This window comes from Gemmatirosa kalamazoonensis, assembly GCF_000522985.1.
Classification (GTDB): Bacteria; Gemmatimonadota; Gemmatimonadetes; order Gemmatimonadales; family Gemmatimonadaceae; genus Gemmatirosa; species Gemmatirosa kalamazoonensis.
On record NZ_CP007130.1, the window covers coordinates 692,056 to 806,832 of the forward strand.

Annotated in this window: 100 protein-coding genes and 1 pseudogene (2 of these 101 cut by a window edge); 50 read left to right on the forward strand and 51 right to left on the reverse strand. The window is 73.1% G+C overall.

Annotated features, from left to right (window positions below):
• The 6 genes from J421_RS32450 to J421_RS33315 form a co-directional block, all read right to left on the reverse strand.
• Positions 1–699 carry the 5' portion of a hypothetical protein gene (locus J421_RS32450; RefSeq protein WP_025414933.1) on the reverse strand. The gene continues 294 nt to the left of window position 1, outside the view, so 699 of the gene's 993 nt are visible here — the first part of the coding sequence; the start codon lies at positions 697–699; the stop codon falls past the left edge of the window.
• Positions 696–1,613, reverse strand: a complete 918-nt coding sequence (locus J421_RS30560; RefSeq protein ID WP_104023533.1) for an alpha/beta hydrolase-fold protein — start codon at positions 1,611–1,613, stop codon at positions 696–698. Before J421_RS30560 ends, J421_RS32450 begins: the two co-directional genes overlap by 4 nt.
• Positions 1,502–2,332: a hypothetical protein gene (locus J421_RS30565; RefSeq protein ID WP_104023534.1), complete on the reverse strand. Its 831-nt coding sequence runs from the start codon at positions 2,330–2,332 to the stop codon at positions 1,502–1,504. The genes J421_RS30560 and J421_RS30565 overlap by 112 nt, the downstream gene beginning before the upstream one ends.
• Positions 2,333–2,626: 294 nt before the next feature.
• Positions 2,627–2,926, reverse strand: a complete 300-nt coding sequence (locus J421_RS30570; protein WP_025414934.1) for an MFS transporter — start codon at positions 2,924–2,926, stop codon at positions 2,627–2,629.
• A gap of 84 nt (positions 2,927–3,010) precedes the next feature.
• Positions 3,011–5,455 (reverse strand): peptidoglycan DD-metalloendopeptidase family protein, encoded by a 2,445-nt coding sequence (locus J421_RS30575; protein WP_025414935.1) that lies wholly within the window; start codon positions 5,453–5,455, stop codon positions 3,011–3,013.
• A gap of 374 nt (positions 5,456–5,829) precedes the next feature.
• Entirely contained in the window at positions 5,830–6,321 is a 492-nt protein-coding gene (locus J421_RS33315) for a nuclear transport factor 2 family protein (RefSeq protein WP_025414936.1), read from the reverse strand.
• Between the two features lie 132 nt (positions 6,322–6,453).
• Between J421_RS33315 and J421_RS30590 the strand changes: the two genes are divergently transcribed.
• On the forward strand, positions 6,454–7,587 hold the full coding sequence (locus J421_RS30590) for a sensor histidine kinase (RefSeq protein ID WP_025414937.1): 1,134 nt from the start codon (positions 6,454–6,456) through the stop codon (positions 7,585–7,587).
• Positions 7,569–8,390 (forward strand): LytR/AlgR family response regulator transcription factor, encoded by an 822-nt coding sequence (locus J421_RS30595; protein WP_025414938.1) that lies wholly within the window; start codon positions 7,569–7,571, stop codon positions 8,388–8,390. Before J421_RS30590 ends, J421_RS30595 begins: the two co-directional genes overlap by 19 nt.
• 72 nt (positions 8,391–8,462) lie before the next feature.
• Here the strand turns inward: J421_RS30595 and J421_RS30600 are convergent, their stop codons facing one another.
• Positions 8,463–9,512, reverse strand: a complete 1,050-nt coding sequence (locus J421_RS30600) for an asparaginase (protein ID WP_025414939.1) — start codon at positions 9,510–9,512, stop codon at positions 8,463–8,465.
• Positions 9,513–9,610: 98 nt separating this feature from the next.
• On the opposite strand from J421_RS30600, the gene J421_RS30605 reads away from it, so the two are divergent.
• Positions 9,611–11,977: a carbohydrate binding family 9 domain-containing protein gene (locus J421_RS30605; protein ID WP_025414940.1), complete on the forward strand. Its 2,367-nt coding sequence runs from the start codon at positions 9,611–9,613 to the stop codon at positions 11,975–11,977.
• A gap of 185 nt (positions 11,978–12,162) precedes the next feature.
• Here the strand turns inward: J421_RS30605 and J421_RS34235 are convergent, their stop codons facing one another.
• On the reverse strand, positions 12,163–12,483 hold the full coding sequence (locus J421_RS34235; protein ID WP_236646382.1) for a gamma-glutamylcyclotransferase family protein: 321 nt from the start codon (positions 12,481–12,483) through the stop codon (positions 12,163–12,165).
• A 192-nt stretch (positions 12,484–12,675) separates the two neighbouring features.
• On the opposite strand from J421_RS34235, the gene J421_RS33325 reads away from it, so the two are divergent.
• Positions 12,676–13,773 carry a hypothetical protein gene (locus tag J421_RS33325; protein ID WP_158509002.1) on the forward strand — a complete coding sequence of 366 codons (1,098 nt, stop codon included), beginning with the start codon at positions 12,676–12,678 and terminating at the stop codon, positions 13,771–13,773.
• A 28-nt stretch (positions 13,774–13,801) separates the two neighbouring features.
• Here the strand turns inward: J421_RS33325 and J421_RS30615 are convergent, their stop codons facing one another.
• The gene (locus tag J421_RS30615) at positions 13,802–14,248 is read right to left on the reverse strand and encodes an acyl-CoA thioesterase (protein ID WP_025414943.1); all 447 of its coding nucleotides are present in this window, start codon (positions 14,246–14,248) and stop codon (positions 13,802–13,804) included.
• Between the two features lie 195 nt (positions 14,249–14,443).
• Between J421_RS30615 and J421_RS30620 the strand changes: the two genes are divergently transcribed.
• Positions 14,444–16,171, forward strand: a complete 1,728-nt coding sequence (locus tag J421_RS30620; protein ID WP_025414944.1) for a M20/M25/M40 family metallo-hydrolase — start codon at positions 14,444–14,446, stop codon at positions 16,169–16,171.
• A gap of 60 nt (positions 16,172–16,231) precedes the next feature.
• Here the strand turns inward: J421_RS30620 and J421_RS30625 are convergent, their stop codons facing one another.
• Positions 16,232–16,591 carry a hypothetical protein gene (locus J421_RS30625; RefSeq protein WP_025414945.1) on the reverse strand — a complete coding sequence of 120 codons (360 nt, stop codon included), beginning with the start codon at positions 16,589–16,591 and terminating at the stop codon, positions 16,232–16,234.
• A 141-nt stretch (positions 16,592–16,732) separates the two neighbouring features.
• Here J421_RS30625 and J421_RS30630 point away from each other — a divergent pair, with 141 nt between their 5' ends.
• From J421_RS30630 to J421_RS30640, 3 genes are read left to right on the forward strand one after another with little or no spacing between them, the layout of a single operon-like run.
• Positions 16,733–17,239 carry a MarR family winged helix-turn-helix transcriptional regulator gene (locus tag J421_RS30630; RefSeq protein WP_025414946.1) on the forward strand — a complete coding sequence of 169 codons (507 nt, stop codon included), beginning with the start codon at positions 16,733–16,735 and terminating at the stop codon, positions 17,237–17,239.
• A gap of 6 nt (positions 17,240–17,245) precedes the next feature.
• On the forward strand, positions 17,246–18,973 hold the full coding sequence (locus tag J421_RS30635) for an alpha-amylase family protein (protein ID WP_025414947.1): 1,728 nt from the start codon (positions 17,246–17,248) through the stop codon (positions 18,971–18,973).
• Positions 18,942–19,508, forward strand: coding sequence for an HPP family protein (locus tag J421_RS30640; protein WP_025414948.1), 567 nt, complete (start codon positions 18,942–18,944; stop codon positions 19,506–19,508). The genes J421_RS30635 and J421_RS30640 overlap by 32 nt, the downstream gene beginning before the upstream one ends.
• Here J421_RS30640 and J421_RS30645 read toward each other — a convergent pair.
• Positions 19,505–19,900, reverse strand: a complete 396-nt coding sequence (locus J421_RS30645) for a hypothetical protein (RefSeq protein ID WP_025414949.1) — start codon at positions 19,898–19,900, stop codon at positions 19,505–19,507. The two genes, J421_RS30640 and J421_RS30645, sit on opposite strands and share 4 nt — an antisense overlap.
• A 198-nt stretch (positions 19,901–20,098) precedes the next feature.
• On the opposite strand from J421_RS30645, the gene J421_RS30650 reads away from it, so the two are divergent.
• Positions 20,099–23,158 carry a SusC/RagA family TonB-linked outer membrane protein gene (locus tag J421_RS30650; protein WP_025414950.1) on the forward strand — a complete coding sequence of 1,020 codons (3,060 nt, stop codon included), beginning with the start codon at positions 20,099–20,101 and terminating at the stop codon, positions 23,156–23,158.
• Between the two features lie 17 nt (positions 23,159–23,175).
• The gene (locus tag J421_RS30655) at positions 23,176–24,441 is read left to right on the forward strand and encodes a RagB/SusD family nutrient uptake outer membrane protein (RefSeq protein ID WP_025414951.1); all 1,266 of its coding nucleotides are present in this window, start codon (positions 23,176–23,178) and stop codon (positions 24,439–24,441) included.
• Between the two features lie 83 nt (positions 24,442–24,524).
• On the opposite strand, the gene J421_RS30660 is transcribed toward J421_RS30655, so the two are convergent.
• On the reverse strand, positions 24,525–25,019 hold the full coding sequence (locus tag J421_RS30660; protein ID WP_025414952.1) for an FKBP-type peptidyl-prolyl cis-trans isomerase: 495 nt from the start codon (positions 25,017–25,019) through the stop codon (positions 24,525–24,527).
• Positions 25,020–25,140: 121 nt separating this feature from the next.
• Between J421_RS30660 and J421_RS30665 the strand changes: the two genes are divergently transcribed.
• Positions 25,141–25,620, forward strand: coding sequence for a GNAT family N-acetyltransferase (locus J421_RS30665; RefSeq protein ID WP_312845255.1), 480 nt, complete (start codon positions 25,141–25,143; stop codon positions 25,618–25,620).
• 190 nt (positions 25,621–25,810) lie between these two features.
• On the opposite strand, the gene J421_RS30670 is transcribed toward J421_RS30665, so the two are convergent.
• The 3 genes from J421_RS30670 to J421_RS30680 all read right to left on the reverse strand — a co-directional run bounded on the left by J421_RS30670 (position 25,811) and on the right by J421_RS30680 (position 32,429).
• Positions 25,811–28,939: an efflux RND transporter permease subunit gene (locus tag J421_RS30670; RefSeq protein WP_025414954.1), complete on the reverse strand. Its 3,129-nt coding sequence runs from the start codon at positions 28,937–28,939 to the stop codon at positions 25,811–25,813.
• Positions 28,940–29,123: 184 nt separating this feature from the next.
• Entirely contained in the window at positions 29,124–30,344 is a 1,221-nt protein-coding gene (locus J421_RS30675) for an efflux RND transporter periplasmic adaptor subunit (protein ID WP_025414955.1), read from the reverse strand.
• A 3-nt stretch (positions 30,345–30,347) separates the two neighbouring features.
• Positions 30,348–32,429, reverse strand: a complete 2,082-nt coding sequence (locus tag J421_RS30680) for a TolC family protein (protein WP_025414956.1) — start codon at positions 32,427–32,429, stop codon at positions 30,348–30,350.
• Between the two features lie 186 nt (positions 32,430–32,615).
• Here J421_RS30680 and J421_RS30685 point away from each other — a divergent pair, with 186 nt between their 5' ends.
• Positions 32,616–34,001, forward strand: coding sequence for an FAD-binding oxidoreductase (locus J421_RS30685; protein ID WP_025414957.1), 1,386 nt, complete (start codon positions 32,616–32,618; stop codon positions 33,999–34,001).
• Between the two features lie 256 nt (positions 34,002–34,257).
• Here J421_RS30685 and J421_RS30690 read toward each other — a convergent pair whose 3' ends face one another.
• Genes J421_RS30690 through J421_RS30700 form a run of 3 tightly spaced genes read right to left on the reverse strand, consistent with a single transcriptional unit; the run spans position 34,258 to position 36,930 of the window.
• Positions 34,258–35,310, reverse strand: coding sequence for a phosphotransferase family protein (locus tag J421_RS30690; protein ID WP_104023537.1), 1,053 nt, complete (start codon positions 35,308–35,310; stop codon positions 34,258–34,260).
• Positions 35,310–35,699, reverse strand: coding sequence for a cupin domain-containing protein (locus J421_RS30695; RefSeq protein WP_025414959.1), 390 nt, complete (start codon positions 35,697–35,699; stop codon positions 35,310–35,312). The genes J421_RS30690 and J421_RS30695 overlap by 1 nt, the downstream gene beginning before the upstream one ends.
• 31 nt (positions 35,700–35,730) lie before the next feature.
• Positions 35,731–36,930, reverse strand: a complete 1,200-nt coding sequence (locus J421_RS30700) for an acyl-CoA dehydrogenase family protein (protein ID WP_025414960.1) — start codon at positions 36,928–36,930, stop codon at positions 35,731–35,733.
• A gap of 30 nt (positions 36,931–36,960) precedes the next feature.
• Between J421_RS30700 and J421_RS30705 the strand changes: the two genes are divergently transcribed.
• Positions 36,961–38,211, forward strand: coding sequence for an MFS transporter (locus J421_RS30705; protein ID WP_025414961.1), 1,251 nt, complete (start codon positions 36,961–36,963; stop codon positions 38,209–38,211).
• A 47-nt stretch (positions 38,212–38,258) separates the two neighbouring features.
• Here the strand turns inward: J421_RS30705 and J421_RS30710 are convergent, their stop codons facing one another.
• Together J421_RS30710 and J421_RS30715 are read right to left on the reverse strand one after the other, a co-directional pair.
• Complete coding sequence (locus J421_RS30710) at positions 38,259–39,164, reverse strand: ATP-grasp domain-containing protein (RefSeq protein ID WP_025414962.1); 906 nt, start codon at positions 39,162–39,164, stop codon at positions 38,259–38,261.
• A complete protein-coding gene (locus J421_RS30715) occupies positions 39,161–40,570 on the reverse strand; it encodes an aminotransferase-like domain-containing protein (RefSeq protein WP_025414963.1) in 1,410 nt (469 codons plus the stop codon). Before J421_RS30715 ends, J421_RS30710 begins: the two co-directional genes overlap by 4 nt.
• 106 nt (positions 40,571–40,676) lie before the next feature.
• On the opposite strand from J421_RS30715, the gene J421_RS30720 reads away from it, so the two are divergent.
• From J421_RS30720 to J421_RS30735, 4 genes are all read left to right on the forward strand, one after another.
• On the forward strand, positions 40,677–41,186 hold the full coding sequence (locus tag J421_RS30720) for a GNAT family N-acetyltransferase (protein ID WP_104023538.1): 510 nt from the start codon (positions 40,677–40,679) through the stop codon (positions 41,184–41,186).
• A 1-nt stretch (position 41,187) separates the two neighbouring features.
• Positions 41,188–42,072 (forward strand): helix-turn-helix transcriptional regulator, encoded by an 885-nt coding sequence (locus J421_RS30725; RefSeq protein ID WP_025414965.1) that lies wholly within the window; start codon positions 41,188–41,190, stop codon positions 42,070–42,072.
• A 19-nt stretch (positions 42,073–42,091) separates the two neighbouring features.
• Positions 42,092–43,078, forward strand: a complete 987-nt coding sequence (locus J421_RS30730) for a threonine dehydratase (protein WP_025414966.1) — start codon at positions 42,092–42,094, stop codon at positions 43,076–43,078.
• Positions 43,079–43,141: 63 nt separating this feature from the next.
• A complete protein-coding gene (locus J421_RS30735; RefSeq protein WP_025414967.1) occupies positions 43,142–44,776 on the forward strand; it encodes a hypothetical protein in 1,635 nt (544 codons plus the stop codon).
• A gap of 219 nt (positions 44,777–44,995) precedes the next feature.
• Here the strand turns inward: J421_RS30735 and J421_RS30740 are convergent, their stop codons facing one another.
• Both J421_RS30740 and J421_RS30745 read right to left on the reverse strand, forming a co-directional pair.
• A complete protein-coding gene (locus J421_RS30740; protein WP_104023539.1) occupies positions 44,996–47,659 on the reverse strand; it encodes an ABC transporter permease in 2,664 nt (887 codons plus the stop codon).
• Positions 47,656–47,985 (reverse strand): PadR family transcriptional regulator, encoded by a 330-nt coding sequence (locus J421_RS30745; RefSeq protein ID WP_025414969.1) that lies wholly within the window; start codon positions 47,983–47,985, stop codon positions 47,656–47,658. Before J421_RS30745 ends, J421_RS30740 begins: the two co-directional genes overlap by 4 nt.
• A 139-nt stretch (positions 47,986–48,124) precedes the next feature.
• On the opposite strand from J421_RS30745, the gene J421_RS30750 reads away from it, so the two are divergent.
• Entirely contained in the window at positions 48,125–50,593 is a 2,469-nt protein-coding gene (locus J421_RS30750) for an ABC transporter permease (RefSeq protein ID WP_025414970.1), read from the forward strand.
• A 17-nt stretch (positions 50,594–50,610) separates the two neighbouring features.
• Here J421_RS30750 and J421_RS30755 read toward each other — a convergent pair whose 3' ends face one another.
• On the reverse strand, positions 50,611–50,991 hold the full coding sequence (locus J421_RS30755; protein ID WP_148306646.1) for a hypothetical protein: 381 nt from the start codon (positions 50,989–50,991) through the stop codon (positions 50,611–50,613).
• A gap of 39 nt (positions 50,992–51,030) precedes the next feature.
• Between J421_RS30755 and J421_RS30760 the strand changes: the two genes are divergently transcribed.
• The 3 genes from J421_RS30760 to J421_RS30770 all read left to right on the forward strand — a co-directional run bounded on the left by J421_RS30760 (position 51,031) and on the right by J421_RS30770 (position 52,571).
• On the forward strand, positions 51,031–51,543 hold the full coding sequence (locus J421_RS30760) for a thiamine pyrophosphate-binding protein (RefSeq protein ID WP_025414972.1): 513 nt from the start codon (positions 51,031–51,033) through the stop codon (positions 51,541–51,543).
• On the forward strand, positions 51,540–52,109 hold the full coding sequence (locus J421_RS30765; protein ID WP_025414973.1) for a thiamine pyrophosphate-dependent enzyme: 570 nt from the start codon (positions 51,540–51,542) through the stop codon (positions 52,107–52,109). Before J421_RS30760 ends, J421_RS30765 begins: the two co-directional genes overlap by 4 nt.
• 123 nt (positions 52,110–52,232) lie before the next feature.
• The gene (locus J421_RS30770; protein ID WP_025414974.1) at positions 52,233–52,571 is read left to right on the forward strand and encodes a hypothetical protein; all 339 of its coding nucleotides are present in this window, start codon (positions 52,233–52,235) and stop codon (positions 52,569–52,571) included.
• A 21-nt stretch (positions 52,572–52,592) separates the two neighbouring features.
• On the opposite strand, the gene J421_RS30775 is transcribed toward J421_RS30770, so the two are convergent.
• The 7 genes from J421_RS30775 to J421_RS30805 form a co-directional block, all read right to left on the reverse strand.
• Positions 52,593–52,994, reverse strand: coding sequence for a hypothetical protein (locus tag J421_RS30775; RefSeq protein WP_025414975.1), 402 nt, complete (start codon positions 52,992–52,994; stop codon positions 52,593–52,595).
• A 5-nt stretch (positions 52,995–52,999) separates the two neighbouring features.
• Positions 53,000–53,182 carry a hypothetical protein gene (locus J421_RS30780; RefSeq protein ID WP_025414976.1) on the reverse strand — a complete coding sequence of 61 codons (183 nt, stop codon included), beginning with the start codon at positions 53,180–53,182 and terminating at the stop codon, positions 53,000–53,002.
• A gap of 73 nt (positions 53,183–53,255) precedes the next feature.
• Positions 53,256–54,914: a chaperonin GroEL gene (gene groL, locus J421_RS30785; protein WP_025414977.1), complete on the reverse strand. Its 1,659-nt coding sequence runs from the start codon at positions 54,912–54,914 to the stop codon at positions 53,256–53,258.
• Between the two features lie 29 nt (positions 54,915–54,943).
• Positions 54,944–55,240: a co-chaperone GroES gene (gene groES / locus J421_RS30790; protein ID WP_104023621.1), complete on the reverse strand. Its 297-nt coding sequence runs from the start codon at positions 55,238–55,240 to the stop codon at positions 54,944–54,946.
• A gap of 110 nt (positions 55,241–55,350) precedes the next feature.
• Complete coding sequence (locus J421_RS30795) at positions 55,351–55,851, reverse strand: hypothetical protein (protein WP_025414979.1); 501 nt, start codon at positions 55,849–55,851, stop codon at positions 55,351–55,353.
• A gap of 160 nt (positions 55,852–56,011) precedes the next feature.
• Positions 56,012–58,027, reverse strand: coding sequence for a B12-binding domain-containing radical SAM protein (locus J421_RS30800; RefSeq protein WP_158509003.1), 2,016 nt, complete (start codon positions 58,025–58,027; stop codon positions 56,012–56,014).
• A 77-nt stretch (positions 58,028–58,104) separates the two neighbouring features.
• Positions 58,105–66,489, reverse strand: a complete 8,385-nt coding sequence (locus J421_RS30805; protein ID WP_025414981.1) for a GH36-type glycosyl hydrolase domain-containing protein — start codon at positions 66,487–66,489, stop codon at positions 58,105–58,107.
• A 697-nt stretch (positions 66,490–67,186) separates the two neighbouring features.
• Between J421_RS30805 and J421_RS30810 the strand changes: the two genes are divergently transcribed.
• From J421_RS30810 to J421_RS30825, 4 genes are all read left to right on the forward strand, one after another.
• Positions 67,187–67,432 (forward strand): hypothetical protein, encoded by a 246-nt coding sequence (locus tag J421_RS30810; RefSeq protein WP_148306647.1) that lies wholly within the window; start codon positions 67,187–67,189, stop codon positions 67,430–67,432.
• Between the two features lie 89 nt (positions 67,433–67,521).
• Complete coding sequence (locus J421_RS30815) at positions 67,522–69,873, forward strand: phosphoketolase family protein (RefSeq protein WP_236646407.1); 2,352 nt, start codon at positions 67,522–67,524, stop codon at positions 69,871–69,873.
• 304 nt (positions 69,874–70,177) lie between these two features.
• Positions 70,178–70,675: a hypothetical protein gene (locus J421_RS30820; RefSeq protein ID WP_025414984.1), complete on the forward strand. Its 498-nt coding sequence runs from the start codon at positions 70,178–70,180 to the stop codon at positions 70,673–70,675.
• A 1-nt stretch (position 70,676) separates the two neighbouring features.
• Positions 70,677–71,246 (forward strand): DUF1003 domain-containing protein, encoded by a 570-nt coding sequence (locus J421_RS30825; RefSeq protein WP_236646383.1) that lies wholly within the window; start codon positions 70,677–70,679, stop codon positions 71,244–71,246.
• Between the two features lie 80 nt (positions 71,247–71,326).
• Here the strand turns inward: J421_RS30825 and J421_RS30830 are convergent, their stop codons facing one another.
• On the reverse strand, positions 71,327–72,703 hold the full coding sequence (locus tag J421_RS30830; protein WP_025414986.1) for a sensor histidine kinase: 1,377 nt from the start codon (positions 72,701–72,703) through the stop codon (positions 71,327–71,329).
• A 279-nt stretch (positions 72,704–72,982) separates the two neighbouring features.
• On the opposite strand from J421_RS30830, the gene J421_RS30835 reads away from it, so the two are divergent.
• Positions 72,983–73,933: a PP2C family protein-serine/threonine phosphatase gene (locus J421_RS30835; protein WP_025414987.1), complete on the forward strand. Its 951-nt coding sequence runs from the start codon at positions 72,983–72,985 to the stop codon at positions 73,931–73,933.
• Positions 73,934–73,939: 6 nt separating this feature from the next.
• Here the strand turns inward: J421_RS30835 and J421_RS30840 are convergent, their stop codons facing one another.
• From J421_RS30840 to J421_RS30875, 9 genes and pseudogenes are all read right to left on the reverse strand, one after another.
• A complete protein-coding gene (locus J421_RS30840) occupies positions 73,940–74,977 on the reverse strand; it encodes a hypothetical protein (protein WP_025414988.1) in 1,038 nt (345 codons plus the stop codon).
• A gap of 50 nt (positions 74,978–75,027) precedes the next feature.
• Complete coding sequence (locus J421_RS30845; protein WP_025414989.1) at positions 75,028–77,583, reverse strand: protein kinase domain-containing protein; 2,556 nt, start codon at positions 77,581–77,583, stop codon at positions 75,028–75,030.
• Positions 77,584–77,782: 199 nt separating this feature from the next.
• Positions 77,783–78,232 carry a hypothetical protein gene (locus tag J421_RS30850; RefSeq protein WP_148306649.1) on the reverse strand — a complete coding sequence of 150 codons (450 nt, stop codon included), beginning with the start codon at positions 78,230–78,232 and terminating at the stop codon, positions 77,783–77,785.
• 109 nt (positions 78,233–78,341) lie between these two features.
• A complete protein-coding gene (locus J421_RS30855; protein ID WP_025414991.1) occupies positions 78,342–78,710 on the reverse strand; it encodes a response regulator in 369 nt (122 codons plus the stop codon).
• Between the two features lies 1 nt (position 78,711).
• The gene (locus J421_RS34240; protein ID WP_425485861.1) at positions 78,712–79,449 is read right to left on the reverse strand and encodes a response regulator; all 738 of its coding nucleotides are present in this window, start codon (positions 79,447–79,449) and stop codon (positions 78,712–78,714) included.
• A gap of 60 nt (positions 79,450–79,509) precedes the next feature.
• Positions 79,510–80,838, reverse strand: a pseudogene (locus J421_RS34245) (PAS domain-containing sensor histidine kinase); the annotation flags it as partial.
• A 68-nt stretch (positions 80,839–80,906) separates the two neighbouring features.
• Positions 80,907–81,632: a Crp/Fnr family transcriptional regulator gene (locus J421_RS30865; protein WP_158509004.1), complete on the reverse strand. Its 726-nt coding sequence runs from the start codon at positions 81,630–81,632 to the stop codon at positions 80,907–80,909.
• An 11-nt stretch (positions 81,633–81,643) separates the two neighbouring features.
• Positions 81,644–81,826, reverse strand: coding sequence for a hypothetical protein (locus J421_RS30870; RefSeq protein ID WP_025414994.1), 183 nt, complete (start codon positions 81,824–81,826; stop codon positions 81,644–81,646).
• Between the two features lie 267 nt (positions 81,827–82,093).
• Positions 82,094–83,317 (reverse strand): AI-2E family transporter, encoded by a 1,224-nt coding sequence (locus J421_RS30875; RefSeq protein WP_025414995.1) that lies wholly within the window; start codon positions 83,315–83,317, stop codon positions 82,094–82,096.
• A gap of 247 nt (positions 83,318–83,564) precedes the next feature.
• Here J421_RS30875 and J421_RS30880 point away from each other — a divergent pair, with 247 nt between their 5' ends.
• The gene (locus tag J421_RS30880; RefSeq protein ID WP_025414996.1) at positions 83,565–84,008 is read left to right on the forward strand and encodes a hypothetical protein; all 444 of its coding nucleotides are present in this window, start codon (positions 83,565–83,567) and stop codon (positions 84,006–84,008) included.
• Between the two features lie 47 nt (positions 84,009–84,055).
• Here the strand turns inward: J421_RS30880 and J421_RS30885 are convergent, their stop codons facing one another.
• The gene (locus J421_RS30885) at positions 84,056–84,382 is read right to left on the reverse strand and encodes a hypothetical protein (RefSeq protein ID WP_148306650.1); all 327 of its coding nucleotides are present in this window, start codon (positions 84,380–84,382) and stop codon (positions 84,056–84,058) included.
• Positions 84,383–84,881: 499 nt separating this feature from the next.
• Between J421_RS30885 and J421_RS30890 the strand changes: the two genes are divergently transcribed.
• The 9 genes from J421_RS30890 (at position 84,882) to J421_RS30930 (ending at position 90,310) form a co-directional block, all read left to right on the forward strand.
• Positions 84,882–85,163, forward strand: coding sequence for a hypothetical protein (locus J421_RS30890; protein WP_025414998.1), 282 nt, complete (start codon positions 84,882–84,884; stop codon positions 85,161–85,163).
• Between the two features lie 19 nt (positions 85,164–85,182).
• The gene (locus J421_RS30895) at positions 85,183–85,467 is read left to right on the forward strand and encodes a hypothetical protein (RefSeq protein ID WP_025414999.1); all 285 of its coding nucleotides are present in this window, start codon (positions 85,183–85,185) and stop codon (positions 85,465–85,467) included.
• A 47-nt stretch (positions 85,468–85,514) separates the two neighbouring features.
• A complete protein-coding gene (locus J421_RS30900; RefSeq protein ID WP_025415000.1) occupies positions 85,515–86,702 on the forward strand; it encodes a sensor histidine kinase in 1,188 nt (395 codons plus the stop codon).
• 78 nt (positions 86,703–86,780) lie between these two features.
• Positions 86,781–87,290, forward strand: coding sequence for a hypothetical protein (locus J421_RS30905; RefSeq protein WP_148306651.1), 510 nt, complete (start codon positions 86,781–86,783; stop codon positions 87,288–87,290).
• On the forward strand, positions 87,287–87,631 hold the full coding sequence (locus J421_RS30910) for a hypothetical protein (protein ID WP_148306652.1): 345 nt from the start codon (positions 87,287–87,289) through the stop codon (positions 87,629–87,631). The genes J421_RS30905 and J421_RS30910 overlap by 4 nt, the downstream gene beginning before the upstream one ends.
• Before the next feature lie 259 nt (positions 87,632–87,890).
• Positions 87,891–88,079, forward strand: a complete 189-nt coding sequence (locus J421_RS30915) for a hypothetical protein (protein ID WP_025415003.1) — start codon at positions 87,891–87,893, stop codon at positions 88,077–88,079.
• Between the two features lie 108 nt (positions 88,080–88,187).
• On the forward strand, positions 88,188–88,778 hold the full coding sequence (locus tag J421_RS30920; protein ID WP_148306653.1) for a hypothetical protein: 591 nt from the start codon (positions 88,188–88,190) through the stop codon (positions 88,776–88,778).
• Positions 88,779–88,858: 80 nt separating this feature from the next.
• Positions 88,859–89,824 carry a MerR family transcriptional regulator gene (locus J421_RS30925; RefSeq protein WP_025415005.1) on the forward strand — a complete coding sequence of 322 codons (966 nt, stop codon included), beginning with the start codon at positions 88,859–88,861 and terminating at the stop codon, positions 89,822–89,824.
• A 168-nt stretch (positions 89,825–89,992) separates the two neighbouring features.
• The gene (locus tag J421_RS30930) at positions 89,993–90,310 is read left to right on the forward strand and encodes a hypothetical protein (protein ID WP_025415006.1); all 318 of its coding nucleotides are present in this window, start codon (positions 89,993–89,995) and stop codon (positions 90,308–90,310) included.
• 25 nt (positions 90,311–90,335) lie between these two features.
• Here J421_RS30930 and infA read toward each other — a convergent pair whose 3' ends face one another.
• Both infA and J421_RS30940 read right to left on the reverse strand, forming a co-directional pair.
• Entirely contained in the window at positions 90,336–90,554 is a 219-nt protein-coding gene (gene infA / locus J421_RS30935; protein ID WP_025415007.1) for a translation initiation factor IF-1, read from the reverse strand.
• A 94-nt stretch (positions 90,555–90,648) separates the two neighbouring features.
• Positions 90,649–90,855: a cold-shock protein gene (locus J421_RS30940; RefSeq protein ID WP_025415008.1), complete on the reverse strand. Its 207-nt coding sequence runs from the start codon at positions 90,853–90,855 to the stop codon at positions 90,649–90,651.
• Positions 90,856–91,041: 186 nt separating this feature from the next.
• On the opposite strand from J421_RS30940, the gene J421_RS30945 reads away from it, so the two are divergent.
• Complete coding sequence (locus J421_RS30945; protein ID WP_025415009.1) at positions 91,042–93,519, forward strand: ABC transporter permease; 2,478 nt, start codon at positions 91,042–91,044, stop codon at positions 93,517–93,519.
• Positions 93,520–93,523: 4 nt separating this feature from the next.
• Positions 93,524–93,682, forward strand: coding sequence for a hypothetical protein (locus tag J421_RS33330; RefSeq protein WP_158509005.1), 159 nt, complete (start codon positions 93,524–93,526; stop codon positions 93,680–93,682).
• Positions 93,683–93,709: 27 nt separating this feature from the next.
• Here J421_RS33330 and J421_RS30950 read toward each other — a convergent pair whose 3' ends face one another.
• Entirely contained in the window at positions 93,710–94,918 is a 1,209-nt protein-coding gene (locus J421_RS30950; protein WP_025415010.1) for a glycosyltransferase, read from the reverse strand.
• A 150-nt stretch (positions 94,919–95,068) separates the two neighbouring features.
• Entirely contained in the window at positions 95,069–95,347 is a 279-nt protein-coding gene (locus J421_RS30955) for a cupin domain-containing protein (RefSeq protein ID WP_236646409.1), read from the reverse strand.
• Positions 95,348–95,448: 101 nt separating this feature from the next.
• Between J421_RS30955 and J421_RS34860 the strand changes: the two genes are divergently transcribed.
• Entirely contained in the window at positions 95,449–95,772 is a 324-nt protein-coding gene (locus J421_RS34860; RefSeq protein WP_104023547.1) for a TetR-like C-terminal domain-containing protein, read from the forward strand.
• On the opposite strand, the gene J421_RS30965 is transcribed toward J421_RS34860, so the two are convergent.
• On the reverse strand, positions 95,739–96,449 hold the full coding sequence (locus J421_RS30965) for a hypothetical protein (RefSeq protein ID WP_025415011.1): 711 nt from the start codon (positions 96,447–96,449) through the stop codon (positions 95,739–95,741). The genes J421_RS34860 and J421_RS30965 overlap by 34 nt on opposite strands.
• A gap of 134 nt (positions 96,450–96,583) precedes the next feature.
• Between J421_RS30965 and J421_RS30970 the strand changes: the two genes are divergently transcribed.
• Both J421_RS30970 and J421_RS30975 read left to right on the forward strand, forming a co-directional pair.
• Positions 96,584–97,057, forward strand: a complete 474-nt coding sequence (locus tag J421_RS30970) for a DUF3592 domain-containing protein (RefSeq protein WP_025415012.1) — start codon at positions 96,584–96,586, stop codon at positions 97,055–97,057.
• Between the two features lie 98 nt (positions 97,058–97,155).
• The gene (locus J421_RS30975) at positions 97,156–98,661 is read left to right on the forward strand and encodes an MFS transporter (RefSeq protein ID WP_025415013.1); all 1,506 of its coding nucleotides are present in this window, start codon (positions 97,156–97,158) and stop codon (positions 98,659–98,661) included.
• A gap of 207 nt (positions 98,662–98,868) precedes the next feature.
• Here J421_RS30975 and J421_RS30980 read toward each other — a convergent pair whose 3' ends face one another.
• The 3 genes from J421_RS30980 to J421_RS30990 form a co-directional block, all read right to left on the reverse strand.
• Positions 98,869–100,200, reverse strand: coding sequence for an acetylxylan esterase (locus tag J421_RS30980; RefSeq protein WP_025415014.1), 1,332 nt, complete (start codon positions 100,198–100,200; stop codon positions 98,869–98,871).
• A 208-nt stretch (positions 100,201–100,408) separates the two neighbouring features.
• Positions 100,409–103,126 (reverse strand): ABC transporter permease, encoded by a 2,718-nt coding sequence (locus J421_RS30985; RefSeq protein WP_025415015.1) that lies wholly within the window; start codon positions 103,124–103,126, stop codon positions 100,409–100,411.
• A complete protein-coding gene (locus J421_RS30990; RefSeq protein ID WP_025415016.1) occupies positions 103,123–103,458 on the reverse strand; it encodes a PadR family transcriptional regulator in 336 nt (111 codons plus the stop codon). Before J421_RS30990 ends, J421_RS30985 begins: the two co-directional genes overlap by 4 nt.
• Before the next feature lie 86 nt (positions 103,459–103,544).
• Between J421_RS30990 and J421_RS30995 the strand changes: the two genes are divergently transcribed.
• The 6 genes from J421_RS30995 to J421_RS31020 all read left to right on the forward strand — a co-directional run bounded on the left by J421_RS30995 (position 103,545) and on the right by J421_RS31020 (position 107,716).
• The gene (locus J421_RS30995; RefSeq protein ID WP_148306654.1) at positions 103,545–104,033 is read left to right on the forward strand and encodes a hypothetical protein; all 489 of its coding nucleotides are present in this window, start codon (positions 103,545–103,547) and stop codon (positions 104,031–104,033) included.
• Positions 104,034–104,293: 260 nt separating this feature from the next.
• Positions 104,294–105,625 (forward strand): HEAT repeat domain-containing protein, encoded by a 1,332-nt coding sequence (locus tag J421_RS31000; RefSeq protein ID WP_025415018.1) that lies wholly within the window; start codon positions 104,294–104,296, stop codon positions 105,623–105,625.
• A gap of 63 nt (positions 105,626–105,688) precedes the next feature.
• A complete protein-coding gene (locus J421_RS31005) occupies positions 105,689–106,717 on the forward strand; it encodes a nucleoside hydrolase (RefSeq protein ID WP_104023624.1) in 1,029 nt (342 codons plus the stop codon).
• Between the two features lie 57 nt (positions 106,718–106,774).
• Positions 106,775–107,047 carry a hypothetical protein gene (locus J421_RS31010; protein WP_025415020.1) on the forward strand — a complete coding sequence of 91 codons (273 nt, stop codon included), beginning with the start codon at positions 106,775–106,777 and terminating at the stop codon, positions 107,045–107,047.
• A 34-nt stretch (positions 107,048–107,081) separates the two neighbouring features.
• Positions 107,082–107,420, forward strand: a complete 339-nt coding sequence (locus tag J421_RS31015) for a hypothetical protein (RefSeq protein ID WP_025415021.1) — start codon at positions 107,082–107,084, stop codon at positions 107,418–107,420.
• A complete protein-coding gene (locus J421_RS31020; protein WP_025415022.1) occupies positions 107,417–107,716 on the forward strand; it encodes a hypothetical protein in 300 nt (99 codons plus the stop codon). Before J421_RS31015 ends, J421_RS31020 begins: the two co-directional genes overlap by 4 nt.
• Positions 107,717–107,722: 6 nt before the next feature.
• Here the strand turns inward: J421_RS31020 and J421_RS31025 are convergent, their stop codons facing one another.
• Both J421_RS31025 and J421_RS31030 read right to left on the reverse strand, forming a co-directional pair.
• Positions 107,723–109,369: an Ig-like domain-containing protein gene (locus tag J421_RS31025; RefSeq protein WP_148306655.1), complete on the reverse strand. Its 1,647-nt coding sequence runs from the start codon at positions 109,367–109,369 to the stop codon at positions 107,723–107,725.
• 112 nt (positions 109,370–109,481) lie between these two features.
• Complete coding sequence (locus J421_RS31030) at positions 109,482–111,113, reverse strand: L-lactate permease (protein ID WP_025415024.1); 1,632 nt, start codon at positions 111,111–111,113, stop codon at positions 109,482–109,484.
• A gap of 113 nt (positions 111,114–111,226) precedes the next feature.
• Here J421_RS31030 and J421_RS31035 point away from each other — a divergent pair, with 113 nt between their 5' ends.
• The 3 genes from J421_RS31035 to J421_RS31045 all read left to right on the forward strand — a co-directional run.
• Positions 111,227–111,556, forward strand: coding sequence for a PadR family transcriptional regulator (locus J421_RS31035; RefSeq protein ID WP_025415025.1), 330 nt, complete (start codon positions 111,227–111,229; stop codon positions 111,554–111,556).
• A gap of 1 nt (position 111,557) precedes the next feature.
• Positions 111,558–114,275, forward strand: a complete 2,718-nt coding sequence (locus J421_RS31040; protein WP_104023548.1) for an ABC transporter permease — start codon at positions 111,558–111,560, stop codon at positions 114,273–114,275.
• Positions 114,276–114,543: 268 nt separating this feature from the next.
• A protein-coding gene (locus tag J421_RS31045; protein ID WP_025415027.1) for a serine hydrolase domain-containing protein crosses the window boundary here: on the forward strand, positions 114,544–114,777 show its 5' portion. The gene runs 837 nt beyond the window's last position; only the first 234 of its 1,071 coding nucleotides appear in the window; its start codon is at positions 114,544–114,546; its stop codon lies off the right edge, out of view.

A 114,777-nucleotide genomic window follows, 5' to 3' on the forward strand; every position in this document is an offset into this window, starting at 1 on the left:
GTAGTACACCACGGCGCAGCCGGTGAGCTGCGTGGTGACCATGAGGTCCGCGCCGTGCACCATGTTGCCGACAACCGTGCGCGAGTCGTCGCCGACGGTCTTGGCCCTGGCGAGGCCGGCGTACTGCTGCACGTGCAGCTGGTAGACCGGCTCGGTGATGTTCACCCAGTTCGCGACGCTGTTGGGCGGCGAGAAGTTGTAGGTGTCGTTGAGCCGATCGAAGTAGAAGTTGTACGTGCACTGGGACGACGTCGGCATCCCGGCGACCTGCAGCTTGTTGCGCGAGAGGAACGTGAGCGGGTGCGCCTTCAGCTCGGCGAGCTTCGCCGTGCAGTCGTCGATGAGCCCCGTGACGTCGGCGAGGGTGTTGCCGAGCGCCGCGGGCAGCGCCGCCGCGTCGGTGATCTGGCCCGCCTCGAGCGCCGCCGTGTTGCGGTCGACGCCGAGCAGCACGCTGCGGATCAGGATGAGGGCGCGGCGGTAGTGCCGCTGATCCTTCGCCTCGTCGCGTCCCGTGACCGCCCAGTTGGCGCCCTGCGACATCGCGGGGCTGATGATGCTCGAGATCTGCCCCGCGTTGTCGCGGTCGCGCAGGATGTCGGCGACCGTCGCGCGCTTCGCCTGGTGCACGGGTGGCACCGCGGCGCCGCGGATGAACGCGATGGTGTCGGTGAGTCGAACCGCGTCGTCCTTGCTCATGGGAATCCCTCGAGAGCGGGGTGTCCGGCGGGCGCGTGCCGCTTCATGACCGCACCCACCTGCCTGACGAAGTCGGCCCACGTCCACGCGTGCCACGAATGCCCCTTCGTCGGGCGGCCGTACGTGAACGTCGCGTCGCTCCGCGGATTCGTCGTCGATTTCAGGAACTCTTCGAAGCGGTAGACGGCGAGGTTGAGGTAGAAGTCGTCCATGTCGCCGGCGAAGAAGTGCAGCTTGCCGGCGAGCTGCGGGCCTAACGTGGCCCAGTTGCGCTGCGCGTAGTCGCGGAGGTCGAACCCGTGGTCGCGCATGTACGCCGCGACGCTCCGGTCGATCGTGCCGGTGCGCTTGTCCCACAGCGGCTTCGGGTAGCCGTCGGCGTCGGTGGGGCCGTACACCGCTTCCCACGCCTCGATCTGATATCCCGACCGCCCGCGGCTGCCCAACACGTCCTCGAAGCGACTGAGCTGGCGGTTCGTCCACACCACCTGTCCCTCGGTCGTGCGACGGAACGGCCGCTCGGTGGTGGTGAACGGTCCCGTCTGGACGACGAACGCGTTCGTGTCGGCGTAGATGTCCACGAGCTGCCAGCGGCGGAAGTCGATCGGGTCGGGCTGGAGCACCCACGCGCCGCCGAAGAAGTCGGGGTGCTGGAGCTGCAGCGCGAGCGTCTGCCACCCACCGGTCGACGCGCCCTCGACGTGCCGCGCCCATGGTGCCGACACGAGCCGGAACTGCTTCTCGAGCGCAGGGATCACTTCCTCGACGATCGCGTCCCCGTACGGCCCGTTGTTGGCCGAGTTCACCGAGTACGAGTCGGGGAAGTACGGTGTCTGCTGCTCGAGGCTGATGGCGACGATGCGCGGAAAGTCGTCGCCGCGCCAGGCGCGGTAGAAGTCGAACCCCGTCTCCATGCCGGTGACCGGGTTGATCTGCCCGACGTTGCGCGCGCGCGCGCCGAGTCGGTGCTGAAGCCGAACGGCACGCTGTGGCCGAGCGTGTACACCGCGGGATAGCTGCGCTCCGGATGCTCGGCCCATCCGCTCGGCAGCAGCACCGTCGCGTTCACGTAGATCGGCCGGCCCCAGAACGTCGTGAGCTTCTCGCTCCGGATGCGCGCGTGCTTCACCCACTCGGTATCGGTGGGCCGTGCGACCGGCGGCACCACCTTGTCGAGCGCGACGCGTACCGCGCCGGCGCCGATGCGCACGCGCTGCACGTCGCCGTACAGGTTGCCGGGCGCGATCGTGAAGAACTCCTGCGTGCCGTCGTTCAGGTGCACCCACACCGTCTTCCCGTCGGCACGCGTCGCCTTCTCGTAGACGTTGACGACGGCCTGCACGTAGTAGTCGCCCGGCGGCAGCGAGTCGAGCGCGGTCGGATAGCTCGACGCGCGCCCGTCGACGACCACCGTCTGGCCCGGCCGCAGCCCCGCGACGTCGACGCCGAAGATCGCCGGCCCCGAGGGCGACACGAGCATGCGCGGCTCCGGCTCCGCCGCCTTCGCGACGATGACGACGAGCCGCCCGGTGACGGGCCCCGCGCTCGCCGCGGGCGTGTAGCTCACCTCGAAGCGCGTGGGCTGCGCGAGCGCCAGGCAGGGGGCGAGCAGGAGGGCGAGGAGCAGGCGCATGCGGCCAAGCTTACCACGCATCGGCGTTAGGCGCCATCTATCTCTCGCGGCGACGCGGAGGCCTCGGCAAACGCCTCGAGCTTCCCCGCCCCGGGGCGCGCTGCTGCTGACGCGTTCGTCGCCGGCACCCCTTATCGCGGCGCACACGTCGAGAAGTGGACGCGGATCGCGCGGATCACGCGGATGATTCCGGATAGGAGCCAGGTTCGTGTCTATCCGCGTGATCCGCGCGATCCGCGCGATCCGCGCCCAAACACACCAGGAGTCACGCGCGACGAGGAGCCGCGCCGCGCGTCACCGCCGATCCACCCGCACGAATCCCAGCACGATCGCCGCCAGCAGCGCGAGGAACGCGCCTAACGTGAACGCCGCCGGCGGCCCCACGCGGTCCCACACGAAGCCGAACAGCAGCGACGCGGGCAGCGCGGCGAGGCCGATCGCGAGGTTGTACCAGCCGAACGCCGTGCCGCGTCGCGCGCGCGGGACGAGATCGGCCACGAGCGCCTTCTCCGTCCCTTCCGTCAGGCCGAAGAACAGCCCGTAGACGCCGAACAGCGCCCACGCGCGGTTGAGCCCGGCCGGGGACGACTCCACGTTCTTCGTGCCTCAATTCGAGGAATTTCGAGAATTCACGGAATCGCTCGCCTCGCTGGAGGTGTCTCCGCTCTCCGCGCTTCGCTACGGTCGCCCCGGGATCGTCGGCCAGCGCCACAGCACGGCGACGCGCTGGCACACCTGCTCGGCGAGCGTCACGCCCAGCGTGGGGAGGTCGGAGCGCACGACGCACGCGGCACGGCGGGCGGCGCGCCACACGGCGACCGTGGTGCCGCGCGCGGCGACGTCGGCGACGGTGGTGTCGGCGGCGGGCGCGGTGCCTAACGGCGGCGGCGTCGCGCCGCGGCGCCAGACGACCGCGCCGCCGTCGGCGACGGTGACGCCGACCGCGCGCGCGCCGTAGCTCCGCGCGAGCCAGTCGACCTCCGCGCCGAGCCACGCGCGCTCGCGGTCCGCGCTCCACGCCGGCGTGACGCCGCGCACGGGGCCGAACGCCGGCTCCCACAGCAGCAGTCGGTGCGACGGGTCGAGGCGCACCGCGGTCACGCGGCCCGCGGTCGGGAGGTCGAACGTCTGCACCGAGTCGGTGAGTGCGACGCGCGTGGTGCGCGTGCCGCCCGTGCCGTCCACCGCGACGTCGAGCGGAAGCGCGTACGGCGTCGTGCGCTGGGTGATGCGCACCCGCACGCGTCCTGCGCCCGCGCCGCGCCACGCGACGTCGAGCACCGGCGCGCCGCCGCGGTCGAGCCAGTCGGCGAGGAGCCGCGGCAGTCCGTGATCGTTAGGCGCCGCCCGCAGCAGCGCCGCCCGCAGGTCGGCGAGCGACGCCGAGCCGCCGGCGCGGTCGTGCGCGAGCGCCCGCAGCACGCCGAAGTACACGGAGTCGCCGAGTCGGTCGCGGATCATCTCGTACACGAGCGGGCCCTTCGCGCGGGGCGTGAGCGGGTCGTAGTCGGCCATGAGCGGGCGGTCGGCGCCGATGCGCCACAGGTGGAAGTAGCCGCGCGCACTCCATGCCGGCTCGCCGTCGTGCAGCCACTGCCGCGCGGCCGCGCGTCCGTCGCGCGCCGCGACGACGAGCGCCGCGCCCTGGCTGGCGAGCCCCTCGTCCATCATGTCGTCGCCCGGCGGCCTGGAGTCGACGAGGTTCGGCCACCACATGTGCGCGAGCTCGTGCGCGAACAGCGCGACCGGCACGCTGTCGCCGTCGAGCGCATGCTCGTGGGCGAAGAACCAGCCCTGCTCGGAGCGCCCGACGATCCCCGGCGGCGCGATCGACGCCGGCATCGCGGCGATGGCGAACGTGGCGAACGGGTACGGCCCGTACGCGCGCGCGAGCACGGCGACCATCGGCGGGATCGCCGCGGCGAACGCCGCGATCCTCGCGCGCTGCCGCGGCATGACGTACGCCGCGACGTCGGTGGTGCCGACGCGCCGCCGCTCGACGACGTACGCCGCCGCGGTCATGCTCCACGCCACGGCTCGATCGCTGGCCCACCGCTCCACGCGCTCCGCGCCGACCGTCGTGCTGTCGACGAGCCGTCCGTTCGACAGCGCGTGCCACGCGACGGGGATCGACAGCCGCAGCGTGCCCGGCGCGGCGAGGTCGGGATCGGCGTCGGCCGCCGCCGCCGGCCACGGGTACCAGTTCGCGCCCCACGACGCGAACGCGCCCTCGGCCCCGACGGCGACGCCCCGACCGACGCGATCGTCGCGCGGCGCCACGCGGAAGCGCGCGACGAGCGGCGCGCCCGCCTGCGCCGGCACGGTCAGGCGGACGTGGGCCGAGTCGCGCGCGGGGCTGTACGTCACCGTCGCGCCGTCGACGTCGATGGTGTCGAACGCGATCGCGCCCGGCGCGACGACGAGCGTCGGTCCGGTCGACCCGGTCGCCGGCGCGCGGAGCGTGGCGCGGCCCGCGACCACGAGACGCCGGCCGCGGGCGGCGTCGGGCGCGACGCGCACGTCGAGGTGCAGCGTGTCGAGGGACCAGCCGGTGCCGGACGCGTCCATCGCCCGATACGTGTGCGCCGCCTCGAGCGTGCACGCCGGCGGCCACGCGTTGGTGAACGCGACGGGCACGGTGCGGCCGCAGGGGAGCGCGTTGTAGCTGGGCGGCAGGTTCGGGCCGCACGTCTGCACGTCGAAGTGGAGATGCGGCCCCGCGCTCTGCCCGCTGTTCCCGCTGCGCGCGATGCGCTGTCCCTGTCGCACCGTGTCGCCGACGCCGACGAGCGCGCCGCCGCGCGTCAGGTGGAGGTACCGCGCGACCGTGCCGTCGGCATGCCGCACGAACACGAAGTTCTCGTGCAGGTCCTCGCCGTTGTCATCGGGAAACGAGTCGCGCGTCGCGACGACGACCCCCGCGCGCGCCGCGACGATCGGGCTGCCGATCAGCATGCGGAAGTCGATCGCCCAGCGGCCGACGTGGCCGTTGCCGACGACATCGTGCTCGGTGGTGCGCCACACCTCGTGGGCGTCGCCGGCCGGGTACGGGAGGACGTATCGGGCCGCGGGGCAGCTGTCGGGCAGTGGGGCGCGGTGCTCGGCGTTAGGCGCGAGGGGCATGATGGAACGGGACGGCGGGACGATGTGCGGCGGGATGCCTAACGGCGGGATGCCTAACGGCGGGATGCCTAACGGCGGGATGCCTAACGGCGGGATGCCTAGCGGCGGGATGCCTAGCGGCGGGATGCCTAGCGGCGGGATGCCTAGCGGCGGGATGCCTAGCGGCGGGATGCCTAGCGGCGGGATCGGGATGCGGTGGCCGGGATCCGGCCCGCGTCGGATCGGTACCGCGCTGCGATCGCCGGCGCGGAACTATGGGCGAAGGGGGGGGAGCCCCCCTGGTAACTACGATCCCGCGCGCGCGATCCCGCCGTGGACCGTCCCGCCGTGGACCGTCCCGCCGTGAATCGTCCCGCCGTGAATCGTCCCGCCGTTCACGGCCTCACCGGCTCATTCTCCCACAGCACGTTCACGATCACCCACCGCCCGTTGAACTTCGCCAGATGCATGTAGTCCACCCACGTCGCCGCCGTCACCCGCACGCTCGCCGCGCCCGCGTACGCATCGAGGATCCGCACGTCGTGCGTCCGCTGCGCGTCGGGGATGCGCGAGCCGCCACCGGCACGCGTCCCGTTCACGAGCGACATCGCGCTCATCTGGATCAGCCGGCTCCGCCCCTGCACGTCCGTCGCCACGTTCCGCTTCGCGAGCTCGGGGTGCAGCGCGCGCGCCATGCGCTCCGCATCGGCCGCGTACCAGCCGTCGATGTAGTCGAGCGCCGTGGCGCGGATCGCGGCCGAGTCGGCGGCGGTGATCGTGATCGGGTACGGCATGAGCGGCGGCGCCGACTGGGCATGGCAGCGGCTCGGGACGATGAGGTGCGGCAGCAGCGCGGCGGCGAGGATCGAGTGCAGGACGGTGCGCATGGCGGTTCGGGCGAGTGGGTTCACCGGAGCGTGGCCCGGCCGCGCCGCCGTCACCACGCGCGCGGGACGAGCCGGCCGCGCCGCGGGACGGACTGGCTTGAGCGCATCGCTGCGCGACCGTAGCGTTGGGCCGTGACGTCCGCCGCTCCTCCCCTCGCGCTCGACGACGCGAGCGCCCGCCCGATGTCGCGCGCGGCGCGTGTCGCGTTCTACGTCGCGCTGTGGACGCTGCTCGCGCTGCTCTCGGCGCTGCAGAGCGCGGCGCGGTGGACGCAGGCCGGCCGCGCCGTGCCGTGGGCGCCGCTGCTCGCCGACCGCTTCGCCGACTGGTACTCGTGCGCGCTGTTCACGCCGGTCTACTTCTGGCTCGCCGTCCGCGCGCCGATCACGCGGCGCATGTGGCAGCGTACGGTGCCCGTGCACCTCGCGGCGACGGCCGTGATCGTCGTGCTGAAGTACGCGATGTACGTCGCGGCGGGGATCGCGATCGGCAGCATCGACGGGACGCGCGGCTACCTGGCCACGCTCGGCCAGCTCCTCGCGCGCTCGTTCGTGTACGAGAGCATGACGATGTGGGCGGTGGACGGCGCCGTGCACGCAATCGTGTTCTACCGGCGCGCGCAGGAGCGCGAGGCGCACGCGGCGCGCCTTCGCGCGGAGCTCACCGAAGCGCGCATGGACGCGCTCAGCGCGCAGCTCCGGCCGCACTTCCTGTTCAACGCGCTCAACGTCGTCTCGTCGCTCATGCATCGCGACGTCGACGCGGCCGACGCGGTGCTCGCACGCCTCGGCGACCTGCTGCGCCGCACGCTGCGCGCCGGCGACCGGCACGAGGTGCCGTTGGGCGAGGAGCTCGCCGTGCTCGACGACTATCTCGCCATCGTCGGCGCGCGCTTCCGCGACCGGCTCACGACCGAGGTGCGCGCGGAGCCGGGCACCGAGCGCGCGCTCGTGCCCCACTTCGTGCTGCAGCCGCTCGTCGAGAACGCGTTGGAGCACGGCATCGCGCGGCGCGCGGGCGCCGGTCGCGTGGAGGTGTGCGCGGCGCGCCTCGACGGCGATCGCCTGCGCCTCACGGTCGCCGACGACGGTGCCGGACGTGCCGTCGACGGCGCCGACGGAGCGGAGGGAAACGGCATCGGGCTGACGAACACGCGCCGCCGTCTCGCCGCGCTGTACGGCGACGCGCAGCGGCTCACGCTCGCCGATCGCGCGGGCGGTGGGCTCGTGGTGACGGTGGAGCTGCCGTGGCGCCAGGCGACGTGACCGCGCCGGTGCGCGTCGCCATCGTCGACGACGAGCCGGACGCGCGCGAGCGGCTGCGCGCGCTGCTCGAGCGTCGCCCCGAGGTGCGCGTCGTCGCGGAGTGCGTCGACGGCGCCGACGCCGTGCGCGCGCTGGCCGAGCGGGCGGGCGGCGACGACGCGCCGGAGCTGCTCTTCCTCGACGTGCAGATGCCGGAGCTCGACGGGTTCGCCGCGCTCGAGGGGCTCGCCGACGCGTTAGGCACCTCGGCCCTCCCGGCCGTGGTGTTCGTGACCGCGTTCGACGCGTACGCGCTGCAGGCGTTCGACGTGAGCGCCGCCGACTACCTGTTGAAGCCGTACGACCGCGAGCGCTTCGCGCGCGCCCTCGACCGCGGCGTCGCCCGCGCCCGCGCCGCGCGCGCCGCGCGCGCCGCCCAGACCGAGCGGGGCGACGGCGACATGCGCGCGCTGCTCGCCCTCGTGCGCCGCGAGCGCGCGGCCGAGCGGTTCGTCGTGCGCCGCGGCGGCCGGATCTACTTCGTGCGCGCCGCGGACGTGGACTGGCTCGACGCCGAGGGCAACTACGTCCGCCTCCACGCCGGCGGCGCGGCGCACCTCGTGCGCGACACGCTCGGCGCCGTCGAATCGCGCCTCGACCCCGAGCGCTTCGTCCGCGTCCACCGCTCCGCCATCGTCAACATCGATCGCGTCGCCTCGCTCGAGCCGTACTTCCACGGCGAGTACGTCGTCACCATGCGCGACGGCACGAAGCTCACGTCCAGCCGGACGTATTCGGCGAGGCTCCGCGCGCTATTGAAGTGAGCGTGGAGCGTGGAGCGGGGAGCGTGGAGCGATATCGCAGTCGCTCCACGCTCCACGCTCCACGCTCCACGCTCATTGATGTTCCGCGAACATCCTCGCCACCTCCCGCGCGTCAGTCGTCTTCGTCAGCGCGAGCATGAGCAGCACCCGCGCATGCTGCACGTTGAGGTCTCCGGTACCCACCATCGCCGGGCCGCTGCCGCGTCGGCTCACGCCCTCGCCGACCGGCACGCTCCCCGATCCGACGCGGCTGCCGTCGACGACCACCACGCCGTTCGCCATCGCGCGGTCGATCGCCTGCCGCATGGCGCTCGGGGTGCCGCCGCGGCCCGCGCCGGCGACCACGAGACCCTTCGCGCCCGCGGCGACGAACGCGTCGACCGCCGCGCCGTCGGCGCCGACGTACGCGTAGACGACGTCCACCCGCGGCAGCTCCGACACGCCCGCGAGGTCGAACGTCGGCGCGCGGTGCGGCTCGCGGTGGAACACCACGCGCTCCGGATCGGCGACGCCAAGGTCCCCGCGGTACGGGGCGGCGAATGCGTCGGGCCGCACGGTGTTCAGCTTCGTCGCGTCGCGCGCCGCCATGATCTCGTCGTTCAGCACCACCATCGTGCCGCGGCCGCGCGACGCCGGGCTCGCGGCGATGCGCACCGCGGCGAGCAGGTTCGCCGGCCCGTCGATGCCGACGCCGTCGCTCGGCCGCATCGCGCCCGTGACCACGACCGGACGCGGATCGGCCACGGTGAGGTCGAGGAAGTACGCCGTCTCCTCGAGCGTGTCGGTGCCGTGCGTGACGACGACGCCCGCCAGGTCGGGATGCGCGCGCAGCGTGTCGGCGATGCCGCGGGACAGCGCGAGCCACATCGCCGGCGTGATGCTCGTCGAGGCGACGTTCGCGAACTGCTGCGCGGTGATGGTGGCGACGGTGTCGAGCGCGGGCACGGCCTCGAGCAGCGCCTCGACGCCGATCTTCCCCGACTGCCCCGAGTAGTAGTTCGTCGACGCGATGGTGCCGCCGGTCGCGACGAGGTGGACGTGCGGGCGCGGCCGCTGCGCCGGGAGCGGTGACGCGGCGCCGAGCAGCGTGAGCGCGAGCGTCGAGTGGAAGCGGAGTCGCATGTGCGCATGCTATGCGGGTGCACGCGCGAACGTCAGAGTCCGGACAGAGGTCCGTTCGGCGCGCGGCGGTGCGCGGGTCGCCGTCGTAGCGTGGGCGCATGAGCCTCTCCGTCGCCTCGCTTCTCCGGATGCTGCTGCTCGCCGCGCCCGCGCTCGACCCTGCGCTCGGCGGCCCGGTGTTCGACGGCCGCAGCGGCGCCACGGCGGTGAGCGCGCCGCGCCTCGCCACGTCGATCATCGTCGACGGGCGGCTCGACGAGCCGGCGTGGGCGCGCGCCGCGGTGCTCGGCGGCTTCTCGCAGTACGCGCCGGTCGACGGCGTGCCGGCCGTCGACTCCACCACGGTGCGCGTGTGGTACTCGCCGACCGCGATCCACTTCGGCGTCGTCGCCTACGAGGCGCACGGCGCGCCCCACGCCACGCTCGCCCAGCGCGATCACATCGCGCAGGACGACTACGTCGAGATCTACCTCGGCACGTTCCACGACGGACGCCACGCGCTCGTGTTCGGCGTCAATCCGTTAGGCGCGCAGGCCGACGGCATCCTCACCGAGACGGGAAACATCGCCACGAGCGGCGTCACCTCGGCGGCGGCGACGCGTGAGACGCCCGACCTCTCCCCCGACTTCGTGTTCGAGTCGAAGGGGCACGTCACGCCGTGGGGCTACGAGGTGGAGGTGCGCATCCCGTTCAAGAGCCTCAAGTACCAGCCCGCCGACCCGCAGCGGTGGACGCTCGAGATCGTGCGCCACGTGCAGCACAGCGGAGCCGAGGACACGTGGACGCCGACGCGGCGCGGCGCGGCGTCGTTCCTCGCGCAGGCGGGGACGCTCGAGGGGCTCACGGGACTGCACCGCGGCCTCGTGCTCGACGCGACGCCGGAATGGACGGTGCGCACCACCGGCGCGCCCGACCCGGCCGGCGACTGGCGCTACGGGCGCGCCGCGAGCTCGCTCGGCGGCAGCGCGCGCTGGGGCGCGACGAACGACCTCACGCTCGACGCGACCGTGCGTCCCGACTTCTCGCAGGTGGAGTCCGACGAGGGACAGCTCGTCACCGACCCACGCTTCGCGCTGTTCTTCCCCGAGAAGCGTCCGTTCTTCCTCGACGGCATCGAGCAGATGGAGGTGCCCAACGGGTTGATCTACACGCGTCGTCTCGTGCAGCCGCAGGGCGCGCTCAAGCTCATCGGCCGCGTCGCCGGCGCCGACGTCGCCGCCCTCTCCGCCGTCGACGACCGCGCGGCGTCGCTCGACGGCGCGCACCCGATCGCGAACGTGCTGCGCGTGCGCCGCTCGCTCCCGAACGGCGTGCAGCTCGGCGCCGCCTACACCGATCGCGTGGACGGCGCGCGGAGCAACCGCGTGGCCGACGTCGACGCGCGGGCGCGCTTCGGCGGCGTGTACGCGGCGCAGCTCCAGCTCGCGGCCAGCCGCACCGGCGGCGACGGCGCGGTGCGTACCGGGCCGCTCTGGGATGCGCGGCTGTCGCGCAACGGCCAGCGCTTCGGCTTCCGCTACGAGCTCACGGCGATCGACCCCGACTTCGACGCGCAGCTCGGCTTCATCCAGCGGCCGGCGATCGCGCACCTGCTCGTCGAGCACCGCGTCACGCGGGTGAACGCCACGACCGACGTCGTGCAGCGCATCACCGGCGACGTCACGCTCGACGGCACGTGGAAGTACGACCGCTTCGTGTCCGGCCGCGACGCGCTGGAGAAGAAGCTGCACCTCAACGTGAACGGCGTGCTGCGCGGCGGCTGGCAGGCCAGCGCGACGGCGTTCATCGAGCGGTTCGGCTTCGATCCGGACCTGTACGCGGGCTACCACGTCATCGTGCCTAACGGATCGGCGCGCGACACGGTCCCGTTCGGGCCGCGCCCCGCCATCCCGAACCTCGACTGGGCGCTCTCCCTCGCCACCCCGCAGTTCCACCACGTCTCGGCGAGCGCGTTCTACGTCTGGGGGCACGACGAGAACTTCTTCGAGTGGGCGAGCGGCGCCATTGGCTTCGCGCTCGCGAACGTGACGTGGCGCCCGACGGACCAGCTCCGCGTGTCGGGGCAGTATCAGGGACAGTGGTACTACCGCCGTCCGGCGGGCGACCTCGTGGCGCGCGACCACATCCCGCGCGTGCGCGTCGAGTACCAGCTCACCCGCGCGGTGTTCGTGCGCGTCGTGAGCGAGTACCGCGCGCAGCAGCAGACCGCGCTCCGCGACGACACCCGCGGCGGCGCCCCGATCGTGCTGCGCGATCCCGTCACGGGACGCTTCGCCGCGCCGGCGCCGTTCCGTCGCAGCTCGCTGCGCGCCGAGGGGCTGTTCTCGTACCAGCCCGTCCCCGGCACGGTCGTGTTCCTCGGCTACGGCGGCACGTCGGCGCGGTCGGATGCGCTCGCGCTCGACGGGTTGCGGCGGGAGAGCGACGCGCTGTTCCTGAAGGCGAGCTGGCTGTTCCGGAGATGAATCGTCGCGCCGCATCGGGCCCCTCGGCCGAGACGCCTCCGTGAGATCCGGAACGCGGATCGCGCGGATCACGCGGATAGGCTCACGGCGTAGTGCTACAGTCTATCCGGGAATCCGCGCGATCCGCGCGATCCGCGTCCAACTCTCGAGGAGCCGTCCCCGCCGAGGATCTTCGCGCGGCGCGCCTAACGGCGACTTCGGGCCCGCGCCAGCCGCCGCAGCTCCGTGCCGTAATCGCCGTTAGGCGACAGCGCCCCCGTCGGCCGGTCGTTGAAGTACGTCTCGCAGGCGAGCGTCGCGGGCGCGTCGGCGAACGCGGGGCCGGCGGCCTTTCGCGCCGCGCGCGCCGCCTCCTCGAGCACCACGGTGATCGGGCGCCGCTCGTACCACCGCGGATGCCCCTCGAGCCGATCGATCTCGGCGAGCGTCTCGGCGTCGACCGCGTACACCTCGCCGCGCACGCGGTGCACGGCCGGCGTCGACGCGAGGAACGGGATCCCGTCCACGAACAGCGCGTAGCGCTCCGCGGTCGTCGCGGGGCCGAGGCATCGCGCGCGCGCGCGAGCAGGGCGTGGTTCGGTCCACCCTGTCGCAGCGTGCCGTACACGAACAGCAGTGTCTCGCTCATGCGCGTGATGTTCTCGGCGGTGAGTGGCATGTGAACGTGAGGTCCCTCGTCCACTCACGCGGAGATGCGCATGTTCACCCCTCGTCCCGCCCACCGTCGGTCGCTCGCGCTGCTCGTCGTTGCGGCGCTCGCCGCCTGCGCCGACCCGTCGCCGCCGCCCACGGCACCCCACGCCCGGCCGCAGCTCGCGACCGCCGTGCCGCCGACGTACACGCCGTACACGATCAGCTTCCAGCAGTTGAACATCTCGTTCGACGACGATCCGATGGAGCCGTACACCGAGTGGGGCATCGCCACCGTGCAGTTCGACGGCTCGTCCACCGAATTGTACGCGAACCTCGTCGTCAACGGCACGTGGCAGGTGCAGAACATCCCGCTGTCGAGCCCCGAGGGCCCGGGCGTGCCGGTCACGCGCTCGTTCGAGTTCGACCTCGGCACCGCCCCTGGCACGCCCGTCGATGCACTGCAGTACGACTTCGTGCTCGTCGACCGGCCGATCGAGCGCATGCCGCTCGGCGCGACCCCGGCCACCGTCGGTCACACCGACATGGTGCTCGCCGGCGGCGTCCAGGGCGGGAGCATCGGCGGGAAGGCGAAGCCGAAGCCGCCGGTGAAGGGCGACACGCCGGTCGATCAGGCGTCGCACGCGAACTTCCCGAATCAGGACGCCGGCAAGAACGAGTGCGGTCCCACCGCGGCGTCCAACAGCCTGCAGTGGCTGAAGGCGAAGAACAAGCTCGCCGTCGACGACGCCCTCATCAGCATCGACGCGATGAAGAAGGCGCAGGGCTTCAACGTCGCGACCGGCGTGCCGGGCAACTGGTACCTGCTGAAGGACAAGTACCTGCGCGAGAAGAAGGTCCCGATCAAGACGCGCGCCGAGGGGGGACTGGGCGGCGCGCTCGCGGCGATGAAGAAGGGGTGCGACGTCGAGATCGGCATCTCCGGCAACCCGATCGGCCACCTCGTGGCGCTCACCGAGATCAAGAAGCTGAAGAACGGGTCCTTCGTGCTGCAGATCACCCACGACAGCGACCAGAGCAAGGTCGGCGGCACGGTGACCGAGACGGTGACGTGGGATCCCGGCACGGGCACGCTGAACGGCACGCCGTGGATCAACGGCCGCACCGTCACGCAGGTCGTCTCCGAGTGCGTGACGACGACGTGACGCGTCGGGCGATCGTTAGGCGTGGCCGTCAGGCGATCTTCGCGGTCAGCACGGGCGGGTCGAGGCGCAGCGTCTCGATCCGCTCGCGCACGATCGCCGGCAGCTCCACCGAGACGCGCCGCAGCAGGTCGAAGTACACGCCGACGATCTCCGTCGTCGCGACCTCCTCGTCGTTGGCGCTGTCGTACATGCGGTGCACGAACCGCAGGCTGCGCCGCCCGACCTCGAGCAGCTCCGTGGTGACGTGCACCAGCGAGCCGCCGAACACCTCGCGCCGGTACTGCGTGTGCTGGTCCGCGGCGACCGCGGCGCGCCCCTCGTCGCGCAGCGACGCCGGCGTGAGGCCGAGGCGGCCGAGGAACTGCCACGACGCCTCGTCGAACCGCGCCGTGTAGAACTGCACGTTCATGTGCCCCACATGATCCACGTTCCAGGGGTAGACGACGCCGCGGTAGGTCTCGATCGCTGTATACATGACACGATCCTCTATGGGCTGAAGTGGTTCCGCACGACACATCCTACGGGATCTCGGCGGCGCGGCCATTCCGACGATGGCTGGTGCGATCCCTGACTTTGGACAGGGCCCCGATTCAGCGAATGCCGCGCGGCGGGCGTTCAATGGGGGAGGCCGCCCCGGCGGCCGGCTCGGCTCATCCGATCTCCGACCCTCATGCGACTCCGCCCCCTCGGCGCCCTCGGCGCTCTGCTGCTCGCCGCGCGCGCGCTGCCCGCGCAGACCTTCCCCACCGACGACCCGGTGCTGAAACGCATTTGGGCGCTCGGAACGGACAGCTCCCACACCGAGCAGCTCGCGCACGTGCTGTTCGACTCGATCGGCCCGCGCCTGACCGGGACGCCGCTGCACAAGGCGGCGAACGACTGGCTCGTCTCGACCTACAAGGCGTGGGGCATCGACGCGCGCAACGAGAAGGTCGGCACGTGGCGCGGGTGGCGGCGCGGCTGGTCGCACATCGACCTCGTCGCGCCGCGCGTGCGCACGCTCGAGGGGACGATGCTCGGCTACAGCCCGGGCACGAACGGCAAGCCGCTCGTCGCGTCGACGATCGTGCTGCCGCGCTTCGCCGACAGCACGGCGTTCGTGCGCTGGCTGCCGCAGGCGAAGGGCAAGCTCGTGCTCGTGTCCGCGCCGCAGCCGACCTGCCGGTCGAGCGACGAGATCACGCAGTTCGCCACGCCGGCGACGAAGGCGCGGCTCGACAGCGCGCGCGCCGCGGTGCGCGCCGAGTGGGGCGGGCGCAACGTGCGCGGCACCGGCTACAGCCTCGCCATCGGCACGGGGGAGCTCGGCATGCGCCTCGAGGAGGGCGGCGCCGCCGGCGTGATCACGTCGCGGCCGAAGGACGCGCTCGGGACGATCGAGATCTTCGAGACGTACGACACGAAGGCGCCGGCGATCGCGCTGTCGTGCGAGGACTACGGGCTCGTGTTCCGTCTCACCGAGGCCGGCGACCAGCCGAAGCTTCGCCTCGATCTCGACGCGCAGCTCCTCGGCGAGCAGCCGATCTTCAACACCGTCGCCATGGTGCGCGGGTCGGAGAAGCCCGACGAGTACGTGATGCTCTCGGCGCACTTCGACTCGTGGGACGGCTCCAGCGGCGCGACGGACAACGGCACGGGCACGCTCACGATGCTCGAGGCGATGCGCATCCTGAAGCAGGCCTATCCGCACCCGAAGCGCACGATCCTCGTCGGCCACTGGACGGGCGAGGAGGAGGGCGAGGTCGGCTCGAAGGCGTTCACCGAGGACCACCCCGAGGTGCTCGCCGGATTGCAGGCGCTGTTCAACCAGGACAACGGCACGGGGCGCGTCGTGCGCATGGGCGGCGGCGGCCTGCCTAACGCGGCGGAGCACATCGCCACGTGGCTGGACCGCGTGCCGACGGAGCTGAAGACGCAGGTGAACTTCAGCGGTCCCGGCTTCCCGGCCGGCGGCGGCAGCGACGACTTCTCGTTCGCGTGCTACGGCGCGCCGGCGTTCGGGCTCGGCGCGCTGTCGTGGAACTACAACAGCGTCACCTGGCACACGAACCGCGACACGTACGACAAGGTGATCTTCGACGACCTGAAGTCGAACGCCACGCTGACGGCGATGCTCGTCTATCTCGCGAGCGAGGACCCGACCAAGATCACGCGCGAGCGCGTCGACCTCGCGGCCGAGGCGGCGCGGCTGCAGCAGCAGGCGGCGCAGCGGCCGCCGAACGCGCCGAACGCGCCGAACGCGCCGAACGCGCCGAACGCGCCGAACGCGCCGAACGCGCCGAACGCGCCGAACGCGCCTAACGCGCCGAACGGCGCCGGGCGTGGGTTCCGCGGCGGGCCGCGCACGTGGCCCGTGTGCGCGAAGGCGCCGCGCACGACGGATCCGCGGCTCAAGTAGGGTGGAAACGGGGTCGGAGTCGATCGCTACCGGTCGACTCCGATCCCATCTCCGCGGTCGTCAACGCGTCCGGTGGAGCGGGCGCACCGGACGCTCGTAGAGCGCGCGCACGAGCGTGACGGGCCGCTGGTGATACATCGCGGCCAGCAGGTCCACGCCCGTCCGGAGCGCCGACCCGCGCGGCGCGTAGCGCCACAGATCCCCGCCGCCGGCGGCGACGAGGCTCGCCGTCTCCAGCTCGCTCAGGATCTCGCGCGCGCCGGCGGCGGTGCTCAGGTGCGCGGCGGCCGCGATCTGGTCGATGCTGCACGTGCCCGGCTCCGCGGCCCGCAGCGCGAGCAGCATCTCCACGTGCGCCATCGTGCCGACCGGGCCGTGCACGAGCGCGATCACCTCGGGTGGCAGCTCGGGACTCGTCATCGGCGTCGTCGCCGGTTCATCGGTGTGCTTCCGGGGTACACCCCGCAATGATACACCTCGGGACCGTCGGTCGGGAGCCCATGGCTCAGTTTCCGCATGACGCAGGGTGTACCACGCACCGTCCACGCGTCCCGCGCTCGAATGCCGTCACGTCCCCGATCCACGACCACCGCTCGCCCGCCCGACGACAGCGTCGCCGCCGCGCTCGACCGCTTCCGCCGCATCTTCCGCGCGCTGCGGCTCGCCGCCCGGCAGGTGGAGCAAGAGAGCGCGCTGAGCCCGGCCCAGCTCTTCGTACTCGGCCAGATCGCCGCCGAGCCGGGGCAGTCGATCAGCGAGCTCGCGGGGCGCACGCTCACCGACCGGTCGTCGGCCGCGGGCATGGTCGACCGGCTCGCCGCGCGTGGCCTCGTGCGGCGCGTGCGCAGCACCGAGGACCGGCGGCGCGTGGAGCTCGAGCTCACCTCGGACGGCGAGGCGGTGATGGCGCGCGCCCCCAGCTCGCCGACCGAGCGGCTGCTCGCCGCGCTGGAGCAGCTCGACGCGGCGACGGTCGACCGGCTGGCGGGCGACCTGGGGACGCTCGCGCAGGTCATGGGCGCCGCCGAGGGGCCGGTGACGATGCTGTTCGAGGACGACGAGTCGTGAGGGACGATGCTCGGACCCGGTGACCTCTGGTACAAGTCGGCGGCGATCTACGCGATCAACGTCGACACCTTCCGCGACGCGGACGGCGACGGCGTCGGCGACTTCTCCGGCCTCACCTCGCGCGTGGACTACCTGCACGCGCTCGGCGTGACGTGCGTGTGGCTGCTGCCGTTCTACCCCTCGCCGAACCGCGACAACCGCTACGACGTCGCCGACTACTACGGCGTCGATCCGCGGCTGGGCACCCTCGGCGACTTCGTCGACTTCCTGCGCGTCGCGCGCGAGCGCGGCATCCGGGTGATGATCGACCTGGTCGTGAACCACACGTCGGACCAGCACCCGTGGTTCCAGGCCGCGCGCGCCGACCGCGCCTCGAGGTATCGCGACTACTACGTGTGGGCCGACGAGCCCCCGCCTAACGCGCGCGAGGGGATGGTCTTTCCCGGCGTCGAGGAGTCGACGTGGTCGTACGACGACGTCGCCGGCGCGTGGTACTTCCACCGGTTCTACCGCTTCCAGCCGGACCTCAACCTCGCGAACCCCGCCGTGCGCGAGGAGATCCGCAAGATCATGGGCTTCTGGCTGGAGCTCGGCGTCTCCGGGTTCCGGCTCGACGCGGCGCCGTTCCTCATCGAGCGCAAGGGCGTGAGCGCGGCGGTCGTCGAGGCGCGCCGGCCGCACACGTTCTTCCGCTACATGCGGAGCTTCCTGTCGTGGCGGCGCGGCGACGCGGCGCTGCTGGCCGAGGCGAACGTGCTCCCCGACGAGGTCGAGGACTACGTCGGCAGCGGCGACAAGCTGCAGCTCCTGTTCAACTTCTACGCGAACCAGCACCTCTTCCTCTCGCTCGCCACGGGCCGCGCGGCGCCGCTCGTCGAGGCGTTAGGCGCCCTGCCCGCGCTGCCGCCGAGCGCGCAGTGGGCGAACTTCCTGCGCAACCACGACGAGCTGGACCTCGGCCGTCTCACCGACGACGATCGCGGCGCGTGCTACGACGCGTTCGCGCCGGACGTCGACATGCGGCTCTACGGGCGCGGCGTGCGGCGCCGCCTCGCGCCGATGCTCGGCAACGACCGCGCGCGCCTCGAGCTCGCGCACTCGCTCATGCTCGCGCTCCCCGGCACGCCGGTGCTGCGCTACGGCGACGAGATCGGCATGGGCGACGACCTCTCGCTCCCCGAGCGCGAGGGCGTGCGCACGCCGATGCAGTGGACGCGCGGGCCGAACGGCGGCTTCTCGACGGCGCCGCCGGAGCGCCTCGTCCGCCCGATGGTGACCGGCGAGTACGGCCCCGACGCGGTGAACGTCGCGGATCAGCAGCGCGACCCGGGCTCGCTGCTGAACTGGCTCCAGCGTGCGTTGGGCGTGCGCCACGGCTGCCCGGAGATCGGCTGGGGGAGCGGCCGCGCGATCGCCGTGGACGTGCCGAGCGTCGTGGCGATCCGCTGCGACTGGCGCACGCGACACGCCGCGGTCGTGCCGACGCCGGTGGGCGAGATCGGCGCACCGGACGGGCCGAGCGCGGTGATCACGCTGCACAACCTCGCGCCCGAGCCGTGCACGGTGTGCCTCGCGGCGAGCGACGTCGGCCCGGGCGAGGTGACGGAGCTGCTCACCGACCGCGACTACGGCCGCGCGCCCGACCTGCGCGGCGAGGTGGCCCTCGGACCGTACGGCTACCGCTGGTTCCGGATCGCGACCGGTGACGATCGATCGACCGGACCGGGACGCTGAGTCGCGACCGCGGCCGCCGCGCGACAGCCTGGAGCCCGGGGCGCCGCGCGAGCGTGCGCTGCGCCGCCGGCTGCCGCTCTCCGGGGAGCTGGCGCTCGCCGCGCTGCCGACGGCGACGGTGCTCGTCGTGCTCGCGCTCGTCGAGCGCGTCACGACGCAGCGGCTGCTGTTCGCGTCGCTCGCGTCGAGCGCGTTCCTCATCTACCTCGATCCCGAGCACGGGATGAACAGCGTCCGCGCGCTCACGCTCTCGCAGGCGGTCGCCGCGCTGGTGGGGTGGCTGTGCTTCGCGACGCTGGGGCCCGGCTATGTGGCGGCCGGCGGCGCGATGGTCGTGACGATCACGCTCATGATCGTGCTCGACGTGGTGCACCCGCCGGCGGTGGCGACGGCGATGAGCTTCGCGCTGCGCGCCGGCGACGCGTCGAACCTGGGGCTGTTCACGCTGGCGCTCGGGATCACGGCGGCGCTGGTGCTGCTGCAGCGCGCCGCGGCGTGGGCGCTGACGCGGCTCGGGCCGCGGGCGGATCGTTAGGCGGTCCGCGCCAGCAGGCGCAGCAGCCAGCCGAGCATCGCGACGGGGATCGGGAGCAGCGTGAGGCCGACGGAGAAGACGAACCCGTAGCGGAACAGCGTGGGTCCGATGGGAGCCCAGTCGGGCCCGCCGACGCGGCGCGCGGCGAGGTCGGCGAGCGCGCCTAACGAATAGCACACGTTGGCCGCGAGCGCGTAGGCGGGGACGACGACGACGAGCGCGGCGCGCGGCGGCAGCATGCCGAGGATCGCGAAGACGGCGAGCGTGAGGAGCCCGCACGCCCCGACGGCCGCGTTGTAGCTGAGGCGGCGGCGCTCCCACCACGCGACCACGCGCCACGCCGAGCGCGGGTAGTAGACGGTGTCGAAGAAGTATCGCCTGAGGGCGGACATCGGGCGCCTCCGGTATCCAGGCTATCGGAGAAAGTATACAACAAGTGCTTTGTAACGCAAAGTGCGGTGAACATCGCGTAGGATTGGTCACAAGCTCGCGCGCGCCGGCGTCGCGACGCTGACCTCCGCCTGACAGCGGGGGTCATTGACTGTGCGGCCGACCGGCCGTTCGTCCCCCCAATCCTGCACGGAGGATTCATGCTGGACCGCTCCCTCATCCGGTGGCGCGTGGTGCCACTGGCCGCCCTGCTCTGGGCGGGCACCGCATCCGCACAGGGCGGTGCGGGGCCCGCACGCCCGGCCACCATCACCGGCCTCGTCACCGACTCCGCCTCGGGCACCCCGCTCGCGAACGCCGAGGTCTACGTCGTGAACATCGGCGGCGCGGCGAGCGACACCCGTGGCGCGCGCACCGGCGCCAACGGGCGCTACACCCTCACCGGCGTCGCCGGCGGCCCGCAGACCGTGCGCGTTAGGCTGCTCGGCTACGGCGCCTCCGAGCGCCAGGTCGTCGCGCGCGAGGGCGCGACCGTCACGCTCGACTTCGCGCTCACCGCGCGCTCCGTGCAGCTCGACCAGATCGTCGTCACCGGCACCGGCGGCGCCACGCAGAAGCGCGCGGTGGGCAACGTCATCGAGACCGTGAAGGCCGACGAGGTGCGCGCCGTCGCGTCGCCGCGCAACGTCGAGCAGCTCGTCGGCTCGCGGACGCCCGGCGTCATCGTGCTGCCCGCCACCGGGCAGGTCGGCACCGGCGCGCAGCTCCGCATCCGCCAGGCGACGAGCCTGTCGCTGTCCAACGACCCGCTCATCTACATCGACGGCGTGCGCATGGACGCCTCCGCGGCGCGCGGTCAGGCGCAGCGCGGCGGCGCCGGCGCGAGCCGCCTGAACGACGTCAACCCCGAGGACATCGAGTCGATCGAGATCCTGAAGGGCCCCGCCGCGTCGACGCTCTACGGCACCGAGGCGAGCAACGGCGTCATCCAGATCATCACGAAGCGTGGCCGCAGCGGGAAGGCGAGCTGGGACTTCACCACGCGTCAGGGCCTGAACTGGCTCGAGAACCCGGAAGGCCGCGCCGGCATGCTCTACGGCCGGAACACGGCGACGGGGCAGATCGACAGCGTCAACCTCTACCAGCACGAGACGGCGCTGAACGGGCCGATCTTCCACAACGGCCGCAACGAGGGCTACAACCTCGGCGCGAGCGGCGGCACCGAGGCCGCGCGCTACTTCCTCTCCGGCTCGTACGACAATGATGTCGGCATCGTGTCGTGGAACTGGGACCGCAAGTTCACCGGCCGCGCGAACATCGACGCGCTCGTCGGGCAGAAGATGAACCTGCAGGGCAACGTGTCGTACATCCGCGACCGCATCCGCCTCGCGCAGGTCGGCGGCATCGACGCGGATCCGTTCAGCCAGCTCGTGTGGGGCACGCCGCTCACGCTGAACCGGGTCCAGCGCGGCTTCAACCAGACGCCGCCCGAGGAGTGGCCGACGGTCCAGAACCGCTACAGCACCGATCGCACGACGATGAGCCTCACGGCCACGCACAACCCGTGGTCGTGGTTCAGCCAGCGGCTCGTCACCGGCCTCGACGTCGGCAACGAGGACAACTACCTGCTCTACCCGCGCCAGCCGTTAGGCAACCTGGACCCGCTCGGCAACAACGGGCTCGGAAGCAAGAACGACCAGCGCGCCAACCGCACGATCCTCACGCTCGACTACTCCGCGAACGCGAAGTACAACTGGCGGAACGCGTTCGACTTCACGACGACGGTCGGCCTCCAGCACTACCGCAACGAGGTCAGCACGATCACGGCGACCGGCTCCAACTTCTCGGCGCCGCCGCTCACCACGATCTCCAGCGGCGCGACGACGAGCGCCACCGAGACGTTCACGCCGAACGCCACGGTCGGCGTCTTCGGCCAGCAGTCGATCGGCTGGAAGAACCGCCGCTTCCTCGTGCTCGCGCTGCGCGGCGACGACAACAGCTCGTTCGGCAAGGACTTCAAGGCCGCGTACTACCCGAAGGTCAGCGGCTCGTGGGTCATCAGCGAGGAGCCGTTCTTCAAGGTGCCGGGCGTCGACAACCTGCGGCTCCGCTTCGCGTACGGCGCGGCGGGCGCGCAGCCGAACACGTTCGACGCGTCGCGGCTCTACAACCCGATCACCGGCTACCGCAACCAGCCCGGCCTGCAGCCCGGCTCGTTCGGCAACCCGGAGCTCCGCCCCGAGAAGAGCTCGGAGCTCGAGAGCGGCTTCGAGACGACGCTGCTCGGCAACCGGCTCGACCTGTCGTACACGTACTACACGCGCCACGTGAAGGACGAGATCGTGCAGGCGCCGCTCCCGCCGTCGGCCGGGTTCCCGGGGAACCAGGTGCTCAACCTCGGCCGCGTGAACGGGTGGGGGCACGAGCTCGGCGCGAACGTGCGCCTGCTCCAGGGCTCGCGCTTCGCGTGGGAGGTCGGCACGCAGCTCTCCAAGAACGGCAACCGCATCATCGACATGGGCGGCGTGCAGTCGCTCACCGTCGGCGGCGGTGGGCAGGCGCAGAACCGCGTCGGGTTCTCGCTCGCCGACATGTTCCTGTACAAGGTCGTCTCGGCGACGCTCGACCCGTCGGTCCCGGCGGGCTTCCGCGACGCGATGTGCGACGGCGGCACCGGCCGCTCGGGGCTCGAGATGGGCGGCGCGCCGGTGCCGTGCTCGCAGGCGCCGCGCGTGCTGTGGGGGCACACGCAGCCCACGTGGCAAGTCGGCGTGACCAACACCGTGACGCTCTGGCGCAACCTGCGCCTCTACGCGCGCGTCGACGGCAACGGCGGCCACATTCAGAGCAACACCGAGATCCGCGCGCTGCACAACCAGGGCTCGACGCTCCCCGTGATCAAGCGCGACGATCCGATCTTCCTCGTCTACCGCTCGATCGAGAACGACGCGGTGGGCACGTACGAGGCGGGCTTCATGCGGCTCCGCGAGGTCTCGGCGTCGTACACGGTGCCTAACAAGTTCGCGCACCGCGTCGGCGCGTCGGCCGCGAACCTGAGCCTGGCCGGGCGCAACCTGATGATGCTGTGGACCGCGCAGGACGGCTGGAGCACGTCGCGGGACGGTCTCGTGCACGTCCCCCTCGGCAACCAGCACGTTTGGGACCCCGAGATCCGCGCCGTCGGCGACCTCTCGAACGGCTTCCAGACGATCCTGCCGCCGACCGCGAGCTTCGTGGCGACGGTCCGGCTCACCTACTGACCGACGGAGACGTATAGATGCGATACAAGTTTTCCACGCTCGTCGTGGCGCTCGCCGCGGTGAACGCGGCCGCGTGCGACAAGCTGCTCTCGGTGGACAACCCGGGACGTGTCCCGGCCGAGACGCTCGCCGATCCGGCGCTCATGCCCGCGCTCGAGGCGGGCGCGCTGCAGCAGTTCCAGTGCGGCTGGGAGCAGTACGTCGTGACGGCGGGCACGCTCTCCGGCGAGTACTGGGTGTCGAACGGCTTCATCGACAGCCACCCGTGGGAGTGGCGCGGCATCGCGGAGATCAAGGCGAACCCCGGCGGCTGCGCGACGACGCGCGGGCAGACGTTCATGGGCTTCTACACGCCGCTGCAGCAGGCGCGCTTCCAGCTCGAGGACCTCGGCAAGCGGGCCGCCGCGTTCACCGACGCGCAGCTCCCGAACCGCACGCGCATCCAGGCGGAGGCGGCGGCGTACGCGGGCTACACGTACGTGCTGCTCGGCGAGGGCATGTGCGACATGACGATCGACAACGGCCCGAAGATCTCGAGAGCCGACGTGTTCAAGCTCGCCGAGCAGCGCTTCACCGAAGCGTTAGGCTTCGCCGGCACGTCGACCGACACGGCGCTCGTGAATCTCCGCAACATGGCGTACGTCGGCCGCGCGCGTGAGCGGCTCGACGCCGGGAACCTGGCCGGCGCGGCGGCCGACGCGGCGCTCGTGCCGGCGGGCTACGTGCGCGTGGCCGAGTACACCGAGGGCGGCGCCGTGTCGCGCGAGAACCGTCTGTACAACATGACGATCCGCAACGACTTCCTCTCCGTCGCCCCGGCCTACCGCGGCCTCACGCTGGAGAACGGCCAGCCCGACCCGCGCGTGCGCGTGGTGCAGCCGACGCCGCCCCGCGCCGGCAACGACAACGTGACGCCGATGTGGCAGCAGCAGAAGTTCATCGCGCAGGCGGGCGGCACGCCGCTGCCGATCGCCTCGTACGCCGAGGCGCAGCTCATCCTCGCCGAGGCGACGGGCGGGCAGGCGGGGCTCGCGGCGATCAACCGCGTGCGCGCGCTGTCGAACATCCCGGCGATCACGACGCTGCCGGCGGACTTCCAGTCGCTCATCATCGAGGAGCGCCGCCGCCAGCTCTTCAGCGAGGGGCAGCGCTACGGCGACATGCTCCGCTTCAACATCCCGTTCCAGTCGGGCACGAACCGCAAGGGGCAGACGTACAGCACCCTCACGTGCGTGCCGCTGCCGGACGTGGAGACGCGGAACAACCCCAACCTGGGCAGCTGACGGACGAGGGCAGGAGGGCAGGAGGGCAGGAGGGCTTCGGACTCTCATGCCCTCCTGCCCTCCTGCCCTCCTGCCCTCGCCCGTCAGCTCGCCGAGACGACTTCGACGAGGAAGATGAGTGTCGCGTTCGGTGGGATCGAGCCGGAGCCGGACGCGCCATAGCCGAGCGAGGCGGGGACCAGCAGCAGACGTCGCTCGCCGATCTTCATGCCCGCCACGCCCTGGTCGAATCCGGGGATGACGCGGCCGGCGCCGAGCACGAACGAGAAGCTGCCGGCGTCGAACTGGGCGCCGTTCACGAGGAAGCCGGCGTAGTTGACGGCGACGTTCTGGCCCGTGGCGACGGTCGCCGGGCTGCCGGCGGGCGCGATCACCGTGCGGTAGTAGAGGCCGGTCGGCGTCTTGGTCCACCCCGAGTCGCTCAGCTTGATGCCGAGCGCCGGCGCGAACGTCGTGGTCTCGACGACGCCGGTGTCGTTCAGCGCCAGCGGGGCGGTGGTGTCGGAGCTGCTGCTGCAGCCCGCGAGCGGCAGGGCCAGCGTGACGGCGAGGAGCGGGGCGAGCAGTCGGGAGCGCATCGGCGAGTCGGGTATGAGGTAGCGAGGGCCAGCCCGTCTCACGCGCGATCCGTGCCGCCTCTCGGTGTAAGCTGTGGAAGAGCTGCGCAGGTCCTTCGGGTCCGCCTAACGCCACTCGCAGATGATCATCCGTCCCTGTCGCGACGACGACATCGTGGAGATCCTGGCCATCGTGAACGCCGCCGCGGAGGCGTACCGCGGCGCGATCCCGCCCGACCGGTGGCACGAGCCGTACATGTCCGACGCGGAGCTCCGCCGGGAGCTCGCCGCCGGCGTCGCGTTCTGGGGCTACGAGTCCGACGGGGAGCTGCTCGGCGTCATGGGCATCCAGCGCGTGCAGGACGTCGATCTGATCCGCCACGCCTACGTGCGCCCCGACCGGCAGCGGCTCGGCGTGGGCGCGGCGCTCCTCGACCACCTGCGCGCCCTGAGCGACCGCCCGCTGCTCGTCGGCACGTGGGCCGCGGCGACGTGGGCGATCGACTTCTACCGTCGCCACGGCTTCACGCTCGTGCCGCCCGAGCGCGCCGCGGCGCTGCTCCGCCGCTACTGGTCGATCCCCGAGCGGCAGATCGAGACGTCGGTGGTCCTCGAACGTTGAACCGCAGAGGACGCAGAGGGCCGCAGCGGAGTGTCCTCTTTGATCGAACCACAGGTTCGAGGTGCTGGGCGAGAACGACTGGGGATCCGACGGCGATGAAGAGGATCTCGAGATCTTTTCAATCGCACTTGGATCCCCAGAGTACTCCCCTGGCACCTCGCCCCATCGGTGTCCTCTGCGGTTCAATTCATCAGTCGCCGCCCACCGCCACCGCCTCGCCCACCGGCGCCCGCCGACGCGCGAGCCGCCGCTGCAGCGCGTCGAAGTACGTGTAGATCACCGGTGTGAGGTAGAGCGTCACGAGCTGCGAGAACGCGAGCCCGCCGACGACCACGATGCCTAACGGGCGACGCGACGCCGCGCCGGCGCCGAGGCCGAGCGCGATCGGCAGCGTGCCGACGATCGCCGCCATCGTCGTCATCATGATCGGCCGGTAGCGCACCAGGCACGCCTCCACCACCGACTCCTCGGCGGACAGGTGCCGCGCGCGCTCCGCCTCCACCGCGAAGTCCACCATCATGATCGCGTTCTTCTTCACGATGCCGACGAGCAGGACGAGGCCGATGAACGCGTACAGCGTCAGCTCCTGTCCGGTGAGCAGCAGCGCGCCGAGCGCGCCGAACACCGCGAACGGCAGCCCGGAGAGGATCGTCACCGGGTGGATGAAGCTCTCGTACAGGATGCTGAGGATGCCGTAGATGACGAGCACCGCGAGCAGCAGCAGCACGCCGAGCCCCGCCTGGCTGTCCTGGAACGCCTGCGCCGTGCCCGAGAACTGCGTCGCGATCGTCGCCGGCAGCACCGCGCGCGCCTCGCGCTCCACCTCCTGCGTCGCGGCGCCTAACGACACGCCCTCGCGCAGGTTGAACGACAGCGTCACCGACGGCACCTGGCCGGAGTGGTTCACCGACAGCGGCCCGACCGTCGTGTTCGCGGTCGTCACCGAGGCGAGCGGCACCGCCGCGCCGGTCGTGCTCTTCACGTAGAGCAGGCCGAGCGCGCCCGGGTCGCGCTGCGCGGCGGGGTCGAGCTCGAGCACCACCCAGTACTGGTTCGTCGACGTGTAGATCGTGGAGACCTGCCGCGCGCCGTACGCGTCGTACAGCGTCTGCTCGATCGCCTGCGGCGAGACGTGCAGCGCGGCCGCGCGGTCGCGGTCGATGGTGAGCGCGGCGGTGGGGTTCGCGAGCTGCAGGTCGCTCGTCACGTCGGCGAGCGACGGCGACGCGCGCAGCCGCCCCTCGAGCTGCTCGGCCCCGGCGTACAGCGCCTTCAGATCCGTACCCTGCAGCGTGAACTGGTAGAGCGCCTTCGCCTGCCGCCCGCCGATGCGGATCGTCGGCGGGTTCTGCACGAACACCTGCACGCCGGGGACGCGGTTCAGCTTCGCGGTGAGCTCGCGCGCCACACCGTCGGCGTCGAGCGCGCGCTCGTTCGCGTCCTTCAGGCGGATGCTGAGGCGCCCCTGGTTCACCGACGACAGCCCGCCGACGGTGCTCATGAACGCCTCGACGTTCGGGTCCTTCTGCAGCAGCGCCGCGGCCTCGCCCTGATGGCGCACCATGTCGTCGTAGCTCGTGCCCTGCGCCGCCTCCACCGTCGCGCTCAGGAAGCCGGTGTCGTCGCTCGGCAGGAAGCCCGTCGGCACCATCCTGAACAGGAAGTACGTCCCGACGAGCGTGATGCCCGACACGCCGAGCACGTACACGCGGTGGCGCATCGCCCAGTGCAGCGTGCGCGCGTAGCCGTCGTGCGACGCGTCGTAGATCCGCTCGAACAGGTCGAGCGGCGCGCGGAGCCACCGCGGCGCGCCCTCGTGCCCGTGGGCGCCGATCATCCGCGACGCGAGCATCGGCGTGAGCGTGAGCGACACCACGCCGGAGATGAGGATGCTCACCGCGATCGTCACCGCGAACTCCCGGAACAGACGCCCGATGATGCCGCCCATGAACAGCAGCGGCAGGAACACCGCGGTGAGCGACAGCGTCATCGACAGCACCGTGAACCCGACCTCACGCGAGCCGTCGAGCGCCGCCTCCATCGCCGGCTTTCCCATCTCGCGGTGGCGCATGATGTTCTCGAGCACCACGATCGCGTCGTCGACGAGCAGTCCCACGGCGAGCGTGAGCGCCATGAGCGACAGGTTGTCGAGCGAGTAGTCGAGCGCCTTCATCACCGCGAACGTGCCGGCCACCGAGAGCGGCAGGGCCAGCGACGGGATGGCCGTGGCGCGCGGCGAGCGCAGGAACACGAACACGACGAGCACCACCAGCACGAGCGTGAGGAGCAGCGTGAACTCCACCTCGTGCACGTTCTCCTTGATGGTGCGCGAGCGGTCGAAGATGACGTCGATCTTCACGCCGCCCGGCAGGTTGCCGGTGAGCTGCGCCATGAGCGCCTTCACCCCGTCCGCCACCTCCACCGTGTTCGTCCCCGGCTGGCGCTGGATGGCGAGCGCGATGGCGCGGTGCGGCTCGCTCCCCGCCGCGGGCCCGCCGAACCACGCCGCGGTCTTGTCGTTCTGCACGCCCTCGTACACGCGGCCGATGTCGCCCACGCGCACCGGCGCGCCGTTGCGGTAGGTGACGACGATGTTCGCGAACTGGTCGGCGGTGGAGAGCTGCCCGTTCGCCTGCACGGTGACCGCGCGCCGGTCGCCCCACAGCGTGCCGGAGGGGAGGTTCGGGTTCCCCTGCGAGATCGCCGTCGCGACGTCGGAGGTGCCGAGCTGCAGCCGTGCCATGCGCTGCGGGTCCATCTGCACGCGGATGGCGCGCTTCTGCGTGCCGAACACCTGCACCTGCGCCACGCCGTTCACCGTCGACAGCCGCTGCGCGAGCTGCGTCTGCGCGATCTCGTCGAGCTGCGACAGCGGGATGGTGGAGCTGGACAGCGCGACGAACAGGATCGGGCTGTTCGCCGGGTTCACCTTCTGGTAGCTCGGCGGCGTGATGTCCTGCGGCAGCTGCCGGAGCGTCGCGCTGATGGCCGCCTGCACGTCCTGCGCGGCCGCGTCCACGTTGCGCTCGAGCGAGAACTGCAGCGTGATCTGCGTCGAGCCGAGCGTGCTGCTCGACGTCATGTTGTCGATGCCGGCGATCGTCGAGAACTGCTTCTCGAGCGGCGTGGCGACCGACGCGGCCATCGTCTCCGGGCTCGCGCCGGGGAGCGACGCGCTCACCGTGATCGTCGGGAAGTCGACGTTCGGCAGGTCGCTCACGGCGAGCGAGCGGAACGCGAACAGGCCGGACAGGAACAGGCCGAGCATCAGCACGGTCGTCATGACCGGGCGTCGGATGAACTGCGCGAGGGCGTTCATGACAGGAGTACCGGAAGCGACGGACGAAACGAGGCGCGGCCGGGCTGCCCGGCTTCGCGGACAGGATGAGCAGGACGGACAGGATGAAAACCAACAACAAGAGCACTGCTGTCGTTGTTGGTTCTCATCCTGTCCGTCCTGCTCATCCTGTCGAAACGAACAGCCACGGTGATCCTGTCCGCTCTCATCGCGTCTCCCCCGCGCTGGTCGACACCTCGAGCGCGGCGCTCGTGTCGCCGCGCACGTTCGGCGAGGCCGCCGACGGATCGGGGACGTGCACCGCGACGGTGCGGCTGATCGTCATCGTCGCGCCGGCGAACAGGCGCGACTGGCCGTCGATCACGACGCGGTCGCCGGGCGCGACCCCCTTCGACACGACCGCGACGTCGCCGACGGTGCGCTCGACGACGACCGCCACCTGCTTCGCCTTGCCCGCCGCGTCGGGCGTGAAGACGTAGGATCCGTTAGGCCCCTGCTGCACCGCCACCGACGGCACGAGCACCGCGTTCGCGAGCTGGCCGAGCGTGAGGGACACCGGAACGAAGGAGCCGGGCCACAGCCGGCGGTCGGCGTTCGCGAAGCGCGCCTTCAGCATCACCGTGCCCGACACCGAGTCCACCGCGTTGTCGACGAAGTCCACGACGCCGTGCTCGGTGACGCCGGCCGTCCCCGGCGCGCTGACGGACGTCGCCACGCCCACCGCGACGTCGAGCCCACCGGTGCGCTGTGCGGCGCGCACCGCGGGAAGCTGCCGGTCGGGCACCGGGAAGCGCACGTGCACCGGCGTCACCGCGTTGATGACGACGAGCGGCGGGCCGCCGTTCGCGGCGACCTGGTTCCCGACGCGCACGTTCAGGTTCCCCGTCTGCCCTGCGATCGGCGCGCGCACGGTGGCGAAGCTCAGGTTGAGCTCCGCCTGCCTGACGGCCGCCTCGTCGGCCGCGACGGTCGCGGCGAGCGCCTCGGCGCTCGCGCGCTGCTGCTCGGCCTGCGACTGCGTGACGTAGCCCTTGCTCACGAGCGAGGCGTAGCGCTCGGCGTCGGAGCGCGCGGCGGCGGCGGTCGCGCGGTCGCGCGCGAGCACGGCGCGCGTCTGATCGAGCGCGACCTGGTACGGCCGCGGGTCGATCTCGAACAGCACCTGCCCCTCGCGCACCGGATCGCCCTCGGCGAACCGCACCGCGACGACGGGGCCGCTCACGCGCGCCTGCAGCGCGACGGTCTGCAGCGGCTCCACCGTGCCGTTCGTCGCGAGCGTCACGGGCACCGTGCCGGTGGCGGCGACGGCGACGACGACGGGGATCTTCTGTGGGCCGTGCGCCTGCCTGTCGTCGCGGTGGCAGGCGGCGAGGGTGCCTAACGAGAGCGCGGCGAGCGCGTGGCGGGACACGATGTATGAGCGCATGCGTCAGCGAGACGAGGACGGAATGATCGTGGGCGCCGCGGCGCCCGGACGCGTGGTGGGCGGCACGGCCGGCGCGGCGACGGCGGGTAGCTCGCCCGCGGCGCCGAGGATCCCGGCGTCGCGCGACAGCTCGGCGAGCGCGGACGCCCACCCCCAGCGCGACTGCGCGGCCTGCGCGCGCGCCGTGGCGAGCGCGCCCTGCGCGGTGACGAGGTCGACGACGCTGCCGACGCCCTCGGTGTAGCGACCGCGCGCGACCTCCTCCGAGCTCACCGCGCTCGCGAGCAGTGCGGCGCTCGTCGCCACCTGGTCGCCGGCGAGGCGCAGCGCGTCGGCCGACGCGACGACCTGATTCACGACGCCGGTGCGCACGGCCTCGGCGCGCAGTTGCGCCGCCTCCTGCTCGGCGCGCGCGGCGTCGAGATCGGCGTGACGCGCACCGCCGTCGAACAGCGGGAGCGCGAGGCCGAGCTGCACGTTGTAGCTCTGCCCCGCGAGGTTCGCCTGGTTCGCGACCACGTGGCCGGCCGACGCGCCCACCTGCACGCTCGGCAGCAGCGCACTGCGCGCGACGCGCACCCGCTCGCCGGCGACGGCGGCGTTCGCGCCGGCGGCGCTGACGTCGGGGCGCTCGCGCAGCGCGTGCGCGACGAGCGAGTCCACGTTCGCGGTGAGCGCGGCCGTCGCGGCGCGCGTCGCGTCGGCGTCGGGCGCCGGCTCGATGGCGACGGCGAACGGCGTGTCGGCGCGGGCGCCCATCGCGGTGGCGAGCGTCGCGCGCGCGGCGGCGAGCCCGGTGCGCGCGCTCACCGCGGCGACGCGCGCCTGGGCGAGCGCGGTCGCCGTCTGCAGCGTGTCGGCGACCGTGGCGAGTCCCGCGTGGTAGCGTCCGACGGCGGCGTCCCGGCTCGCCGTCGCAGTGCGCACGTTCGCCTCCTGCGCGTCGGATAGCGCGCGCGCCGCCTGGTAGCCGAAGTACGCCTGCTCCGCCTGGAGGAGCGTCTGCTGCACGGTGGCGTCGCGCGTGAGCGAGAGCACGCTCGCCGTCTCGCGCGCCGCGCCGACCGTGCCGGCGCGGCCGCCGACGTCGAACAGCAGATACGACAGGTTGACCGACGGCCCGAACGTGACGCGCTGCGCGCCGCCTAACGACGGGGCGCCGCCGCCCGCGCCGCCGCCGCTCGACGCGCTCTGTGCCGCGACGAACGAGGGCGCGAACGTCAACGTGGGGAGCCAGCTCCCGCGTGCCGCGGCGTACTGCTCCGCGGCCACGCGCGCTTCGGCCGCCGCGGCTCGCGCCGTCGGATTCGCGCGCAGCGCGGCGTCGACGACGTCGGCGAGCGTGAGCGGCCGGGTGGACGCGGGCGTCGTCGGCTGCGCGTCGAGCAGCACGGCGTGCGCGACGAGGCTCAGCGCCGCGAGCGCGAGCGCGCGCCGCGGCACGGTGCGCTTCCGCGACGTGGGACGCGGTGCCGCACGCGGCGCCATGCCGTCGAACAGCAGCGACACGAGGATCTCGGCCAGCGCCTCCAGCGTCACGGTGCCGTCGGCGATGAGGTCCGCGTAGTCGCCGCGGAACACGCGCACGATGTGGCGGACGAGCAGCGCGGTGGGGACGTCGGTGCGGCAGTCGCCCTCCGCCTTGCACGTGTCGATCATGCGGCCGTAGCGCGCCCACACGCGCTCGCGGCGCTTGCGCAGCGCGGGCGCGTCGCGGAGCGCGCCGGGGAGCTGCGCGCGCGTGCCCCACAGCGCGTTGTGCACGCCGATCGCGTCGCGCAGATGGCGCTCGAGGCGCGCGCGGGCGCGCTCCCCGGCGGCGATGTCGGCCTCCGCGGCGGCGAGGCGCTCCTCGGCGCGCGACAGGTTGCGCACGAGGACGGCCTGCGCGATGGCGTCCTTCGACGGGAAGTGCTGGTAGAGCGTCGGCTTGGAGACGCCGACGTGCGCGGCGATGTCGTCGACGCTCGTGGCGGCGTAGCCGTGCTCCGCCATGAGCGCGGCGGCGGCGTCGAGGATCGCGGTCTCGCGGAGGCCGCGCTGTCGCTCGTGCCAGGACGCGCCGGGGGTGTGCGTTTCGGTCATGCCGGGTGGACCAGTTGGTCAAGGAACTTTACTGGCTAGTAAAGTCGCTTGACGAGAAGGTTCCCGCCAGCCCCTGGCCCGCACCCGGCAGCCCCGGCCACGGCCCCCTTGCGCGCACGCTCGGCCGGCCGATGTTCGGGGACCGGACACGGCACGCATGGCAACCCCGATGAGGAGCATGGACCCATGGAGCCACTGACGACCGCCACCGTCCCGATGTCGTCGTACGACCCCACCGCCGTGCTGCCCGGCACGGTCATCCGCCCGGGCGACGCGAGCTACGACGATGCGCGCCGTCTCTGGAACGGGATGATCGATCGACGCCCCGCGCTCATCGTCCGCTGCCGCGACGCCCAGGAGGTGCGCGCCGCCGTCGTCGCCGCGCGCGCCCGCGGGCTCCCCGTCGCGGTGCGCGGCGGGGGCCACAATGCGGCGGGGCTCGCCCTCTGCGACGACGGGCTCGTGATCGACCTCTCGCAGATGCGCGGCGTGACCGTCGACCCCGACGCGCGCACCGCCCGCGTCGAGGGCGGCGCGACGTGGGCCGACGTCGATGCGGCCACCCAGGCGCACGGCCTCGCCGTCACCGGCGGCGCGATCTCCACCACCGGCGTCGGTGGGCTCACCTTGGGCGGGGGCATCGGCTGGCTGATGCGCCGGCAGGGCCTGGCGTGCGACAACCTCGTCGCGGCGGAGCTCGTGACGGCCGACGGCCACGCCGTGCGCGCGAGCGACCACGAGAACCCGGACCTGCTGTGGGGTCTACGCGGCGGCGGCGGCAACTTCGGCGTCGTCACCGCGTTCACGTTCCGGCTGCAGCCGCTCGACGGCGTCGTCTCCGGCCTGCTCGTGCACCCGCTCGCGCGCGCGAAGGAGGTGCTGCGCTTCTACCGCGAGTTCACGCGCTCCGCGCCCGACACGCTCACCGTCTTCGCCGGCCTGCTGACGTCGCCCGAGGGCGCACCGATCTGCGCGCTGATCCCGAGCTGGTGCGGGCCCGCCGAGGAGGCGGAGGCCGCGCTGCGCCCGCTGCGCGAGTTCGGCCCGCCGCTCGCCGATCTCGTGCAGCCGATGCCGTACGTCGCGCAGCAGCGGCTGCTCGACGACGGGATGGCGCCGTCCGGCTTCCAGGTCTACTGGCGCGGCGAGTTCCTGCGCGCGCTCACGGACGAGACGATCGACGCGCTCGTCGACGCCTATGCCGCCGCGACGTCGCCGCTGTCGGTGCTCGTCATCGAGCAGATGGGCGGCGCGGTGGCCCGCGTGCCGCGCGACGCGACGGCGTTCCCGAACCGCGACGCCGCGTTCAACCTCGCGATGGTCGGCCGCTGGACCGATCCGGCCGAGCGCGACGTGCACGTCCGATGGGTGCGCGACGTCCACGACGCCGTGCGCCCGTCCGCGCTCGGCTCCTACGTCAACTACCTCGGCGTGGAAGAAGGCGCCGACCGCGTGCGCGGCGCGTACGGTGACGCGACGTACGCACGGCTCGTCGCGCTGAAGAACGCGTGGGACCCGGAGAACGTGTTCCGGTTCAACCAGAACGTCGCGCCGAACTGGCGGCTGGCGTGACCGTGTGAATTGAACCGCAGAGGACGCAGAGGGCCGCAGAGGACGGCTCTCTTCGAATTGAACCACGAGGACTCGACGTTCTGTTCGGCCGGTTCGAGGTGCTCGGCGAGTACCCTGGGGATCCAGCGGCGATGAAGAGAATCTCGAGATCTTTTTGATCGCCCTTGGATCCCCAGAGTACTCGCCTGCCACCTCGCCCCATCGGTGTGCTATGCGGCCCTCTGCGTCCTCTGTGGTTCAATGCAGTTCGAATCGCTCACCTCAGTCGATCGACCCGCCCCAGCTCGATCGCGCGCGTCGCCAGCCAGCTCACGCCGCGCACCGCATCGATCAGCGCCGCGAACCGTGGGTCCGACGTGAGACCTCGGCGGTGGCGCGCGTAGATCTGCTGGGCGATCACGCCGACCTTGAACAGGCCGAACGCGAAGTGGAACGGCGCGTCGGTCACCGGCCGCCCGCTCGCCGACTCGTAGCGCGCGACCACCTCGGCGCGCGACAGGTTGCCCGGAAGCGACGTCGGGTTGTGCAGCGACGCGCCTAACAGATCCGGCGGGTCGTCGGCGTCGGTCCAGTAGGCGAGCGACGTGCCGAGGTCGAGGAGCGGGTCGCCGAGCGTCGCCATCTCCCAGTCGAGCACCGCGACGATCCGCGTCGCGTCGTCGGGGTCGAGCACGACGTTGTCGTACTTGAAGTCGTTGTGCACGACCGCCGCGCGCGACTCGCCCGGCCGGTGCGCGTCGAGCCACGCCGCGACGCGATCCATGTCGGGCACGTCGTCGGTGCGCGCGCGACGCCACCGCTCGGCCCACCCGCGCACCTGCCGTTGCACGTAGCCCTCGGGCTTTCCGAGATCCGAGAGTCCCGCCTCGCGCGGATCGATCGCGTGCAGCTCGGCCAGCCCGTCCACGAGGCGGCCCGACAGCTCGCGCATCGTCGCCGGCGCCGGCGGATCCTGCGGCACGCCGCGCAGGATCGTGCCGCGCACGCGCTCCATGAGATAGAACGGCCCGCCGAGCACCGTGGCGTCGTCGCACGCGAGCACGGGACGCGGCGCCTTCGGCCAGCGCGCCGAGAGCCGCTCGAGCACGCGGTGCTCCCGCAGCACGTCGTGGCCGCCCTTCACGTCGGCGCCGATCGGCGGGCGCCGCAGCACCAGCTCGCGGTCGCCCGCGCGCACGAGATACGTGAGGTTCGAGAAGCCGCCCGGGAACTGCTCGACCTCCAGCTCGCCCACGAGGCCGTGCGCGGCGAGCCACGCGCCCAACGCGTCGAGGTCGAGCGGGTCGCGCGGCGTGATGGTCGCGTCCATCAGTCGCCCGTGGGCACGATCGCCGCGGTCTCCACCATGAGGATCACCGCGCGCTCCGGCGCGCGCGTGCGATGGACGACGCCGCGCGGCACCACGACGCCCTCGCCCGGCCCGAGCTCCACGACGCGACCGGGCTCGCCCGCCGGCGACGGCTCGAGGTCGACGAGAAACCGTCCCTCGAGCGTGAAGAAGAACTCGTCGTCGGCGTCGTGCTTGTGCCAGTGATACGCGCCCTGCATGACGCCGAGTCGCACCACCGAGTCGTTCACCCGGCAGAGTGTCTGGTTGTACCACGGGTGCGTCACCGACGCGACGAGCGGCGCGAGCTCGATCTTCTGCAGCGCGGGGAACAGCACGTTCAGCCGCGTGTCGTACGGGAATTCGGTCATCGGACGCGGGGCGGGTGGAATGGGGACGGGCTCAGATCGCGACGTCGACGCCGTACGCCTTCAGCATGTGTCGCGCGACCACCGACTTGTGCACCTCGTCGGGCCCGTCGTAGATCCGCGCCGCGCGCTCGTGCCGGTAGATCCACGACAGGATCGTGTCGTCGGTGACGCCGAGCGCGCCGCACACCTGCACGGCGCGGTCGACGACGCGCTGCAGCGTGCCGGCGACGTAGAACTTGATGAGCGACACGTCCACGCGCGCGGCGTGCGCGCCCGCGTCGTCGATCTTCCGCGCGGCGTCGAGCACCATGAGCCGCGACGCGTGGATCTCGGCCCGCGACTCGGCGAGCCAGTGCTGCACGGCCTGCTGCGCGCCTAACGGTCGACCGGGTGCCAGCTCGCGCGACGCCGCGCGGCGGCACATCACGTCGAGCGCCCGCTCGGCCAGGCCGATCCACCGCATGCAGTGATGGATGCGCCCGGGGCCGAGCCGCTCCTGCGCGAGCACGAACCCCGCGCCCTCGGCGCCGATGCGGTTCGCGCGCGGCACGCGCACGTCCACGTACTCGATCTCCGCGTGGCTGAACCAACCCCGGCCCGTCTCGCCCATCACCGGGATGGTGCGCACGATGCGCACGCCCGGCGTGTCGAGCGGCACCAGGATCTGGCTCGCGCGCGCGTGCGGGCTCGGCACGTCGGGGTTCGTCACGGCCATGACGACGGCGAACGCGGCGCCGTCCGCGCTCGACGTGAACCACTTGTGCCCCGCGATGACGTAGTCGTCGCCGTCGACGCGCGCGGTCGTGTCGAGGTGCACGGGGTTGGAGCCCGCGCGCTCCGGCTCGGTCATCGAGAAGCACGACCGCACCTCGCCGCGCACGAGCGGCGCGAGGAAGCGCGCCTTCTGCGCCGCGCTGCCGTGGCGGTGCAGCAGCTCCATGTTGCCGACGTCGGGCGCCTGGCAGTTGAACGCGTAGTGGCCGAGCGGGCTCCAGCCGAGCACCTCGCTCAGCCGACCGAAGTCGGCGAGCGACAGGCCGAGCCCACCTTCGCCGCGCGGCATGTGCGGCGCGAGGAGCCCGAGCGCCTTCACGTGGTCGCGCGCGGAGGCGAGCGCGGGGAGCAGGCGGTCGTAGTCCTGCGCGAGCAGCAGCGGCTCGAGCGGCACGAGCGCGTCGCGGACGAACGCCTGTGCCGAGCGGAGCGTCTGGTCGAGCGGCGGGTCGGTCACGGTACGGTTTCTGAGTGGTGCCGGTAATCTGTGACCAGTACCGCCGCGCAACAGACGCCCGAGCGCCGCTCCTCGCTGCGCGCGCTCCGCCACCGCGACTTCGCGCTCTACTTCACCGGCAACGTCCTCTCGAACTGCGGCACGTGGTTCCAGAACGTGGCGCTGTCGCTGCTCGTCTACCGGCTCACGCGGTCGTCGTTCTGGGTGGGCGCGGTGAACTTCGCGCAGTTCGCCGGCGTGCTGCTGCTCGCGCCGTGGGCGGGCGCAGCGGCGGACCGTGGCGATCGCCGGCGGCTCATCGTCGCCACGCAGGTCGTCGCCACGCTCACGAGCGGCGCGCTCGCCGCGGCGGTGGCGCTCGGCGCGGGCACGCTGCCGGTGGTGCTGTCGCTCGCGCTCGTGCTGGGTCTCACGACCGCGTTCGCCACGCCGGCGATGCAGGCGATCCTTCCCGCGCTCGTGCCGCGCGACGATCTCCCGGCGGCGGTCGCGATGAACTCGGTGACGTTCAACCTCGCGCGCGCGGTGGGGCCCGTGGCGGGCGCGTTCGTCGTCGCGCGGCTCGGCCTGGCGTGGGCGATCGGGCTCAACGCGTTCTCGTACCTCTTCTTCGCCGGCGCGATGCTCGTCGCGCACCCCGCGGCGCAGACGACGCGGGCCGGCGGACGCGCGCGGCTCCGCGACAGCATGCGCATGGTGCTGGCGGAGCGGCATCTCTTCATCCTGCTGCTCGTCGTCGCCGCGGTGTCGCTGTCGATGGACCCGGTGAACACGGTGGCGCCGGCGTTCGCGACGCGCGTGTACGGGCGCCCGGACACGTTCGTCGGGATCCTCATCGGCGCGTTCGGCGTCGGCGCGGTGACGGCGTCGGTCATCCCGTCCGGCGAGGGACGTCGACCCGCACGGACGATCGCGATCATGCTCGCGCTGTTCGCCGCCGGCATGATCGGCTTCGCGCTCTCGCCCGCGCTCGAGGCGGGGCTCGTCGCGCTCGCCGTGGCCGGCTTCGGCTATCTGTCGAGCCAGACGCGCGTCACGACGCTGCTGCAGCTCGAGGTGAGCGACGCCGAGCGCGGTCGCGTGATGGCGCTGTGGAGCGTCGCGTTCCTCGGCACGCGCCCGCTCGCGAGCCTCGTCGACGGCGGCCTGGCGACCGTGCTCGGGCCGCGCGCGGCGACGCTGCTCATGGCCATGCCGATCGTCGTCGCGTCGGCCGCGATGCTCATGGGCCCGGGGCGGACCGTCGGCGAGGCGCTCGAGCGGTCACGCGTCAGGCGTTAGGCACGTGCGTCTCACGCGGAGCCGCGGAGAACGCGGAGCCAACCCATTCATTTGGTCTTCTCGGCGTTCTCCGCGGCTCCGCGTGAGACGACACGAGCGATGCCATCCGCCAGCAGCTCCGCCGCGTCCGCTCGCATCTCCAGGAAGAGGTGCGGCTCCACGAGCTCCAGCTCCATGAGTCGGAAAGCGCCGTCGTCGACGACGCCGTCCACGCGGGCGTAGAGACAGTCCGCCGCGTACCGCGCCACGATCGACGCCGCCTGCGCGATCACCGACGCGGCCGGCTCCGCTCTCACCGACGAGCCGCCGTGCTCCTGCTGCACGCGGAAGTCGCCGGCACGCGGCCGCTTCAGCGCGGCGTGGCTGTACGCGCCGCCGAGGAAGACGAGCGACCATTCCCCCTCGCCGACGACGGCGCGCACGAACGGCTGCACGAGCGCCGGCCCCGCGGCGAGCGTGGCGCGGAACTCCGACTCGTGCGCGAGCGCGTCGCGCGCCGACACGCGCCACGTGCGGAACGCGGACGCCGAGACGGCGGGCTTCACGACGGCGTCGGCCCATCCGCTCGACGCGAGCAGCTCGGCGAGCGACTCGCGCGTCGACCCGTCGGCCCACCGCGTCGGCACCGTCGGCACGCCGTCGCGGGCGAGATCGCGCAGGTAACGCTTGTCGGCGTTCCAGCGCAGCACGCGCGGTGGGTTCCACAGCGGCACGCCGGCGCCCTCGAGTCGGTCGATCCATCGCGCGAACGCGTCGGCGCGCAGGTGGTAGTCCCAGCACGAGCGCACGACCACGGCGCCGTAGTCCGTCCACCGGACCGTGGGGTCGTCCCACACCACCGGCTCGGCGCGGACGTCCCGCCGCGCGAGCGGGGCGAGCAGCAGCCGGTCGTCGGGGGCGAGCTCAGGGTACGCGGCGCTCGTCGCGAGCGCCACGGTGTTAGGCGCCGTCACAGCGTGGGCGCGCGGCGCGCGGGCTCGTGGGCGAGGATCGCGGCGAGCGCGCGCAGCGCCCGCTCGAGCGCGGCGCGGTCGGGCGCGCTGCCGAGCGCGAGGCGCACCGCGTTCGGCACCGGTGCGGGGCGCGCCGAGCCGTCGGGGCGCACGTACCAGTCGGCCGGCGTCACGCGGATGCCCTGCTGCTGCGCCTCCGCCACGAACCCGGCGACCGTCCACGTCGACGGCAGCCGCAGCCAGGCGTGGATCGACCCCGCCGGCGCCGAGACGTTAGGCGCGCCGAGCAGCGCCCGGGCGAGCGCGCCGCGCGCCGCCGCCTCGCGCGAGATGTCGGCCACCGCGCGCGCCGCCGTGCCGTCGGCGACCCACGACGCGGCGACGGCGAGCGGCAGCGGTGAGAGCATGAGCACCGACGCGCGCACCGCGGCGTCGAGCCGCGCCGCGTCGTCGCGCGACGGCGCGAGCACGAACGCGGTGCGGAGCCCCGGCGCCACGCACTTCGACAGGCTGCCGACGTACGTCACGACGTCCGGGGCGAGCGCGGCGAGCGGCGTCGCCGCGTCCTGCAGCAGCGGGCCGCAGATGTCGTCCTCCACCACGCGCAGCCCGCGCCGGCGCGCGACGTCGACGATCGCCTGCCGACGCGCGAGCGACATGACCGCGGTCGTCGGGTTCTGCAGCGTCGGCACGCAGCACAACAGCGTCGCGCCGTGTCGCCGGCACGCGGCGTCGAGCGCGTCGGGCCGCAGTCCCTCCTCGTCCACCGGCACGCCGACGAGCCTCACGCCGGCCGACGCCGCGGAGCCCTCGAGCCCCGGGTAGCACAGCGCCTCGACGAGCACCGTGTCGCCCGGCCGCGCGAGCGTTGCGAGGAGCAGCGCGAGCGCGTGCTGCGCCCCGCCGGTGACCGCGACGCGCTCGGCCGACGCATCGATGCCGCGGCCGCGCAGCCACGCCACGCCCGCCTCGCGTGCCATGGCGTCGCCGCGGCGCGTACGGTAGGTGAGCATCTGCCGCACGACGTCGCCGTCGGCGCCGACGCTCTCGATCGTGGCGCGCAGCGCGCCGCCCATCCACGCGGGCACCGGCGGCGCGTTCACGCTGAGGTCGACGTCGCGCGTCTCCTCCGGCACCGCCGCGGTGGACGCGGCCGATCCGTTAGGCGCTCCGGCGACGAACGTGCCGCTGCCGACGCGCGCGTCGAGCAGCCCACGGCGGCGCGCCTCGGCGTACGCGCGCGTCACCGTCGTGAAGTTCACGCCGAGCCGCTCGGCGAGGTCGCGCTGCGTGGGGAGCGCGTCGCCGGCGCCGAGGCGGCCGGCCTTGATGTCGGCCTCGAGCGCGTCGGCGATGGCCCGGTAGACGGGGCCGCCGCCGCGGGGGAGCCGCGGGTTCCAGCGCATGTGACGGGTCGGTCGGAGCGGGTGCTTGCCGGTGGGGCCGGGTCGTTATATGATGCCAGACAATCGCCATTCAATTGCAGCCAATCATACATACAATCCGCATTGTATGCAACAGGCTGATGCGGCTCGCGCGGCGTACGCGGCTGATGCGATCGAGGCGCGGCGCGTCGCGTACCTCGTGTCGACCGACCCGGCGCGCCTCGACCTCGCGGCGGTGCACCGCTACCTCGCGCGCTCGTACTGGTCGCCGGGAATCCCGGAGGACGTCGTGCGGCGCGCCGCCGAGCACTCGCTGTGCTGCGGGCTGTATCACGACGATGCGGGCCAGGTCGGCTACGCGCGCGTCGTCACCGACCGCGCGACGTTCGGCTACCTCGCCGACGTCTACGTGCTCGAGGCGCACCGCGGCCACGGGCTCGGCGCGTGGCTCGTCGGCACGCTGCTCTCGCACCCCGATCTGCGCGGGCTGCGGCGCCTGTCGCTCATGACGCGCGACGCGCACGGGCTGTACGAGCGGTTCGGCTTCCGCAACGCGCCGGTGCCGTCTCGGTTCATGGAGCGCGTCGTCGCCCCGACCGTGCTGTGGCCCGCGCCCGCCGCGGCGGGAGGAGGCTGACGTGCTCACGTCCGACCGCCTCGCGATGCCGCACGGACGGCTGCTGTTCCGCGGCGATCTCGTCACCGTGCGCGAGACGACCGTCGTCGAACGGTGCGCCACGCGCCACCAGGTCGTGTTCTCGCGCTCGCAGCCGCACGCGTGTGGGATTCAGCGCATGCGACTCGGCCCGCCGTCGCCCGCGGTGGATCCGACGCGCGTGCTGCTGCTGAACGCCGGCGACGCACCCCGGCGCGCGGATCACGCGACCGGCCACGTCGTGATCGGCCTCGCCCCGGGAGCGTTCGGCGGCGAGCGCGCCGCGCGGCCGTTCGCGCACGCCCAGGCGACGGTCGGCCCGCGCGTGCTCCTCGCGCTGCACGTGCTGCGCGCCGCGCTCGCGCGCCCGCTCGCCGACGTGCACGCGCCGGCGGTGGACGACGCCGCGCTGGCGCTCGTGGCGCAGGTGCTCGCCGTACCCGCGCACCGCGCCGCGCCCCCGGTGCCTAACGACGCCGCCGCGCTCGGCCGGCTGCGCCGCCGGCGCGACCTCGTGACGACGGCGCGCGACACGCTCGCCCGCGCCCCGGGCCGCGCACACCATCTCGCGGACGTCGCCGCGGCGCTCGACATCTCGCCGTCGCATCTCGCGCACGTGTTCACCGCGGAGGTCGGGATGCCGCTGCACCGCTACCTGCTGCACCTGCGGCTCGCCGTCGCGCTCGAGCGGCTGGCCGACGGCGAGCCGCAGCTCAGCGCCGTCGCGCTCGACCTCGGCTTCGCCACGCACAGCCACTTCTCCGCCGCGTTCCGGCGCTGGTGCGGCGTGACGCCCGCGGCGGCGCGCGCCATGCTCGCCACCGGACGGGCGCTCGCCGACGTGATGCCGCGCCGCGCGGCATCGTGAGTTCCTCGGAGATCGGACGATGACGACCGTGACGCTCGACGACGCGACGACGCTCCCGACCCTGCGCGAGCTGGAGGACGCCGCGTCGCTCGTGCACGCCGTGCTGCCGCCGACACCGCAGTACGCGTGGCCGCTGCTCGCCGCGCGCTGCGGCACCGAGGTCTGGGTGAAGCACGAGAACCACACGCCGGTCGGCGCGTTCAAGGTGCGCGGCGGCATCGTCTACATGGACGCGCTGCGCCGCGCGCGGCCCGACGTCGTCGGCGTCGTCACCGCGACGCGGGGCAACCACGGGCAGTCGGTGGGCCTCGCCGCGGCGCGCGCGGGGCTGCGCGCGGCGATCGTCGCGCCGCACGGCAACTCGGTGGAGAAGAACGCCGCGATGCGCGCGCTGGGCGTCGAGCTGCTCGAGCGCGGCCACGATTTCCAGGCCGCGTCGGAGGCCGCCGACGCGCTCGCCGACGAGCGCGGGTGGCACCGCGTGCCGTCGTTCCATCCGCTGCTCGTGCGCGGCGTGGGTACGTACGCGCTGGAGCTGTTCCGCGCCACGCCGCCGCTCGACGCGGTCTACGTGCCCATCGGGATGGGCTCCGGCGCGTGCGGCGTGATCGCGGCGCGCGACGCGCTCGGCCTGCGCACGAGCGTCATCGGCGTGACGTCGACCGCGGCGCCGGCGTTCGCGCGGTCGCTCGCCGCGGGCGCCGTCGTGTCGCACGAGTCGACGACGCGCATCGCGGACGGCGTGGCGTGCCGCACGGCGGATCCCACGGCGCTCGCCGTCGTGGCGCGCGGCGCCGAGCGCGTCGTCGAGGTCACCGACGACGAGGTGGAGGCGGCGATGCGTGCGCTGTTCGCCGACACGCACAACGTCGCCGAGGGCGCCGGCGCCGCGGCGCTCGCCGCGCTGCTGCAGGAGCGCGATCGCATGCGCGGCAGGCGCGTCGCCGTGATCCTCACCGGCGGCAACGTCGACACCGACGTGTTCGCGCGCGTGCTCGCCGCCTGACGCGCGCGTCTGGCGCCGTGCTCCGTGGGACGGCATGATGGACCGCCCCGATCGGAGGACTGCATGCGCCGCTCGTCGATCGTCGCGCTCGCTCTCGCGCTCCTGCCCGCGCTCGCCGCCGCGCAGCACGACCACGGTGCGCCGCGGCTCGGCACGGTGTCGTTCCCGAACTCCGGCGTGCGCGCGGCGCAGACGCCGTTCCTGCGCGGCGTCGCGCTGCTCCACAGCTTCGAGTACGAGGACGCCGCGGCCGCGTTCCGCGAGGCGGAGCGCGCCGATCCGGGGCTGGCGATCGCGTACTGGCTCGAGTCGCTGACGTACTCGCCGATCCTCTGGCGCGAGGACGATCCCGACGCCGGCCGCCGCGCGGTCGCGCGCCTCGCGCCCACGCCGGCGGCGCGGCTCGCCAAGGCCGGCACCGCGCGCGAGCGCGCGTACGGCGCCGCGGTCGAGGCGTTCCTCGCCGATACCACGCCGGCCGCGCGCGTCGTCGCGTTCGCCGACTCGATGCGCGCCGTCGCGGAGCGCTATCCCGACGACCTCGAGGCGTCGGCGTTCGCGTCGATCGGCGCGATGATGGCGCAGCAGGCGGGCGGTCTGCCACCCGCGCGACGGCGCGAGGAGACCGAGCGCGCGACGCGCTTCGCCGAGCGCGTGTTCGCCGCGAGCCCGAACCATCCGGGCGCCGCGCACTACCTGATCCACGTCGCCGACATGGACCAGTCGTACGCGCCGCGCGCGCTTCCCGCCGCGCGCGCGTACGACAAGATCGCCCCCGACGCGACGCACGCGCTGCACATGCCGTCGCACGTCTACCTGTCGTTAGGCATGTGGGACGACCTCGTGGCGTCGAACGAGCGCGCGTGGGCGTCGTCGCGCGCGTGGGTGCGCGCGCGCGGCCGCACCGGCGCGGACCTCAGCTTTCACGCGCTCACGTGGCTGCAGTACGGCTACCTGGAGCAGGGCCGCTGGCGCGCCGCGCGTGCGCTGCTCGACACGACGCGCGCCGTGCTCGCCGGCGCCGACCTCGCGGGCGCCGCGCACGTCGACGCGCGCTACGCGCCCGGCGCGCTCGCGTTCCTCTATGCGGCGGAGACGGGGCGGTGGGACGACGTCGCCATCGACGGCCCGACGACCGCGCCGACGGGGCCGTCGACCGCCGCGGGCCGGGAGGCGGGCTTCCTCGCCGCGTCGCGCTACGCGCATGCCGTCGCCGGCGCGATGCGCGGCGACACGACGGCGGTGATCGCGGTCGCGCGAACGCTCGGCGGCGTTCCCGACTCGGCGACGTGGACGACGCGGAGCCCGCTCGCCATGCTGAACGCGCTCACGCTCGACGCGCTCGCCGCCCGCGGGCGCGGCGACTCGGCGCTCGCGCTCGCGCGGCTGCGCGCCGCCGCGGCGTTCGAGGACCGCGTGCCCGTGATCGGACCGCCGTCGTACGTGTCCGCGCACGAGCTGCTGGGCGGCGCGCTGCTCGCGTCGAACGATCCGCGCGGCGCGGCCGTCGAGTACGAGCGCAGCCTCGCCCACCAGCCGAACCGCTCGCTCGCGCTGTTAGGCCTGGCGCGGGCGCGCGCCGCGTCGGGCGACCGCGCGGGCGCGGCGGACGCGTACCGCAAGCTGCTCGCGAACTGGGTGCGCGCGGACGCGGATCTGCCTGCACTGGCGGAGGTTCGAGCGGGCGCGCGCGATTGAACCACGGAGGACACGGAGCACACAGAGCACACCAACGAAAGGTTCTCCTCCGTGCCCTCCGTGTCCTCCGTGGTTCGAGAGAACTTGACGTTCTCCGACAGGTTCGAGGTGCCGGACGAGTACGACCGGGGATCCAACGGCGATGAAAGGGATCTCGAGATCTCTTCGATCGCACTTGGATCCCCAGGGTACTCGCCTGTCACCTCCCCGCGCTCACGACTAATCGACCCGCAGCGCCGCCACCGGGTCCACGCGGCTCGCGCGCCACGCCGGCATCCACGCCGAGCCCACGGCCACCGCGACGAGCGTCGTCGCGACGGCCGCGAGCAGCATGACGTCGGTGGACTCCACGCCCGCGAGCGCGGAGGCGAGCACGCGACCCGCGGCGATCGCGCCCGGCACGCCGACGAGCAGACCGACGCCGGCGAGCCCGAGCCCCTCGCCGACGACGGCCCGCACGACCTCGCGACGCTGCGCGCCGAGGGCGAGCCGCACGCCGATCTCCGCGCTGCGCTGCGCGACCGTGTACGACAGCACGCCGTAGATGCCGACCGCCGAGAGCAGCAGCGCCGCGCCGGCGAACAGCGTGAGCAGCAGCGCGTTGAACCGCGGCTCGGCCGACGCCTCGCTCACCAGGTCGCGCATCGGGCGGAGCGGCTCCACCGGCAGCTGCGCGTCCACCGACCACACCGCGCGGCGCACCGCGTTGCCTAACGATCCGACCGACGTGCCGGGCGCGTGGCGCACGACGAGCCACATCTCCTGGAACGGGAACTGGGCGTGCGAGAAGTACAGCGTCGGCTGCGGCGGGCCGCCGGGGCCCGTCACCGGCTCGTCGGCCACCTCGCCGACGATGGTGAACGTCGTCGGCTGCCCCTTCCACCACGACTGGCCGCGGTCGATCGCGCGGCCGATCGGGTTCGCGTCGCCGAAGTGGCGGTGCGCGAACGCGCGGTTCACGACGATGACGCCCGGCGCGTTCATGGCGTCGGTCGCGGCGACGTCGCGGCCTCGGAGGAGCTGGAGCCCCACGGTCGAGAAGTACCCCGGTGCCACCGGACGCACGATCGCCTCCGGCTCCGACCCGGGCGTCGGCGCCGGCTGGCCGACGACGCGGTAGCTCGACGTCCACCCCTGATCGAGCGGGTGCCCATAGCCTAACGACACGCTGCGCACGCCGGGCAGCGCCGCGACCGCATCGCGCATGCGGTCGAGGGCGATGACCGCGTCCGTGGCGCCGTAGCGCGTCTCGGGGAGCGAGAGATGCACGAGCGCGAGATCGTCGGGCTGGAAGCGGAGGTCGGCGTGGGTGAGGCGCCACAGCCCCTGCATGAGCAGCCCGGCGCCGCTCACCAGCACCGTGGCGAGCGCGATCTCGCCGGCGACGAGCAGCCGGCGGAGTCGCCGCCGCGCGCGGTTCGCCGTCGCGCCGCGCGCGTCGCGCAGCACGCCCGCGCCGCCGCCGCGCTGCAGCACCGCCGGCAGCGCGCCGAACGCGAGCCCCGTCGCCGCCGACACGCCCAACAGGAAGAGCAGCACGCGTCCGTCGAGCGTCACCTCGTCGGCGCGCGGGATGGAGCGCGGCGCGAACAGCAGCAGCGCGCGCATCCCCGCCCACGCCACGGCGACACCGGCCACCGCGCCGCCCGTGGTGAGCAGGAAGCTCTCCGTCATCCACTGCCGCAGCAGGTGCCCGCGTCCGGCGCCTAACGCCGAGCGCACCGCCATCTCGCGCTCGCGCGCCGCGGCGCGGGCGAGCAGCAGCCCCGCCAGGTTCGCGCAGCCGACGACGAGCACGAGCGCGACGGCGGCGAGGAGCACGAGCAGCGCGGGGCGCACCGGCGCGACGATCTGGTCCTGCAGCGGCGCGACGCGCGCGCCGCGCTTCGTGTTCGACTCCGGGTACTGCACCTCGAGCGCGCGCGCGATCGCGCTCGCCTCCGCCTGCGCCCGCGCGAGTGGCACGCCGGCGCGCAGCCGACCGAGCACGGTGAGGCGGTGCGCGCCGCGCTGCGCGTCGAGCGGCCCGGGGACGAGCGGCCGCCACAGCGCGAAGTCGCGCGCCACGGGGTCGGGGGGCATGACGCCGATCACCGTCACCGGATGCCCGTCGAGCGTGATCGTGCGGCCGACGATGCGCGGGTCGGCGCCGAAGCGCGTGCGCCACAGCGCGTCGGAGAGCACCGCCACCTCGGGCGCGCCCGGCCGCTCGTCGTCCGCGCTCACGCCGCGGCCGCGCGCCGCCGCGATGCCCAGCGCGCGGAAGAAGTCCGCCGTCACGTAGCCGACGTCGAGCTTCGCCGGCTCGGCGTCGCGCGCGGTGAGCGTCGTCTGCCACGGCCACAGCGCGCCGAGCGCGGCGAACGCGTGCGCGCGGGCGTGCAGGTCGCGGAAGTCGGGGTACGACGTCGACGGGCCGACCTTCTCCGCGTTGCCGTCGGTGGGGATGCCTTCCAGACGCACCACGCGCTCCGGCTCGGGGAGGGCGAGCGGCCGCAGGAGCACGCCGTTGACGACGCTGAAGATCGCCGTCGTGGCGCCGATGCCCAACGCGAGCGTGAGCACGGCGACGAGCGTGAAGCCGGGGCGACGGCGCAGCGCGCGCAGCGCGTACCTGGCGTCGAGGGGGAGCATGGCGGGCATCCCGTCGTGGGCGCGCAGCCACAGGGCGTCGGTCGACGCGCCGAGGCTGCGCAGGAGGAGTCGGAGCGCGGCCGGCCAGGCCGGCGCGCCGCGGCGGTCGGCGTCGCGACGTGCGTCGCGCCACGCCCACGCGAGCTCGCCCTCCCACTCGGCCACCCACTCCTCGCGCCGCGGTCGCGGGACGACGGGGGCGAGCGCGCGGACGACGGCGAGGCCGGGGGGCGACCCAGGGGCGGTCATGCCGGCTCGGGGCCGAGGCCGCGCGCGGCACCGGGCACGGGGACCGCGGCGGCGTCGGGATGCCGCGCGAGCGCCTCGCGCAGCGCCTCGGCGCCGGCGCCGGTGAGCTGGTAGTAGCGGCGCGGCGGGCGTCCCTCGTCGCGCGCGATCTGCACCGCCTCCCACCGCGACTTCACGAGCCCTGCCGACTCCAGCCGGCGGAGGATCGGGTACACCGTGCCGCTCGGCAGCCCGGTGGCGTCGAGCAGGTCGAAGCCGTGGCGGAGGCCGCGGGCGAGGGCGACGAGGACGAGCGCGGTGTGGCGCGTGAGGCGGACGCTGGGCATGCGGGGTGGGCGGGTTGTGCTACCTATGTAGAGTTTCGGCCCTCCCGTCAACCCGGCCGGTGACGAACGGCGGTCGGGCGCCGCGTTAGGCGCGTGTCGGTTCTTGCGGCGCTCTGCCGCGACGTGCACTGTCGGCCCCATGCTCCAGACCCTCGCGCGCGACCTGCGCTTCGCCGGCCGGATGCTTCGCAAGACGCCGGTCTTCACCGCCATCGCGGTGCTCGTCATCGCGTTAGGCACCGGTGCGGTGACGACGATCTTCAGCGTGGCGAACGCGGTCGCGCTGCGCCCACTCCCCGGCGTGTCGAACGCCGACGCGGTCGTCGAGGTGCACCGCGCGCTCCCCGACGGGACCGGCGACAACTGGGTGTCGTATCCGCTGTACCGGTTCCTCCGCGACGGCGCCGCGACGCGTCCGATGGCCGACCTCGCCGCCTGGTCGTTCATGCCGCTCACGATCGACGCCGGCGAGGAGAGCGTCGCCGCGCAGGGCGCCATCGTCACGGGCAACTACTTCGGAGCGCTGGGCGTGCGGCCGGCGCTCGGACGCTTCTTCACGCCGGACGAGGACGGCGCGCCCGGCGCGCACCCCGTCGTCGTGATCTCGCACGGCTTTTGGACGACGCGGCTCGGCGCCGATCCGCGGGTGATCGGCCGCACCGTGCGCGTGAACGGGTACGCGTTCACGGTCGTCGGCGTCGCGCCGCCGAGGTTCGGCGGGGTCTTCGCGCTCATGCGCACGGACGCGTGGGTGCCGATGGCCGCCCTGCCGCTGCTCTCGCCGGGCAACGACCTCCTCACCAACCCCCGTCCCGGGTGGCTCCAGACGTTCGCGCTCGTCCGCAGCGGCGTCGATCGGAGCGTGGTCCAGCGCGAGCTCTCGCGCCTCGTGGCGCAGTACGCCGCGGAGGGGAACGGGCCGGCCGACGACCGACGCTACACGACCGTGCGCCTCGCGTCGCTCTCGGGCCTGCCGTACGACATGCACGGCCGGGTCCTGGGATTCATGGCGCTGCTGCTCGGCGCGTCGGGACTCGTGCTGCTCATCGCCAGCATCAACGTCGCGGCGATGCTGCTGGCCCGCGCCGTCGCCCGCCGGCGCGAGACCGCCGTGCGCCTGGCGTTAGGCGCGACGCGCGGCCGCCTCGTTCGACAGCTGCTCACCGAGAGCCTGCTGCTTTACGTCGTCGGCGCCGCCGGCGGCGTGCTGATCGCGCTGTACGCGACGCGCCTGCTCGCGCGCCTCCCGCTCTCGGTGAGCCTGCCGCTGGCCCCCGACTTCGCGCCGGACGCGCGCGTGCTCGCGTTCGCGCTCGTCCTGTCGCTCGTCACCGGCGTCGCGTTCGGCCTCGCGCCGGCGCTGCAGTCGGCGCGCGTCGGCGTCAGCGGGCGGCTGCGCGACGATACGGCCGGCGCGGGCTCGCGGCGCTCCACCGTCCAGAGCCTGCTCATCGCCGGCCAGATGTCGGTGTCGTTCCTGCTGCTGGTCGCGGCAGGGCTGTTCCTGCGGGCGCTCGATCGTGGGCGTCACGTCGATCTCGGGTTCGACACGTCGAACGTCGCCGTCGCCGGGTTCGACCTCGGCATGCACGAATACGACGACGCGAAGGGGCGACTCCTCCTCCACGCGTTGAAGGACCGGATCGCGCAGTCGCCGCGCGTGGTCGCCGTCTCGTACGCGCGCAATCTCCCACTCAGCGGCGGCAACAGCGTGGATCTGCGAATCGACGGCTCGCCCGTGCCGCCGGCGAACGCGGACGGAACGCCGGTGCGCTTCGAGGAGGTCGACGCGGGATACTTCGAGACCCTGCAGATGCCGATCGTGGAGGGGCGCGGTTTCATCGCCGCCGACGACGAGCGCGCGGCGCGGGTGGCCGTGGTGAATCAGGCCTTCGTCCGCCGGTTCTGGCCGGCCGGCGGGAGCGCGATCGGGCGCACGTTCCGTCGCGGCAGTGAAGCGGTCACCATCGTCGGCGTCGCGCGCGACGCGAAGTACTGGTCGCTCGGCGAGGAGCTCCGGCCGTTCGCCTACTTCGCGATCGGGCAGGCCGCGGCGAGACGTCGCGCCGACCACGCCGAGCTCCTCGTGCGGACGAGCGGCGATGCGGCGCGCCTCGCACCGGCGATCCGCGCCGCCGTGCGGGAGCTCGACCCCGCGCTCCCCGCGCCGGCGGTGACGACGTTGAGCGCCGAGACCAGCGGCGTGCTTCTCCCGCAGCGAGTCGGCGCGCTCGTCACGGCGGTGATGGGCGCCGTCGGCCTGCTCCTCGCCGCCGTCGGGCTGTACGGCATCGTCGCCTACCTCGTCGGCCAGCGCGCGCGCGAGATCGGCGTGCGGATGGCGTTAGGCGCCGGCCGCCGCGACGTGCTGCGGCTCGTCACCGGCGACGGGATGCGGCCGGTGGCCGTCGGCCTGGGCATCGGGCTCCTGCTCGCGGTGGGCACCACGCGGCTCCTGATGTCGTTCCTGCTCGGCGTGAGCCCGCTCGACGTCGTCACGTTCGCCGGCGGCGCCGCGATCCTGATCGCGGTGGCGCTGGCGGCGAGCTGGCTGCCGGCGCGTCGCGCGGCGGCGACGGATCCGGTGCGGGCGCTGCGTGCGGAGTGAGGTGCGAGCGTGCGCGGCTACGGCTGGCGCACGGGAAGCACCGACAGCATGCGCAGGTCGGCGGGGAGCCGCACCGCCACGCTCTCGCCCTCGCGCAGCGGCACCGGCCCCGACGTCGGCGTGATGCGCGGCCGCGCGAAGATGCGCGCCGAGAACGTCACCGTGCCGTCGCCGCCGAGCGCGGTCGCGGGCACCCGGAGCTGCGCGGTGCGTCCCGCCTCCACCGTGCCGATGCGGATCGCGCCGCCGCTCGACCGCACCGCGTAGACCTCGGCCAGGTCCGCCGAGTCGTTCGTGAAGACGACCGTCGCCGGCGGCGTGGTGCTGTGGTGCGTCGGCCCGCACGCCATGAGGACGAGCGTCGCGGTGAGGAAGCGGGCGCGGAGTCTGTTAGGCATCGTGGTCATGTCCGGGAAGGCACCGACGCTTGCCGCGGCGTGCGCGGGGCGCGAGCGTTCGGCATGTTCACCGGCGAGCAGATCGCGTCCCTCCTCACCGACGTCGGGGTCACCCACGTCGTCACGGTCCCCGACAGCACGCTCGGCACCTGGTACGCGGCGATCGAGCGCACCTCCAAGCTGACGCTCGTACGCGTCTGCCGCGAGGGGGAGGCGTGGGGCGTCGCGGGCGGCCTCTACCTCGGCGGCGCGACGCCGCTCGTCATGATCCAGTGCACCGGCCTGTTCGAGTCGGGCGACGCGTTGCGCAACGTGCTGCACGACTGGAAGCTGCCGGTGTTCGCGCTCATCGGCTATCGCAGCTACCTCGATCAGAGCACGCTCCCCGGCGATACGTGTCTCGTGTTCACGGAGCCGGTGCTCGACGCGTGGCGCATCGACTACCGCCTCGTCACCGAGCCGTCGCAGCTCGACGCGATCCGCGCGCACTACCTCGCGTGTCGCGAGGCGCGCCGCCCGGGCGCCGCAGTGATCGCGGAGGGCAAGGCGTGATCGCGCTCCGTGAGGCGCTCGCCGCGCTCCGCGACCGGCGCGGCGACGACGACGTGGTGGTGACCACGATGGCCGCGGCGCGCGAGTGGATGGCGCTCGGCGCGCACCCGCTCGACCTCGTGCTCGTGCCGTCGAGCATGGGGCAGGCGACGACGTTCGCGCTCGGCATCGCGCTCGCGCAGCCGCACCGCCGCGTGATCGTGTGCAACGGCGACGGGTCGATGCTGATGAACCTCGGCTCGCTCGTCACGATCGCCGAGGCGGCGCCCGCGAACCTCGTGGTGCTGCTGTTCGACAACGGCGTGTACGAGGTGACCGGCGCGCAGCCCACGCCGGGCGCGGGGCGCGTGGACTACGCGGCGCTGGCGCGCGCGTGCGGCCTCGGCGCGACGCACCGGTTCGGCGATCTCGCCGCGTGGACGACGGCGCTGCCCGAACTGTTAGGCGCGCGCGGGCCGACGTTCGCGGTGGTCGACACGGTGCCGGAGCCGGGCCGCCCGGGCCCGCGCTCGCCGGGGCCGGCGGGGGAGCGTGGGGAGCGGCTGCGCGAGGCGCTCGCGCGGTGAAAGCGTCCGACGCCTCCTTTGTCCGGAAGTTGTCCTGTACAAAGCGTTGACAAAACGCCGCGCCCGTGCGAGCTTTCGGGTCGTGGAGCACGCGCTGTGGCACCACCTTCGTGGAGGCGCGGTATGTCGACGCACCGAGCGCAGCGAGCCGTTGGATGGCGCGCGCTGGTCGAGCAGGAGAGCGAACGTGAGCGCGACGAGCTGCGCGCGTCGTCGCACGGCGGGCCCGAGACCGCTCCGGCGGTCGAGCGGACCGGGGACGACGCGGTCGTCGCCGTCGGCGCCATCGCGCCCGCCCCGTCGAGCGCCGGGGATGGCCGGGCGGAGCTGGCCCGCTGGGAGGATGAAGGCGGCCCCGTCGACCCGCGCCCGCCGGTACGTCCGGTCAACGCGGTCGTGCGCGACCTCGTCCGCGCGTGCCTGATTCCCCGCGTGGTCGTGCCATCGGGTCTTCTCCCGTAGCCGCGCGGGGGCGCGGCGGCGTCACCGATCGCGCAGTCGGACGGTGAGCGCCCGCATGCGGTCGTTGAGGCACGTGTTGGCCGCGACGTCGAAACGCTCCCGCACGAGCGGATCCGCGATCTCGCGGTCGGCCTCGAGGTCGGCCGCCACGCCGCGCGCGAGGCCTGCCCAGGCCGAGCGGTGGATCGGCCCGTCGGGCCAGCCGTTGTTGCGCGCGTCGATCCACCCGTCCCAGAACGTGAGCGCGACGCGCAGCCGGCCGATCCCCGGTCCGACCGCGCGCGGGAAGCGGCGCGCCACGTCGTCGAAGCGCCGACCGATCGCGTCGAACAGGTCCGCGTCGTGCGCGGCGGCGTCGGCCCGCAGATGCGTGACGAGCTGGTCGCGTGTCGCGTCGGCGGCGGTCGGGGCCTCGGCTCCCACGTCGGCTACGGCCGGTGGCCCTTCCGCGGGCCGTTAGGCGGCGCGGTCGCGTCGCCGGTGCGCGCGCGCTGGAGCTGCGCGTCGGCCGCCATGCGGCCCAAGACGTCCCGCGCGGCGTTCTTCTGGTCGCTGCGCTGCGGGTTCGACGCGTCGCGCGCCGCCTTCGGCTTCTTTCCGTTTCTGTCCATGCGGTGCTCCAGCCGGTCGCGCCGGCGATGTGAGACGCGGCGCCGTCGTCGGGCCGCGGGTGCCTAACGAGCCTCAGTACATGCCGCCCATGCCGCCCATGCCCCCCATGCCGTCGCCGGCACCCTGGCCCGCGCCGGCGGCCGCCTTCTGCTTCCGCTCGACGATCGTTGCCTCGGTGGTGAGCAGCAGGCTCGCGATCGACGCCGCGTTCTGGAGCGCCATGCGCGTGACCTTCGTCGGGTCGATGACGCCCGCCTGCACGAGGTCCTCGTACGTGTCCGTGAGCGCGTTGTAGCCGTACGCGACCTCGTCGGCCCCGCGCACGCGGGAGAGCACGATCGAGCCCTCGCCGCCCGCGTTCTGCACGATGGTGCGCAGCGGCGCCTCGACCGCGCGCCTGACGATCTGCACGCCGATCTGCTCGTCGGGGTCTTCGAGCTTCAGCGCATCGAGCGCCTTCTGCGCGCGCACGAGCGCGACGCCGCCGCCCGGGACGATGCCCTCTTCGACGGCCGCGCGGGTCGCGTGCAGCGCGTCCTCGACGCGGGCCTTCTTCTCCTTCATCTCCGCCTCGGTCGCCGCGCCGACGTTGATGATGGCGACGCCGCCGGCGAGCTTCGCCAGCCGCTCCTGCAGCTTCTCCTTGTCGTAGTCCGACGTGCTCTTCTCGATCGCGCCCTTGATCTCTCTGAGGCGTCCCTGGATGGCGTCCTTGTTGCCCGCGGCGTTGTCGATGATCGTCGTGCTCTCCTTGTCCACCACGATCCGCTCGGCCCGGCCGAGCTGCCGCAGCTCGGCGCCCTCCAGCTTGAAGCCGACTTCCTCGGAGATGACCTCGCCGCCGGTGAGGACGGCGACGTCCTGCAGCATCGCCTTGCGGCGATCACCGAAGCCCGGCGCCTTCACCGCGACCACGCGCAGCGTGCCGCGCAGCTTGTTGACGACCAGCGTGGCGAGCGCCTCGCCCTCGACGTCCTCGGCGATGATGAGCAGCGGGCGGCCCGCCTGCGCGACCTTCTCGAGCACGGGCAGCACGTCTTTCATCGAGGAGATCTTCTTGTCGTGGATCAGGATGACGGCGTCCTCGAGGACGGCCTCCATCTTGTCCGGATCCGTGACGAAGTACGGCGAGAGATAGCCGCGGTCAAAGAGCATGCCTTCCTTGGCTTCGAGCGTCGTCTCGAGGCCCTTCGCTTCCTCGACCGTGATGACGCCGTCCTTGCCGACCTTCTCCATCGCCTCGGCGATGAGGTCACCGATCTCCTTGTCGTTGTTCGCCGAGATGGCGCCGACCTGCGCGATCTCCTTCTTGCCGGCGGTGGGGACGGAGATCTTCTTGAGCTCCTCGATGATCGCCTGCACGGCCTTGTCGATGCCGCGCTTCAGCGCCATCGGGTTCGCGCCGGCCGTCACGTTCTTCAGGCCCTCGCGGAAGATCGCCTGGGCGAGCACGGTCGCCGTCGTGGTGCCGTCACCGGCGTTGTCGCTGGTCTTCGTCGCGACCTCCTTCACCATCTGGGCGCCCATGTTCTCGAGCGGATCGGTCAGCTCGATCTCCTTCGCGACCGTGACGCCGTCCTTAGTCACGGTGGGGGCGCCGAACTTCTTGTCGATGACGACGTTCCGGCCCTTCGGCCCGAGCGTGACCTTCACCGCCTCGGCGAGCTGGTCGACGCCGCGCTTGAGCGCCGCGCGCGCCTCGGTGTTGAAATGCAGTTCCTTCGCAGCCATGAGTCTGACCTCTCGCTTGATTGTTGGGCTCAGCCGACGATCGCGAGCACGTCGGACTCGCGGAGGATCAGGTACGGCTCGCCGTCGATGGTGACCTCGGTGCCGCTGTACTTCCCGTAGAGCACCTTGTCGCCGACCTTGACGTCCATCGGGATCCGCTGGCCGCCCTTCTCGTCGAACTTGCCCGGGCCGGCGGCGATGATCTCCCCCTGCTGCGGCTTCTCCTTCGCGGTATCCGGGATGAAGAGGCCGCCGCGCCGCTGCTCCGCCTCGTCGGTCGCCTTGATGACCACGCGGTCGGCGAGGGGCGCGAGCTTGCGCGCCAGGGTGATCAGTGGAGCGTTCACGTTCGTCACGGTGGCTCCTCTCGGGATGGACGCTTGTGAGGCGCCGGTTAGGCGGGCGTTAGGCACGGCGCGGGCGGGACCGCCGCGGCTCAGCGGCTGGGCGCCGCGAGGTTGCCGCAGGCGACGACCGTCTCCGGGTTCGCCGCCGACGCGCCGACGCGGACGTAGTAGTTGCCCTCGGTCGGCATCACGAGCGGCACCGTCACCGAGCTCGTGGAGCGGCCCTGGTCGTCGACGGTGAGCGACTTGTACGCGTCGGCCAGGCCGAACACGCCGTCGTCCATGCCGCACTGCCCGCGGCGCAGCTGCCAGGGATGCACGCCACCCGGCGAGGCGTTCGCGAGCGAGACGGAGACCTGCGTGTTGCCCGCGTTCGAGCCGGGCGTCATGACGGCCGTGCCCGTCATCTGCACGGCGCCGGCGAGGCTCGCCGGAGAGACCAGCGTCGCGTTCCAGCGCGCGTTCGCGTTCGCGTCGCGCGTGGTCACCTCGACCACCGGCGCCTGCTTGAACGGGCTGCGGAATGGGTTGCACGCCGCGGTAACCAGTCCGCTGGCGGTGAGGACGAGCAGCAGCGGGGAGCGGTTCATGGCGAGTCTCCAGCGCGGACCTGATGCTGACTGCTGAACGACCGGTCCGACCCGCCGTCCCGCATGGCCGAAGGATACCACCGGAGCGGCCTATTGTCAAGGTATTGTCCTAGACAAATTCTTGACAGAAACGACCGCTCGCGGACGGCTGACGCGCCGCCTACGCCGACGAGGCGATCCCGCGCATCACGGTCTCGTAGTGCAGCCCCTTGATGGCGAGGTTGAACGCCTTCTCCACGTACGCGCCCGGGAACCGGTGCAGCTTCCGCTGCAGGGCGAAGTACTCCAGGCCCCAGTGCGACAGCGACCGCAGGTCGTCCGGCGTCACGCGGCCGCCGGTGATCCGCTCGCGCAGCCCCGCGGCCCAGCCCGCGACGTCGTCCAGGGCGCGCTCCGATCCGGCGCGCACCATCGCGTCGCACGCGTGGTCAACCAGCGCCAGGAGCTCGGCGGCCTCGCGCTCGGGCGCGATGGCCCTGCCCCGATCGTGCGCGTGGAGACGACGCTGGATCTCGCGCGCCGCCCGCCCGGCGCCGAGGAATCGGTTCCTGTCCAGCCGGGCCGCGGTCCACAGCAGGCGGACGTAGGCGGGCCGCGAAGCGCTCGCCACCCCCTGCCGCCACAGCGAGCGGAGCGCTGCCCGGAGATCCGCGCGGCGCCCGTGGCGGGCGTGGAACACGTGCGGTTGCAGCCGCTCGAGGAGCGCCGCGGAGCGGCGGTGCGTCGCGCCGGGGGCGAACAGGCGTCGCAGCATCGCGTCGTAGCCCGACCGCATCTCGGCGACCGTCATCCCGTGTGGAACGAACTGCACCTCGTCGGTCACGTTGCTGCTGGAGAACTCGCTCGGCAGCAGTCGACCCTCGGCACGCAGCCGCTCCGTGAGCGGCGTGTGCGGGATCGGCGTCAGCATGCCGGCCATCGCGGTCGGGATCGCGGCCCGCTCGGCGAACGCCGCGATGCGATCGGCCGTCGCGGGGGTGTCCGCGTCGCCGCCGAAGATGAATCCCGCCATGACCTCGATCCCCGCGCCCTGGATCGCGGCCACCGTGCCGGGGATGTCGGCCTTCACGTTCTGCTTCTTGTTCATCGCGTTCAACGCCGCCGGGTCGGGATTCTCGATCCCGAGGAACACCTGCTCGAATCCGGCCTGCCGCATCAGCGGCAGCAGGTGCGCCAGCTTCGGCGACCCGAGGTCCAGGCTCGCCTGCGTGTAGAACGAGAACGGGTACCCGTGCTCGCGCTGGAACGCGATCATCTCGTGCAGGATCGCCGTGATCGCGTCCGGGTTGCCGACGAAGTTGTCGTCGACCGTGAAGATCCCGCCGCGGTAGCCGAGCGCGTGGAGCGCCGAGAGCTCCTGGCGCACCGACGCCAGCGTCTTCGGCCGCGTGAAGCCGCCATTGAACTGGATGATGTCGCAGAAGTCGCAGCGGAACCGACAGCCGACGGTGGTCTGCACCATCATCGCGCGGTAGTCGCGCACGTCGATCAGATCCCACCGCGGCGGCGGCGTGGTGTCGAGCTCGCGGAAGATCGAGCGGTCGTTGAGCATCTTCCGCGACCCCGGCTCCTGCGCGGCGATGGCGGCGGGGATGAGCAGCGTCGGCCGTCCGTCCGAGTGGCGGCACCCCTCGGCGCTGCGCAGCACCCGGTCGATCGTCGCGGTCCACTGGCCGCCCTCGCCCCACACGAGGAGGTCGAGCCCGCGGTGGAGCACCTCGTCGGACGCCGTGTGGGGGTCGAGGATCTCGTCGCGGAAGCTCGACGCGTACGGGCCGCCGAGCACCCACGGCGTGTCGAGCCCGCGCCCCGCACCCTCCAGCACGCGGAGCAGCGATCGCTTCTGCACCGACATCGCGCTCACGAACACGGCGTCGGCGCCGGCGATCCGCGCGCGCAGCTCCGCGTCGGGGGGGCGCCGGACGTTCAGGTCGATCAGCTCGAACGACCAGCTCTCCGGCATGAGGGCCGCGAACGTGAGCAGTCCGAGCGGCGGGAACGCCGCCTTCGCGCCGACCATCGGCATGATGGACCGGTAGCTCCAGAAGGAGCTGCTCGGGAACTCGGGGTAGAGGAGCAGGCCGCGCCGGCGCCCCTCCAGCGTCGGATGGTCGGCCGGCGAGGCGGCGGGCGTCGACGCCGACGCGGCGTCGGTGAGCAAGGGCAGGTCGCGCACGAGAGTACCTCCGTGCCGGCGGAGCCGGCTCATGGATCGCGCGATGCCCCGGATTGGAGCTGACGGCGCCCACCGCACTATGTTCGCTGCAATACATAGTCCGCTCGACGTGACCGGGGCCCGCGGACCGCGATCACGCGCACGTCGTGCGTCGCGCCGTCGTCGGCCAGCGGGAGGAACGGATCGGGCAGACGTCGTCCGTCGAGCGTGACCGACGGTTCGGCATCGCCCGCCGCGTCGATCGACTCCACCGTGACGTGGTATTCGGTGGCGCCGTATCGATACACGATCGAGTAGCCCGGCCACTCGCGCGGCACGCACGGCGTGAGCGAGAGCGTATCGCCGCGCTTCGTGAAGCCGAGGATGGTCTCCAGCGCCACGCGATAGAGCCAGCTCGCGGAGCCCGTGTACCACGTCCACCCGCCGCGGCCGAGCTGCCCGTCCGCGGTGTACACGTCCGCGGCGACGACGTAGGGCTCGACCTTGTACGTCGCCACCTCGTCGGGCGTGCGCGCGTGCGTGAGCGGGTTGATCATCTGGAACAGCTCGAACGCGCGGTCGCCGTCGCCCGACAGCGCGGTCGCGAGCACGGACCAGAGCGCGGCGTGCGTGTACTGCGCGCCGTTCTCGCGCACGCCCGGGAGGTAGCCCTTGATGTAGCCCGGATCGTTAGGCGTCCTGTCGAACGGCGGGGTGAGCAGCATGAGCAGGCGCGCGTCCTCGCGCACGAGGTGCGTCTCGAACGACCGCATCGCCTCGCGCTGGCGCGCCGGGTCGCCGGCGCCGGAGATCACGCTCCAGCTCTGCGCGATCGCGTCGATCCGGCACTCGTCGCTCGCCGCCGAGCCTAACGGCGTGCCGTCGTCGAAGTACGCGCGCCGGTACCACGCGCCGTCCCACGCGCCCGCTTCCGCGGCCGCGGCGTACGCGGCGGCGCGCGCGCGCAGCTCCGCGGCGACCGCCGGATCCGCGCGCGCCTCGGCGTGGCCCGCGAAGCGGCGCAGCGCGTCGGTCAGGAACCACGCGAGCCACACGCTCTCGCCCCGGCCCTCGACGCCCACCCGGTTCATGCCGTCGTTCCAGTCGCCGGTGCCGATGAGCGGCAGCCCGTGCGCGCCCGTCGTGGCGGCGCGTCGCAGCGCGCGCAGGCAGTGCTCGTACACGCTCGCCGTCTCGTCCGCGACCTGCGGCAGGTCGTACCGCTCGTCCTCGTCCGGCGCGAGCGGCGGCGACGCGAGGAACGGCACCTCCTCGTCGAGCACCGTGGCGTCGCCGGTCACGCGCACGTAGTGGTCGACGACGTACGGCAGCCAGGCCATGTCGTCGGAGAAGCGCGTGCGCACGCCGCGGCCGCTCTGCGGGTGCCACCAGTGCTGCACGTCGCCCTCGACGAACTGCCGCGCGGCGGCGCGCAGCACGTGCGCGCGGGCCACCGCCGGCTCCGCGTACACGAACGCCATGCTGTCCTGGAGCTGGTCGCGGAAGCCGTAGGCGCCGCTCGACTGATAGAGCGCGGAGCGCGCCCACATGCGGCAGGCGAGCGCCTGGTACAGCGCCCACCGGTTGACCATCGCGTCGAACGACGGCTGCGGCGTGCGCACGCGGACCACCGTTAGGCGCCGGCGCCACTCGCCCGTCGTGCGGTCGACCGCGCCGCGGGCGGGCCCCGCCCCGCCGTACGCGTCGACGAGTCGGCGCGCGTCGGCCTCGCTCGCGCCCGCGCCTAACGCGATGGCGATCTCGCGCGTCTCGCCGGGCGCGAGGTCGATGCGGCACTGCAGCGCGGCGCACGGGTCGAGCCCGACGCCCACCCGTCCGCTGAGCGGCGTGCCGGGGTGCGCGAGGGCGCGCGGCGCGTCGGTCGCGCCGTTGCGGCCGAGGAACTCGCGGCGGTCGGCCGTGTGCGCGGTGACCGGCTCGCTCATCGCGCAGAACGCCACGTGTCCGGCGAACTGCGGGTCGAACGGGTTGCGGGCCAGGATCGCGCGCCGCGCCGCGTCGAACGTCGTCTGCACGTGGTGCCGGGAGTGCTCGCGGAGCACGCCGAGCGTCCACTCCACGTAGGCGGTCACCGTCAGACGTCGCGGTCGCGCGTCGCGATTCGTCAGACGCAGCAGCGAGACCTTCACCGGCTCGTCGGGCGCGAGCCCCAGCGTGAGCGCGGACGCGATGCCCTCGTGCTCGTGCTCGAACGTCGAGCTGCCTGCCCGGTGGCGCACGGTGTACGCCGGCGCGTGCCGGATGGGGGCCGGCGTCGCGCTCCACACGTCGCCGCTCGCCTCGTCGCGCAGGTAGACGACGTCGCTCGCCGGATCGCTCACCGGGTCGTTGTGCCACGGCGTCAGGCGGTAGAAGTAGCTGTTCTCCGCCCACGCGAACCCGGCGCCGCGCTCGGTGACGACGAAGCCGCCGCGCGGGTTCGCGACGACGTTCGCCCACGGCGCCGGGGGCAGCGCGCCGGCGCGCAGGCGTATCTCGTAGTCGCCGTCGTCGGTCAGTCCGCCGACGCCGTTGTCGAGCGACAGCGCGTCGGGGTGCGCGTCGCGCGCCGCCTTGTGCGGCGCCGCGTACGGCGCGACGACGGGCGTCTCGTCGGTGTCCGTCGTGAGCGCGGAGACGTGATGCAGCAGCCGCGCGGTGAGTCGCTGCAGCGCCTGCACCACCTGCGGCGCGCTCCGCTCCGCCCGGCGGAGCGCGGACATCGCGGGGTCGCCGGCCGGCGCGTCCGCGTCTCCCGCGGCGGACGCGTCGAGCGTGTGGCCGAGCGAGCGGCCGTCGCACGCCACGTGCACGCGCGCCGTCGTGCGCAGCAGGAGCAGCACGTCGGGGGCGAGCAGCTCGGCGCGTCGCACGAACACGCCGCCAGGCTGGTCGACGACGCCCGCTTCGGTCGACGCGGCGACGGCCGCGATGACGCGGTCGTGCAGGTCCTGCAGGTACGTCGGCGGACGCGCGTCGAGCACGACGAGATCCACCAGCATGCCGCGTCGGCGCCAGTACTGGTGCGCCGACAGGAGCTGCCGCAGCGTGGGCAGCCCGTCGGGCGCGTCGATCGTGGCGAGCAGGATCGGCCAGTCGCCGGAGATGCCGGCCGCCCAGAGCAGCGGCTGCGACCCGCGGCTCCGCGCGCGCTCGTCGGCGTCCGCGCCTAACGCGGGCTCCCCGTAGAGCAGATGCCCGGCGACATCCTGGAACAGTGCCGTGTCGGTCGGCGTGACGTTCAGCTCGCGCAGCTCCACCTGCGCCGTCGTCCACGCCAGATCGAGCGCCCGCTGGGAGGCGGTCGGGTCGTCGTAGCGGTCGGCGAGCTCGAACGCGCGCTCGCGCGTCGTGGCGACGAGCGTGGTGAACGCGACCGTGGCCGACTGCCCGGGGTCCAGCCGCACGCGGGCCCGCAGCGCGACAACCGGATCGAGCACGGCGCCGGTCGTGCCGGAGAGCGGGCCGTCGGCGAGCGGGTCGAGTGCCGCGGGACGGCGCACCGTACGTCCGCGGCCGACGAAGCGCGCGCGATCGGTCTCGTACGTGATCGGGCCGCCGAGCGTGCCGTCGACCGCCACGACGTGCACGCACCACACGGACGCCTCGGTGGCCGAGCGCGGCCGGCGCGTGGCGAACAGCGCGGAACACCACGCGTGCCACTCGGTCTGCACGAACAGATTCGAGAACGCGGGGTGCGCGCGGTCGGCGTCGGGCGGCGCGAGCACCACTTCGGCGTAGCTCGTGAGCTCCACCTCGCGCGCGCGCGAGCCGTTGTTGGTCACGGTCACGCGCCGCACCTCGGCCGCGTCTGCCGGCACCACGGCGATCTCGGTCCGTGTCTCGACCTCGCCGTCCACGCGGTGGAACGTCGCGCGGTCGGTCGCGAAGTGCGCGAGATACGAGTCGGCCGGCGCGCACACGGGCTGGTGCGTCGCGCTCCACACCCGTCCGGACGTGACGTCCTTCACGTAGCAGAACTGCCCGACGTCGTCGGTCGTCGCGTCGGCGCGCCACCGCGTCACCGCGAGCCCCTCGTAGCGGCTGTACCCAGAGCCGGCGTTGGTCACCATGATGGTGTAGGGCAGGTGACCGAGCAGGACGACGCGCGGCTGCGGCGTGTCGGGCGTCTCGTACGCGCGGACCGTCGGGCGCTCGAGCTCGGGGGCCGGGGATGCACCCTCGGCGACGTCCGCCTGCGCCGGCTGGAGCAGGAGGCGCCGCGGGATGCGCTCCTGCAGCAGCAGCTCGGCGGCGCGCACAAGCGGGTCGGCGTGGAACCGCCGCGGCCACACGTCGCCCGCGAGCACGTTCGTCAGCGCGACGAGGCTCATGCCGACGTGGTGCGCCATGTAGTTGCGCACGAGCGCGAACCGCGCGCCGGGGTCGGGGCGCGTGAAGTCGAGCGCATCGCGAAAGCCGTACGGGCCGAGCGCCCCGTCGTCCTCGAGCGCGGCGAGGTTGTCGAGCGCCGCGCCGGGATCCACCATCGCCGCGAGCGCCGAGGCGTACGGGGCGACCACCAGGTCGTGGCCGAGGCCGCGCTTCAGCGCCAGGTCGGGGACGCCGAACGCGCGGTACTGGTACGTGAGGTGGCGGTCGCGGAGGTTGTACGCGCTCTCGCTGATGCCCCACGGGACGCTGCGCGCGGCGGCGTAGGCGACCTGCCGACGCACGGCGCCGTGGTACGTCTGATCGAGCAGCGTGAGCGGGAAGGTCCGCATCACGAGCGCCGGCATCAGGTACTCGAACATGCTTCCGCTCCACGACACGAGCGCCGTCGCGCCCTCGGCGTGCGTGAGCGTGCGGCCGAGCCGGAACCAGTGGTCCACCGGCGCCTGGTTGCGGGCGATCGCCACGAAGCTCGCCAGCCGGGCCTCGGACGCGAGCAGGTCGTACGACGACGCGTCGAGCGTGTGCGTCGCCTCCTGGTAGCCGATCGAGAACAGCTCGCGGTCGCGGTCGAACAGGAGGCCGAAGTCCATCGCCTCGGCGTACTCGCCCGCCTGCCGCGCGAGCGCGCGGAGCCGCGCGTCGAGCCCTGGACCGGAGCCTAACGTCGTTAGGCCGAGGCACGCCTGGCGGACGGCAATGAGGTGGCCGGCCAGGTTCCCGCTGTCGACCGTGGAGACATACGCCGGCTCGAGCACCCGCAGGTCGTGCAGGTCGTACCAGTTGTAGAAGTGCCCGCGGAAGCGGCGCATGCGCGCCAGCGCGTCGAACGCCCGCTCGAGCCGCTCGGTCATCCGCTCCAGCGGGATGAAGCCGAGGTCGTGCGCGCTGATCGTCGCGAGCAGCTGCAGCCCGACGTTCGTCGGCGACGTGCGCATCGCCACGACGGGCGCCGGGTCCTCCTGGAAGTTGTCGGGCGCCAGCCAGTTCGTCTCCGCGGAGACGAAGCGCTCGAAGAACTGCCAGTGCGCCAGCGCGTACCGCGTGGCCGCCGCGCGGTGCGCCGCGTCGAGCCGCCGCTCGCGGCGCACGGGCGGCGCGCTCAGCGCGCGCGCCACGGCCGGCGACGCGATCCACAGCGCGACCAGGGGCAGCGCCGCCGCGGCGAGCCGCCACCGTTCGGCCGGCGTGCACGCCATCCAGCGCGGCGCGACCACGGCGAGCGCGCCGATCGCCAGCGCGACAGCGGGCCACATCGTGCGCCACACGGCCGACGCCGTGCCCGTCGCCGCGCGCTCCGTCTGCGACGCCGTCTGCCACTCGAGGAGGTGGCGGCCGGAGACGAGCGTGCGCCACAGCGATCGGGCGATCGCGTCGGCGGAGAGCCACGCCTGATGCGGGAGGAACGTGACCGCCAGCGCGAGCTGCCGGGCGCTCGTCGCCGCATCGTGCCCCACGGCGGTGTAGTACGCGCGCCACGACCGGTCGAGCGGCGGACGCAGCGCCGCGAGGAGCAGGGAGACGATCCACGGCGCGGCGATCGCGAGGAGGCCGAGCGCCGTCCACCGCAGCGGCGAGCCCGGAAGCACGGTCCAGCCGACGACGAGCAGCGCGAGCTGCGCGATCTCGACGAGGCTGCGCCGCAGGTTGTCGAACAGCCGCCAGCGCGACAACAGCGAGAGACGGTTGGGCTCCGGTCCGTCCGGTCCGGGCACCGTCGGCCCGAGCCATCGCAGCAGCTGCCAGTCGCCGCGGATCCACCGATGCTTGCGGCGCGCGTGCGTGAGATAGCGCGTCGGGTAGTCGTCCAGCACCTCGATGTCGGTCGCCAGCCCCGCGCGGGCGTAGCTCCCCTCGATCAGGTCGTGCGAGAGCAGCGTGTTCTCCGGGAAGCGGCCGTGCGTCGCCTCCTCGAACGCGTCGACGTCGTAGATCCCCTTCCCCGTGAAGCTCCCCTCGCCGTAGAGGTCCTGGTAGACGTCGGACACGGCCGTGGTGTACGGATCGACGCCGGGATGCCCGGAGTGGATCTCGGCGAACCGCGAGCGGTGCGCGCTCGGCAGCGAGACGCCGACGCGCGGCTGCAGGATGCCGTAGCCGCGCACGACGCGGCCTAACGACGCGTCGTACACCGCGCGGTTCAGCGGGTGAGCCAGCGCGCCGACGAGCAGCGGAGCGGCGTCCGGCGGGAGCACCGTGTCGGCGTCGAGGGTGATGGCGTAGCGGACGCCGCGGAGCGCCGCGACGTCGCCCACCACCACGGAGAACGCGTCGGGCGCCGCGCCGCGGAGGAAGCGGTTGAACTCCGCCAGCTTGCCGCGCTTGCGCTCCCAGCCCATCCACACGCCCTGCCGCGCGTTCCAGCGCCTCGACCGATGGAACAGGTAGAACGCGTCCGCGCGCCCGGCGGCGTAGCGCGCGTTCAGCGCGTGCACGCCGTCCACGGCGGCCGCGACGATCGCGGCGTCGCCGGGCGCCGTCTCGTGGGGCGCGTCGGTGAAGTCGCCGATCACCGCGAAGTGCAGGTGCGCCTCGCGGTTGGCGAGGAACTGCACCTCCAGGTTGTCCAGTGCCTCGCGCACCGCCTCGACGCTGCCGAACAGCGTGGGGATCACGACGGCCGTGCGGAGCTCGGGCGGGATGCCGCCCGGACGGCTCAGGTCGAGCTTCGGCAGCGTCCGCGGCGGCAGGAACGCCGTCACCAGGCGGTTGACCGTCCCGACCGCGATCTCGTTCGCGGGCACGAGCGTGAGCAGCACGATCGGGAGCCACGCCGCCCACCCCGCGCCGAGGTGCACGTCGCCGAGCCACAGCACCGCGGCGAGCGCGGCGAGCGTGCCGGCGCCGATGCCGCCGAACAGCACGACGTTCGGGTGGCGCAGCACCCGCCGACCGAGCGCCTCGCCGGCGTCGGGCGCGTAGCCGGTGGCCGCCTCGAGGGTCGCGCGTCCCGCGTCCACCAGGTAGTAGCCGACGTGACCGCGGGCCACGTCGTCGGGCCAGCGCTGCCGTCCTTCGCCGGCCAGCCGAACGGCCAGCTCGGCGACCTCGCGCTCGGCCCGCTGCGTGCGCCGCGCGACGCGCTCCACCACGTGCCGGTAGGCATCGCGCGTCGCGAACGTCATGTCGGCATAGACGGCCGCCGGGTCGGTCCGCAGCGTCGCCTCGAGCACGCTCTGCCGCTCCACGAACTCCTTCCAGTGCAGGCGGCCGAGCGCGCGCAGGCTCGTGATGCTGTTGGCCGTGATCACCTGCGTGAGCGCGAGCCGCTCGTGCGCCCGCGCGGCGGCGTCTTCGGCGCTCACTCCCTCCTCGGCCATCCACGACGCGAGCCACACGTGTGACTGGAGCGCGTGGTCCGCGAGCCGCAGCTGCGGCAGGAACCTCGAGACGAATGCCGGCGTCAGCGGCGGATGGTGTGCGAGGAACTCCTCGAGGACCTCGGGCGGCACCGCGCTCTCCCCGTCGTCGGGTCCGGCGAGACGCGCCGCCCAGTCGTCCGCCGCCTCGACCTCGTCCAGCCGCCGCAGCGTCCGGATGGTCATCCGCCGCAGGCTCTCGATGAGCGCGAGCCGCAGCATCGCCGGCACGGCCCACAGCTCGCCGATGGCGAGCGGGGCGACCTCCTGGAACGCGGCGACGAAGAGCTCCACGTTCGCGCCGTCGATGCGCCCCTCGGTGTGGCCGATGAGGGTGGTCGCGATCTCGTACACGCGCGGATAGCCGGCGAGCGGGCCGGCGTCGAGCTTCGGGAGCTCGCCGTAGTAGGCGCCCGGCAGGCTCTCGCGCACCTCCCGCACGTGCTCCTCGACGACGTACTGGTTGTCGAGGAGCCACGCACCGGCGGGTCCGACGTCCGCCCCGCGTTCGGCCGCCGCGCCGAGCCGCGCGCGGGCGTCGGCGAGAAGACGCCGCGTATCGTCGAGGCGCGAGAGGAGCCGCGTCTGGCGGCCGGGCGTGCGGTCCGTGCGGAGCACCTGCGTCCGCGCGACCGCGCGCGCGCGATCGGCGAGCCGGTCGGCGCCGAGCAGCTCACCGTGGATCGGCCCCGCGAGGAGGTCGTCGGCCCGTCCGGTGCCAGACGCGAACAAGGCTCGGCGGCGGCCCGGCCCGCCCGCGGGGGCGGTCGTTGTGCGCGACGGAGTCAGGATGAACGTCGCGCCGACGTCGAGCGCTCGGCGCGGTCTCGCCGCCATCGGCGAACCCCGAACAGAGCCAGCGCGGCCGCTCCGCTCGCGAGCAGCTCCGGGCGCGCCTCCGCCGGCACGGTGACCGGAGCCCGGTCCGCGTCGGCGCGTGATTCGTGGACGCCGCACGCGCCCAACACGGCGGGGAGCGCCGCGGTCGACAGCCAGACGGCGGCTCGCCGCCGGCACGCGCGCGCCGGGTCCTCACGGCGCGAAAGTCGGGTCGTGGCCCGCGATGGGAACCGAACGAACAAGGCGACGCCCCCGGATGGTGGCGTCGCCAGTAGCGCCCGTCGGTGCCTCGTGTTGCTCTGCGCGCTGGTGGCTTTCCGCAGAGTGGTGCCGCATGCGGCAGGTGCCCTCAATGTGGGCTGCCCGACATTGCGAAGGCAAGGGCCTGCGAGCGTGGTGGGGCATTCGCGTCATTCGGGGGCTCGTCGACGTGTCGTGTCGCTGTCCGCAATATGTCTTGGACAAAACGTTGACAACGTGCGCTCTCACGACGAGATTCCGCTCCACGGGGTGAGGCCGTCGCACCGAAGCCGCCGCGCGGCGTGCCCCGCCGAACGAGGGGGGCGGTAGTCCACCAGCGAGGCCGCACATGCGCGCACCACGCGACACCGAACGGGGCCGACGCCCGATGGACGTCATGTACGTCTGGGAGGCCTTCGGCGAGCGCCCGGCGTCCTCCGGACACGGTGCCCGGCAGCGATTCCGCCAGGTGCTCCTCGCGCTCGCCGTCGTCGTCGCCCTCCTGCTCCTGCTGGGCGCCGCGGGGGGATTCTGGACTCGCGCAGTGGGGGCTCCCGGGCTGACGGCGCCGGTGACGGTCGCGGCGGGACGGTGACGCTGGCGCCCACGCACGACGGGCCACCCGCCGCTGCACTCGGCGGCGTTCCGGGCGTCGCCGCCCGCGGCACGCTCGCCGAAGCCGAGCTGTCGGCGATCGACGCGTACTGGCGCGCCGCCAACTTCCTGAGCGTGGGCCAGATCTACCTGCGCGGCAACCCGCTGTTGCGCGAGCCGCTCGTGCTCGACCACGTGAAGCCGCGGCTGCTGGGCCACTGGGGCACGACGCCCGGGCTCAACTTCGTGTACGCGCACATGAACCGCGCGATCCGCGCGCACGACCTGAACGCGATGTTCATCGCGGGGCCCGGCCACGGCGGGCCGGGCGTGGTGGCGAACACGTACCTCGAGGGTACGTACAGCGAGGTGTATCCCGAGATCGGGCGCGACGTCGCCGGCCTCACGCGACTGTTCACGCAGTTCTCGTATCCCGGCGGCATCCCGAGCCACGCCGCGCCGGAAACTCCCGGCTCGATCCACGAGGGCGGGGAGCTCGGCTACGCACTCGTGCACGCGTACGGCGCGGCGTTCGACAATCCCGACCTCTTCGTGTGCTGTGTCGTCGGCGACGGCGAGGCGGAGACCGGCGCGCTCGCCGCGAGCTGGCACTCGAACAAGTTCCTGAACCCCGCGCGCGACGGCGCGGTGCTGCCGATCCTGCACCTGAACGGCTACAAGATCGCCGGCCCCACCGTGCTGGCACGCATCGGGGACGACGACCTCACCGCGCTGTTGCGCGGCTACGGGCACGAGCCGTTCTTCGTCTCGGGCGACGACCCGGCGACGATGCACGCGCTGATGGCCGTCACGCTCGACGAGGTGGTCGCCGAGATCCGCCACATCCAGGCGGACGCGCGCGAGCGCCGGGTCGTCGATCGGCCGCGGTGGCCGATGATCGTGCTGCGGTCGCCGAAGGGCTGGACGGGCCCGAAGGTCGTGGACGGCAAGCCGACCGAGGGCTCGTGGCGCTCGCACCAGGTGCCGCTCGCCGGCCTCGCCGAGCATCCGGCGCATCTCGCGCTGCTCGAGGCGTGGCTGCGGAGCTACCGGCCGGACGAGCTGTTCGACGCGGACGGCGCCCTCGTGCCGGAGCTGGCGGCGCTCGCGCCCGTCGGCGAGCGCCGCATGGGCGCGAACCCGCACGCGAACGGCGGCCTGCTGCTGCGCGACCTCGTGATGCCCGACTTCCGCGCCTACGCCGTCGACGTGCCGGCGCCGGGCGCGGTGGACGGCGAGGCGACGCGCGTGTTAGGCACCATGTTGCGCGACGTCATGCGGCTCAACGCCGACGCGCGCAACTTCCGCGTCGTGGGGCCCGACGAGACGTCGTCCAACCGGCTCGACGCGCTGTTCGAGGTCACCGACCGCACGTCCGAGGCGGTGATCCTCGCCGGCGACGAGCACGTGAGTCGCGACGGCCGCGTGATGGAGGTGCTGAGCGAGCACCTGTGCCAGGGGTGGCTGGAGGGCTACCTGCTGACCGGGCGCCACGGGCTGTTCTCGTGCTACGAGGCGTTCATCCACATCGTCGACTCGATGTTCAACCAGCACGCGAAGTGGCTCAAGACCACGCGCCGCATCTCGTGGCGCGCGCCCATCGCGTCGCTCAACTACCTGCTCACGTCGCACGTCTGGCGGCAGGATCACAACGGCGCGAGCCATCAGGATCCGGGCTTCCTCGACCACGTCGTGAACAAGAAGGCCGACGTGGTGCGCGTGTACCTGCCGCCGGACGCGAACACGCTGCTCGCGGTCGCCGACCACTGCCTGCGCAGCCGCCACTACGTGAACGTGATCGTGGCGGGCAAGCAGCCGGCGCCGCAGTGGTTGGGCATCGACGCCGCCGCGGCGCACTGCGCGCGCGGGCTCGGCGTGTGGGACTGGGCCAGCAACGACGGCGGCGCGGACCCGGACGTCGTGCTCGCGTGCTGCGGCGACGTGCCGACGATGGAGACGCTCGCCGCCGTCGACCTGCTGCGCACGCACGTGCCCGGCCTCGCGATGCGCGTCGTGAACGTGGTGGACCTCATGACGCTGCAGCCGGAACGCGAACACCCGCACGGCGTGAGCGACGAGGAGTTCGACGCGCTGTTCACGCGCGACCGCCCGATCGTGTTCGCGTTCCACGGCTACCCGTGGCTGATCCACCGGCTGACGTACCGGCGCACGAACCACGGCAGCCTGCACGTGCGCGGCTTCAAGGAGGAGGGCACGACCACCACGCCGTTCGACATGACGGTGCTGAACGACGTGGACCGGTTCCATCTCGCGCTCGACGTGCTCGAGCGGGTTCCGCGTCTGCGCGGCGACGCGGCGGCGGACGCGGCGGCGGCGCACTGCCGGGCCAGGCTCGACGAGCACCACGCGTACATCCGCGCCCACGGCGACGACCTGCCCGAGGTGCGCGACTGGCGGTGGCCCGCGGGCGCGATCGACTGACGTAGGCGGCCGCGCGGGCGGGCCGCCCTTGCGCGCGCTATGTCGGGTGTCGCACACTACGCGAACCTGCGCGCGCAGGCCTCCGCGGAACGCCACCAGCACGCGGGGAACGTGGACCGGATCGACGGGCGCTACTGGCGACGCCACCCATGACCGCGGGGGCGTCGTTTCGTTTTCCGCCCGTCCGCGCCCCGATCGCCCCTCGGAGGCGCACGTGTCGACCACCACGGCGCGAGCACCTCCGCCGTCGCGTCGACGCCGACGCCGGCGCGGGCGGGCCAACCCTGAACGGAGGGTGCGGCCCATGCGTGCGAACGTGGATGTGAGACAGGCGCTCGAACTGCTCGCGAAGCTCGAGCCGGAGCTCGTCGCGCATGCCTCGACCTTCGCGGCGGACACGCCGTGGCGCGACGACGGGGAAGCGTTGGATCGTGCGCTGCTGTCCGGGCTCACGCGGCTGCGCGTCGAGGTCGGGCGCGCGACGTTCGTCTATCTGCGCTGGCACGCGGAGCGTGTCCACGCGTCGACCGTCACGGCACGCGCCGCTGGCGGCACGCCGGAGATGGGACGTGTGGTCTCCGACGCCGACGGTCGGCGGTGGACCGTCTGGGAGGTCGCGCCGAACGACCTGTTCGGGGGCGCCAGTCCGCGGTGGCTCGTGTTCCACTCGAGCGTCGAGCGCCGCCAGACGACCGACTATCCGCCCGACTGGCGCGTTCGGAGCGAGCAGGCGCTGTGCGAGCTCCTCATGCGCGCGGACGCGGCACGCGACCGGCGGTCGGAGGCACCCCGTGGCCGATGACGTGCCCGCCGTCGATGTCTCGGCGGCGATGCGGCGGGCGTCCGACTGGTCCGCGATGTCCGCCGCCGACCGCGCCGACCTCGCCACGGCGCTGCGACACGCCCGCGTCGCCCGCAACGCGCACGAGGAGTACCTCGCCTCGCGCACCGTCGGCGAGCGCCTGGCCGACCGCATCGCGTCGTTCGGCGGCTCGTGGACGTTCATCCTCCTCTTCTTCGCCTTCCTCCTCGCCTGGGCGCTGCTCAACACGGTGCTGCTGACGCGCCGGCAGGCGTTCGATCCGTACCCGTACATCTTCCTCAACCTCATGCTCTCCATGCTGGCCGCGCTCCAGGCGCCGGTCATCATGATGAGCCAGCATCGGCAGACGGATCGGGACCGCGTGGAGGCGCAGACCGACTACGAGGTGAACCTCAAGGCGGAGCTCGAGATCCGCGCGCTGCACGACAAGCTGGACGCGCTCCGCGAGGCGCAGTGGACCGCGCTCGTGGCGCTCCAGCACGAGCAGATCGAGCTGCTCCGCGGGATCGTGGCGCAGCGTGGCGCGGCGGTGCCTAACGCGGGAGACTAACGGAGGTGCCCAACGCAAGCGCCTAACGCAGGTGCCTAACGTTCGCGCCTGACGCGAGCGTCGGACGGCCCGTCCCTGCGTCACGGTGCCGCGCGGCGCTCCGGCTGGCCCGGGTACTGCGCGGGTAGCGACACGACGAACGTGCTTCCCTCGCCCGGCGCGCTGCGCGCCACGACGACGTCGCCGCCGAGGAGCCGCGCGAGCTGGCGGGCGACCGAGAGCCCCAGGCCGCTGCTGCCGTCGCTGTGCGTCGACGCCGGGTCGGCCTGCCAGAACGGGTCGAACACGTGTGCCTGGACCTCGGGCGGGATGCCGCATCCGGTGTCCGTCACCTCGATGACGAGGCGCACGGCGGCGTCACGGCCCTCCACCCGCAGCAGGACCACGACCTCGCCCTGGTCGGTGAACTTCACCGCGTTCGCCAGCAGGTTGACGAGGATCTGCCGCAGCTTGTGCGGGTCCGTGTACAGCTCGACCGGCTCGGCCGGGCCCTCGACCCGGAGCCGCAGCCCCTTGAGCTCCGCGAGCGGCCGCACGAGTACGAGCGACTGCTCCAGGACCGCGATCAGCCCCACGGATTCCGGCCGCACCACGGCCTCCCCGGCTTCGATCCGCGCATACCCGAGCAGCTCCTCGATCAGGCCTAACAGATGCTGGCCCGACGCGCGGACGCGCCCGAGGTGCTCCTGCTGGAGCGCGCTCACCGCGCCGTAGATGCCGTCGCCGATCAGCGCCGTGTAGCCCAGGATGGCGTTCATCGGCGTGCGGAGCTCGTGACTGATGGTCGCGACGAAATGCGCCTTCGACCGGTTCGCCAGCTCCGCGGCCTCGCGGGCGTGACGCTCGGTGTCGCGCAGGTGCGCGCGCATGATCGCCTGCGCGCACATCACGCCCAACGTGAGCACGAACGCGCGCTCGTCTTCGTCGAACGTGCGGGGCTCGGGCCACGCGAGCCCGAGCACGCCGCGCAGCTCGCCGTTCGCCCAGACGGGTACGACGGCCGCCGAGCCGGCGCCGGCCGCGGTCATGGCGGCCCCCCAGTCGGGGTAGGTCCGGAGCGCGGCCTCCGTCGGGAGGAACAGGGGTGCGCCCGTGCGTGCGACCTCTGCGAAGGGCACCGGCGCGTCGAGCGGTAGTTCGTGGAGCGCCGCGCGCACCTCGGCCGGCAGGCCGATCGCGTGCACCACGTGCAGCGTGGTGCCGACCGACATCACCGGCGCGCCCAGGACGGAGCGCAACGGCGGGGGAAACGTGCCCAGCGTCACCACGACCGCGCTCGTGGCGCCCAACGCGGAGAGCGCCTGCTGCTCGACCAGGTCGACGGCCTCCTTCGGGTGGAGGGCGTCCGTGAGGGAGCCGCTGAGCGCGGCCAGCGCGCGGAGCCGAACGCTCGCTCCCGAGGGCGGCGCCGGCGCACGCTCCACCTCGCGTGGCGTGTCGTTCGACGGCCCGAGCATACCTCGCTCCGCGAAAGGGGGCGTCGCCAGGACCGCCAGGCACTCGTGCGCGACGGCGTGCGGCGCCGTCATCCCGCGCTGGTGAAGAACCGCAGGCTCCTCAATCTACCCCGCGCCGATGCGCTACGTGAGGTTGCCGACATAGAGCGGATGCCGGATATCCGGTCGCGCCGACCGACTATACTGCACTGCACCGCGGGACCACACGGGAAGCGCCGTCGGCACGAGCCCCCAGCCCCCAGCCCGCACCGCCGAGCTCCCCGAGTCCCTGGAGACCCCGTGGGCAAGTTCTCGGATTACTGGAAGCACGTCGCGGGCGCACCCGCCGCGACCCCCGCGCCCTTCGCCGTACGGCTGTCGCCCGGCGACGTCGAAGCCACCTCGCCGCCGGCCCTGCGCAGCGACGACGTTCGTCGCCGCGTGGAGAGCTACGGGCTCTCGCACGTCGGCGCCGTGCGCCCTGGCAACGAGGACCACTTCATCATCGCCTCGCTGCAGCGGTCGCTCGAGGTGCGGCAGACGAACCTGGAGGACCGCGGGCTGCTCGAGCCGCTGTGCGGCCCGAAGGCGTACCTGTTCGCCGTCGCCGACGGGGTGGGCGGCCAGGAGGGGGGCCGGCTGGCGAGCGGGATCACCCTGCGCACGATCGTCGAGTACTTGAGCGAGACGGTGGGCAGCTACCACGCCGTGCCGGCGGGCCGCGAGCAGGCATTCCTCGATCCGCTCCGCCAGGCCGTGCAACGCGCGCACGAACGGCTCCTCGGGACGTTCGGCGCGAGTCAGGGTGGCCCCGCCACCACCCTCACGATCGCGCTCCTCGTCTGGCCGCAGGTGTTCCTCGTGCACATCGGCGACAGCCGCGCGTACCACTTCCGGGCCGGCGCCCTGCGGCGGCTGACGCGCGACCAGACCATGGGCGCCTACCTCGTCGACCAGGCCGCGATGTCCGAGCAGCAGGCGGAGCAGGCCGGCTACAACGACGTCCTCTCGAGCGCGGTGGGCGCGCCCGACATGACGCCCGTGGTCAGCGCCGTCACGCTCGAGCGCGGGGACCTGCTCCTCCTGTGCACCGACGGCCTGACGAAGCACATCAGCGAGGATCGCATCGCCGCGGTGCTCGCCCGTGGTACGAACGCGGAAGTCGACTGCCGCGAGCTGATCGAGCTGGCGCTCGCGGACGGCGCGCGCGACAACGTCACCGTCGTCGTCTCGCGCGCGCTCCCCGCCTGAGGTTCGTTACGGCCGACGCCGCGGGACCGGGTCGACGAGGTTGAAGTTGCTGAAGGAGAGCGACTGGCCGCCGCCTCCGAGGTCGATCGCCCACGCCGTCCGCGGCGCGACTGCCGACCAGAGCGCACCGAGCAGCGCCCATCCGCGCTGCTCGAGCGCCGAGGCGGGGGCCGCGAAGGCCACGTTCGTGTGGTCCTCGCAGTGCAGGAACGTGATCGGGGTGTACGCGAGGATCTCGATGCCGCCGGTCCGGATCGCGCCCGGGGTGTCGTCGCTCGCGCTCGTCGGTCGGTCGTGGGCGACCCGGATGCGGGCGTCGAGGTTCGTGGTCCCCCACGGCAGCGCGGCCGGCTTCGTGTGGCAGACGGCGAAGTCTGCGGGCACGTTCAGCTTCACGTGCGGCGACGCGTCGAACCGGTAGAAGCGCGGGAGCTGACACAGGGTCGTCGCGAGCGGCCCGCCGCACAGCGGATACCTCGTCCGGTTCTCGACGATCGTGATGAGCGTCGGCACGTCCACGCTCAGCGGCTTCAGGTCGACGCCCGCGAGCTGGTTCAGCGTGATGATCGGTGCCGGGTCGGTGCCCGGCAGCACCAGCCCGCCGCCGAAGTCCACGCCCGTCGGAATGTTAGGCACCACGAGCCCGTAGACGTACGCGGTCATGTAGAGCTTCACCTTCGCCGCGACGCTCGGCACCGTCTCGCAGACCGCGCCGTCGCAGAGCGCCGGCGTGAGCGCCGCGATGCCCGGCGTCTGTCGATCGATCCACGCGACCAGCTCGGCGAGTACCGATCTGGCGCCGGCGGTCTGTCCGGCGGCGACCCTGCGCTTCAGCGCGTCCCATCGCGTCGCGGCCACCGCCTCGAGGCCGCTCGGGAACAGCGCCGCGAGGAGCGGTCCCACCTGCGCATCCGGCGTCGGCGCGAGCGACCGGCTCGGTGCGCGCGCGTCGCTCGGTGCGCGAGGATGGGTGGGGACGTCGCCGGAGCAGCCGGCGACGAAGACCAGCGCGAGCAGTGCCCGCGTGCGGAATCCGTGCTGCATTGAGAGCTCGTGGAACGAGGAGACCCGACGGAGGTGCCGGCGGATCGGGACTACCGAATGCCCGCCAGCAGACGCTGGAAGCGGGGGTGGTTCTGGAGCCCGGGGTCGCGCCACCACCACGCGGTGTTCGTCTTGAAGCCGCGGGCGTGCTCGGGGTTGCTCGCGAGGTAGGTCTCGATGTCGGTGATCGCGGCATCGTAGTCGTGCAGGAACACACGGCCCACGGCCCGCAAGCCGGTGATCTCGCGCTGCGGGTCCAGCTCGGCCGACGCCCTGGTCCGATCGAGAACGCGGCGCGCGCTGTCCACCAACGTCGGCTCGCGCGAGAGCACCATCGCGACGATGATCTGCCCGCGCAGACTGTCCGTCGGCCACCGCGCCGGCGGGGTGATGCGCTTCAGCTCCCGGTACAGCGCCCACGCGCGCGGCGGGTCGGGCGCGGCGAGCTTGGTGGTCAGCAGCCAGAGCTGGCACTCGGTGAAGAACGGCTGCGCGGGGAAGCGTCGCGTGCCCTCCGCACACCAGTGCTGCGCGTCCTGGAAGCTCTCCATGTCGTGCGACGTCCAGAACAGGCGCGTCAGGATCGCGTCCGCGGAGCGCAGGTACGCATCGGCGCGGTAGGCGTTCTGTGCGGCGAGGTTCGCCTGCTGCACCGACTGCTTGCGGTAGTACAGCACGCTCAGCGTCGCCCACGCCGACGCCTGCCCGGGGTTGGCGCCGGTCGACGCCACCAGGTCGCCCTCGGCCCGAACGAGCGCGAGAGCCGAGCCCGCGGGATCGGTGCTCACCAGCTGCTGGGACCGGAGGTAGCGGAGCGTGCCGCGCGCCTCGAGCGCGTCGGCGTTGCGCGGATCGAGCGCGAGCGCGCGGTCGGCGTGGACGATCCCGCTGTCGACGGCGACCGCCGCGTCCGCCGGTCGCGCGCGAAGGGCGCGGCCGCGCTGCGCCGCCACGAACGCGCGCAGCGCCGGGGCCTCGGCCCACGCCGCGTCCAGCGATTCGGCCGACGCGAGCGACGCGTCGGCCGCCGTCAGTGCCGACACCGCGGCCTGGAGGTCGCCGGCCGCGAGCGACGAGTCGGCGTCCTTGCGCAGGCGCTCCCCGCGCTGCAGCGCGAGCCACGCCTGCGTGCTCGCCGTCGCGTTGCGCCGCTCGGCGAGCTCGATCCGCGTGCCGAGCTGCTTCCGCAGGAACTCGCTCACCCGCGCGGTGACCGAGTCACCGAGAGATGCCACGTCGGAGGCACCGACGTCGAACCCCCTGGCGCCGACGTCGGTGTTGGACGCCACGTCCAGCAGGCGCACGTCCACGTGAATGCCCCGCCCCCGCTGCGTCCGGCGCACGCGGCCGACGACCAGGCTCCCCACCTTCAGCGCGTGTGCCGCGCTGTCGAGCGCCGAGTCGCCGCGGAAGGGCGCCACGCCGTTGCGCGACACCACGTAGAGCGATGGCACCTGGGCGAGCGCGCCGATGAGGCGCTCGGTGAGACCGTCGGCGAGCGGCGCGAGCTCGCGCTTCTCACTCTCGTCTTCGAAGTACAGGACCGCGACGCGCCGCGGGTCGAGGTCACCGCCTGCACGCGCGGCGCTCGCGGCGCGGGCGGCGCGCGCATCGCTCGCCCGCCATGCGGCCAGGCTGCCGGCCAGCACGATGGCCGCTGCCGCCCCGCCGATGGCGAGGCGGCGCGGGACGCCGCGTGGGGGTGGCCGTGCCGGGGGCGCAGGCGTCGCGGCCTCCGCGGGGACCGCCAGCACGCCGGTGCGCCGGCGTCGCGCGACCGGGACCTCGCCGCGCAGCGCGGCCGCGAACTCGCCCGCCGTGCGGAACCGGTCCGCGGGCGTCTTCTCGAGCGCGCAGAAGATCGCGTCCTCCACCTCGGGCGGCACGCTCGGGCGCACGATCCGGACGCTCGGGACGGTCTCGAGCGAGTGCTTGGCGAGCAGCGCCATCATGTTGGCGCCGGCGAACGGCGGGTCGCCCGCGAGCATCTCGAACACCACGCAACCGAGGCTGTAGATGTCGCTCGCGGCGCCGGCGTCCTTGCTGCCTAACGCCTGCTCGGGGCTCATGTACACCGGCGTGCCCACCGCGATGCCCGTGCGCGTGAGCTTCTCGCCGCCGGCGGTCGTCACCGCGCGGGCGATCCCGAAGTCGGCGACCCACGCGCGATCGCCGGAGAGCAGAATGTTCTCGGGCTTGATGTCGCGATGGACGATGCCGTGCGCGTGGGCGTAGTCGAGCGCGTCGGCGACCTGCCGCGCGAGGTCGAGCGTCGTCTCGATGGAGAGCTGGCGCTCGCGGTCCAGGCGGTCGCGCAGCGACTCTCCCTCGACGTACGGCATCACGTAGTACGGCTGCCCCGCGGCGTCGCCCGCGTCGAGCACACCGACGATGTTCGGATGCTGGAGCACCTCGCCCAGCGCGATCTCGCGCAGGAAGCGGTCGGCGCCGATCGAGGCGGCCAGCTCGGGCAGCAGCACCTTCACGGCAACCTGCCGGCCGTGCGCGAGGTCGCGGGCGAGATAAACCGTCGCCATCCCCCCTCGTCCCAGCTCCCCTTCGAGCGCGTAGCGGCCGGACAGCGACGCCTGGAGCGTCGCGGGCATTCGGATCGTAGTCGACACGCGCACCTCGGGTGGGCCGAACCCAACCACGAACGATACCTGAATACACTCGGCACCGCCATGCGTTCCGTCCGCACGCGCGGATGCAGGGAGCGGGAACGAGCCTTGCGCCGTCCAGGCGCAACACGCCTAACGCGCGCCTAACGCCGTGTCGCGGCTGGGGCCTGCGCCGCGCCTCGCGTCATCCCGACCGCGCGTCCTCACGCAGCTCACACTCGTGCGTGGTGCCGTCGGTGAAGATCCGCGCCGTCTGTTCGCAGTAGAGTCGGTACTGCACGGTCCTGGCGTCCGGCCGAGGGTCGACGGAGCCTTGGGTGGCGACGGAGCCCTGGTACAGGAGCCCGTCGAACGCGAACACGTCGTTGCCGTCGCCGGCCGCGTGCGTGAATCCGAGGGTGAAGGTCTCCCGCTGCAGGACCGCGTCGTCCATCGCGAGCACGTGCACGTCGATCCACACGTGCTTCACGTAGCTCGCGTTCCGCACCCAGGCCTCGACGTGAAGCCGTGTCTGCAGGTTGCTGCGGCCGCTCGAATGGCCCGAGGAGCTGGGAAAGACGTTGCGCTTGACCGCGGTGTCGGTGGTCACGCGCAGCATCGTGCGGTCGGTGATGGCGCCGGCGCGGAGGCTCACGCGTTCGGCGGCCGCCGTGCCTGGCGTCGGGCGGGTCGGTTCGATCGAGCGGGATGGCATCTGTGAGGTGACTCGGCAAGGTGAAGACGAAAGAGCGCGCCGACCGCGCTCACGCGCCGGGCAGCCGATCGGCTACCGTCGCGAGGAACTCCTTGTAGTCGATCGGCTTCGCGACGTACCCGTCGCACCCGGCAGCGCGGATGCGCTCCTCGTCGCCCTTCATCGCGAGGGCGGTCAGCGCGATCACCGGGATGTCGCGCGTGGCCGCGTCGCGCTTGAGGAGCGCGGTCGCTTCGAGGCCGTCCATGCCGGGCAGCTGGATGTCCATCAGGATCAGCGCCGGGTGCCGGTCCCGCGCGAGCGTGAGCCCAGCCTCCGCGTCCGACGCCGCGAGCACGGTGTGTCCCGCCGACTCCAGCAGGAACGTCGTCAGCTTCATGTTCGCCGCGTTGTCCTCGACCACGAGCACCGTCGCCATCTCAGGCGGCCACCGCGCGTCCCGACAGCGCGCGTCTGACGGCGGCCGTGAACCGCTCGCCGTCGAAGCCGGCCTTGCCGACGATGCCTGTGACGTAGCCCTCCAGCTTCGCGCGGTCCTCCGCCGTGATCTGCTGCGCGCTCACCACGAGAATCGGAATGGACGCCGTGGCGGGCTCGCGGTCGAGCGCCTCGGCCACGTCGAACCCGCTCACGTCGGGCATCATCAGGTCGAGCACGATGAGGTCGGGCAGCTCGCGCCGCGCGATCTCGATCGCGTCGCGCCCGCCCGACGCGCGAATCACGGTGTCGCCCATGCTCGTGATGCGGAGCGCGATCATCTCCGCCGCCTTCGCGTCGTCGTCGACGACGAGCACGCGCCGCGCCGGGCCGTCGGCGGTCGCGGCGCCGAGCCCGAGGTCGGAGAGGGCGGCGCCGAGCTCCTCGCGCGAGATGGGCTTCTGCATCACCGCAGCCGCGCCTAACGCGAAGCCGCGGCTGCGGTCCGCCACGATCGAGATGAGCACGAACGGGATGTGTCGCAGCGCCGGCAGCCGCTTCAGCTGGCCGAGCAGCTCCCACCCGTCGGTGCCGGGCAGCATGACGTCGAGCGTGATCAGCGACAGCGGCCGCGCCGCGAGGCGCAGCGCTTCGTCCGCGCTGACCGCGTGGAGCACCGTGAGGCCCTGCGCCTCGAGCTGCAGGCGGATCAGTTCCGCGGACTGGACGTCGTCCTCGATGACGAGCGCCGTGCGCCCGCCCGGCGCCTCCGCGACGTACGGCTCGGGCGCCGGCGCCGGCGGCGCCGTCGGCTTCTCGGGCGCGCGGAGCGGCAGCCAGATCGTGAACCGGGAGCCCACGCCCACCGCGCTCTCCACGGCGACGGCGCCGCCGTGCAGCTCGGCCAGGAGCTTCACCATCGCCAGGCCGAGGCCCGTGCCCTCGTACTTCCGCGCCAACCCACTGTCGATCTGACTGAAGGGCTTGAACAGGAGCTCCAGAGCGTCCGGTGAGATGCCGATGCCGGCATCGGTCACGCTGATCTCCAGAAACTCCTCGAACGCGCTGTCGGCCAGCGGCAGCGCACGGCCCGCCCAGTCGCCCGTTAGGCGGCCCGCGGCGGCGCGTGCCACGCGGCCAGCGCGCAGGGTCACGGTGCCACGCTCGGCGCTGAACTTCACCGCGTTCGACAGCAGGTTGTACACGATCTGCTTCACCTTGCGGCCGTCCGCCCAGATCGAGCCCAGGTCGCTCGCGACGTCCGTCTCGAGCTGGACGTGGCGGGCGGCGGCCTTGCCTCTGACGACCGAGAGGCTGTTCACGAACAGTGAGGACACCTGCACCGGCTCGAGATCGAGCAGCATCTTGCCCGCCTCGACCTTCGACAGATCGAGAATGTCGTTGATGAGCGAGAGCAGGTGCTTCCCGCTGCGGAAGATGTCGCCGATGTAGGCGCGCTGCTGGTCCGTCATCGGGCCCATCAGGCCATCGCCCAACACTTCGGAGAATCCGATGATGGCGTTGAGCGGCGTGCGCAGCTCGTGCGACATGTTCGCGAGGAACTCGGACTTCATGCGGCTCGCGTTCTCGAGCTCGACGTTCTTCTGCTGCAGGCGCTGCTCGAGCTTCTGGCGCTCCTCTTCCACCTGCTTGCGCGCTGTGTTGTCGGTGCCGATGAGCAGATAGCCGATGATCGCGTCCTGCGCATCGCGCAGCGCGGTGACCGACACCACGGCGGGGAAGCGGCTCCCGTCCTTGCGGATGTAGGTGAGCTCGTAGATGTCCTCGATTCCCCGCGACGCCTTGAACACGAGCGCCTCGAACCCTGGCGTGATGGGCGTCCCGAGCTCCGCGCTGAGCGTGGTGGCGCGCGCGACCAGCTCCTGCGGGTCGGAGATGTCGGCGGGCGTGATCCTGTCCATCACTTCCGCTGCCGTGTAGCCGAGCATGCGCTCGGCACCGACGTTGAAGATCTGGATGACGCCGTCCGCGTCGGTGGCGATGCTGGAGAAGTTGGCGCTGTTGAAGATCGCGCTCTGCAACGCCCCCGTCCTCAGTAGCGCTTCGGGGCGCGGCACGTCCGCGCCGAGATCCGCGGCCCTCACCACGCGCCTGTGACCGGTCGACATGCAGCCCTCGCCTAGCTGTGGATGATGCGCACGGTAGCGCGCGATGAAGTCCGAGCGCCTCGCGACGCTCACTCGGCCGCCCGCGGGAACGCTCGCGCGTAGTCGGCCGCGATCACGTCGTAGCACGCGCATGCGGCGGCCTCGAGGCCCGCGCGGTCGGTGACGGTAACGTGCCCGCGCGCGTAGCGAATCACGCCGAGCGTGTGCAGCGCCTGGGCCGCCATCGACACCGTCGCGCGCTGCACGCCGAGCATCTGTCCGAGAAAGGCCTGCGTGAGCGTGAACCGGTCCTCGCCGACGCGGTCGTGCGCCATGAGCAGCCAGCGCGCGCACCGGGGACCGACGAGGTGGCGCTGGCTGCACGCCGCGTTCTGCGTGATCTGGCCCAGCATCGTGCGCGCGTACGCCTGCATCAGCGCGGGCAGCGCCGGCCCTCGCCGGAGCGCGCGCCGGAACGCGGCCGCCGTCATGCGCGACGCGCCGTCGGGCACTTGCAGCACCGCCTGCGTGGTGGCGAGCCGTCCACCGAGGAACACGGTGAGTCCGACCATGCCCTCGTTGCCGACGAGTCCCACCTCCACGGCCGGCCCCTCGTCGACCGGCGTCAGGAGCGACACCACGCAGCGCTGTGGGAAGTACACGTGCGTGACGAGCGCCTGTGCCTCGCACAGGACCGCGCCCTGCGTGATCGCCACGTCGTGCAGGTCGGCGCGCATCGCGTCGTACTCCGTCGCGGGCAGCGCCCGCAGCAGACGGTTGTGCTCCACTCGCTCGCCGCGCGTCGCGGTCCTCACCGGCGGCGCCATCAGCGGCGCCGCACGATGCCTAACACGAGCGGGTCGACGTCGAACGGGCCGACGCCCTGATGCTCCACGGCGCGGCGCAGGGTGTGGCCGCGCGCGGCGAGGGGGACCGGACGGCTCGCGTGCGTGCGAGCGTGGGCCGTCGGCGGTGGACGACGGTAGTGGACAGGACCGAGGATCGACATGGGGGCAGGGGTCGCGTGAAGGCGAGGATGCGACGAGGGACCGGATCCGTGTGGCGGAACCGGCCCCTCGCTGTGCGACATCTCCCACAGCACGTTCGGAGCCGTGAACGGCATAAAGCGGTCGTTCGGCCAACGATTCGACGCTAATCGCTGCGATCCCGGTGATTCCGGGCGTTCGATGCGTACACCCACGCGCCTGACCGTCGGGCCTGGTGCATCGGCGTCAGGCGGCCTCCTCCCCGCCTTGGGGTACGGGACGGAGCGTCGTTAGGCGCCCGGGGCAGCGTCCGCCACACCGAGCGGCGACGCGTCGGCCGCGTCGCCGACGACGCCCTCGACGTACAGCAGCTTGATCGGGACGATCACGACCGCCAGCAGCGGGACGGCGACCATCAGCCCGAGGAAGCCGAAGAGCAGCGCCATCACGCCCTGGGTCACGATGGTGAGGGCCGGCGGCAGATCCATCCCTTCCTTCATGAGCATGGGGATGAGCACGTGCCCCTCGAGCTGCTGGATGACGAGGTAGGCCAGCCCCACCGTGAGCGCCTTCTCCGGCGAGTCGAGAAAGCCCATCGCGATCGCCGGCACGGCGGACAGGATGGGCCCGATCGTCGGCACGAACTCCAGCAGCCCGGCGATCACGCCGAGCGCGACGGCCGCCTTCACCCCGAGGACGAGCAGCGTGACGGTGCTGACCACGCCGATGGTGAGCATGGCGATGAGCTGGGTCACGAGCCATCGCCGCAGCACGGTCGCGATCCGCGTCAGCACCACGCCGGCCCGGTCGCGCGCGCCGTGCGGGAACAGGTGCATCAGTCCCGTGTGGTAGAGCGCCGGGTCGGCGCCCACGTAGATCGCCAGCACGAGGATGAGGAACAGCCCGGCCGCGACGGTCACGGTCGACGACAGGAACGGGAACAGGTACCGGGCCGCACCACTCAACTGCTCGGTGATCCGCTCGCGGAGCGTCGGCGCGCGCGGGGCGGCGGGCGCTGTGGCGGGCGCCGACGTCGGCACGCGCGGGCGTCCACGGACGGCGGGCGCGGGCGTCGTGGGCGGCGTGGCCGGCGTGGCCGCGACCTCCCGGCCGCCGAGGAACAAGCCGGCCACGCCCGGGCGCGCATTCACCCACGCCTCGATGCGATCGACGGCCTCCGGCACCCGCGTGCGGAGCTCGATGGCCTGCTCCCGCACCGTGGGCGCGATCGCCGCGCCGACGCCGTACAGGGCGCCGAGGAACCCGAACACGACGAGCGGCGCGCCGATGCCGCGCGGGATGCGCAGCCGCGTGAGCTGTTCGGCCCCGGCGCCGACCGCGAGCCCGAACAGGACGCCGAGGAACGCGGTGAGCGCGATGTCGCGCGCCACCCACAGCAGCGCGAGGGCGAGCAGATAGCTCGTCACCAGGGCCGTCGCGCGCAGCACGTCGCCGCTGCGCCAGCCCACCATGCGGGCGCGCCGCTCCGCCGCGCCGAGCTCGTGTCGCGGCATCGGGCTACCGCCTGGGCGCATCGGTGGACTCCGGCCGGCGCACGAAAGGATCGGACATGGTGGACACCAGAGGCAGGGGAGCGCGGACGCCGCGAGCGAACGTGCGGGACGAATCGGCATCTTTCCATCGGCGGCTGCGTACGGTCATCGCGAGGCACATCGGGTCATCAGGCGCCAGCGAGAGCGACGCCCGGTCCGGCGCCGGCTTCGGCGCTCCTGGCCTCGCCGATTTCCGAAGGAGCATCCCATGTCGTCCACCGATAGAAAGCTTCCCGCCGCCGATCCGGCCGCGGCAGAGCGTACCGCGCTCGAGCGCACCGTGCTGGCCCTCACCGGGACGCCGTACGTGCCGCGTCGGGACCATCCCGCCGCGGCCAGGCAGTCGCCCGATGACCACGCGCCCGGCACCGCGGAGTCGTGGGAGCGGCTCGCCCACACCGGGGAACGGCGCGTGTGGGCGGCGGCGGACGCCGCACTGGCCGCGCAGGCCACCCAGGCCGCGCTCGCGGGCGCCGTGGGTGCCTACGTGCGCGCGCTGCGGACCGCGGGCGTTCGGCTGGGTGGCGTGCTGGCGGCCATCGCGTCGGCGGTGCGCCGATCGGTCGCCCCGACGATCAGCGTGGGCGCGCTCGACGGCGTCCTGCGCGACGCTGGACAGTACGGCATCGAGGCCTACTTCGACCCACGTTAGGCCGCGTCGGGCCCCGAAGCGCTTCACGCAGCGGCCGGCGCGAGCGCCTAACGGCGTGCCGATCGATCGCCGACCAAGTGCGCCGCCGAGCGCCCCTGGCCCGTCGCGGCGACCGGCGCGCGCTCGTAGTACGCGGCGAAGAACGCGTGGAACACCTGCACGCGTAGCTCGCTCGCTGCGGCAGGACGCAGCGGTCGCGGGGCGGCCGCGCGCGTCGCGTCGCTCAGGTGCGTGAGCACGTCGGTCGCGGGCTGGCCCTCCGCCCGGCACTGCTTCACGTACGCGCGGGTCGCTGCGTCGAGGGCGGCGAACGCGGCCGCGCGGCGGTGGGCCGGATGAATGCGGCCGTCGCACAGGCGGAGCGCCCGCGTCACGGCGTGCGCCAGGGCGTGCGCCGGCGTGCGTTCGATGCGGCAGCGGAGATCGCGGACGTCGCGGCCGCCGACGTCGCGGCTCGTCGCCGCTCCGCTGCGGATCGGGCCGGGCGCTGCGGCTGACAGGTATCGAACGGACAAGGCGACGCCTCACGATGATGGCGTCGCCAGTAGCGCCCGTCGATGACTCTCTGTGCCCTGCGGGCTGGTGGCGTTCCGCAAGGGCGCCGCACGCGGCGGCGCGTCACAGTGTGCGCTACCCAACATAATGCGGCAGCCCCGCCACCGGCACCGGCAGACGGCTCCCCGTCGAGCGCGCCGCCGCGAGTCTTGTCCAAGAATTGTTCAGGACGAAAACTTGACCGCGCTGGTCGCTGGACTAGCTTCCATGGTGGGAAGTCGTGTCGGCGCGACGAGGCACGGTCGGGGATCGACACGTCGCGAGGCCGCGACGACCGCGAGGAACGCGGTCCGTACGCTCACCGTCGGGAGGGAAGCGATGTCCGCCATCCTCTGGATCGTCGTGCTCGGTCTCGCGTTCGCGGCCTGCCGCTGGAGCGGCCGCCTCTTCGACGGGCACTACGCCGACAAGACGGAGCTCTTCGCCGTGGCCCTCGTCGCCCTGTCGGTCCTGGGGCCGCTCATGCTGGGCGCCGCCTCGGCCAGGCTGTGGGGGCTGCCGACGGGCATGCTGCTGTTCCTCGCCGTCGGCGGCGGTCTGCTGCTCGGTCGTCGCCGTGAAGTCTCGGGCCCGACCGTCCGGCGCTCGGCCACTGCATGACACACACGACGAGGTCGCGATGACGCCCGACGAGGTTCCGCTCTCGACGCTCTACGCGCAGTGCGACGCGGCCAGCCGCGTACGGGGCGGCGACGGCGAGTGGCAGGCGCACGCCGCGGTGCTCGATCGCCTGGCGGAGAGCCGCCGGATCGCGGAGGCTGCCGGCTGGACGTCCTGCGCCATCGAGCGCGATGGCGATGCCGGTCGGTTCGAGCTGTTCGGCGTCCCGCCGGCGTCCACGCTGCGGACGCAGGTGCCGGACTGGTCGAACGACGCCGCCGCCGAGTCCGGGAGCGATGCGTAACGGATGCGAGTCGCCGCATCGAACGTGACGCTCGACCACGGCACGGGATGACGCGACTGGCCGACTTCATTCTCGCCAACCGAGAGCCGATCCTGGCCGAGTGGGAGGCGTTCGCTCGCACCTGCGCGCCGGCGGGTGGGACGATGGCCATCGCCGCCCTGCGCGATCACGCCGACGCGATGCTCAGCGCGATCGCCGCCGACCTCACGACCGCCCAGACGCGGCTCGCGCAGTCGGAGAAGTCGAAGGGCCGTGCGCATGGGGCGGCCCCGGACGTGTCCACCGCCGCCGGCGAGCACGGCGCGGGGCGGGCGGCGAGCGGGTTCACGGTGGAGCAGATGGTGGCCGAGTACCGCGCGCTCCGCGCCAGCGTGATCCGGCTCTGGACCAGGGCCGAGGGCGCGCTCGGGTCGGACGACGTCGATGACCTCACGCGCTTCAACGAAGCCATCGACCAGTCGCTCGCCGAATCGGTCGCCCAGTACGACGAGGGCATGGAGCGGGCGAAGGAGACCTTCCTGGCGGTGCTCGGGCACGACCTCCGGACGCCGCTCGCGGCGATCTACTCGTCGGCGACGTTCATGCTCGAGACGGGCGAGCTCGACGAGCCGTACCGCACGCTCATGACGCGCATCGCCGGCAGCGCGAAGCGCACGGTGACGATGGTGGGCGACCTGCTGGACTTCACCCGGAGCCGGCTCGGAGGCGGCATCCCCGTGGTGCGCGTGGACATGAACCTCGCCAAGGTCGTCCACGACGTCGTCGACGAGATCTCGGCGGCGCATCCGGGCTGCCGAATCCGCGTCGACACCCGCGGCGAGCAGCGCGGGGACTGGGATGCGGCGCGTCTCAGCCAGGCGCTGGGCAACCTGATCGGCAACGCCGTTCAGCACGGAGCCGAAGGGACTACCGTGACGGTCGACATCAGCGGCGACCCGACACACGTCACGATCGCGGTGCACAACCGTGGCGCGCTCATCCCGTCGGCGCAGCTCGACGGCCTCTTCAACCCGATGAAGACGCGCCGGTCGACGCGCCCTGCGGTACCGGGAGGCCCGACGGGCAGCCTCGGCCTCGGCCTCTACATCGCGGAACGGATCGTCACCGCGCACCACGGCGCCATCGCCGTGGAATCCGACGAGGCGGCGGGCACGACGTTCACCGTCTCCCTGCCGCGCCACGAGGCGCGGGTGGGGCGTCGTCCCGTGCGCACTTCTGCCCATGATTTGTCTTAGACAATAGATTGACATCGCGCGTCCCCGGCTTAGTCTTCGATCGGGGGCGTCGAGCCGACGCCCCACCGGAGAGGCAGCATGGGCGCGAGGCACGGTGCACGGTGGGGCGCGGTGTGCGGCGCGGCATTGGCGGCGACCGCCGCCGGGTGTGCGGCGTTGCGCGGGCCCGAGGTGCCGACGCCCCGGAGCGCCGCCCGGAACACCGAGGCGAACGTCGAATCCCGCTGGCACGTGGCGTTCGTGCCGTCCGGCGCGGCGCGGCGCGCGGAGATGGGCGGGTGGGCGTCGATGCGCTCGGGCGAGAGCCGGGCGAATACCAGCATCCTGCTGAACATCACGAACGCCACGCCGGGCGCCGTGCATCCGTGGCAGCTCCACCATGGCCGCTGCGACGCCGACCGGGGGATCTACGGCCCTGCCTCGGCCTACGAGCCGATCGTCGTGGATGCGGACGGGCGCGGTGCCGGGCAGGCGACCGTGCGCATGCCGTTGCCCGCGCAGGGGCCATTCTTCGTCCGCATCGCGGCGTCGGGCGCCGCGCCGGATTCCATCGTCGCGTGCGGCGACCTCGTGCCGCCGGCGCCGTGAGCCGGGCACGATCGTACGACGCCCTGCCGGACGACGCGGAAGAGCCGCGCCGACCGCGCGGGGTGCACTTGGATCAGGCCGATCTCGAGGAGGGCGCCGTGGCGCCGCCCGGGGCGCCAGAGGTGCTCGACATGCTGGATCCCAAAGAGCAGAACAAGGGCGGCTTCGGCGCCTTCGCCGCGCGTGAGCGCGAACGTCGCGATACCGCGCAGCCCTCGGCCGATGCCGCGGGCGGGGCGACGGTTCCTGGACCGGACACGGCGCCGGCGAGCGGCGACACGGCCGCCGCGCCCGCGCCGACCGCGCGGCGCCGGCGGTTCTTCGGGTTCCTGCTGCCCTGAGGACGGATCGACGACCCCGGTGGGCGGCCGAGCATCATGCCGCCCGCCGGAGTCGTCGCGCCCGCCTACCGGACAGCCGCCGCCCGCGGCCCGTCGGCGCCTCCCACCGCGCGACGGGGAAGTAGCGCGCCGACCGGTCACCGTGTCGGGAACGTGTCCTGGACAATTCCTTGACCTGGACCGGTCCGCGGGGCACCTTTAGCGCTCGGGTGGGCGTCGTTGCGCCGCCACCTGCGTCACGCGCGCCGGAGCGGCACCGATGGCAGGTCCATACGACGAGTACAAGGACACGCCCCTCTGGCGCAGCCTGGCCGCAGCAGTGGTCGAGCTCGAGGCGAGCCGGGAGATCGCGGTCGCGACGGCGTCGGACTACGTCGTCGGGTATCTCTGCCAGACCCTGGTCGCGGCGCAGCTGGCGGCGCCGAGAGCGCTCACGTACGACCCATGAGCCGGCCCGCTCCCGGCGCGCTCGCTCACGGCGGGTGTGGCGGGTGGCGCGCCTGACGCAGCCGTACCACGGCATGCGCCGGACACGAACCTGACAATCGAGCGGAACATGATGGAGGACACGCTGCAGCACGGACGAGCGCACCCCGCAGGACAGTCCGAGCCCCGGGCGCCGGAGGGCACGCCGTCGCGTCGGGCCGCCGCCGGCGCCGCGCGCGACCCGAAGCCCCGGTCGTCGCCGCGGCGAGAGAGTCGCACGCTGGCCGTGGCGCGTGAGGCGTTCGTCGCGGCCATCGCGCGCGACACGCCGGGCACGGACCGGCCGCGCTTCGTCAAGGTCATCGACGCCCTGATCGCGTGGAGCGTCGCGCGCTCCACCGCGCTGAGGTTCCGGACCGACGAGAAACGCAACGACGTCCTCGCGTTCGAGCTCGCGGAAACGGGGGAGGTGTTCTGGTCCGCCCTCGCGGTGCGTGGCGCGAGCCCCACGCTCGAGGTCCACATGCCGGCCGGCCGGGAACGGAGCGCCGAGGACCGTCGCACGGTGATGGAGACGCTGAACGCGCATTCGCGCGGCGTGCTCGTCGAGGGTGACCGGCTCCGGATCGGGTTCGGGGCGCTGAAGAACGACGGCGCGCGCGCGGCCGTGCTCGACGCGATGCAGAAGCTCCTCGTGAAGGGAGCATCCGGGGCCGCGTGACGTGAGCCGGCAGCTGGTGTCGAGAAATTGTCCAAGACAATATCTTGACAAAACGGGACGGGATCGTTACCCATACCGCCATGCCCCGTCGCCAGCCTGACGCGTCCGCCGCCGTACACCCGATTCAGGTCGTCACTCGGCTCACCGGGCTGAGCGCGGACCTCATCCGCGTCTGGGAGAAGCGCTACGGCGTCGTCGTCCCGGTGCGCACGCCGAGCGGGCGGCGGCTCTACTCGGACGCGGACATCGAGCGGCTCCGGCTCCTCGGCCGCGCGACGCTGGCCGGGTACTCGATCCGTCGAGCGGCGGCGCTGCCGGCGAAGGCGCTCGCCGCCCTCGCCGGCAAGGGGACCGTGCTGACGGACGGCAGCGGCACCACCGAGGGGCCCGGCGCCGCGACGCCGGAATCCTCGGCTCCGGGGGCCGCCGACCACCTCGACGCATGTCTCGCGGCGATCGAGCAGTTCGACGCCGTGGCGCTCGACGCGATCCTCCGTCGGGCGACCATCGCACTCTCGACGGCGGCCTTCCTCGACACGGTGGTCCTGCCGCTCGAGGCGCGCGTGGCGGCGCGGGTGCACGACGGTTCGCTGCGCGCGCCGCACCGGCATCTGGCGCACGCGACGCTGCGGCGCGTGCTCGACCACCTCACCGCGGCCGCCACCTCACCGGTCGCGTCGCCGGACCTCGTCGTCACGACGCCGATCGGGCAGTTCGAGGAGCTCGGCGCGCTCGTCACGGCGGCGGCCGCGGCCGCCGAAGGGTGGCGAGTCACTTACGTGGGCGCCGGCATGCCCGCCGACGATGCCGCCGAGGCGGTGACGCTGCTCGACGCGCGCGCCGTGGCGCTGAGCTTCGGCACGGCGCCCGGAGACCGGCTCGTCGCCCGCGAGCTGCGCCGGCTCCGGTCGCTGCTCCCGAACGAGGTCGCGATCCTCGTGGAGGGCGCGGCCGCCGACACGCACCGGGCCGTGCTCGGCGAGATCGGGGCGTCGGTGCTCCGCGACCTGCCGACGCTTCGCACGAGGCTGCGCGCGCTCGTCTAGACCCCGGCCGTGGTCGTTGTCCAGAGATTGTCCTGGACAATCCATTGACATTGCGCGCGGCGGGCCTAGTCTTCGGTGTGACGTCGTACGATCACGCGCTGCGAGCTCGCCGGCCGACCCGACCGGGGTCATACCGTCGCCGCGGCGCGACCCGCACAGGAGCCGGACATGCGCGATGCCACGGAATACCGGAAGCCCGCGACGACCAGCGCCGCCGGTTACCAGCCGACCCTCGCGCGCCTCTACGAGCGATTCGACGCCATCGCCAAGGGCCGCGCTCCCGCGGGCGGGCCGGACCTCCACCAGCTCATCCTCGAACGGCTGGCGTCCAACCGGGCATTCGCCGAGGCCGAGGGATGGACGGCGTGCGCGCTGGAGCGGGATGGCGGCTCCGGTCGACTCCGGCTCATCGGCGTCGCGCCGTCGGCCGCGACGCGCTCCGTCGTCCCTGACTGGACAGCGGCCGACGCCGCGCGCGCGCGATAGAGCGCGTTAGGCAGCCGGCCGCGGGTCAGGTCTTGTGGCGGAACGTGATGCGGCCGCGTGACAGGTCGTACGGCGACATCTCGAGCTTCACGCGGTCGCCGTGCAGCACGCGGATGCGGAAGCGCCGCATCTTGCCGCAGAGCGTCGCCATCACGGCATGCCCGTTCTCGAGCGTGACGCGGAACGTGGCACTCGGCAGGACGTCGGTGATGACGCCCTCCATCTCCAGCGCTTCTTCCTTCATGACCGCTCCGGGGTAGGGGAACGCGTGGCAGCGGGCATGCGTCGGCCGATCCGACGCGAGTCAGACCGGCCCGGCCGGCGCCTGCCGCGCGTCGTCAGAGGCTGACGACGCTCTCGGCGGCGGGGCCCTTCTGGCCCTGCACGATGTCGAACTCGACGCGCTCGCCCTCGGCGAGCGACTTGTAGCCCGGCTTCTGGATTGCGGAGTGGTGCACGAAGCAATCCTTCGTGCCGTCCTCGGGCGTGATGAAGCCGAAGCCCTTGTCGGCGTTGAACCACTTCACGGTTCCGGTCGTGCGCATATATACGTACTCCATCTGGTGTTGGCGCGACGACCGCCGTCCGCCCGAACGGGCGGAACGCAACAAGGGCCCGCGCGAGAGCGAGGGCCCTTGTCCATCGGCGGTGTATGCGCGGTGCGCATGTGTCGCTGATTGATACTAATGCACCGGGGCTCCGAGCACAACACGAATCGTCGAGAGGTTTCGATGCGACCCGTCGTTCACCTGCCGCTCGCGACCGAGCTCCGCTTCGCCGCGCGCCGCCTCCGGCGTGCACCGGGGTTCGTCGCGGCCGCCGTGCTGGTGCTCGCGTTAGGCATCGGCGCCACCACCGCGGTGTTCAGCGTCGTGAACGCGGTGCTGCTCGAGCCGCTGCCGTACCCGCGCTCCGATCGGCTCGTGCGGCTCACGCACACCGTGAACCTCGCCGGCCTCTCGACGGTCGATCAGTCGGACGCCACGGTGATGCTCTATCAGCGATACGCCGGCGCGTTCGACGGCGTCGCCGGGTGGCTCGCCGACAACGTCGACGCCGACGTCGAGCCGTCGGAGCCGGGCGAGACGCCGCTGCGCGCACACGTCGCGCGCGTCACGGCGAACCTGCTCGACGTGCTCCGGGTGCGCCCCGCGATCGGCCGAGGCTTCGCGCCCGGCGAGGACCGCGTCGGTGCGCCGCGCGTGATCCTGGTGTCGGACCGGCTGTGGCGGGAGCGCTATCACGGCGACCCGCACGCGATCGGCCGCCGCATCCTCGTGAACGAGGTGCCGCGCACGATCGTCGGCGTGATGCCGCGGGGCTTCGGCTATCCGGCGAGCACCGTCGATCTGTGGATCCCGCAGGCGCTCGACCCGGCGCACACGCAGGCGACGCGCTTCGACTTCGTCGGCATCGGGCGACTGCGCGACGGCGTGTCCATGGAGCGCGCGCGGGCCGATCTCGCGCGCCTGCTGCCACGTCTCCCCGAGGAGTTCTCCGCCGATCGCTCCGCGGTGGTGGTGGCGCAGGCGCACGCCACGCCGCGGGTGGAGTCGCTGCGTGACTCGATCGTCGGCCCGGTGGCCCATCTCGTCTGGATGCTGCTCGCGAGCGTGCTGCTGGTGCTCGTCATCGCGTGCGCGAACGTGGCGAGCCTGTTTCTCGTGCGGGCCGAGCACGCGCAGGTGGAGCTGGCCGTGCGCGGCGCGCTCGGATCCGGCGTGCGCGGTCTCATGGCGCTGTCGCTCAGCGAGTCGGCGCTGCTCAGCGCGGCCGGCGGTGCGCTCGGCGTGCTGCTCGCCGCGGTCGGTGTGAAGGCCGCGGTGCACGCCGGCGACGCGTGGGCCCTGCCGCGCCTCGACGAGGTGGGCGTCGATGTCCGCACGCTGCTGTTCGCGCTCGCCGCCACGGTCCTGTGCGCGCTCTGCGTCAGTCTGCTGCCGGTGCTGCGCGCGCGGCGCACGCCCGTCGCGCTCGTGCTGCGCGCCGCCGGTCGCGGCGCCACCGCCGACGCGTCGCGCCAGCGCGCGCGCAACGGGCTCGTCGTCGTGCAGACGGCGATCGCCCTCGTGCTCGTCGCGTCGTCGGGGCTGATGGCGCGGAGCCTGATGCGGCTGGAGCGCGTCGAGTCGGGGTTCGTGCCCGACGATGTCGCCGTCGCGCGGCTCGTGGTCCCGATCGCGAAGTACAACACCGGCGCACGCGCGCGCTTCCTCCAGGAGCTGCTCCAGCAGGTGCGCGCCGCGCCCGGCGTCCGCGACGCGACCATCACCAACTGGGTGCCGCTCAGCAACGACCAGTGGAAGGCGGCGATCGAGGTCGAGGATCGTCCGCTGCCGCCCGACGCCGCGGGCGCCACGCACCTCGCTGCGACGGTGGACGGCCGCTACTTCGGCACGGCGGGCATCCCGCTCCTGCGCGGCCGCACGTTCGAGCCGATGGACCCGGCGCGCCCGTCCGACGAGATCGTCGTGAGCCACGCGTTCGCGCTGCGATACTGGAACGGCGCGAGCCCGTTAGGCAAGCGCATCCGGCCGTTCGGCGGCACGTGGTCCACGATCGTCGGCGAGGTGGGCGACGTGCACTACGAGGCGCTGGACCGACCGGTGAACGACGTCGTGTACTTCCCGCTCGTGAGAGACAACGGCGAGTCGCCCGCCGTGCCGGCCATGGTCGCGGTGCTCGCGCGGACCCGTCCGGGGCGCGCGGCCGCGACCGTCCCCGTCCTCCGCGACATCGTGCGCGCGCTCGATCCGGCGCTGCCGACGTTCGGCGAGGGCACGCTCGACGATGCCGTGCGCCGAGCGTCGGCGCGCACGCGCGCGCTCGTCGTGCTGCTCGCGGTGGCGAGCGCGGTCGCGTTGCTGCTCGGCGCGGTGGGCCTGTACGGCGTCGTGGCGTACGGCGTGAGCGTCCGGCGCCGCGAGATCGGCGTCCGCATCGCGCTCGGCGCGCGGCCGGCGGATGTGAGTCGCGCGGTGTCGCTGGACGGGCTGCGGCTCGCCGCGGTCGGCGTCGCGATGGGGCTGCTGTGCGCGATCGCGTTCACGCGGCTGCTGCGCGGTCTGCTGTACGAGGTGAGCGCGACCGATCCCTGGGTGCTCGGGCTCACGGCCGTCGTGCTCCTCGTCGTCGCGTTCGTCGCGAGCTGGCTGCCGGCCCGGCGCGCCGCGGCCGTGGACCCGGCCGAGGTGCTCGGCGCGGGGTGACGCGATGAGCAAGCTACTGGCGTTCGTCGGCGCGACCGTCGGCGGCTACGCGGGCTGGGCGCTCGGCGCGCTCGCCGGAACGTTCGCGGCGTTCGTCGTGAGCGTGGTGGGTACGGCGGCCGGTGTGTATGCCGGTCGGCGGATCGGGCGACACTGGGAGTGACATGCCTAACGCGTGACGAATCACGCGTCACGTGGCGATCAGACGGCGCGCGGCGACGTCCGCGCCGTCGGTGCGCACCGCGGCGGCGACGGTCCGCGCCCGCGTGCGCACGTCGGGCTGCAGCGCGCGCTCGAGCGCGCGCGTGAGCGACGCGGCCGTCGGCGCGCCGGGTGCGTGCGCGGTGCCGATGCCGAGGTCGTCGACGCGCCGGGCCCAGTAGTGCTGATCGTACATCTGCGGGACGACGACCTGCGGCGCGCCCGACAGCGCGGCGGCCGTCGTGGTGCCCGCGCCGCCGTGATGGACCACTGCGCCGACGCGCCGGAACAGCGCCTGCTGATTCACCTCGCCGATGACGAGGCAGTCGGCCGCATCGTCGGCGACCGACAGCTCGGCCCACCCGCGGAGCACGATCGCGCGGCGCCCGTGCGCGCGCGCCGACTCGACGATCACCTGGCCGAGGTCGTGCGGCGCGCGGATGCTGCCGAAGCCGAAGTAGATCGGCGGCTCCCCGGCGTCGAGGAACGCCTCGATCTCGGGCGCGAGCGGCCGCTCGTCACGCAGGATCCACGCGCCGGGCTGGAACACGTGGGGGTCGGCGGGATCGGGCCACGGCGCGAGCGTCCCGTCGGCGGCGAGCCACGGTCGGTCGGTGAGGATGTGGCCGCGCACGTCGGCGACCGGCGTGAGGCCGAGCCCCGCTCGGCGCGCGTTCAGCAGCGCGCCCCACGTGTCGCTCGTGCGTCGCGCGTCCTTCGCCCACAGCTCGGCGAGGTCCGCGTCGGCAGCTGCCGGCGTGTCGCCCAACATGCCTAACACGGGCGGCGCGTGGTGCGGCGACGGCAGCACGGCGGGACAGTACGCGGCGAACACGTACGGGATGCCCATCCGCTCGGCCACCGACGGCGCGGCGATCTGCAGCACCGTCGCGCCCACGATGACGTCGCACCCCTCGGCCGCCGCGGCGATCGTCTCGAACTGCGCGGCCACCATGCCTTCCAGCATCTGCCGCCGCTGCTCCAGCGTCGGCGGGGCCGCGTCAGGCCGCGCCCTTCCGGTCGAGCGCAGCTCCGGCCCGATCGGCGTGACGGGCAAGCCGAGCTCCTCGATCCACTCGCGGAAGTCGGGGGGCACGCACAGGCGCACCTCCTCGCCGAGCGCGCGCAGCGCCAGGCCGAGCGCCACCAACGGCTGCACGTCGCCCCGCGACCCGATCGTCGAAAGCAGCACGCGCATCGGAGCCTCCCCTCGCTGGTCGGAGTTGGTCGCCTTCCGTGAGCCCCGACTCACGGAAGGCGCCCATTCTGAACCCGCCCCCCGGGCTTGCCGCAAGCCTCCCGGCCGGCGATATAGTCCGGTGGCCGAGCAAGGGTCACCCGTCGGGCGTCAGCGGTTGGTCGCCGCGCGCGGTGTGTCGGCCGGGTTCACGTACGTCAGCGCGAACGGACCGAGCGCGTGGACCTGCACCACGGTCGCTCCCTGCGCGACGGCGAAGTGCGCGTGTCCCGCGGGCGCGGTGACGAAGCCGCCGCGCGACAGCGTGAGCATCGAGTCGGTGCGGAACCGCTCGCCCATGCCGACCTTGAACGTGCCGCTTATGACGGTCACGTGCTCGTCGGTCGGATGCGTGTGCGGCGGGAGGCGGTAGCCGTCGGGCAGCCGCAGTCGGACGGTGAACCCCGCCCACGGGGGCCGAGCCGCTGCGCGCGATTCGCCTCGAGCTCCGCCGCATCGCGGCCGCCGCGTCGGAGCCCGCCGGGCGCCTGATGCTCGCGCTGCTCGGCGAGGCCCAGCACGATCCGGCGGTCCGCGCCGCGCTGCTCGAGCGCGTCATCCACCCGCGGCGCGACGCGTCGGCGCGCGCCATCCGCGAGGCGCAGGTGCGCGGCGAGCTGTGCGCCGACGTGCATCCGCACGTCGCGGTCGATCTCATCTACGGGCCGGTCTTCTACCGCTTGGCGCATGGGGCACGCGCCGGCCACGGAGCGATTCGCCATGCAGGCGCTCGAGCGCGTGCTCGTCGGGCTCGCGCCCGATCGTTAGGCGCGACGGCGCGTCACTGGTTGAAGACGTGCGCCTTCTGCGGGTAGAGCCTCACGAGCAGCTTGCGGAACTGCACCGTCTGATCGCCCACCGTCGCCGGCGTCTGGTCCGCGTACACGTCGCGCGTCGGCGCGAACGCCACGATCCACTCCGACTTGTCGGTCGCGTTCGCGAGCCGCTGGTCGAGCTGCGCCTGCGGCCCGTGCCGGAACCGCTCCGACCCGAACGCGCGGTTGAGATCCGTGCGCAGCTGCTCGGCCCACGGGCTCGTGACGCTTCCCTCGAGCACGTGCTGGCCGAGGTCGCGCGTGTAGTTCAGGTCCACCGGCAGCACGGCGGCGAGGTCGTAGTCGGACGTGAACGGCAGCTTCTTCGTGCCGTCCACCACGACGCCGTCGCGCGCCCACTGCGCCGTCGTCGGTGAGGTCGGCAGCGGCGACGTGGCGGCCTTCGCGCCGACGAGCTGGAAGCCCGCGGCCACGCGCGTGACGACGAGGTGTCCGGCGTCCTGCGCCTGCTTGCGGTCGTAGCCGTCACGCGCGACGAGGAGGCCGAGGCTCTGGTCGACCTTCGTCTTCAGCGACAGCGGCTTGCCGGGGAAGCCCTTCTCGATCCACGGGATCGAGCTCTCCTTGCCGCCGCGGAGATGAACAGCTCCCGGGTGGCGGCGTACTCGCGCAGCGCGTCCCAGTGCGCGCGGGCGATGCCGAATCGCGGCTGCCACTGCACCTTCTCATCGAACGAGCTCACGGATCCTCCTCGGATGGGGGGCCTAACGACAGGTGCGCGAAGGTAGCCCCACCGGCCGCGCCCGGGGAGAGTCGATCGACCCACGTCGCCCACTACCGGTCAGGTGCCATGTCGGACAACACGCTGATGGCGCTGGTGCTCGGCGGATTCGGCCTGCTGATGCTGGCCATAATCGTCGCGTCGCTGCGCGAGGCCGCGGCCATGCGCCGGTGGCCGGTCGCGCCGGGCCGCATCGTCTCGTCCACCGTCGAGCGGTACGAGGAGGTCGCGGGCACCCGCAGCAGTGGCAGTCGCACGCGCATGACGCTCTATCGGCCGGTCGTCACCTACGAGTACGAGGTCGGCGGACACCGCTTCCGCGGCGACCGGATCACGCAGAGCCCGGGGTTGAATCGGGGCGCGCCCGACCGCGCCGAGGAGGTCGTGCGACGGTATCCGAGCGGTACGGCCGTCGACGTGCGGTACGACCCGAAGCGGCCGGGCGACTCCGTCCTCGAGCCGCGGGTGCCGTCGAGCTGGAAGTTCGCGCTGGCGATCGCGCTCCTGCTGCTGGGGCTCGCGGCCCGCTCGTACTTCCGCTGATCGCCGGCGGCCGGCGCACGTTGCCGAGTGCCGGTGCACGCTTCAACGTAGGCGACGCCCAGCGGCCCTCCTTCCCCACCTGCACCCCCGCAGCCGCCATGACCACCACGGCACCCCACGACGTCGCGGTCCGCCCCGCGAACGCCGACCGCCTCTTCCTCGGCAGTTGCATGGCGCTCATCGCCACGTCCACGGCGTTCGCCGCCGTCGGCGCGTCGATGCTCGCGATCAAGAACCAGTTCGTGCTGACGAACGCGCAGGTCGGCTGGATCGGCGGGGCCGCGCTGTGGGGCTTCACCGTGTCGATGGTCGTGTTCGGGCCGTTCGTCGACGCGCTCGGCATGCGCAGCCTGCTGCGCCTCGCGTTCATCGCGCACTTCGCCGGCACGCTCACGATGATGTTCGCGCAGGGGTTCACGTCGCTGTTCCTCGGCGCGCTCGTCATCGCGATGGGGAACGGTCTCGTGGAAGCGGCGTGCAACCCGCTCGTCGCGGCGATCTACCCCGACGACAAGACGGTGAAGCTGAACCACTTTCACGTCTGGTTCCCCGGCGGCACGGTGCTCGGCGGGCTCGCCGCGTACGCGCTGGACGCATCGGGCCTGACGGACTGGCGTCTCAAGCTCGCGCTCATCCTGATCCCGACGGTGCTCTACGGCATCATCTTCCTCGGCCAGGAGTGGCCGGAGACGGAGCGCGTGCGCGCCGGCCACACGACGGGCGAGATGTGGCGCTCGACGCTCCTCAACCCGCTGTTCCTCCTGCTGCTCGGCTGCATGGCGATCACCGGCTCGCTCGAGCTCGGGCCCAACCGGTGGGTGCCGGCGGTGCTGCAGGCGGGCGGCATCGCGGGGATCCTGGTGCTCGTCTACATCAACGGCCTCATGGCGCTGCTGCGCTGGCGCGCCGGCGACGTCGTGCACCGCGTGCGGCCGACGGGCGTGCTGTTCGTCTGCTCGGTGCTCGCCGGTCTCGGGCTCGTCGCGCTGAGCTACGCCGAGACGACGGTGGCGGCGTTCGCCGCGGCGACGGTGTTCGCGTTAGGCGTGTGCTACTTCTGGCCGACGATGCTCGGCCTCGTCGCGGAGCGCAACGTGCGCGGCGGCGCGCTCGCGCTGGCGCTGATGGGCGGCATGGGGATGGCCGCGCCGGGTCTCGTCACGTCGCCGGCCATGGGCCGCATCGCCGACCGCTACGCGCACGAGCGGCTCCCCGTCGACGAGACCGTGCAGGTGCTGCGCGGCGCGGCCACGGAGTTCCCCGCGCTCGCCGCGACGGCGCGTGGCAAGCAGGGCGACGATCTGCGCGCGGCCGCCGCCGCCGCGCAGGGCGTGATCGCGTCGTACGACCGCGGCGGCGTGCTGCCCGAGGGCGCGACGGCGAACGCGCTCCGCGCCGTGGAGTCGAGCGGCGGCGACTCCCCGCTCGCCGCCCGCGCGCGCGCCGTGCTCGGCCCCGCGGACAACTTCGGCGGTCGCATGTCGTTCCGCTGGATCGCGCCGTTCGCCGCGATCGTCGCGGTGGTGTTCGCCGCGCTGTTCGTGAGCGATCGCCGTCGCGCGGGGGCCAGAGTGGAGCGCCAGCCGGCGCCGGCGATCGCGTAGGGCTGCTCTTCGAATTGAACCGCAGAGGGCCGCAGAGGGCCGCAGAGAACGTCAACTGCCTCTTACCACAGAGGACACAGAGGACACGGAGGAGAACCCCTTCGAGAAAGTTGGTGTTCTCTGTGTCCTCCGTGTCCTCTGTGGTTCAATTCAAAGAGGCAGTCCTCTGCGTTCTCCGCGCCTCCGCGTGAGAATCGTCCGAGCCCGTCATGGCTTCGTCGAGGGCGCCGCGACGGGTGGCTCGGTGCCGCGCACCAGCGCGTCGAGCCACGCCTTCGACCGCTCGTAGTACGCGCGCTCGGAGGCCGGCGTCGCGAGGTTGTTGTGCGGCGAGTCGACCATCGGCACCGCTTCCTTCGGTCCCTCGATGCCGTTGAACACCGACCAGATCCCGGCCGGCGCCGCGATCTCGTCGATGAAGCCCATGGCGACGAGCGATCGCGCGGTGATGCGCGGCGCGAAGTTCGCCGTGTCGAAGTAGCGCGCGGTCGTCAGCACATCGGCGCGCGACACGTTCCAGTTCGGGTAGCTCGCGCCGCGCCCGTGCAGCGTCGCCGTGACGTCGGCGCCGGCGGGCACGTTGACGATGAGCGCCGTGACGCGCGGGTTCAGCCCCGCGGTCGCGAAGCTCTGCTGCCCGCCCATGCTCGTCCCCATGACGACGATCGTCTTGCCATCCCAGTCGGGGCGCGTCGCGAGGTACTCCACCGCGCGGTACGCCCCGAGGTACATCGGCAGGAAGTAGCTCTCGTCGCGGCTGTGCTGGCCGATCGTGTTGTACTGCTTGATCATCGCCGGCAGCGCGTCGTAGAACGCCTGCGGCATGTCGGCCGGCACGTCGTGCGGCTCGACGTTCAGCGCGAGCCAGCCCTCGGCCGCGCGATCGGTGACCCACGCCTTCTGCAGCGGGTACGGCGGGCTCGCCCACTGATAGATGACGAGGCCCGGGAACTTCCCCTCGCGCGCCGGCTTCGCGATCTGCCCGTAGACGTGCGCGCCGCGCACGTTGTTCAGCTTCACCGTGGCCCACTCGACGCCGGCCTTGCCGCTCTCGCCCGGCGTGACGACGGGGCTCATCGGGATCCGATTCAGCTCCGCGATCTTCGACGCCCAGAACGCGTCGAAGTCCGCGGGCCTCGGCTCGGCCGCGGCGATCCCCGTCGGCGCGACGGCGGCGCCTAACAGCACGCGCCCCGGGCCGCCGGTGCCGCGGCTCCCGAACGTCGAGTCGGGGCGCGGCGGCTTCACCTCGACGAGCACCATCGCCGGGTCGGCGAGCGACGTCTCGATGCGCGCCTTCCCCGTCGAGAGGTCGAGCGTTCCCGTCGACACCACCTCGCCGCCGTTGCGCCGCACGGTGTAGGTGTACGCGCCCGCCGGCCGCGCGTCCTTCGCGACCGTGTTGGGCATCGTCACCGTCCAGCCCACGCGCTCTCCCGCGGCGTAGATGCCGCTCGCGTGGTCGGGCGTGAACGTCGGCGTCTGCGCCGCGAGCGGCGCGGCGGCGAGAAAGAGGAGCGCGGGCGCGTGGCGGATCATCGGGGCGTCGGTGAGAGGTGCCGTCGCAAGTTAGGACGGGTGCCTCTCCGCGTCATCCATGTGGAGAACGACATCGAACCGCGGAGGACGCAGAGGGCCGCAGAGGAGAACGGCTGCCGTTGGTTTCCTCTGCGGCCCTCTGCGTCCTCCGCGGTTCGAATACACAGCAGAAGGTTCTCCGCGTCCTCCGCGCCTCCGCGCGAGACGATCAGTCCCCCCGCAGTGCCGTCACGGGGTCCACCCGCGTCGCGCGCCGAGCGGGCGCGAACGCCGCCGCTGCCGCGATCCCCACGAGCACGAGCGGCACGACCGTGAGCACCACGGGATCGGTCGGGCTCACCTCGAACAGCAGTGCGCCGAGCAGCCGCGTCCCCGCGATCGCGGCGAGCAGGCCGACCACCGCGCCCGCCACGGCCATGCGCACCGACTGCAGCACCACCATGCGTCCCACCGCGCCCGCCGGCGCGCCCAACGCGACGCGCACGCCGATCTCCGCGCGTCGCCGCGCGACGAGGTACGACATCACGCCGTACGTCCCCGCCGCACTCAGCACGAGCGCGATCGCCGACGACAGCGCGAGCAGCAGCATGGTGAACGACGTCTGCGCCACCGAGCGCGCGACGATCGTCTCCATCGGCGTCACGTCGGCCACCGGCACCTGCGGATCGATGTCGGCCATCACGCGCCGCACGGCCGCGCCGAGCCGCTGCAGGTCCTCCGCGTTCGAGCGCACGACGAAGTGGAGGAAGTTGCCGTCGAGATCGTGGCCGCCGCCCTTCGCCGGGCCGGCGGCGGCGGGCGCGGCGAGCGGGAAGTACGCCGCCTCGATCGGCGGCTTCTGCAGGCCGTTCGCGCGCACGTCCTCCGCCACGCCCGTGACGCGGAAGACGAGCGGCCGGCGCATCGAGTAGACGAGCGACTTGCCGATCGGGCTCTGTCCGGGCCACAGCCGCTCGCCGAGCGCGCGGCTCACCACCATGGTGCCGGAGCCCTGCTCGTTGTCCGTCCACCCGGGCGCCTCGCCGCGCACCGGGATGCCTAACGTCGCGAAGTACCCCGGTGCCACCGTGAGCGTCGGGACGCACGCCGAGCGGTGCGCCTCGTCGAGCGGCGAGTCGTTCGCCGCGACGCCCGTGCATCCCGCGTCGCCGTCGAGCGGCAGCATGCTCGTCGCGCCCATGCCCGTGACGCCCGGCAGCGCCGCGACGCGCCGCGACAGCTCCTGCCAGAACGCGACGACCTGCGCGTCGGTGCGATAGCGGTCGCCGCGGAGGGCGATGCTCATCGCGAGCACGCCGCGCGCATCGAAGCCGGGGCGCACCGCGCGCAGCCGCTGGAAGCTCTCGAGCATGAGCCCCGCCGCGGCGAGCAGCACGACGGCGAGCGCGATCTGCGTCACGACGAGCGCGCGCCGCGCGGCCTGCCCCGCGCGCGACGTCGTCGCTCCGCGCCCGCCCTCGCGCAGGACCGCGACGTCGAGGCCTCCGCCGGAGCGCGGCAGCGGCATGAGCCCGAACACCGCGCCCGCCGCGAGCGCCACCGCGGCGCAGAACGCGACGCCGCGCCCGTCGAGCCGCACCTCCTCGAGGCGCGGCAGCGACGTCGGCGCGAAGAGCAGCACCACGTGGAGCAGCGTCCACGCGAGCGCGATCGCGCCGACCGCGGCGGCGATCGCGAGCACGAAGCTCTCGCTGAGGAAGTGCGTCGCGAGCTGCCAGCGCCCGCCGCCGAGCGCCGTGCGCACCGCGACGTCGCGCCGCCGCGCTTCCACGCGCACGAGCACGAGGTTCGCCACGTTCGCCGCCGCGATCACGAGCACGAGCCCCACCGACGCGAACAGGATCCACAGCACGCGCGCCGCCTTCGGGCCCACGACCTCGTCGCGCAGCGAGCGGAGCACGAAGCCGAAGCCGGTGCGCGCGAGGAACTTCTCGCCGTACACGTTCGGGAAGTCGGCGACGATGCGGTGCGTGAGCGCGTCGAGCTCCGCGCGCGCGCGCTCCACCGGCACGCCGTCGCGCGCGAGGCCGATCGCGTGGAACGTGTGATGGTTGCGCGGCGGGTCCGCCGGATCGAGGTGCAGCGGCTCCCAGATCTCCGCTTCCGACTCGGGGAGCTTCGCCCCCGGCGGCAGCACGCCGATCACGCGCACGAGCCGCCCGCCGACGTCCACCGCACGCCCGATCACCGATCGCTCGCCGCCGAAGCGCCGCTGCCACAGCCCGTGCGAGATGACGACCACGCCGGCGTCGTTCGGCAGCTGCTCCTCGACGGTGAACAGCCTGCCTAACGCGGGGCGGATGCCGAGCACGTGGAACAGGCTCGCGCTCGCGTCGACGCCGAGCACGCGCTCCGCGTCGAGACCGTTCGCGGCGGGGAGCGTGTAGACGTCGGGCTGGAAGAGGCCGAGCTCCTCGAGCGTGCGCGCGCCCTGTCGGAAGCGGTGGTACATGTACGTCGAGATGCCGTACTCCTCGCCCGGCTTCACGCCGGGCCAGCTCGTGCCGAGGTGCAGCAGCCGCTCGGCGCGCGGGTACGGGAGCGGCCGGATGACGATGCGGTCGAGCAGGGTGAAGATCGCCGTCGCGGCCCCGATGCCCAACGCGAGCGTGGCGAACGCCACGACGGCGAACGTGGGCGCGCGTCGCAGCGCGCGGATCGCGGTGCGCGTCTCGCGACGCACGTCGCCCAGGAGCTCCATGCCGCGCCTCCGGGTGTGGGTGTGGTGGTCGATGGCGCTCGTCTCGCGCCGGTACACGTCGAGATCGCCGAAGCGGCGCCGCGCCTCGGACTCCGCGGCGGCGCGCGACAGCCCCTCGCGCGCCATGAGGTCCTCCACGCGGCCCTCGAGATGGAACGCGAGCTCCGCGTCCAGCTCGGCGTCGAGCCGGCGGCGTGAGGCGGGGAGGCGGAACGCGCGCTTCACGAGCCGCCCCCGGCTCCCTGCGCGGTGAGCACGAGCTCGACGAGGCTCGTGTAGCGCGACCACCGGGTCTGCTCGGCGGCGAGATGCCGGCGGCCGGCGGCGGTGAGGCGGTAGAACTTCGCCTTGCGTCCCTGCTCGGTGTAGCCCCACTCCGCGGCGAGCCATCCCTTCTGCTCCATGCGGTGCAGCGCGGGGTAGAGCGCGCCCTCCTCGATCTGGAGCTGGTCGCGCGTGGTCTGCTCGATCCAGCGCACGACCGCGAGGCCATGCATGGGGCCCCACGAGAGGGTCTTCAGGAGCAGCAGGTCGAGGGTGCCGCGGACGAGATCCATGGGCGGGTAACCTAAGGTTCTTAGGTCAGACAGCGCGGCGCGCGGAAGGGTTGCGCACGGACTCGCGCGGCGCCAGCGTGCGCCTCATGTCATTCATCCACACCCTCGCCCTCCTCGCCGCGCTCACGCAGCCGTCCGCCGCCTCCGGCCAGCCGATCGCCGGGATCGCGTGCGACGCGATGGAGGGGCAGCGGTTGCACACGCACCAGCATCTGCTGATCCTCGACCACGGCAAGCCGGTCGCGATCCCCGCCGACGTCGGGCGGCCGTCGACGCGCGGCTGCCTGTACTGGCTGCACACGCACACGCCGGACGGCATCATCCACATCGAGGCGCCGCAGGACCGCGCGTTCACGCTCGGCGAGTTCTTCTCCATCTGGGGACAGCCGCTGAGCCGCACGGCGGCGGCGACGGCGCACGCGCCGCGCGGGACGTCGCTCCGCGTCTGGGTGGACGGTCGGCCGTACACGCGCGACCCGAAGACGATCGTGCTCGCGCGGCACACCGACGTCGTGATCGAGGCGGGGCCGCCGTACCCGAAGCCGCCGCGGTTCACGGCGTGGGGCGCGCTCTGACAGCGATCGGGTGGAGCGCGCGCGACTGGACTCCACGTACGTGTTCGTGTGGGACTGAAGAAGGACTGAAGGAGGACTGAAGGAGGACCAACAACACCGTTGGAGTTCTCCTTCTTCAGTCTCTCTTCAGTCCTTCTTCAGTCCTTCAGAGACTCGTACGTGGAGCCCCCCAGCATTGACGCCGTGGGTAGGTGCGAATAGTTTCGCACCATGCGAATTCCTTCGCATCTCTCCCCACCCCGACGTCCGAGGCTGCTCCCATGATCCGCTCGCTCGGTCTCCTCGCGGCGGCGGCCGCGATCGCGTTGACGCCGCACCCGCCCGTCGTCGCCGCGCCGCTCGACGTGCGGGCGCTGCTCGAGGCGGCCCGCGGTGCGCCGCCGATGATCTGCGCGCTCGCCGGACGCGCGCTCGCCGGCTATGGGTGGGGGAACAACGGCCCCGACGCGCCGGTGACGCCCGCCGCCGGCGCGCTCCCGTCGCCGGAGTGGAGCGACCTGTCGCAGCTCTCGCAGGCGGACGTCGACCAGGCGCTCGACGGCCTCCGGGCCACCGACCCCTGCGTCCGCGAGATCGCTGCTCGGCTACTCGGCCATCAACGGCGCGATGCTGTCGCGACGCAACTCGTCGCACGACTCGGGACCAACGATGCCGGGGAGCGCGCCGCGGTCGCGTTCGTCCTCGGGCTCGTGCGGCCGCCGGCCGCGGTCGACCCACTCGTGCGCACGTTGCGCGACGCCGAGTGGCAGCCGCGCGCGAACGCGGCGTGGGCGCTCGGGCGCATCCGCGACGGGCGCGCGCTCGCGCCGGTGCTGGCGCTGCTGCGCGACGCCCAGCCGGTCGTGCGCGAGGCGGCGGTCGTCGCCGTCGGTCGGTTCGACTCGAGCAGCACCGTGGCCACGCTCATGCGCGTGCTGCGGCAGGACGAGGCGGCGAGCGTGCGGCGCGTCGCCGCGTGGGCGCTCGCGCAGATCGGGTCCCGCGACGCGACGCCCGCGCTCACCGAGGCGCTCGCGCGCGACGCGGACGCGCGCGTGCGCGAGATGGCCGCGTGGGCGCTCGGCACGCGCGACGCGCGCGGTGCTTCGGCCGCGCTTCTCGCCGCGCTCCGCGACAGCGACGCGTCGGTGCGCGAGACCGCGGCGTGGGCGCTCGGCAACGCGCGCGACGGGGCGGCGGCGGCGGCGCTCGGCGAGGCCGCGGGCGGCGACCGCGACGAGGACGTGCGCGGCGCGGCGGCGTGGGCGTTAGGCAACCTCGGCGAGCGTACCGCGCCCGCGGGGCTCGTGCGCGCGCTGCGCGACGCGAGCGCGGACGTGCGCACGAAGGCCGCGTGGTCGCTCGGCAACATCGGCGACGAGGCGGCGCGCCCCGCGCTGCGCGACGCGCTCGGCCGCGAGACGGCGAACGACGCGCGGCGCGCCATCGTGCGCGCGCTGCTCCGGTCCGGCGAACGGTCCGCGGAGTCGATGGAGGATCTCCTGAAGTCGAGCGACCCGGAGGTGCGCGCCGCCGCAGTGCGCGGGCTCGTCGGCCGCGACGCGTACGGCCCGTGGCCGTGGCCCTGGCCGCGCCCGCGCCCCTTCCCGTGACCGAGGGTCGGGGCGATGCTCCGGCGCGCGGGCGACCGTCCGCGCGCCACCCGGCCCCCGACCATGCGACCGATCGTTAGGCACCTCGCGAGGGCGGCCCTCGCCGCGGCGCTCGTCCCGCCGGCCGCGCGGGCCCAGCCGGCGCCTTCGCCGCAGCGCGTGATCTTCGACACCGACATGGGGAACGACGTCGACGACGCGCTCGCGCTCGCCGTGCTGCACGCGCTCGAGAGCCGCGGGGAGTGCCGGCTGCTCGCCGTGACGGTGACGAAGGACGAGCCGTACGCCGCGCCGTACGTCGACATCGTGAACACGTTCTACGGGCGCCCCGACATCCCCGTCGGCGTCGTGCGCGGCGGCGTGACGCCGAGCGCCGACTTTCAGACGACGGTCGCCGGGATGCGCGACGCGAGCGGCCGCGCGGTCTACGCGCACGACCTCGTCGACGGCCGGCAGGCGCCCGAGGCGACCGCGGTCCTGCGGCGCGTGCTCGCCGAGCAGCCCGATGGCTCCGTCGTCATCGTGCAGACCGGGTTCTCGACGAACCTCGCGCGGCTGCTCGACGCGCCGGGCGGGCCCGAGCTCGTCGCGCGCAAGGTGCGCGTGCTGCAGGTGATGGCCGGCTACTTCGGCGCGCCGGACCGCGCGCCGTCGCCGGGCTTCGTCGAGTTCAACGTCGGCCAGGACGTCGCCTCGGCGCGCGCGCTGTTCGCACGCTGGCCGACGCCGATCGAGGTGAGCGGCTTCGAGGTCGGTGCCGCGATCCTGTATCCCGCAGCCAGCATCGAGCGCGACTACGGCTACGTCGCGCACCACCCCGTTCGCGACGGCTACGTCGCGTATCGCGGCGCGCGGTTCCCGTACGACCGGCCGACGTGGGACGTCACCTCCGCGCTCATGGCGGTGCGCCCCGACCACGGCTACTTCGGGCGCTCGGCGCAGGGGCGCGTGACGGTGGACGAGCGGGGCCGCGTGAGCTTTCGCCAGGAGCCCGGCGGCCCGCATCGCTTCCTCACGGTGAGTCCCGAGCAGGCCATACGCGCGCGCGAGGCGATGGTGCTGCTGGCGAGTCAGCCCCCCGATCGCCGTTAGGCACGCTCGGCAGCCGCCGCGCGTTGCCGGCGGCGGGACGGCGGCGTATGCTGCGGTATGCCGATCCGCGTCGTTCGCCTCCAGTCGCGCAACCCGCTCGTCGTCGCGCTCGTGATCGCGCTGCTGCTCGCGGTGCTGGCGGTCGTGCTCACCGTGGGGCTCGCGGTCGGCGCGGCGCTCGCCGTGGTCGGGGGCGCGGCGTTGCTGTCGCGACGCGTGCTCGGACGGCGGCTGCCACCGCCCGAGCGAGAGGTGCTCGATCGCAGCATGGAGGTCTTCCCGCGCGAGCCGGACGACGTGCCGCGCCGGCTGCCGCCGCGCGCGGACTGACGACGTGTCCAGGCTCCGACGTTAGGCACCACCGATGCCCGGTCTCCCGCTGTTCGTCGTGAGCTGCCTGCTCGGTGGGCTCGGCGGTGCCGTGGGATCGATCGTCGGCCACGCGTTCGGCACGCGCGGGCTCTACGTCGGCGGCATCGTCGGCGGCCTGCTCGCGGCGCTCCTCACCGCCGCGCTCGCGGTGTGGCGACGTTGGGTCGCGCGCGATCGATACTGGGCGACCGCGGCGGGAGCGGCCGCCGGCTTCCTGGCCGCGGCGCTCGTCGCCGTGAACACGCTGTCGAGCCCCGTCGGCCCCGTGCTGAGCACCGCGCTCATCGGGATCGGCGCGCTCGTCGGCGGCGGATTCGTTAGGCGGCGATGAGCGAGCCGAGCGACCCGTTCACGGCCGTCGAGGAGCTCGCCGACGACGCGAGCTACGCGTGGTGGCGCAACACGCATCCGGCCGGCTTCGTGCTCGCCGTGCGCGCCCGGCGCGCGCCGGTGCTGCACCGCGCTAGTTGCTCCGAGGTCGACCGCGACCGGCACGCCGGTCGCCTGAAGGCGGCCGGCAGCCGGCAGGTGTGCGCCGAGTCGAAGCAGGCGCTGCGCGCGTGGGCCGCGCGCGAGATCGAGGGACCGGTGGGGCTGCTCGAGCGCTGCCCGAAGTGCGCGCCGTGAGCGTGCTCACTGCCGGCTCCGCGGCGACGGCTGCGGGCCCGCGCTGCTCTGCGCCCTGACGCCCGCGACGACGTTCGCGCCCGCCGGCTTCTGCACCGTGAACGACAGCGTGTTGCTCGCGTTGCCGGCCGCGTCGGACAGCGTGAAGCTCTGGGTGGCCGAGGTGTTGGTCCCGAACACGGTGCAGAGGCTGCCCGACATCGTGCCGCTGGTGCCGTTGCCCGTCACGGTGGGATGGGCCGCGAACGACCCGGTCGTGCCGCTCGGCGCGAACGCGAAGGCGATCGTGAGCGCGGGCGCGCTCGTCGAGACGTCGCCGTTCGGATCCGAGTACGAGAACGAGTACGCGAACGAGCTGCCGGTGTTGGTGCACGTCGCGTCGTTCAGCGTCGTCAGCGTGACCGTCAGGTTGGAGAGCGTGGGCGCCGTCGCCGCCGCGCCCAGCGTCGTGAAGCTCATGATCGCGCCGCGCGTCGTGCCGACGGCGTTGTTCGCGACGGCGCGGTAGAAGTACGTCGTGCCGCTCGTCAGGCTGCTCAGAGTGAGCGACCACGTGCACACCGCCGTGCCCGGACACGCCGCCGGCGGCCCGTTCGACGGATTGCTCGAGCTGGACGTCGCGAGCGTCGGGCTCGTGCCCCACTCGAACCACATCGTGTACGGCTTGCCGTCCTGGGCCACGTTGCCCTGCACGACCGCGCTCGTCGCCGCGACGTTCGTCGCCGCCAGGGTCGTCACGACGGGCGCAGCGCTCGTCGCGAGCGTGACGAGCACGCTGTCGGCCTTCCCGCCCGCCGTCGCGACGACGTAGGCCGTGCCCGGCGTGTTGCCGCCGGTGATCGTCGCCTGCACGGTCCCCGCCGCCCCGGTGGTGCCGCTCGCCGGCGTCACCGCGGCGACCGCCGGGTTGCGCGAGACGAACGTCACGGTGGCGCCGCCGAGCGGGCCGCTCGTGGTCGAGAGCAGCGTGGCGAGGATCTGCTGCGCCGTGCCCGGCGTGAGCGTCACCGCGTGTGTCGACAGCGAGAGCGACCCCGCGGCCACCACCGTGACCGGCACGTCGACGTTGACCGTCGGCAGCAGCACCGACGCGACGTTGATGCGAGCGGTGCCGGCGGAGACGCCGGTGACGTTGCCGAGCGTGTCCACGGTCGCGATCTGCGGCGCGCTCGACGTGAACTTCACCGCCGTGTTCCCCCCGGGCGGGGTCGTCGTCACCGTCGTCGTGATGCGCTGCGTGGCGCCGACGAGCAGCGACAGCTCGGTGGGCGAGAAGTTGAGGAGGACCGTGACCGGTTGCGGAGCGATGGTCACCGGCACCGTCACCGTCTGGCCGCCCGCGGTCACCTGGATCGACGAGGTGCCGGCCGTGTTGCACGCGACGTTCGCCGACGGGCCGGTCGCGGTCACGCTGACGCTCGTGTTCGACGGCGTGAACGTGAACGTGGCCGTCGCCGACGACGGCGAGAGCGTGGCCCCGAGCGCCACCGTCTGCCCGACGGTGCACGACAGGGACGTCGGCGCGACGCTGAGCGTGGTCGTCGGCGGGGGCGGCGTCGACACGATGCCGCCCCCGCCGCCGCACGCCGAGAGCGCCACGGTCGCCAGCAGGGAGCACGACGAGAGACGACGAGTGCGAGGGAAGGACCGCATGCGGCGGGAGCTCGGGGTTCGGATCGGCGGGGATGCGGCCACGAACGTACGGGCCGGAACGCGCTCTGTCACGACGCCAGCCGGCCGGCGCCGCCGGGCCCGGCGCCCGACCTCACCGCACCACGAGCGCCGTGAACGGCGGCACGTACGCCTGCAGCGTGACGAGGATGCCGACGAGCGCGGCGAGCGCGATGCTGTGGAAGAACACGTAGCGCAGGATCTTCCCCTCGTGCCCGTACCACCGCGTCGCCGTGCTCGCGACGACGATGCTCTGTGCGTCGATCATCTTGCCCATCACGCCGCCGGAGCTGTTCGCCGCCGCCATGAGCACGGGGCTCACGTTCAGCTGCCGCGCCGTGATCGTCTGCAGGTTGCCGAACAGCACGTTCGACGACGTGTCGCTGCCGGTGAGCGCGACGCCGAGCCAGCCGAGCATCGCGCCGAAGAACGGGTAGAGCACGCCCGTGCGCGCGAACGCGAGGCCGAGGATCGCGTCGAGTCCCGCGTAGCGCGACGTGTAGCCCAGGGCGAGCATCGCCGCGATCGTGAGCAGCGAGTGGCGGACGAGCACGATCGTCCGCCAGTACGCGCGCACCATCTCGCCTAACGAGTAGCCGAGCGCGATGCCGGACACGATCCCCGCGACGAGGATCGCGGTGCCCGTCGCCGAGAGCCAGTTCAGCGTGAACACGGCGGCCTCCGCGCTCGGCGCCGCGACGACCGGCGGCCCGCGCAGCACCATCTTGTCGAGCCCCGGGACGGCGAGCTTCGGCGCGGAGAGCGCGTTCAGCGCGTCCTTCACCTGCGGCGTGCCCCACGCGAACACGAGCACGGTGAGCACGGCCCACGGCAGCAGCGCGCGCACGACGTCGCCGCGCGACGGCGCGGCCTCCTGCGGCGCGTGCGAGCGCCACTGCCGTCCCTCGTCGAACCCCGGACGCCAGAAGCGGAGAAAGACGATCGTCGCGACCATCGAGCAGACCGCCGCGACGACGTCGACGAGCCACGGGCCGTGGAAGTTCGACACGAGGAACTGCGGCACCGCGAACGCGACGCCGGCGACGAGCACCGCGGGCCACACCGGCAGCACGCCGCGTCGTCCCGCGTACGCCCACACGAGCCACACCGGCACGATCACCGAGAACAGCGGGAGCTGGCGGCCGACCATCGCGCTCAGCACGCGCGCGTCGATGCCCGTGACGCCCTGCAGCGCGACGATCGGCGTGCCCAACGCGCCGAACGCGACCGGCGCCGTGTTCGCGATGAGCGACAGCGCCGATGCCTCGAGCGGCGCGAAGCCGAGGCCGATGAGCAGCGCGGCCGTCACGGCGACCGGCGTGCCGAATCCCGCGGCGCCCTCGAAGAACGCGCCGAACGCGAACGCGATGACGAGCAGTTGCAGCCGCCGGTCGTCGGTGACGCCGGTGACGAGCTGCCGCAGCACGCCGAAGCTCCCGCGTCCGTCGGCGAGCTGGTAGAGGAACATCACGTTCAGCACGATCCACCCGATCGGGAACAGCCCGTAGGCGGCGCCGAGCAGCGCCGAGCGCGCGGCGAGCGCCGGCGGCATGCCGACGACGAGCACCGCGACGGCGAGCGCCGCGGCGAGTCCGACGAGCGCGGCGACGTGGGCGCGCACGCGGTGCATCGCGAGGAGCCCGAGCAGCGCGACGAGCGGCAGCGCCGCGGCGAGCGTGGAGAGCAGGGGGCTGCCGAGCGGGTCGTAGCTCTGGGTCCAGGGCATGGAGGCACATGATATCGCGGCGCACGGCCGCGCGCGCGTCGCTTGCGCGGCTCGCCCTTGACGGCGGCGCACCCTGGGGACAATCTCTTGGGGTAGACTCTACCCCCAGGATCATGGCACTGCTCAAAGGCACCCTCGACGTCCTCGTGCTGAAGACCCTCTCGTGGGGGCCGATGCACGCCTTCGAGATCACGACCTGGCTCGAGGACCGGTCCGGCGGCCGCCTCGCCGTCGAGGACGCGGCGCTCATGCAGGCGTTGCACCGCATGGAGGAGCGCGGGCTCCTCGCCGCCGACTGGGGCGTCACGGAGAAGGGGCGGCGCGCCCGCTACTACCGGCTCACGAGCGCGGGGCGCGTGCACCTCAAGGCGGAGTCGGCGCTGCTCACCGACTACGTCGACGCCCTCACCACGATTCTCGCGATGCGCACCGCCGAGGGCTGACGTGCGGTCGACGGAGTCGACGGAGCGGTCGTCCGTTCCGCCGGGCGTGCGCCGGCTGTTCCGCCTCCCGCTCGGGAGCGCGGAGCGCGTGCACGCCGACGTCGACGAGGAGCTCCAGAGCTTCCTCGACGCGCGCATCGAGTACCTCGTCGAGCGCGGCATGAGCCCGCCCGAGGCGCGCACGGAGGCGCTTCGCCGGCTCGGCGGCGCGTCGCTCGACGAGGTGCGCGAGCGCCTCCATCACTCGGCCACGCGACGGGAGGAACGCATGCGATTCGGCGAGCGAGTCGAGAAGGTGCGGCACGACACGCGCTTCGCGCTGCGGCAGCTCGCGAAGGCGCCGGGCTTCGCGCTCGTCGCCGTGCTCACCCTGGCGCTCGGCATCGGCGCGAACAGCGCGATCTTCAGCGTCGTGCACTCGGTGCTGCTGCGGCCACTCCCGTTCGCCGAGCCGGAGCGGCTGCTGCGGCTGCGCGAGCGCGCCGACGCGCGCGACACCGAGGGGCGCGTCGTGACCTACGGCGGCTTCGGCGCGTGGCGGCAGCGCGCGCACGCATTCGCCGCGTTGGGCGCCTACACCTACGGCGGCGCGACGCTCACCGCCGGGTGCGCGACGCCCACCGGCGCGTGCGAGCCGCAGCCGATCCGGCTCCAGAACGCGACGGCGGGCTACTGGCAGGCGATGTACGCGCCGCCCGTGGTCGGCCGCTACTTCGGCGGCGCGGAGGACGCTCCCGGCGCGGCCGACGTCGTCGTGCTGTCGCACGCGCTGTGGACCTCGGTGTTCGGCGCCGACCGACGCGTGGTGGGACGCGCGATCATGCTGAGCGATCGGCCGTACACGGTCGTCGGCGTCGCGCCGGCGTCGTACGGCGTGGCGGCGGGAAATACCGATGCGTGGGTGCCGCTCGCGCTCACGAGCGCGCAGCTCGCCGATCACGGCGATCACGAGCTCGCGGTGGTGGGCCGCGTGCGCGACGGCGCATCGATCGAGCAGGCGCTGACCGAGCTGACGGAGATCCAGACGCAGCTCGCGCGCGAGCACCCGGGGACGGGGATCGACGGCGGCATCGTGGCGCTGTCGCTGCGCGATGCGCTCGTGGGCCAGGCGCGCGAGCTGCTGCTCATCCTGCTGGGCGCCGTGGGGCTCGTGCTGCTCATCGCGTGCGGCAACGTGGCGAGCCTGCTGCTCGCGCGCGGCGGCGTGCGCGAGAAGGAAATCGCGGTGCGCGCGGCACTCGGTGCGGCGCGTGGGCGGCTCGTCTCGCAGCTGCTGGCCGAGAGCCTGGTGCTCGCGGCGTTAGGCGCCGCGGCGGGGCTCGGCGTCGCCGCGGCCGGCGTGCGCTTCCTCAAGAGCAGCATGCCGCCGAACTTCGTGCCGCGGCTCCAGGACGCCGCGCTCGACGGACCGGTGCTGGCGTTCACGGTGGTCGTCGCCGTCGGATGCGGCGTGCTGTTCGGCCTCTACCCGGCGCTCCGCGGTGCGCGCGTGGATCTGCAGCACGCGCTGCGACAGGGAGGACGCGACGGCGGCGCGGTGCGCTATCGCCTGCGCGCGGCGCTCGTGGTGGGCGAGGTGTGCGTCGCGCTCGTGCTGCTCGTCGGCGCGGGGCTGCTCGTGCGGAGCGCGATGGCATTGCGCGCGGTGCCGCTCGGCTTCGACGCGGCGAACGTGCTCGTCGCCGGCGTGTCGCTGCCGGAGGCCCGCTATCCGTCCGACGAGACGGCGCGCGAGACGTTCGCGCGGCTCGAGCGCGCGGTCGCCGCGGTGCCCGGCGTGCGCGCGGCGGGAATGGTGAACCGCATCCCGATCGCCGGCGGCGGCTGGGACTGCGGCGTGCGCGCGGAGGGCACGGAAGCGGAGTACGACGCGAACGTGCGCGTCGCGACGCCGGGCCTCGCGCCGGCGCTCGGCGTGGCGATCGCGCGCGGCCGCTTCTTCACGGCAGCCGACGGAGCGGGCGCGCCGCCGGTGGTGGTGATCAATCGCGCTCTCGCCCGGCGCCTGTTCGGCGACGCCGACCCGATCGGCCGCCGCGTGTCGAACTGCATCGCGCCGTCGCGCGAGTCACGCGTGTGGCGCACGGTGGTCGGCGTCATGAACGACGTGCACGCGAACGGCCTCGATCAGGGTCCCGCGGACGAGGTCTATCTGCCCAACGCGCAACTGCTGCTCGAGCGCTCGCGCACGCTCGTGGTGCGGGGCGCGGTGCCGGTCGCGTCGCTCGCGCCGGCGATCAAGCGCGCGGTGGCGACGGTGGATCCGCAGCTTCCACTCGTCCGCCTGCGCACGATGGAGGAGGTCGTGTCCCGGTCGCTCGCCGTGCCGCGGTTCACGACGTTTCTCCTCCTCCTGCTCGGCGGCACGGGGCTCACGCTCGCCGTCGTGGGGATCTACGGCGTGATCGCGTACTTCGTGGTGCAACGCACGCGCGAGATCGGCGTGCGGCTCGCACTCGGCGCGAGCGCGACGGCGGTCGTGCGGCTCGTCGTGCGGCAGGGCCTCGCGCTCGCGCTGGCCGGCGTGGTGCTGGGGCTCGGCGCGGCGTGGGCGCTCGCGCGGGTGCTCGCGAATCAGCTGTTCGGCGTGAGCGCGCACGACCCGATCACGTTCGTCGGCGTGGCGGCGCTGCTCACGCTCGTCGCGGTGGCGGCAAGCGCGGTGCCGGCGTGGCGCGCGTCGAAAGTGGACCGGCTGACGGCGCTGCGCGGGCCCTGATTCGTCCCACGCGGAGGCGCGGAGAATTGAACCGCAGAGGACGCAGAGGGCCGCAGAGGACTGCCTCTTTGAATTGAACCTCAGAGGACACGGAGGACACGGAGGGGAACCCTTCAAGAAAGGTGGTTTCCTCTGTGTCCTCCGTGTCCTCTGTGGTTAGAAAAGCAGTTGTCGTTCTCTGCGGCCCTCTGCGTCCTCTGCGGTTCAATTACACGGCAAAGCAAGCTCTCAGCGTCCTCCGCGCCTCCGTGTGAGATTATGGTTCGACATGCCGCGCGCGCTCCTGCTGCTCGCTCTCCTGCTGGCCGTCCCCGCGTGCGCGGAGGAAGGCGCCCCGCCTAACGCGGAGGCCTCGGCACCACGGCTGGCGCGGCGCGAGAGGCTCGACAGTGCGGCGCTGGCCGAGGTCTACGCCCGCGCCGCGACGCTGCCGAAGCTGCGCAGCCTGCTCGTCGAGCAGCGCGACACGCTGGTCGCAGAGCGGTACTTCGGCGGCGCGCGG

Bases quoted from the DNA above. Each gene is read 5' to 3' on its own strand.
- J421_RS30560 (WP_104023533.1), bottom strand. From the start codon at position 1,613: ATGGAGACGGGGTTCGACTTCTACCGCGCCTGGCGCGGCGACGACTTT.
- J421_RS30780 (WP_025414976.1), bottom strand. From the start codon at position 53,182: ATGGACAGAAACGGAAAGAAGCCGAAGGCGGCGCGCGACGCGTCGAAC.
- J421_RS33325 (WP_158509002.1), top strand. From the start codon at position 12,676: ATGTTCACCCCTCGTCCCGCCCACCGTCGGTCGCTCGCGCTGCTCGTC.
- infA (WP_025415007.1), bottom strand. From the start codon at position 90,554: ATGAAGGAAGAAGCGCTGGAGATGGAGGGCGTCATCACCGACGTCCTG.
- J421_RS30715 (WP_025414963.1), bottom strand. From the start codon at position 40,570: ATGCGCTGGAACCCGCGGCTCCCCCGCGGCGGCGGCCCCGTCTACCGG.
- J421_RS30995 (WP_148306654.1), top strand. From the start codon at position 103,545: ATGTCATTCATCCACACCCTCGCCCTCCTCGCCGCGCTCACGCAGCCG.
- J421_RS30630 (WP_025414946.1), top strand. From the start codon at position 16,733: ATGCCGTCACGTCCCCGATCCACGACCACCGCTCGCCCGCCCGACGAC.
- J421_RS30565 (WP_104023534.1), bottom strand. From the start codon at position 2,332: ATGCGCCTGCTCCTCGCCCTCCTGCTCGCCCCCTGCCTGGCGCTCGCG.
- J421_RS30690 (WP_104023537.1), bottom strand. From the start codon at position 35,310: ATGGACGCGACCATCACGCCGCGCGACCCGCTCGACCTCGACGCGTTG.
- J421_RS30915 (WP_025415003.1), top strand. From the start codon at position 87,891: ATGGCAGGTCCATACGACGAGTACAAGGACACGCCCCTCTGGCGCAGC.
- J421_RS31035 (WP_025415025.1), top strand. From the start codon at position 111,227: ATGGCACTGCTCAAAGGCACCCTCGACGTCCTCGTGCTGAAGACCCTC.
- J421_RS30875 (WP_025414995.1), bottom strand. From the start codon at position 83,317: ATGCCGCGACACGAGCTCGGCGCGGCGGAGCGGCGCGCCCGCATGGTG.
- J421_RS33315 (WP_025414936.1), bottom strand. From the start codon at position 6,321: ATGCGCACCGTCCTGCACTCGATCCTCGCCGCCGCGCTGCTGCCGCAC.
- J421_RS30890 (WP_025414998.1), top strand. From the start codon at position 84,882: ATGTCCGCCATCCTCTGGATCGTCGTGCTCGGTCTCGCGTTCGCGGCC.
- J421_RS30940 (WP_025415008.1), bottom strand. From the start codon at position 90,855: ATGCGCACGACCGGAACCGTGAAGTGGTTCAACGCCGACAAGGGCTTC.
- J421_RS30820 (WP_025414984.1), top strand. From the start codon at position 70,178: ATGCGTGCGAACGTGGATGTGAGACAGGCGCTCGAACTGCTCGCGAAG.
- J421_RS30895 (WP_025414999.1), top strand. From the start codon at position 85,183: ATGACGCCCGACGAGGTTCCGCTCTCGACGCTCTACGCGCAGTGCGAC.
- J421_RS30620 (WP_025414944.1), top strand. From the start codon at position 14,444: ATGCGACTCCGCCCCCTCGGCGCCCTCGGCGCTCTGCTGCTCGCCGCG.
- J421_RS30635 (WP_025414947.1), top strand. From the start codon at position 17,246: ATGCTCGGACCCGGTGACCTCTGGTACAAGTCGGCGGCGATCTACGCG.
- J421_RS30730 (WP_025414966.1), top strand. From the start codon at position 42,092: ATGACGACCGTGACGCTCGACGACGCGACGACGCTCCCGACCCTGCGC.
- J421_RS30645 (WP_025414949.1), bottom strand. From the start codon at position 19,900: ATGTCCGCCCTCAGGCGATACTTCTTCGACACCGTCTACTACCCGCGC.
- J421_RS30950 (WP_025415010.1), bottom strand. From the start codon at position 94,918: ATGCGCGTGCTGCTTTCGACGATCGGGTCGCGGGGCGACGTGCAGCCG.
- J421_RS30680 (WP_025414956.1), bottom strand. From the start codon at position 32,429: ATGACCGAAACGCACACCCCCGGCGCGTCCTGGCACGAGCGACAGCGC.
- J421_RS30600 (WP_025414939.1), bottom strand. From the start codon at position 9,512: ATGCGACTCCGCTTCCACTCGACGCTCGCGCTCACGCTGCTCGGCGCC.
- J421_RS30975 (WP_025415013.1), top strand. From the start codon at position 97,156: ATGACCACCACGGCACCCCACGACGTCGCGGTCCGCCCCGCGAACGCC.
- J421_RS31020 (WP_025415022.1), top strand. From the start codon at position 107,417: ATGAGCGAGCCGAGCGACCCGTTCACGGCCGTCGAGGAGCTCGCCGAC.
- J421_RS30745 (WP_025414969.1), bottom strand. From the start codon at position 47,985: ATGCCCAGCGTCCGCCTCACGCGCCACACCGCGCTCGTCCTCGTCGCC.
- J421_RS30810 (WP_148306647.1), top strand. From the start codon at position 67,187: ATGCGCGCACCACGCGACACCGAACGGGGCCGACGCCCGATGGACGTC.
- J421_RS30650 (WP_025414950.1), top strand. From the start codon at position 20,099: ATGCTGGACCGCTCCCTCATCCGGTGGCGCGTGGTGCCACTGGCCGCC.
- J421_RS30740 (WP_104023539.1), bottom strand. From the start codon at position 47,659: ATGACCGCCCCTGGGTCGCCCCCCGGCCTCGCCGTCGTCCGCGCGCTC.
- J421_RS30920 (WP_148306653.1), top strand. From the start codon at position 88,188: ATGATGGAGGACACGCTGCAGCACGGACGAGCGCACCCCGCAGGACAG.
- J421_RS30695 (WP_025414959.1), bottom strand. From the start codon at position 35,699: ATGACCGAATTCCCGTACGACACGCGGCTGAACGTGCTGTTCCCCGCG.
- J421_RS30990 (WP_025415016.1), bottom strand. From the start codon at position 103,458: ATGGATCTCGTCCGCGGCACCCTCGACCTGCTGCTCCTGAAGACCCTC.
- J421_RS31005 (WP_104023624.1), top strand. From the start codon at position 105,689: ATGCGACCGATCGTTAGGCACCTCGCGAGGGCGGCCCTCGCCGCGGCG.
- J421_RS31000 (WP_025415018.1), top strand. From the start codon at position 104,294: ATGATCCGCTCGCTCGGTCTCCTCGCGGCGGCGGCCGCGATCGCGTTG.
- J421_RS31010 (WP_025415020.1), top strand. From the start codon at position 106,775: ATGCCGATCCGCGTCGTTCGCCTCCAGTCGCGCAACCCGCTCGTCGTC.
- J421_RS34860 (WP_104023547.1), top strand. From the start codon at position 95,449: ATGCTCGCGCTGCTCGGCGAGGCCCAGCACGATCCGGCGGTCCGCGCC.
- J421_RS30675 (WP_025414955.1), bottom strand. From the start codon at position 30,344: ATGCGCTCATACATCGTGTCCCGCCACGCGCTCGCCGCGCTCTCGTTA.
- J421_RS30830 (WP_025414986.1), bottom strand. From the start codon at position 72,703: ATGCTCGGGCCGTCGAACGACACGCCACGCGAGGTGGAGCGTGCGCCG.
- J421_RS30750 (WP_025414970.1), top strand. From the start codon at position 48,125: ATGCTCCAGACCCTCGCGCGCGACCTGCGCTTCGCCGGCCGGATGCTT.
- J421_RS30625 (WP_025414945.1), bottom strand. From the start codon at position 16,591: ATGACGAGTCCCGAGCTGCCACCCGAGGTGATCGCGCTCGTGCACGGC.
- J421_RS30795 (WP_025414979.1), bottom strand. From the start codon at position 55,851: ATGAACCGCTCCCCGCTGCTGCTCGTCCTCACCGCCAGCGGACTGGTT.
- J421_RS30925 (WP_025415005.1), top strand. From the start codon at position 88,859: ATGCCCCGTCGCCAGCCTGACGCGTCCGCCGCCGTACACCCGATTCAG.
- J421_RS31030 (WP_025415024.1), bottom strand. From the start codon at position 111,113: ATGCCCTGGACCCAGAGCTACGACCCGCTCGGCAGCCCCCTGCTCTCC.
- J421_RS31015 (WP_025415021.1), top strand. From the start codon at position 107,082: ATGCCCGGTCTCCCGCTGTTCGTCGTGAGCTGCCTGCTCGGTGGGCTC.
- J421_RS30880 (WP_025414996.1), top strand. From the start codon at position 83,565: ATGTCGTCCACCGATAGAAAGCTTCCCGCCGCCGATCCGGCCGCGGCA.
- J421_RS30970 (WP_025415012.1), top strand. From the start codon at position 96,584: ATGTCGGACAACACGCTGATGGCGCTGGTGCTCGGCGGATTCGGCCTG.
- groL (WP_025414977.1), bottom strand. From the start codon at position 54,914: ATGGCTGCGAAGGAACTGCATTTCAACACCGAGGCGCGCGCGGCGCTC.
- J421_RS33330 (WP_158509005.1), top strand. From the start codon at position 93,524: ATGAGCAAGCTACTGGCGTTCGTCGGCGCGACCGTCGGCGGCTACGCG.
- J421_RS30840 (WP_025414988.1), bottom strand. From the start codon at position 74,977: ATGCAGCACGGATTCCGCACGCGGGCACTGCTCGCGCTGGTCTTCGTC.
- J421_RS30930 (WP_025415006.1), top strand. From the start codon at position 89,993: ATGCGCGATGCCACGGAATACCGGAAGCCCGCGACGACCAGCGCCGCC.
- J421_RS30605 (WP_025414940.1), top strand. From the start codon at position 9,611: ATGAGCCTCTCCGTCGCCTCGCTTCTCCGGATGCTGCTGCTCGCCGCG.
- J421_RS30735 (WP_025414967.1), top strand. From the start codon at position 43,142: ATGCGCCGCTCGTCGATCGTCGCGCTCGCTCTCGCGCTCCTGCCCGCG.
- J421_RS30615 (WP_025414943.1), bottom strand. From the start codon at position 14,248: ATGTATACAGCGATCGAGACCTACCGCGGCGTCGTCTACCCCTGGAAC.
- J421_RS30660 (WP_025414952.1), bottom strand. From the start codon at position 25,019: ATGCGCTCCCGACTGCTCGCCCCGCTCCTCGCCGTCACGCTGGCCCTG.
- J421_RS30575 (WP_025414935.1), bottom strand. From the start codon at position 5,455: ATGCCCCTCGCGCCTAACGCCGAGCACCGCGCCCCACTGCCCGACAGC.
- J421_RS30845 (WP_025414989.1), bottom strand. From the start codon at position 77,583: ATGCCCGCGACGCTCCAGGCGTCGCTGTCCGGCCGCTACGCGCTCGAA.
- J421_RS30685 (WP_025414957.1), top strand. From the start codon at position 32,616: ATGGAGCCACTGACGACCGCCACCGTCCCGATGTCGTCGTACGACCCC.
- J421_RS30900 (WP_025415000.1), top strand. From the start codon at position 85,515: ATGACGCGACTGGCCGACTTCATTCTCGCCAACCGAGAGCCGATCCTG.
- J421_RS30755 (WP_148306646.1), bottom strand. From the start codon at position 50,991: ATGCCTAACAGACTCCGCGCCCGCTTCCTCACCGCGACGCTCGTCCTC.
- J421_RS31025 (WP_148306655.1), bottom strand. From the start codon at position 109,369: ATGCGGTCCTTCCCTCGCACTCGTCGTCTCTCGTCGTGCTCCCTGCTG.
- J421_RS30870 (WP_025414994.1), bottom strand. From the start codon at position 81,826: ATGTCGATCCTCGGTCCTGTCCACTACCGTCGTCCACCGCCGACGGCC.
- J421_RS30905 (WP_148306651.1), top strand. From the start codon at position 86,781: ATGGGCGCGAGGCACGGTGCACGGTGGGGCGCGGTGTGCGGCGCGGCA.
- J421_RS30665 (WP_312845255.1), top strand. From the start codon at position 25,141: ATGATCATCCGTCCCTGTCGCGACGACGACATCGTGGAGATCCTGGCC.
- J421_RS30670 (WP_025414954.1), bottom strand. From the start codon at position 28,939: ATGAACGCCCTCGCGCAGTTCATCCGACGCCCGGTCATGACGACCGTG.
- J421_RS30980 (WP_025415014.1), bottom strand. From the start codon at position 100,200: ATGATCCGCCACGCGCCCGCGCTCCTCTTTCTCGCCGCCGCGCCGCTC.
- J421_RS30945 (WP_025415009.1), top strand. From the start codon at position 91,042: ATGCGACCCGTCGTTCACCTGCCGCTCGCGACCGAGCTCCGCTTCGCC.
- J421_RS30655 (WP_025414951.1), top strand. From the start codon at position 23,176: ATGCGATACAAGTTTTCCACGCTCGTCGTGGCGCTCGCCGCGGTGAAC.
- J421_RS30855 (WP_025414991.1), bottom strand. From the start codon at position 78,710: ATGGCGACGGTGCTCGTGGTCGAGGACAACGCGGCGAACATGAAGCTG.
- J421_RS30720 (WP_104023538.1), top strand. From the start codon at position 40,677: ATGCAACAGGCTGATGCGGCTCGCGCGGCGTACGCGGCTGATGCGATC.
- J421_RS30770 (WP_025414974.1), top strand. From the start codon at position 52,233: ATGTCGACGCACCGAGCGCAGCGAGCCGTTGGATGGCGCGCGCTGGTC.